The organism is Roseateles sp. PN1, from assembly GCF_038419725.1.
In the GTDB taxonomy this organism is placed as follows: domain Bacteria; phylum Pseudomonadota; class Gammaproteobacteria; order Burkholderiales; family Burkholderiaceae_C; genus Paucibacter_A.
In genome coordinates this window covers 57147-171878 of record NZ_JBCARA010000006.1, presented here as the reverse complement: position 1 = coordinate 171878, position 114732 = coordinate 57147, and the positions used below count along the sequence as shown (strand labels likewise).

Annotated in this window: 98 protein-coding genes and 1 pseudogene (1 of these 99 cut by a window edge); 49 read left to right on the top strand and 50 right to left on the bottom strand. The window is 64.3% G+C overall.

The genetic code is table 11. The features are described 5' to 3' along the window. Window positions 1–5: 5 nt before the first annotated feature. Window positions 6–1184 carry a tyrosine--tRNA ligase gene (gene tyrS / locus AABB87_RS11655; RefSeq protein WP_445944861.1) on the bottom strand — a complete coding sequence of 393 codons (1179 nt, stop codon included), beginning with the start codon at window positions 1182–1184 and terminating at the stop codon, window positions 6–8. Between the two features lie 359 nt (window positions 1185–1543). On the opposite strand from tyrS, the gene AABB87_RS11650 reads away from it, so the two are divergent. Then, on the top strand, window positions 1544–2923 hold the full coding sequence (locus AABB87_RS11650; protein ID WP_341971402.1) for a M23 family metallopeptidase: 1380 nt from the start codon (window positions 1544–1546) through the stop codon (window positions 2921–2923). Window positions 2924–2946: 23 nt separating this feature from the next. Continuing rightward, window positions 2947–4056 carry an anhydro-N-acetylmuramic acid kinase gene (locus AABB87_RS11645; RefSeq protein ID WP_341971401.1) on the top strand — a complete coding sequence of 370 codons (1110 nt, stop codon included), beginning with the start codon at window positions 2947–2949 and terminating at the stop codon, window positions 4054–4056. Between the two features lie 89 nt (window positions 4057–4145). On the opposite strand, the gene erpA is transcribed toward AABB87_RS11645, so the two are convergent. The 3 genes from erpA to rplM all read right to left on the bottom strand — a co-directional run bounded on the left by erpA (window position 4146) and on the right by rplM (window position 5580). Continuing rightward, entirely contained in the window at window positions 4146–4520 is a 375-nt protein-coding gene (erpA, locus tag AABB87_RS11640; RefSeq protein ID WP_058720807.1) for an iron-sulfur cluster insertion protein ErpA, read from the bottom strand. Between the two features lie 229 nt (window positions 4521–4749). After that, window positions 4750–5142 (bottom strand): 30S ribosomal protein S9, encoded by a 393-nt coding sequence (gene rpsI / locus AABB87_RS11635; RefSeq protein WP_058722358.1) that lies wholly within the window; start codon window positions 5140–5142, stop codon window positions 4750–4752. Between the two features lie 9 nt (window positions 5143–5151). Next, complete coding sequence (gene rplM, locus AABB87_RS11630) at window positions 5152–5580, bottom strand: 50S ribosomal protein L13 (protein WP_058720808.1); 429 nt, start codon at window positions 5578–5580, stop codon at window positions 5152–5154. A gap of 319 nt (window positions 5581–5899) precedes the next feature. Here rplM and AABB87_RS11625 point away from each other — a divergent pair, with 319 nt between their 5' ends. The 3 genes from AABB87_RS11625 to AABB87_RS11615 all read left to right on the top strand — a co-directional run bounded on the left by AABB87_RS11625 (window position 5900) and on the right by AABB87_RS11615 (window position 8818). Then, window positions 5900–6655 (top strand): GNAT family N-acetyltransferase, encoded by a 756-nt coding sequence (locus AABB87_RS11625; RefSeq protein WP_341971399.1) that lies wholly within the window; start codon window positions 5900–5902, stop codon window positions 6653–6655. A 217-nt stretch (window positions 6656–6872) separates the two neighbouring features. Then, on the top strand, window positions 6873–7670 hold the full coding sequence (locus tag AABB87_RS11620; protein WP_341971398.1) for a DUF2726 domain-containing protein: 798 nt from the start codon (window positions 6873–6875) through the stop codon (window positions 7668–7670). A 74-nt stretch (window positions 7671–7744) separates the two neighbouring features. Then, a complete protein-coding gene (locus AABB87_RS11615; protein WP_341971397.1) occupies window positions 7745–8818 on the top strand; it encodes a serine/threonine protein kinase in 1074 nt (357 codons plus the stop codon). A gap of 220 nt (window positions 8819–9038) precedes the next feature. Here AABB87_RS11615 and kdgR read toward each other — a convergent pair whose 3' ends face one another. The 9 genes from kdgR to kduI form a co-directional block, all read right to left on the bottom strand. Next, window positions 9039–9866, bottom strand: coding sequence for a DNA-binding transcriptional regulator KdgR (gene kdgR, locus AABB87_RS11610; RefSeq protein WP_341971396.1), 828 nt, complete (start codon window positions 9864–9866; stop codon window positions 9039–9041). A gap of 76 nt (window positions 9867–9942) precedes the next feature. Beyond that, a complete protein-coding gene (locus tag AABB87_RS11605) occupies window positions 9943–11058 on the bottom strand; it encodes a pectinesterase family protein (protein WP_341971395.1) in 1116 nt (371 codons plus the stop codon). After that, complete coding sequence (locus tag AABB87_RS11600; RefSeq protein ID WP_341971394.1) at window positions 11058–12209, bottom strand: oligogalacturonate lyase family protein; 1152 nt, start codon at window positions 12207–12209, stop codon at window positions 11058–11060. The genes AABB87_RS11605 and AABB87_RS11600 overlap by 1 nt, the downstream gene beginning before the upstream one ends. 8 nt (window positions 12210–12217) lie before the next feature. Next, the gene (locus AABB87_RS11595; protein ID WP_341971393.1) at window positions 12218–13504 is read right to left on the bottom strand and encodes an ABC transporter substrate-binding protein; all 1287 of its coding nucleotides are present in this window, start codon (window positions 13502–13504) and stop codon (window positions 12218–12220) included. Continuing rightward, window positions 13501–14622 carry an ABC transporter ATP-binding protein gene (locus AABB87_RS11590; RefSeq protein WP_341971392.1) on the bottom strand — a complete coding sequence of 374 codons (1122 nt, stop codon included), beginning with the start codon at window positions 14620–14622 and terminating at the stop codon, window positions 13501–13503. Before AABB87_RS11590 ends, AABB87_RS11595 begins: the two co-directional genes overlap by 4 nt. A 4-nt stretch (window positions 14623–14626) precedes the next feature. Next, window positions 14627–15493: a carbohydrate ABC transporter permease gene (locus tag AABB87_RS11585; RefSeq protein WP_341971391.1), complete on the bottom strand. Its 867-nt coding sequence runs from the start codon at window positions 15491–15493 to the stop codon at window positions 14627–14629. Then, window positions 15490–16374, bottom strand: a complete 885-nt coding sequence (locus AABB87_RS11580; protein WP_341971389.1) for a carbohydrate ABC transporter permease — start codon at window positions 16372–16374, stop codon at window positions 15490–15492. Before AABB87_RS11580 ends, AABB87_RS11585 begins: the two co-directional genes overlap by 4 nt. Before the next feature lie 140 nt (window positions 16375–16514). Beyond that, a complete protein-coding gene (kduD, locus tag AABB87_RS11575; RefSeq protein WP_341971388.1) occupies window positions 16515–17276 on the bottom strand; it encodes a 2-dehydro-3-deoxy-D-gluconate 5-dehydrogenase KduD in 762 nt (253 codons plus the stop codon). A 13-nt stretch (window positions 17277–17289) separates the two neighbouring features. Beyond that, window positions 17290–18126, bottom strand: a complete 837-nt coding sequence (gene kduI, locus AABB87_RS11570) for a 5-dehydro-4-deoxy-D-glucuronate isomerase (RefSeq protein WP_341971503.1) — start codon at window positions 18124–18126, stop codon at window positions 17290–17292. 183 nt (window positions 18127–18309) lie between these two features. Here kduI and AABB87_RS11565 point away from each other — a divergent pair, with 183 nt between their 5' ends. The 4 genes from AABB87_RS11565 to AABB87_RS11550 all read left to right on the top strand — a co-directional run bounded on the left by AABB87_RS11565 (window position 18310) and on the right by AABB87_RS11550 (window position 22981). Continuing rightward, window positions 18310–18642: a cupin domain-containing protein gene (locus tag AABB87_RS11565; protein WP_341971387.1), complete on the top strand. Its 333-nt coding sequence runs from the start codon at window positions 18310–18312 to the stop codon at window positions 18640–18642. A 150-nt stretch (window positions 18643–18792) separates the two neighbouring features. Then, a complete protein-coding gene (locus tag AABB87_RS11560; protein WP_341971386.1) occupies window positions 18793–21732 on the top strand; it encodes a TonB-dependent receptor in 2940 nt (979 codons plus the stop codon). Between the two features lie 5 nt (window positions 21733–21737). Next, window positions 21738–22442, top strand: a complete 705-nt coding sequence (locus tag AABB87_RS11555; RefSeq protein WP_341971385.1) for a rhamnogalacturonan acetylesterase — start codon at window positions 21738–21740, stop codon at window positions 22440–22442. A gap of 2 nt (window positions 22443–22444) precedes the next feature. Further along, complete coding sequence (locus AABB87_RS11550) at window positions 22445–22981, top strand: YgjV family protein (RefSeq protein WP_341971384.1); 537 nt, start codon at window positions 22445–22447, stop codon at window positions 22979–22981. Here AABB87_RS11550 and pelA read toward each other — a convergent pair. The 7 genes from pelA to AABB87_RS11515 all read right to left on the bottom strand — a co-directional run bounded on the left by pelA (window position 22953) and on the right by AABB87_RS11515 (window position 31674). After that, on the bottom strand, window positions 22953–24290 hold the full coding sequence (pelA, locus tag AABB87_RS11545; RefSeq protein ID WP_341971383.1) for a pectate lyase: 1338 nt from the start codon (window positions 24288–24290) through the stop codon (window positions 22953–22955). The two genes, AABB87_RS11550 and pelA, sit on opposite strands and share 29 nt — an antisense overlap. Next, a complete protein-coding gene (locus tag AABB87_RS11540) occupies window positions 24287–25249 on the bottom strand; it encodes a sugar kinase (protein ID WP_341971382.1) in 963 nt (320 codons plus the stop codon). The genes pelA and AABB87_RS11540 overlap by 4 nt, the downstream gene beginning before the upstream one ends. 249 nt (window positions 25250–25498) lie before the next feature. Continuing rightward, window positions 25499–27379, bottom strand: coding sequence for a molecular chaperone HtpG (gene htpG, locus AABB87_RS11535; protein WP_341971380.1), 1881 nt, complete (start codon window positions 27377–27379; stop codon window positions 25499–25501). Window positions 27380–27609: 230 nt separating this feature from the next. Continuing rightward, complete coding sequence (locus AABB87_RS11530; RefSeq protein ID WP_341971379.1) at window positions 27610–27921, bottom strand: hypothetical protein; 312 nt, start codon at window positions 27919–27921, stop codon at window positions 27610–27612. A 42-nt stretch (window positions 27922–27963) separates the two neighbouring features. Beyond that, window positions 27964–29094: a 3-deoxy-7-phosphoheptulonate synthase gene (locus AABB87_RS11525; protein ID WP_341971378.1), complete on the bottom strand. Its 1131-nt coding sequence runs from the start codon at window positions 29092–29094 to the stop codon at window positions 27964–27966. Between the two features lie 205 nt (window positions 29095–29299). Continuing rightward, on the bottom strand, window positions 29300–30763 hold the full coding sequence (tldD, locus tag AABB87_RS11520) for a metalloprotease TldD (RefSeq protein ID WP_058720817.1): 1464 nt from the start codon (window positions 30761–30763) through the stop codon (window positions 29300–29302). Then, the gene (locus tag AABB87_RS11515) at window positions 30760–31674 is read right to left on the bottom strand and encodes a LysR family transcriptional regulator (protein WP_341971377.1); all 915 of its coding nucleotides are present in this window, start codon (window positions 31672–31674) and stop codon (window positions 30760–30762) included. The genes tldD and AABB87_RS11515 overlap by 4 nt, the downstream gene beginning before the upstream one ends. Before the next feature lie 108 nt (window positions 31675–31782). On the opposite strand from AABB87_RS11515, the gene AABB87_RS11510 reads away from it, so the two are divergent. Together AABB87_RS11510 and AABB87_RS11505 are read left to right on the top strand one after the other, a co-directional pair. Beyond that, complete coding sequence (locus tag AABB87_RS11510) at window positions 31783–32799, top strand: NAD-dependent epimerase/dehydratase family protein (protein WP_341971376.1); 1017 nt, start codon at window positions 31783–31785, stop codon at window positions 32797–32799. Then, window positions 32796–33269, top strand: a complete 474-nt coding sequence (locus tag AABB87_RS11505; RefSeq protein WP_341971374.1) for a DUF4188 domain-containing protein — start codon at window positions 32796–32798, stop codon at window positions 33267–33269. Before AABB87_RS11510 ends, AABB87_RS11505 begins: the two co-directional genes overlap by 4 nt. Window positions 33270–33311: 42 nt before the next feature. Here AABB87_RS11505 and rsmI read toward each other — a convergent pair whose 3' ends face one another. Beyond that, a complete protein-coding gene (gene rsmI / locus AABB87_RS11500; protein ID WP_341971502.1) occupies window positions 33312–34217 on the bottom strand; it encodes a 16S rRNA (cytidine(1402)-2'-O)-methyltransferase in 906 nt (301 codons plus the stop codon). Between the two features lie 28 nt (window positions 34218–34245). On the opposite strand from rsmI, the gene AABB87_RS11495 reads away from it, so the two are divergent. The 3 genes from AABB87_RS11495 to AABB87_RS11485 all read left to right on the top strand — a co-directional run bounded on the left by AABB87_RS11495 (window position 34246) and on the right by AABB87_RS11485 (window position 36060). Continuing rightward, complete coding sequence (locus tag AABB87_RS11495) at window positions 34246–34647, top strand: YraN family protein (protein WP_341971373.1); 402 nt, start codon at window positions 34246–34248, stop codon at window positions 34645–34647. 107 nt (window positions 34648–34754) lie between these two features. Further along, a complete protein-coding gene (locus AABB87_RS11490) occupies window positions 34755–35327 on the top strand; it encodes an SIS domain-containing protein (RefSeq protein WP_058720823.1) in 573 nt (190 codons plus the stop codon). Window positions 35328–35412: 85 nt separating this feature from the next. Continuing rightward, a complete protein-coding gene (locus tag AABB87_RS11485; protein ID WP_341971371.1) occupies window positions 35413–36060 on the top strand; it encodes a BON domain-containing protein in 648 nt (215 codons plus the stop codon). Window positions 36061–36114: 54 nt separating this feature from the next. On the opposite strand, the gene AABB87_RS11480 is transcribed toward AABB87_RS11485, so the two are convergent. The 3 genes from AABB87_RS11480 to AABB87_RS11470 all read right to left on the bottom strand — a co-directional run bounded on the left by AABB87_RS11480 (window position 36115) and on the right by AABB87_RS11470 (window position 39359). Beyond that, complete coding sequence (locus tag AABB87_RS11480) at window positions 36115–37020, bottom strand: NAD(P)-dependent oxidoreductase (protein WP_341971370.1); 906 nt, start codon at window positions 37018–37020, stop codon at window positions 36115–36117. Window positions 37021–37025: 5 nt separating this feature from the next. Beyond that, window positions 37026–38162 (bottom strand): PilT/PilU family type 4a pilus ATPase, encoded by a 1137-nt coding sequence (locus AABB87_RS11475; protein WP_058720826.1) that lies wholly within the window; start codon window positions 38160–38162, stop codon window positions 37026–37028. Between the two features lie 153 nt (window positions 38163–38315). Beyond that, window positions 38316–39359: a type IV pilus twitching motility protein PilT gene (locus tag AABB87_RS11470; protein WP_058720827.1), complete on the bottom strand. Its 1044-nt coding sequence runs from the start codon at window positions 39357–39359 to the stop codon at window positions 38316–38318. Between the two features lie 50 nt (window positions 39360–39409). Here AABB87_RS11470 and AABB87_RS11465 point away from each other — a divergent pair, with 50 nt between their 5' ends. From AABB87_RS11465 to AABB87_RS11440, 6 genes are all read left to right on the top strand, one after another. Then, entirely contained in the window at window positions 39410–40150 is a 741-nt protein-coding gene (locus AABB87_RS11465) for a YggS family pyridoxal phosphate-dependent enzyme (RefSeq protein WP_341971369.1), read from the top strand. Between the two features lie 75 nt (window positions 40151–40225). Further along, window positions 40226–40972, top strand: a complete 747-nt coding sequence (locus AABB87_RS11460) for a c-type cytochrome (RefSeq protein WP_341971368.1) — start codon at window positions 40226–40228, stop codon at window positions 40970–40972. After that, window positions 40969–42288, top strand: coding sequence for a cytochrome c (locus AABB87_RS11455; RefSeq protein ID WP_341971367.1), 1320 nt, complete (start codon window positions 40969–40971; stop codon window positions 42286–42288). Before AABB87_RS11460 ends, AABB87_RS11455 begins: the two co-directional genes overlap by 4 nt. 543 nt (window positions 42289–42831) lie before the next feature. Beyond that, window positions 42832–44400 carry a methyl-accepting chemotaxis protein gene (locus AABB87_RS11450; protein WP_341971366.1) on the top strand — a complete coding sequence of 523 codons (1569 nt, stop codon included), beginning with the start codon at window positions 42832–42834 and terminating at the stop codon, window positions 44398–44400. An 82-nt stretch (window positions 44401–44482) separates the two neighbouring features. Next, a complete protein-coding gene (locus tag AABB87_RS11445; RefSeq protein WP_058720832.1) occupies window positions 44483–44821 on the top strand; it encodes a TonB family protein in 339 nt (112 codons plus the stop codon). A 467-nt stretch (window positions 44822–45288) separates the two neighbouring features. Further along, the gene (locus AABB87_RS11440) at window positions 45289–45816 is read left to right on the top strand and encodes a hypothetical protein (protein WP_341971365.1); all 528 of its coding nucleotides are present in this window, start codon (window positions 45289–45291) and stop codon (window positions 45814–45816) included. 49 nt (window positions 45817–45865) lie between these two features. On the opposite strand, the gene AABB87_RS11435 is transcribed toward AABB87_RS11440, so the two are convergent. Beyond that, window positions 45866–46309 carry a cold-shock protein gene (locus tag AABB87_RS11435; RefSeq protein ID WP_341971364.1) on the bottom strand — a complete coding sequence of 148 codons (444 nt, stop codon included), beginning with the start codon at window positions 46307–46309 and terminating at the stop codon, window positions 45866–45868. Window positions 46310–46465: 156 nt separating this feature from the next. Here AABB87_RS11435 and ylqF point away from each other — a divergent pair. Further along, window positions 46466–47413, top strand: a pseudogene (gene ylqF / locus AABB87_RS11430) (ribosome biogenesis GTPase YlqF); the annotation flags it as partial. 259 nt (window positions 47414–47672) lie between these two features. Here ylqF and AABB87_RS11425 read toward each other — a convergent pair. Continuing rightward, complete coding sequence (locus AABB87_RS11425) at window positions 47673–48119, bottom strand: hypothetical protein (protein WP_341971363.1); 447 nt, start codon at window positions 48117–48119, stop codon at window positions 47673–47675. Between the two features lie 56 nt (window positions 48120–48175). Next, window positions 48176–49363: a hypothetical protein gene (locus AABB87_RS11420; RefSeq protein WP_341971362.1), complete on the bottom strand. Its 1188-nt coding sequence runs from the start codon at window positions 49361–49363 to the stop codon at window positions 48176–48178. A gap of 537 nt (window positions 49364–49900) precedes the next feature. Here AABB87_RS11420 and AABB87_RS11415 point away from each other — a divergent pair. From AABB87_RS11415 to AABB87_RS11395, 5 genes are all read left to right on the top strand, one after another. Continuing rightward, a complete protein-coding gene (locus tag AABB87_RS11415) occupies window positions 49901–50197 on the top strand; it encodes an SCP2 sterol-binding domain-containing protein (RefSeq protein WP_058720838.1) in 297 nt (98 codons plus the stop codon). A gap of 6 nt (window positions 50198–50203) precedes the next feature. Next, window positions 50204–50668, top strand: a complete 465-nt coding sequence (locus AABB87_RS11410; protein WP_341971361.1) for a MerR family transcriptional regulator — start codon at window positions 50204–50206, stop codon at window positions 50666–50668. A 4-nt stretch (window positions 50669–50672) separates the two neighbouring features. Then, window positions 50673–51851, top strand: coding sequence for an acyl-CoA dehydrogenase family protein (locus AABB87_RS11405; RefSeq protein WP_058720839.1), 1179 nt, complete (start codon window positions 50673–50675; stop codon window positions 51849–51851). Window positions 51852–51923: 72 nt separating this feature from the next. Beyond that, a complete protein-coding gene (locus AABB87_RS11400; protein WP_341971360.1) occupies window positions 51924–53132 on the top strand; it encodes an acetyl-CoA C-acetyltransferase in 1209 nt (402 codons plus the stop codon). 4 nt (window positions 53133–53136) lie between these two features. Then, entirely contained in the window at window positions 53137–55308 is a 2172-nt protein-coding gene (locus AABB87_RS11395; protein ID WP_341971358.1) for a 3-hydroxyacyl-CoA dehydrogenase NAD-binding domain-containing protein, read from the top strand. A 71-nt stretch (window positions 55309–55379) separates the two neighbouring features. On the opposite strand, the gene AABB87_RS11390 is transcribed toward AABB87_RS11395, so the two are convergent. From AABB87_RS11390 to AABB87_RS11380, 3 genes are all read right to left on the bottom strand, one after another. Further along, window positions 55380–55949, bottom strand: coding sequence for an EF-hand domain-containing protein (locus tag AABB87_RS11390; protein ID WP_341971356.1), 570 nt, complete (start codon window positions 55947–55949; stop codon window positions 55380–55382). Window positions 55950–56002: 53 nt separating this feature from the next. Continuing rightward, window positions 56003–56839 (bottom strand): lectin, encoded by an 837-nt coding sequence (locus AABB87_RS11385; protein WP_341971355.1) that lies wholly within the window; start codon window positions 56837–56839, stop codon window positions 56003–56005. Between the two features lie 103 nt (window positions 56840–56942). Beyond that, on the bottom strand, window positions 56943–58202 hold the full coding sequence (locus AABB87_RS11380; RefSeq protein WP_341971354.1) for a YbfB/YjiJ family MFS transporter: 1260 nt from the start codon (window positions 58200–58202) through the stop codon (window positions 56943–56945). 86 nt (window positions 58203–58288) lie between these two features. On the opposite strand from AABB87_RS11380, the gene AABB87_RS11375 reads away from it, so the two are divergent. Then, window positions 58289–59134 (top strand): M90 family metallopeptidase, encoded by an 846-nt coding sequence (locus AABB87_RS11375; RefSeq protein ID WP_341971353.1) that lies wholly within the window; start codon window positions 58289–58291, stop codon window positions 59132–59134. 3 nt (window positions 59135–59137) lie between these two features. On the opposite strand, the gene AABB87_RS11370 is transcribed toward AABB87_RS11375, so the two are convergent. The 4 genes from AABB87_RS11370 to AABB87_RS11355 all read right to left on the bottom strand — a co-directional run bounded on the left by AABB87_RS11370 (window position 59138) and on the right by AABB87_RS11355 (window position 62967). Beyond that, on the bottom strand, window positions 59138–59857 hold the full coding sequence (locus AABB87_RS11370) for a CBS domain-containing protein (RefSeq protein WP_058720845.1): 720 nt from the start codon (window positions 59855–59857) through the stop codon (window positions 59138–59140). Between the two features lie 120 nt (window positions 59858–59977). Beyond that, window positions 59978–61123 (bottom strand): GGDEF domain-containing protein, encoded by a 1146-nt coding sequence (locus AABB87_RS11365; protein WP_341971352.1) that lies wholly within the window; start codon window positions 61121–61123, stop codon window positions 59978–59980. A gap of 102 nt (window positions 61124–61225) precedes the next feature. Continuing rightward, a complete protein-coding gene (locus AABB87_RS11360; RefSeq protein ID WP_341971351.1) occupies window positions 61226–62119 on the bottom strand; it encodes a Rossmann-like and DUF2520 domain-containing protein in 894 nt (297 codons plus the stop codon). Then, window positions 62119–62967, bottom strand: a complete 849-nt coding sequence (locus tag AABB87_RS11355; protein WP_341971350.1) for a class I SAM-dependent methyltransferase — start codon at window positions 62965–62967, stop codon at window positions 62119–62121. Before AABB87_RS11355 ends, AABB87_RS11360 begins: the two co-directional genes overlap by 1 nt. Before the next feature lie 200 nt (window positions 62968–63167). Between AABB87_RS11355 and AABB87_RS11350 the strand changes: the two genes are divergently transcribed. Then, window positions 63168–63512: a zinc ribbon domain-containing protein YjdM gene (locus AABB87_RS11350; protein WP_082680065.1), complete on the top strand. Its 345-nt coding sequence runs from the start codon at window positions 63168–63170 to the stop codon at window positions 63510–63512. An 80-nt stretch (window positions 63513–63592) separates the two neighbouring features. Here the strand turns inward: AABB87_RS11350 and AABB87_RS11345 are convergent, their stop codons facing one another. Next, window positions 63593–64093: an Lrp/AsnC family transcriptional regulator gene (locus AABB87_RS11345; protein WP_231741435.1), complete on the bottom strand. Its 501-nt coding sequence runs from the start codon at window positions 64091–64093 to the stop codon at window positions 63593–63595. 88 nt (window positions 64094–64181) lie between these two features. Here AABB87_RS11345 and AABB87_RS11340 point away from each other — a divergent pair, with 88 nt between their 5' ends. After that, the gene (locus AABB87_RS11340) at window positions 64182–67802 is read left to right on the top strand and encodes an indolepyruvate ferredoxin oxidoreductase family protein (protein ID WP_341971349.1); all 3621 of its coding nucleotides are present in this window, start codon (window positions 64182–64184) and stop codon (window positions 67800–67802) included. A gap of 56 nt (window positions 67803–67858) precedes the next feature. Here the strand turns inward: AABB87_RS11340 and AABB87_RS11335 are convergent, their stop codons facing one another. From AABB87_RS11335 to AABB87_RS11310, 6 genes are all read right to left on the bottom strand, one after another. Then, a complete protein-coding gene (locus AABB87_RS11335; RefSeq protein ID WP_341971348.1) occupies window positions 67859–70393 on the bottom strand; it encodes a sensor domain-containing phosphodiesterase in 2535 nt (844 codons plus the stop codon). Between the two features lie 189 nt (window positions 70394–70582). Continuing rightward, window positions 70583–71284 (bottom strand): TetR/AcrR family transcriptional regulator, encoded by a 702-nt coding sequence (locus AABB87_RS11330; protein WP_341971347.1) that lies wholly within the window; start codon window positions 71282–71284, stop codon window positions 70583–70585. 141 nt (window positions 71285–71425) lie between these two features. After that, window positions 71426–71863: a universal stress protein gene (locus tag AABB87_RS11325; RefSeq protein ID WP_341971346.1), complete on the bottom strand. Its 438-nt coding sequence runs from the start codon at window positions 71861–71863 to the stop codon at window positions 71426–71428. 98 nt (window positions 71864–71961) lie between these two features. Next, window positions 71962–72549: a 3'-5' exonuclease gene (locus AABB87_RS11320; RefSeq protein WP_341971345.1), complete on the bottom strand. Its 588-nt coding sequence runs from the start codon at window positions 72547–72549 to the stop codon at window positions 71962–71964. A gap of 92 nt (window positions 72550–72641) precedes the next feature. Next, a complete protein-coding gene (locus tag AABB87_RS11315; RefSeq protein WP_341971344.1) occupies window positions 72642–73283 on the bottom strand; it encodes a hypothetical protein in 642 nt (213 codons plus the stop codon). Continuing rightward, window positions 73280–74653 (bottom strand): APC family permease, encoded by a 1374-nt coding sequence (locus tag AABB87_RS11310; protein WP_341971343.1) that lies wholly within the window; start codon window positions 74651–74653, stop codon window positions 73280–73282. Before AABB87_RS11310 ends, AABB87_RS11315 begins: the two co-directional genes overlap by 4 nt. Window positions 74654–74852: 199 nt before the next feature. Between AABB87_RS11310 and AABB87_RS11305 the strand changes: the two genes are divergently transcribed. Then, a complete protein-coding gene (locus AABB87_RS11305; protein ID WP_341971342.1) occupies window positions 74853–77333 on the top strand; it encodes a TonB-dependent receptor plug domain-containing protein in 2481 nt (826 codons plus the stop codon). 127 nt (window positions 77334–77460) lie between these two features. Here AABB87_RS11305 and AABB87_RS11300 read toward each other — a convergent pair whose 3' ends face one another. After that, entirely contained in the window at window positions 77461–80508 is a 3048-nt protein-coding gene (locus tag AABB87_RS11300; protein ID WP_341971341.1) for a S8 family peptidase, read from the bottom strand. A gap of 62 nt (window positions 80509–80570) precedes the next feature. Next, window positions 80571–81251 carry an NF038120 family PEP-CTERM protein gene (locus AABB87_RS11295; protein WP_341971340.1) on the bottom strand — a complete coding sequence of 227 codons (681 nt, stop codon included), beginning with the start codon at window positions 81249–81251 and terminating at the stop codon, window positions 80571–80573. 471 nt (window positions 81252–81722) lie between these two features. Here AABB87_RS11295 and AABB87_RS11290 point away from each other — a divergent pair, with 471 nt between their 5' ends. From AABB87_RS11290 to AABB87_RS11240, 11 genes are all read left to right on the top strand, one after another. Further along, window positions 81723–82649 (top strand): histone deacetylase family protein, encoded by a 927-nt coding sequence (locus tag AABB87_RS11290; RefSeq protein ID WP_341971339.1) that lies wholly within the window; start codon window positions 81723–81725, stop codon window positions 82647–82649. Window positions 82650–82694: 45 nt separating this feature from the next. Next, window positions 82695–85388, top strand: coding sequence for a bifunctional acetate--CoA ligase family protein/GNAT family N-acetyltransferase (locus tag AABB87_RS11285; RefSeq protein ID WP_341971338.1), 2694 nt, complete (start codon window positions 82695–82697; stop codon window positions 85386–85388). Between the two features lie 260 nt (window positions 85389–85648). Beyond that, window positions 85649–86107 (top strand): hypothetical protein, encoded by a 459-nt coding sequence (locus AABB87_RS11280; protein ID WP_341971336.1) that lies wholly within the window; start codon window positions 85649–85651, stop codon window positions 86105–86107. Window positions 86108–86334: 227 nt separating this feature from the next. After that, complete coding sequence (locus AABB87_RS11275) at window positions 86335–87375, top strand: sulfate ABC transporter substrate-binding protein (protein WP_341971335.1); 1041 nt, start codon at window positions 86335–86337, stop codon at window positions 87373–87375. A 63-nt stretch (window positions 87376–87438) separates the two neighbouring features. Continuing rightward, a complete protein-coding gene (gene cysT / locus AABB87_RS11270; RefSeq protein WP_445944860.1) occupies window positions 87439–88314 on the top strand; it encodes a sulfate ABC transporter permease subunit CysT in 876 nt (291 codons plus the stop codon). Continuing rightward, a complete protein-coding gene (gene cysW, locus AABB87_RS11265; RefSeq protein WP_341971333.1) occupies window positions 88314–89225 on the top strand; it encodes a sulfate ABC transporter permease subunit CysW in 912 nt (303 codons plus the stop codon). The genes cysT and cysW overlap by 1 nt, the downstream gene beginning before the upstream one ends. Then, window positions 89222–90283 (top strand): sulfate/molybdate ABC transporter ATP-binding protein, encoded by a 1062-nt coding sequence (locus AABB87_RS11260; RefSeq protein ID WP_341971332.1) that lies wholly within the window; start codon window positions 89222–89224, stop codon window positions 90281–90283. Before cysW ends, AABB87_RS11260 begins: the two co-directional genes overlap by 4 nt. 375 nt (window positions 90284–90658) lie before the next feature. Continuing rightward, window positions 90659–91591 (top strand): CysB family HTH-type transcriptional regulator, encoded by a 933-nt coding sequence (locus AABB87_RS11255; RefSeq protein WP_341971331.1) that lies wholly within the window; start codon window positions 90659–90661, stop codon window positions 91589–91591. A 78-nt stretch (window positions 91592–91669) separates the two neighbouring features. Continuing rightward, entirely contained in the window at window positions 91670–92572 is a 903-nt protein-coding gene (locus tag AABB87_RS11250) for a TRAP transporter TatT component family protein (RefSeq protein WP_341971329.1), read from the top strand. Between the two features lie 42 nt (window positions 92573–92614). Continuing rightward, window positions 92615–93649 carry a TRAP transporter substrate-binding protein gene (locus AABB87_RS11245; RefSeq protein ID WP_341971327.1) on the top strand — a complete coding sequence of 345 codons (1035 nt, stop codon included), beginning with the start codon at window positions 92615–92617 and terminating at the stop codon, window positions 93647–93649. 24 nt (window positions 93650–93673) lie between these two features. Next, a complete protein-coding gene (locus tag AABB87_RS11240) occupies window positions 93674–95539 on the top strand; it encodes a TRAP transporter large permease (RefSeq protein WP_341971326.1) in 1866 nt (621 codons plus the stop codon). A 110-nt stretch (window positions 95540–95649) separates the two neighbouring features. On the opposite strand, the gene AABB87_RS11235 is transcribed toward AABB87_RS11240, so the two are convergent. After that, window positions 95650–96075, bottom strand: a complete 426-nt coding sequence (locus AABB87_RS11235; RefSeq protein ID WP_341971325.1) for a hypothetical protein — start codon at window positions 96073–96075, stop codon at window positions 95650–95652. A gap of 275 nt (window positions 96076–96350) precedes the next feature. On the opposite strand from AABB87_RS11235, the gene AABB87_RS11230 reads away from it, so the two are divergent. Together AABB87_RS11230 and AABB87_RS11225 are read left to right on the top strand one after the other, a co-directional pair. Next, window positions 96351–97958 (top strand): ABC transporter substrate-binding protein, encoded by a 1608-nt coding sequence (locus AABB87_RS11230; RefSeq protein WP_341971324.1) that lies wholly within the window; start codon window positions 96351–96353, stop codon window positions 97956–97958. A gap of 189 nt (window positions 97959–98147) precedes the next feature. After that, window positions 98148–98408 (top strand): DUF1488 family protein, encoded by a 261-nt coding sequence (locus tag AABB87_RS11225; protein WP_058720869.1) that lies wholly within the window; start codon window positions 98148–98150, stop codon window positions 98406–98408. A gap of 21 nt (window positions 98409–98429) precedes the next feature. On the opposite strand, the gene AABB87_RS11220 is transcribed toward AABB87_RS11225, so the two are convergent. After that, on the bottom strand, window positions 98430–100193 hold the full coding sequence (locus AABB87_RS11220) for a hypothetical protein (protein ID WP_341971323.1): 1764 nt from the start codon (window positions 100191–100193) through the stop codon (window positions 98430–98432). A gap of 13 nt (window positions 100194–100206) precedes the next feature. Further along, the gene (locus AABB87_RS11215; RefSeq protein WP_341971322.1) at window positions 100207–100791 is read right to left on the bottom strand and encodes a nitroreductase family protein; all 585 of its coding nucleotides are present in this window, start codon (window positions 100789–100791) and stop codon (window positions 100207–100209) included. Window positions 100792–101038: 247 nt separating this feature from the next. Here AABB87_RS11215 and AABB87_RS11210 point away from each other — a divergent pair, with 247 nt between their 5' ends. Then, window positions 101039–102064, top strand: a complete 1026-nt coding sequence (locus tag AABB87_RS11210; protein ID WP_341971321.1) for a sulfate ABC transporter substrate-binding protein — start codon at window positions 101039–101041, stop codon at window positions 102062–102064. Window positions 102065–102210: 146 nt separating this feature from the next. Here the strand turns inward: AABB87_RS11210 and AABB87_RS11205 are convergent, their stop codons facing one another. After that, window positions 102211–105192 (bottom strand): adenosylcobalamin-dependent ribonucleoside-diphosphate reductase, encoded by a 2982-nt coding sequence (locus AABB87_RS11205; protein ID WP_341971320.1) that lies wholly within the window; start codon window positions 105190–105192, stop codon window positions 102211–102213. A gap of 340 nt (window positions 105193–105532) precedes the next feature. On the opposite strand from AABB87_RS11205, the gene AABB87_RS11200 reads away from it, so the two are divergent. Both AABB87_RS11200 and AABB87_RS11195 read left to right on the top strand, forming a co-directional pair. Continuing rightward, entirely contained in the window at window positions 105533–105976 is a 444-nt protein-coding gene (locus AABB87_RS11200) for a hypothetical protein (protein WP_341971319.1), read from the top strand. A 141-nt stretch (window positions 105977–106117) separates the two neighbouring features. Next, window positions 106118–106480, top strand: a complete 363-nt coding sequence (locus AABB87_RS11195; RefSeq protein WP_341971501.1) for a PilZ domain-containing protein — start codon at window positions 106118–106120, stop codon at window positions 106478–106480. A gap of 9 nt (window positions 106481–106489) precedes the next feature. Here the strand turns inward: AABB87_RS11195 and AABB87_RS11190 are convergent, their stop codons facing one another. Beyond that, window positions 106490–107338, bottom strand: a complete 849-nt coding sequence (locus tag AABB87_RS11190) for an alpha/beta fold hydrolase (RefSeq protein WP_341971318.1) — start codon at window positions 107336–107338, stop codon at window positions 106490–106492. A gap of 132 nt (window positions 107339–107470) precedes the next feature. Here AABB87_RS11190 and AABB87_RS11185 point away from each other — a divergent pair, with 132 nt between their 5' ends. The 3 genes from AABB87_RS11185 to AABB87_RS11175 all read left to right on the top strand — a co-directional run bounded on the left by AABB87_RS11185 (window position 107471) and on the right by AABB87_RS11175 (window position 110576). After that, window positions 107471–109615, top strand: coding sequence for a molybdopterin-dependent oxidoreductase (locus tag AABB87_RS11185; protein ID WP_341971317.1), 2145 nt, complete (start codon window positions 107471–107473; stop codon window positions 109613–109615). Window positions 109616–109873: 258 nt separating this feature from the next. Then, window positions 109874–110080 (top strand): cold-shock protein, encoded by a 207-nt coding sequence (locus AABB87_RS11180; protein ID WP_058720877.1) that lies wholly within the window; start codon window positions 109874–109876, stop codon window positions 110078–110080. Window positions 110081–110354: 274 nt separating this feature from the next. After that, complete coding sequence (locus AABB87_RS11175; protein ID WP_058720878.1) at window positions 110355–110576, top strand: hypothetical protein; 222 nt, start codon at window positions 110355–110357, stop codon at window positions 110574–110576. Window positions 110577–110689: 113 nt separating this feature from the next. Here the strand turns inward: AABB87_RS11175 and AABB87_RS11170 are convergent, their stop codons facing one another. Continuing rightward, the gene (locus AABB87_RS11170; RefSeq protein ID WP_341971316.1) at window positions 110690–112105 is read right to left on the bottom strand and encodes an efflux transporter outer membrane subunit; all 1416 of its coding nucleotides are present in this window, start codon (window positions 112103–112105) and stop codon (window positions 110690–110692) included. A gap of 1 nt (window position 112106) precedes the next feature. Next, window positions 112107–114732 carry the 3' portion of an efflux RND transporter permease subunit gene (locus AABB87_RS11165; RefSeq protein ID WP_341971315.1) on the bottom strand. 539 nt of this gene lie beyond the right edge of the window, so 2626 of the gene's 3165 nt are visible here — the last part of the coding sequence; the start codon falls outside the window, past its right edge; the stop codon is at window positions 112107–112109.

Sequence of the window (114732 nt, the reverse complement as noted above, 5' to 3'; positions counted from 1 at the left end):
CAGCTTCAGCTCAGGCTGACGCGCGCAAACTTGCGCTTGCCGACTTGCAGCACAAAGGTGCCGGCCTCGACCTTGAGCCCCTTGTCGCTGATCACCACGCCGTCAATCTTGACTCCGCCCTGCTCCACCATGCGCAGGCCTTCGCCGTTAGACGCCACCAGGCCAGCAGCCTTCAGCAAACCGCCGATGCCCATTGGCGCGCCAGCCAAAGTCAGCTCAGGAATGTCGTCAGGAATGCCACCAGCGGCGCGGTTCTGGAAGTCGGCCTCGGCCGCGTCGGCCGCTTGGACGCTGTGGAATCGTGCGGTGATTTCCTTGGCCAGCATGACCTTGGCATCCTTGGGGTTGCGGCCGCCCTCAACCTCGCGCTTGAGCGCGGCGATTTCATCCATGCTCTTGAAGCTGAGCAAGTTGAACCACTTCCACATCAAGGTGTCGCTGATCGACAAGACCTTGGCGAACATGCTGTTGGGCGCCTCGGTCAAGGCGATGTAGTTGTTCTTGGACTTGCTCATCTTCTCGACGCCGTCCAGACCCTCCAGCAGCGGCATGGTCAAGATGCACTGTGGCTCCTGGCCGTATTCCTGCTGCAGATGGCGGCCCATCAAGAGATTGAACTTCTGGTCGGTGCCACCAAGCTCGATATCGCTCTTCAAGGCCACCGAGTCATAGCCCTGCATCAGCGGGTACAAGAACTCATGCACCGAGATCGGCGTTTGTGCGGCGAAGCGCTTGGTGAAGTCGTCGCGCTCCATCATGCGGGCCACCGTGTATTTGGCCGCCAACTCGATCATGCCGCGCGCGCCTAGCGGGTCGCTCCACTCGGAGTTGTAGCGAATCTCGGTCTTGGCCGGGTCCAGCACCAAGCTGGCTTGGCGGTAGTAAGTCTCGGCATTGGCCTTGATCTGCTCGGCCGTCAGCGGCGGGCGGGTGGCATTGCGGCCGGACGGGTCGCCGATCATGGAGGTGAAGTCGCCGATCAGAAAAATCACCTGATGGCCCAGGTCCTGCAACTGGCGCATCTTGTTTAGCACCACGGTGTGGCCGATGTGGATGTCGGGGGCCGTTGGGTCCAGGCCCAGCTTGATGCGCAAGGGCGTGCCGGTCGCTTCGGAGCGCGCCAATTTCTGCAGCCAGTCTGCCTGCGGCAGCAACTCCTCGCAACCGCGCAGGGAAATGGCCATCGCCTCCTGGACGCGCTCGGTCACCGGATAAGCCGGCTTGGCGGCGGCAACAGGCTTGGGGAGATTTTCTGGAGTTCGCATTTCGGACATAACGGCGGAGGCACCTAGGTAAAGCTGCGGAATTTCGGGTTTTCGTGACATTGACTTCCGGGGCGGGTCGGTATACTCCCCACACCTTGCACGAGCAAGCCCTCTTGTGATGGCTTGTTGCGCGTTTCAGACAATTCTAGTGGACACGGATCGCGAAGCGTTTTGTGCCCACGGGTGGCCAGATTGGCACCGATGCTGCAAAGCTGTGCCGCCCTCACCGGCGCGCAGCGCTGGCATCAGAACAACAAGACCTCGGGAACTTCTCAAGCGTGACTGATAGAACCACTGCGATCAAGAATACGCTGACGAATGTCGAGGCCTTCGCTGCCCGCCCCCCCCGAGCCCTGACCGGCGCGGTCGTCACGCTGCTGACCTCGTTTGCCGTCACCGCCTTCGGCATTGCCCCACTGGCACCGGACGCGCGCGACCTGCCGCAACGCGTCGTGGAAGAAAGTGTCGCCACCGCCGACTTGGACAGCCAACTAGCGGCGCTGGCCGAGCACAACATCGGCCTGTCCCGTAACGAATTGACCCGCAGCAGCGACACCGCCGACAGCCTGCTCAAGCGCATGGGCGCTTTTGATCCGGCCGCCGCCCTGTTCCTGCGCAATGACCCCACCGCCCGCCGACTGCTGCAAGGCCGCGCCGGCAAGATGGTGCAAGTCACGGCTGATGCCGGCGGCACCGTGAAGTCGCTGGTAGCCCGCTTCCCGGCCGAAAGCGCCGAACAGCAAGGCAGCCATTTCAGCCGTTTGACCATCACCCGCCAAGGCGAAAAATTCAGCGCCAAGCTGGAAGCCGCGCCGCTGCAAGCCCAGGTTCGCCTGGCCAGCGGCACCATCCGCAGCTCGCTGTTTGCCGCCACCGACGAATCGCGCATCCCCGACACCGTGGCCTCGCAGATGGCCGAGATGTTCTCGGGCGATATCGACTTCCACCGCGAACTGCAAAAAGGCGACCGCTTCTCCATCGTTTTTGAAAGCCTGACCGCCGACGGCGAGCCAATCAACTGGGACGGCGCCGGCCGCCTGGTGGCCGGTGAGTTCGTCAACAACGGCAAGACCTACAGCTCGGTGCTGTTCCGCGACCAAGTCACGGGCAAAAGCAGCTATTACAGCTTCGACGGCAAGAGCAAAAAGCGCGCCTTCCTGGCCAGCCCGATGGAGTTCTCGCGGGTGACCTCGGGCTTCTCGATGCGCTTCCACCCGATTCTGCAGACCTGGCGCCAGCATCTGGGCACCGACTACGGCGCCCCCACCGGCACACCGGTGCGCGTCGTCGGCGACGGCACGGTTGAATTCGCCGGCTGGCAAAACGGCTTCGGCAACGTGGTGCATGTGCGCCATAGCGGGGACCGCACCACGGTTTACGCCCACCTGAGCCGCATTGACGTCAAAAAGGGTCAGCGCATTGAACAAGGCACACGCCTGGGCGCTGTAGGCGCCACCGGTTGGGCCACCGGCCCGCATCTGCACTTTGAATTCCGCGTCAAGGGCCAGCATCAAGACCCCCGCGTGATCGCTCGTGCCTCCGAGGCACTCACCCTGCCCAATTACGCCCGCGGCCAGTTCCAGCAAATGGTGGCCAGCGTCAAGACACAGCTGAGCGTGGCGCAGACCATGAACGACGGCGCCACCTCTGCCGACTGAGTCAAACGACAGGTTCACGCCGCATGCCTGAGCTGTATATCGGGCTGATGTCCGGCACCTCGCTGGACGGCGTGGATGCCGTGTTGGCGCAATTCGATGCCCCCAGCCAGTCCATCATCCTGCTGGGCCATCTGCATCAGCCTTTTCCCCACGCCTTGCGCGAAGAGTTGCTGAGCCTCAATACGCCAGGCAGCAACGAAATCCACCGCGCGGCCCTGGCCGCCAACGCCGTGGCCCGCAGCTATGCCGATCTGGTGGCGCAACTGCTGGAGCAGACAGGCCACGAGCCCGCCCATATTCGCGCCCTGGGCGCCCACGGCCAAACCGTGCGCCACCGCCCTGGCGCCTTCGACGGCTGCGGCTACACCACGCAATTGCTGAATGGCGCCTTGCTGGCGGAGCAGGCGGGCATTGCCGTCGTCTGCGATTTCCGCAGCCGCGACATCGCCGCTGGCGGCCAAGGCGCCCCCTTGGTGCCAGCCTTTCATCGCGCGGTGTTCGGTCGTAAGGATGCCGACGTGGCCGTGCTCAATCTCGGCGGCATCAGCAATATCAGCCTTTTGCATCAAGATGGCCGCACCCTGGGTTTTGACTGCGGCCCCGCCAACTGCCTGATGGACGCCTGGATCGCCCGCCACCAAGGCCTTGAATTCGATCGTGACGGCGCCTGGGCGGCAGAGGGTCAAGTCTTGCCTGAATTACTGCACACCCTGCTGGCCGAGCCCTTCTTTGCCCTGGCTGCGCCCAAAAGCTCCGGGCGTGACCTGTTCAACCTCGATTGGTTCATGCGCCATTTGTCGGGCCAGGAAGCGCCGCAAGATGTGCAGGCCACGCTGCTGGAATTGAGCGCCAGAACCTGTGCCGAGGCACTGCCCAACTCAGCTGACTCGGTCAAGGAATTGCTGGTGTGCGGCGGCGGCGCGCTGAACGGCGCGTTGATGCACCGTCTGCAAGCCCTGCTACCTCAAGTCAACGTGCTGCGCAGCGACGCGCGCGGCCTGCCCTTGATGCAGGTGGAAGCTGCAGCCTTCGCCTGGCTGGCGATGCGCTTTATTCGAGGCTTGCCTGGCAATCTGCCGGCCGTGACTGGCGCCGCCGGGACGAGGGTGCTGGGGGCGCTGCACCCGGCTTGATTGATATCGCGACCCGCGGCGCGACAAAAGCCAGAAACGACAAAGCCGCCCTCACAGGCGGCTTTGAACATTCAAACGAGCGTCTCGGATCAGGCCGAGAAGCTGGAGCCACAACCGCAGGTGGTGGTGGCATTCGGATTCTTGATCACGAATTGCGCGCCTTGCAGGTCTTCCTTGTAATCGATTTCGGCGCCGAGCAGGTATTGCAGGCTCATCGCATCGATCAGCAGGGTGACGCCATTCTTTTCCATGGCGGTGTCGTCTTCGTTAACGGCTTCATCAAAGGTGAAGCCATACTGGAAGCCCGAGCAGCCACCGCCCTGCACGAATACGCGCAGCTTCAATTCGGGGTTGCCTTCTTCGGCCACCAGGTCGCGCACCTTGTCGGCCGCGCTGTCGGTGAAGACCAGCGGCGCCGGCATCTCATCGGCCTGGGGGACGGTTGTTTCAAGCACTGCGCTCATGGTGTTTCCTCTCGGTTCATCAACTTATCGTATTGTCGATGAATTTACTGGGGTATGCCGTATCGCGGCCGATACAGGCCAGCAGGCGGCAAGGTTATTTCGCACTTGTCCGCACGCTTGACCATGCTTTGAGTGGCACATCGGACCGCACAAACAAACAAGGCCGCTGAAAAGCGGCCTTGTTGTTGAACCGGCCCCACATGAAGCGGGGCCAGGCCAGGAAGATCGATCAGCGCTTGCTGAACTGCTTCCGGCGACGAGCGCCGTGCAGACCGACCTTCTTACGCTCGACTTCACGCGCATCACGCGTGACGAAGCCGGCGCGGCTCAGTTCGGGCTTCAGGGTCGCGTCATAGTCGATCAGAGCGCGGGTGATGCCGTGGCGCAGGGCGCCGGCTTGGCCGGACTCACCACCACCATGCACGTTCACCTTGATGTCGAACGTCTCACCATGATTCGTCAACAGCAGAGGCTGCTTGGCGATCATGATGGAAGTTTGACGGCCGAAATAATCACCGATGGCTTTGCCATTGACGACGATTTGGCCAGTGCCCTTCTTGATGAAGACACGTGCGACCGACGACTTGCGGCGGCCTGTACCGTAGTTCCAGTTTCCGATCATCATCGTTCCTTAGATTTCCAGAGCCTTGGGCTGCTGAGCGGCGTGCGGATGCGTGGCACCAGCATAGACCTTCAGCTTCTTCACCATGGCGTAGCCCAAAGGACCCTTGGGCAGCATGCCCTTGACAGCCTTTTCCAGGGCGCGGCCCGGGTGCTTGGCTTGCATGTCCTTGAACTTGGTGGCGTAGATGCCGCCCGGGAAACCCGAGTGACGGTAGTACACCTTGTCATTGGCCTTGTTGCCAGTGACACGCAGCTTTTCTGCGTTGATGATGACGATGAAATCACCGGTATCCACGTGAGGCGTATAAATGGCCTTGTGCTTGCCGCGCAAACGGAGTGCCACTTCGCTGGCAACACGTCCGAGCACCTTGTCGGTGGCGTCAATCACAAACCACTCGTGCGTCACTTCGGCCGGCTTGGCGCTGAAGGTCTTCATGAGTTTCTTTCGAATGTTCACCCCGGCTGAGCCGAAGCAAACGTCGTATGGTTGTTTAAGAATTCCTGCAACTTCCGTTCGGTGCCGCTTATTAGTCAGCTGGGTCGGTTAGGCTTTGGCCCAATGACTTGCACTGCTCTCGCGACCTCTCACAATCAAGCGCAAAAACCTCTTCCCCCGCAACCAAGATCGGGGAAAGCCCGCCATTCTAGCAGCATTGCTTGTGTAATGCGAAGCCTTTTGTAGATCCCTCGCAAGCGCTCGCGGGCATCTGCAGTTAGTATTAGGGTTAATACCGGGCCTCACCAGGGGTCTCACCATGAAAACCACGCCATCCGCACCGAACGACACCGCAGCAGATCCTGCCGGCGCCGACCCACAGGCCGAATCCCCCATCGACGCCCCCTTGTGGAGCCCGACGGCTGCCTTCGGCCGGCTGTCGTCATGGGTGCCGATTCGTTCGCTGGCACGCCGCCACCGCCATCGCATTGCCCAGCACTTGCTGCAACTCAATGAGCGCGACCGCTATCTGCGCTTTGGCTACCCGGCCTCCGATGAGCAGATCAGCCGCTACGCCATGGCGCTGGACTTCGAGCGGGATGAAGTGCTGGGCATTTTCAACCGGCGCCTAGAACTGGTGTCGATGGCGCACCTGGCCTACGCCCCGCGGCCGCAGCGTGCGGGCCAGCCCGCGATGGCCGAGTTCGGCGTCTCGGTGTCGCAACAGGTGCGTGGTCGCGGTTTCGGCGCGCGCTTGTTTGAGCGCGCCGCACTGCATGCACGCAATCGCGGCATCGACACCTTATTCATCCATGCGCTGAGCGAAAACGGCGCCATGCTGAAGATTGCCCGCAACGCCGGCGCGACAGTGGAGCGCGACGGCTCGGAATCCGAAGCTTGGCTACGCCTGCCACCGGACACGGTGTCGTCCCACGTAGGCGAGGCGGTAGAGCGGCACCTGGCGGAGCTGGATTTCCAGTTCAAACGCCATGTGCGCGTCTTCGGCGACATCCTGGACGGGGTGGCCGAGGTGAAGTCCAAGCTCGAATCGGGCGGAAAAGCCGCCGAACATTAGGCAAGGCGCTCTAGCTCACCCCCCTGATTCGGGGGCGGCTCCACGGGCTTGCCATGAGGGCAATTCTCACAAATCTCCGCTACATTGCCGCACAAGCGCCCCAAAGCAGGCGCAGTAACGACAGTTGCGCCGCCGAGGGAATATGCCAACCGCCAATTTGTGGACGATCGCCTTTGCCCTTGCCTGCTTGGCATTGGGCTGCGCGCTGATTTGGTCATTGCGCCGAACGCCCCAGGCCAGCAAGCCGCTGCCCTCGGAGTGGGCCCTCACCGCCCGGCCGGTTTTCAGTGCCGATGAGCGCCGGGTCTACCGCCTGCTCAAAGAAGCCCTGCCCCACCACATCATCCTGTCCAAGCTGCCCCTGGTGCGTTTTTGTCAGCCCACCGAGGCGCAAGAAGTGCGCTACTGGTTTGAGTTGCTGGGCGCCATCCACGTCACCTTTGCCATCTGCAGCCCCAATGGCCGGGTGCTAGCAGCCGTGGACCTGGACAGCGACCGCGGCATTTCCAGCCGCAGCCTGCAGATCAAGCAATCCGTGCTGGGCGCCTGCCGGGTGCGTTATCTGCGCTGCCCGATGGACAACCTGCCCAGCGCTGCCGAGTTGCAGCTCTTGGTACCCTACAGCAATAGCCAGTCACGCGGGCCGCAAGCCGCGCCCGCCGGAAGCAGCCCGTCGGCGATGCGCCAGCGCAGCACACCGGCCAGAGCGGCGATGGGAGGCCGCCAGGCGACAGGGCGCCAGGGCCAGGACCTGTGGCAGGACTCGTCCATGTTCAACGACTCCTTCTTCGCCCCCGACAGCCGGATCGACCCGCAATCAGGACTTGAGCCCATGCGCCCACCTCGCTCCGGCATGAGCACCAGCATGGCCAACGGCGGTCGTGCCGGCCTGCCCATCTCGCCGGCTTTTGCTGAAGCCTTGAGTGCCGATTCGCACTACCCCGACGAAGCCCCCAACGACATCGTCGGCATGGTGGTGGACTCGCCCCGCTACGGCAACCTCGGCCCGAGATAAGCACCGAGCTTGCAGGCATAGCCTGCGATACTGAGAACGGCGCCCGCCCATTTGGTCGGCGCCGTTTTTCATTGATGAACACTGACCCCAATCGCTCCTTCGGCGCCCTGACCCCCGAGTTCATGCTGGACGCGCTCGACGCTGCCGGCCTGTTTGGTGACGGCCGCATGCTGCAGCTGAACTCGTATGAAAACCGGGTGCTGCAAGTGCACCTGGAGGATGGCCGCATCGCCGTCGCCAAGTTCTACCGCCCGGGTCGCTGGAATGATGCGCAGATTCTGGAAGAGCACCAGTTTGCGCGCGAACTCGCAGATGCCGAGGTGCCCGTCGCAGCGCCGTGGACGCTCAGCGATGTCAAAGCCCAACTCAAATTGGCCGGCGATCCCGCGACCCTGGCGCATTTTGGTGACCAACGCTTTGCCGTCACGCCGCGCCAAGGCGGCCGTGCGCCCGAATTGGAAGACCGCGAGGTGCTGAGCTGGATCGGCCGCCTGCTGGGCCGCTTGCACAACGTTGGGCGCCAACGCCCGTTTGAGCACCGCCTGAGCTGGGTCGGCGCGCAACCCGGCCAACTCGCCCGCCAGTTGCTACTGGACCTGGACTGCATTCCGATCGAAGTCTTGCCGGCTTGGGATGCCATGGCGCAAGCCTGCCTGGCCCGCATCCAGCAAAGCTTCGACGCCATTCCGGACCTGCAAACGCTGCGCCTGCACGGTGATTGCCACCCCGGCAACATCCTCTGGACGCCCGACCACGGCCCGCACTTCGTCGATCTGGACGACGCGGTGACAGGCCCGGCGGTGCAGGACTTGTGGATGCTGATTTCCGGCGATGAGCAGGCAGCGCGCCAGCAACTGTCATGGGTCTTGGAAGGTTATGAAACGGTGGCCGAATTCGATCGCCGTGAGTTGCGCCTGATTGAGCCGCTGCGCACCCTGCGCATGATTCACCACAGCGCCTGGCTGGCCAAGCGCTGGGATGACCCGGCCTTCCCGCTGGCCTTCCCCTGGTTCGGCAGCTCCAACTACTGGCACGACCAGGTCGCCAAGCTGGGCGAACAGCTCGAAGCCATGACGCCCAAGGATGAACGCCCGCTGGACGACTTCCGCGACGACGGTGCGGTGCAGTTCGACGAAGGCTTTAAGTAAGCATTCGCCTTGCGCTGAAATGAAAAAGCCCCGCCAGCTGCAACGCTGCGGGGCTTTCGCTTTCTGAGCGACCAGTCTTGATGCTCTGGCCAATGACAGTCGTAAACAACTACCTTGCATTGATGCGGTCACACGCCTGATGACTTGCCTGCTACACGCTGAGCAGGCCTAAGCAATTCGGCCCAGGCCTATCAAATTCGCAGCAACTCACAAAAGTTGTCTATGGAAGTAAGGCCTTAGGTCCAGTGTCAAGCGGGAACTTGGTGCAGCCCAGCCGTGCCGAAACATCGCGGCTGGCGGCGGTCAGCATGGCAATGATCTCGGGCGCCTTGGCTTCGTCGTAACGGAAGGTCGGGAAGGACACGCTCATGCCGGCAATGGGCTGGCCGAGGCGATCGAAGATGGGAATGCCGAGGCAGCGGATATGGTCGTCGAACTCCTCGCGGTCCTCGCCGAAACCTTGCGCCTTGACACGATCCAACTCGGCCAGAAACTCGCCCCGGTCAACGATGGTCTTGTCACGAAAGCGCTGGAACTCGGCGCCGTCAAGCACACGGTCGCGCCGCTGCGGGTGCTCCCAAGCCATCAACACCTTACCGATCGCGGTGCAATGCAGGGGCGCGCGCCGGCCGATGCGCGAATACATGCCCAGGGTGTGGCGCGAGTCGATCTTGTGCACATAGATGATCTCGCTATCGATCAGCGTGCCCAAGTGCACCGTCTCGCCGGTGGCGTCGGCCAGCATTTGCATATGGTGTTTGGAGAGGTCCACCAGGTCCGGGTACTGCAAGGCCCTGGCGCCCAACTCGAAGACCCGCATGGTGAGCCCATAGCGCTCGCTACCCGACTCTTGGCGCACATAGCCCAGGGTCATCATGGTTTGCAGAAAGCGGTAGACCGTGGCCTTGGGCATGGCCAGTCGTACCGAGAGCTCGGAGATGCCGGTTTCGCTGCGCTCAGACAGGGCCTGCAGAATGGCAAACACCTTGAGCACCGCAGCCACCGATTCGGGCTGCTGTTTGGATGAATCAATCGAATCGTCGTCCATGCGCTGATTGGCTACTTGTTGATTGCTTCGGTTGGAAGTTTCAGATTCAGAGGGACATTGTCCACTGAGCGCGCCCCTACTCCAGGAGCAACTGGTTGCGGTATTCCCCGAGGCGCTGCGAAGCGGCGTCAAAGGGTCGCCGCGAAGTGGACGCCCCCCAGCCGCGCAGGTGCGGGCCGAGTTGGCTGTCGCGGATCAGGGCTTGGCCGTTCGGCGACACGCCGGCTTGCCAAGCCCCTCGTGCCACGCCCGCATCCCAGGCCCGCCCAAGCGCAATGCTGGCCGGCGCCACGCCAGGCTCGGCCAGCAGGCGGCTGCGCTGCACCAACATGCCAAAGGGTTGCTGCGGCGCCGTGCTGGGCGCCAGCACATAACCCCCACTGCCCGGCACGCGGCGGCCGGCGCGGCTGAGGATGGTGCTGTCGCTGATCACCAGCGTGCCATTGCCGAAGATGAAGTCCACGTCGCCGGCGATCAAGCTGGCTTGCACCCACACGCGGGCCGCGTCGCCCCGCGCCTTGGCGCGCACAAAGAAGGTGTCTTGGTGGCCCAGCAGGCGCACATCCTGCAACTGCAATCGGTCACCCTCGGTCATCAGGGCCACGGCTTGCGCGCCTCCACTCTCACCGACCGCCGGCGGGTAGCCCTGGCCCTCACGCACCGCGTCCATGGCATCGTTCACCACGCTCAGGTGCGCCAGCTGAACGTCATCGCTGAAGATCGCCAAGGTGGCGCTGCCGGCGGTGCCGTACTGGCTGGCGGCAAGGTCTGGCGTGCAGCGGTTGGCAGGCGTGCCCACCGCCTTGGGCTCGGAGCTGAAATGCCCATGCACGATCTGCACGGCGGCGGCATCACCGACCTGGCCGTACAGCGTGAACGGCGCCTTGGCCTGTGCGCAGACCTGCTCGCGGTAGCGGCCGGGCTTGAGCTGGATGTAATGGCGACGCCCCTGCACCGGCAAGGCGTCGATGGCGGCTTGCAAGCTGCGATGGCTGCCGCTGCCGTCGGCGGCGACGATAAAGTCGGCACGCCAGTCTTGCGCCTGCAGCGCTTCGGGATGCCACTCGCCCAAGTAGTCGGCCTGCGTCATACCTGCGGCTTGCGATTCCGTGAGCTGCGGACGCTCTTGCGCCAGCACCTGAGCCTGCACCATGCAGCACATCATCAGAGTTAGGCAAAGCCAGCGCCGCATCAGAGATCCGCCAGAAACAGCGCCGGCTCGCCGTCGCAGTCCGAGCTGTACAGCACTTGGCGCTGGTCGGGCGTGAAGCTGGGGTGCGGATGCGTGACTTGACGGTTGCCCTTGTAGACGCGCCAGCTGCTGTCATGGCGCGCGACCTTGCGTTCTGTGCCGGCCTTGAGATCGAAGAGGTGCAGATAGGGGTCGGTCTTGATCTGGTGGCTGCCGGTGTCGGCCACATCGGCAGGCGAATCGCAGCCATCACCGATCAGCAGCGTGCCGTCGAAATTGCTCATCAGGTGCGAGCATGGCGGCATCAGGGCCAGGCGCTTACTCTCCAGCGTGAGCGGATCTAAGGAGCAGATCCAGCGCTCGCTCTGACCCTTGAGGTAAGAGACGTAAATCATGGCCGAACCGTCCGGCACCCAGAATTCATGCGTGCAAGCTTCGCCCTCGAGGTGTTGCTTGCCGCAGCGCATATTTGTGCCGTCCTCATTGATGAACCACATGCGCGCGTCCACCAAATCATGCGGGCCCTCGTGGCAGTAAGCCACCGTGTTGTCGTCGAAGGGGCGGTACTGCGGATGGCCCAGCCAACCCTGCTTCTCAAGAATGATCTCGCGCGCACCGGTCGCCAGGTCGATGCGGATCAAGCGGCAGCGCGGCTTGGCATGGAACATCTGGTGGAATTTTTGCCAGTCCGACAAGGGGAACCAGTCGTCCGCATGGATCTCGATGCCCACCATCTGAGTGCAAGCACTGTTGGACACCCAGGTGCCATAGCCCACCCAGCCCTGTGGCACGGTGTAGACCACCTCCTCGCTCAGATCATTCAGGGCCAGCCGAATCAGTTGCCGCTCGGCGCGCACAAAGTAGAGATGCCGGTCATCGGGGCTGAGAAAGCCGCCGAAGGTGTTTTCTCCAGCCTGATCGGTGAGCTGGGTGGCCACCTGGGTGCGCAAGTCCAGCAGGTGATAGTTCCAGTCACTGCCGGGCCCGAACTCGGCGCCGAAGATCAGGCGCTCGCCATCATTGGTGAAACACTTTTGATAGAAGTAGTTGCGGTGGCAGGTGACGTCCGCCGGCGTCAGGCGGGTGACGCGAGAGCCGGTGTCCGGGTCTTGGCGGGTCTCAAAGCAAAGTTGTCGGCTGTGGTGTTTCATGGGCTTCTCTATTTGATTCGCTTTAACAGGGCATTGCCCTCATCGACCAGGCGGCGGGCTGCAGCCTCGTTGCTGGTCTTGCCATAGGCGACGGTCTCAAAGACCTCTCGCATGAACTTGTGCAGGCGCGCATGCTCAAACAGCGGCGCCGGCACCGGCACGCGCCCGGCCTCACGCTGAAGCTTGATCTGCTCATGCGCGGCCAGTTCCATGGCGGGCAGCTTCTTGGCCTTGGCCAGCACCTCGAACTGCCGGGCCGCGGCCGGTACGCCGCGCGTCTTGCCCAGGATCAGGGCGGCATCGGGATCGGTGAGCAGGTAGTTGATGAAGCGCGCGGCCAACTCAGGCTGCTTGGTGTTGCGCCCCAGGGCCAGCATCACGGTGGGCCGGCCGAACATGCCGCTGGTCTTGGCATCGGGCAGGGTGGGGAACTCGCCCAGCACCAGCTTCTGCTCGCGGTTGAGCGTGGCGGCCCGCAAGGGGATGGCTGAATCCCAGGTGAAGTTGCCGGCCCAGTTGCCCACCACCCAATCCTGCTGCTGTTCGGTGGGCTTCTCGGCCCCACCGAGGCTGGCGCGCAGTGGCAAGGGTGTGGCCACATGCTCGTCTACCAGGCGGCGGTAGATGCGCACCCAGTCCAGCGCCGCGGCCTCGCTCATGGCCACACGCGGGCTCAGCGGGTCAATATAGGGCGTGCCGTACTTTTGCTGCACCCAGGCCTGGGCCAGCAGCATCATGTCGTAGAGCTCGCCGTCCAGCGGATAGGCCTGGGGCCCCAAGCGCTGCTTGAACAGCGGGCCGGCCGCGAAGAGCTCGTCCCAAGTTCGCGGCAGGGGCAGGCCAGCGCGTTTGAACGCAGCCTCGTTCCACAGCATCACGCGTGCGCTGTAGGACGTGGGCAAGGCGTTCAACTTGCCCCCCACCATGCCGGCGGCCAGGTCGTCGGCGCGGAACTGGTCCAGGGCCAGCACATATGCATGGCGGTTCAGGTCGGCGAAGCCATTGCCGCGCTTGCTGAACATGGCCAGCCAGGCCCAGTTGATCTGCATGATGTCGGGCTCGGAGCCGCCAGCGATCTGGGTGGTGAGCCGCTCCAGATAACCGTTAAAACCCATGTACTCGGCCTTGATCTTGAGGCCGGGATGCTGGCGCTCAAACGCGGCGATGGCCTTGAGCGTGGCCTCGTGCCGCGCCGCGCCGCCCCACCAGGCGAAGCGCAGCACGGTGGGTTGAGGCTGTGCCTGCGCCAGCACAGGGCTGAGCGCCAGTGCCGCAGAAAAGGTGCGGCGCCTCATCGCAGCAGGTTGACGCCGGTCTCGGCGTCAAACAAATGGCAGCGATCCAGCTGCAGGTGAAACACATGCGCGGCGCCGCGAGCCTTGCCCGCCAGATCACCCAGTTGATCGGCTGGCACCCGCGCGGTCATGGTGACCTCGCCGATGCTGAAGTGCACAAACACTTCGCTGCCCATGTGCTCGACAAAGCGCAAGGTGCAGGGCAAGGCCAAGCTGCCTTCGCGCGGCAGCGCCGTCACATGCTCGGGCCGCAGGCCAAACTTGATGGCGCCGCTGCGGCTGCGCAGTTGCTGCGTCTTGGCGGCAGGCAAAGGCAAGACCTGACCCCCAAGCACCACAGCCAGACCGTCGCCCTGCGATTGCAGCTGCGCCTCGTGGATATTCATCTCGGGCGAGCCGATGAAGCTGGCGACAAAGGCATTGGCCGGGTGGTCGTACAGCGCGGTGGGCGTGTCCACCTGCTGGATCACCCCTTCCTTGAGCACGCAGATGCGCTCGCCCATGGTCATGGCTTCCACCTGGTCATGCGTCACATAAACCACGGTGGCGGGCTGGCCCGATTCGCGCAGATTGCGGTGCAACTCGGTCAAGCGCACGCGCATGGAAGCGCGCAGCTTGGCGTCCAGATTGGAGAGCGGCTCGTCGAACAGAAACACCTCGGGCTTCTTGACGATGGCGCGCCCCACCGCCACGCGCTGTGCCTGGCCGCCACTGAGCTGCTTGGGGTAGCGCTCGAGCAGATGCTCCATCTCCAGCAACTGGGCAGCATGGCGCACACGCTGCGCCACCTCGGCCTTGGGCGTGCCGGCGAGCTTGAGTCCAAAGGCCAGGTTCTCGTACACCGTCATATGCGGGTAGAGCGCATAGTTCTGGAACACCATGGCAATGCCGCGCTGCTTGGGCGCCAGCTCGTTGACCTTTTTGTTGCCGATGTGCAGCTCGCCGCCGCTGATGGTTTCCAGGCCCGCAATCATGCGCAGCAAGGTGCTCTTGGCGCAGCCCGACGGGCCCACAAAGACCATGAACTCGCCGTCGCGCACTTCCAGGTCCACGCCATGCACGGCTTTGAAACCGTTCGCATAGACTTTTTCGATTTTCTTCAGGCTCAGATGGGCCACGGCTCTATCCTTTGATTCCACTGCTGGAGGCGCCTTCGATGAAGTGCTTTTGCGCCATGAAGAACACGGTGACTGAGGGGATCAGCGCCACCACCGAAATCGCGATCACATTCGCCCACTCGACTTCCTCGGTGGCGCCAATGCTCATCTTCAGCGCCAAGGAGACCGGGTACTTCTCCACCGAGGCCAGGTAGATCAATGGGCCCATGAAGTCATTCATGGTCCAGATGAACTGGAACACGATCACCGAGATGATGGCCGGCTTGAGCAGGGGCACGATGATGTGCCAGAGCAGCTGCAGCGCGTTGCAGCCGTCGATCTGTGCCGCTTCTTCCATATCGCGCGGAATGCCGCGCAGAAACTGCACCAGCATGAAGACGAAGAAGGTGTCAGTGGCAAAGGCCGAGGGCACGATCAGGGGCAAATAGCTGTCCAGCCAACCCAGCTCGCGGAACATCAGGTACTGCGGCAGGCGCAGCACGATCAGCGGCAGCATCATGGTGCCCACCATGACGGAGAACAGCAGCTTCTTGCCCCAGAACTCAAAGCGCGCGAAGGCATAGGCCACCAGCACGCAGGAGATCACCGTGACGATGATGCGCGGGATGGTGATCAAAAAGCTGTTGAGGAAGTAGGTGGCGAAGGTGTACTCGGTACTGGTCTTCCAGCCCTTGGCATAGGCGCCAAAGTCGAAGCGACTGGGCCAAAAGCCGATCTCACTGAAGATCTCGCCATTGCTCTTGAAAGAGGCCCCCACCAACCAGAGCAGCGGGTAAAGCATCACCAAGGCCACCAGGCCCAGCGCCAGGTAGCGCAGCCAAGGACTGCCGCGCTCGCGATTCAGCACCAGGGTTTCTGCGCTGCGCGTCATTTGCGATCCTTCTCACCGGAGTAGAAGACCCAGTACTTGGAACTCCAGAAGGAGAAGGCACTCAGGCCACCCACCAGGGCGAACAAGACCCAAGACAGCGCCGCGCCATAGCCCAGATTGAAGAAGCGGAAGCTCTGGTCGTAGATGTAGAGCGCCAGCACATAGGTGGAGCTCAAGGGGCCGCCCTCGGTGATCAGATAGGGCCCGTTGAACTCCTGGAAGGCGTGCACCATCTGCATGATGAGGTTGAAGAAAATAACCGGCGTGATCAGCGGCACGGTGATGCGCCAGAACTGCTGGAACTTGCTGGCGCCATCGCATTCGGCCGCTTCATACAGCGACACCGACACGTTTTGCAGCGCTGCCAGAAAGATCACCATGGCCGAGCCGAACTGCCAGGTGAACAGCAGCACGATGGTCCACATGGAGTAGTGCTCATCGGCCAACCAGGCGATGGGCTCGATGCCCATTTGCGAGAGCAGCAGGTTCACCAAGCCATTCTTGGAGAAGATGAAGCGCCACAGCACCGCCACCGCGATCGAGCCGCCCAAGATGGACGGCAGGTAAAAGGCCGAACGGAAGAAGTTGATGCCGCGCATCTTGAAGTTCAGCACATGGGCAATGAAGAGCGCGAAGCCCACACGCAGCGGCACGGCCAGGGCCGCGAACAACAGCGTGACGCCTAGCGATTTGCGGAACAGCGGGTCGCCGGTGGCCAACTCCTGATAGTTGGCCAAGCCCACGTACTCCGGCGGGTCGATCAGGTCGTATTGGCTGAAGCTGAGCGCGAAGCTCGCCACAAAAGGGAAGAGCTTGAACAGCAGCACGCCCAGCACGAAAGGCAGGACGAACAGGAAGCCCAGCCGTTTGTTTTCATACATGCACCGTGTCTCCGGCGGTGATGGTTGAAGCTACGACACGCTGGTGTTTGTTTTCCAGCGGAGCCCGCGGATCCGGCTTTGCCGAACCGCCGGGCTCGCCCCCTTGAGGGGACGTGCGCAGCGCGTAGGGAGTGGTGGGTCTATCTCGCCAACCAGCCCCCATCAACGGCCACGGTGTAGCCATTGACGTAGTCCGACGCTTGCGAAGCCAGAAACACCACCGGCCCAGCCAGATCATCGGGCACACCCCAACGACCGGCCGGAATGCGCTCCAAGATGGAGGCATTGCGGCCTTCGTCGGCACGCAGAGCGGCGGTGTTGTTGGTGGCCATATAGCCGGGGGCGATGGCGTTCACATTGATGCGGTGGGCGGCCCATTCATTGGCCATCAAGCGGGTGATGCCCATCACGCCACTCTTGCTGGCGGTGTAGGACGGCACGCGCACGCCGCCTTGGTAGGATAGCATCGACGCCACGTTGATGATCTTGCCGCCGCCGCCCTGGGCCAGGTACTGGCGGGCCACCGCCTGCGAGAAGAAGAACACCGTTTTCAGGTTCAGGTCGATGACATCGTCCCAATCCTTCTCGCTGAACTTGATGGCATCTTCGCGGCGGATGATGCCGGCGTTGTTGACCAAGATGTCCACCCGGCCGCTGAGGCTCTTGGCCTGTTCCACCAGGCCTTCCAGGCAGGTGATGTCGGACAGATTGGCGCGCAAATCCATGAAGCGGCGGCCTAACGCTTCGACCTGAGCACGGGTTGCATCCGGCTCCGAGACGTTCACGCCCACGATGTCAGCGCCCGCCTGCGCGAGCGCACAGGCCATGCCCTGGCCCAGACCGGTGTTGCAACCGGTGACGATGGCCACCCGGCCGTGCAGTTGAAAGTTATCGAGGATCATGTGGCGGCTCCGCTCAACGCAAGGCAGTCATCGGGACATGGTCCATGTCCTTGAAGACCTGGTTTTCACCCACCATGCCCCAGATGAAGGTGTAGGCCTGCGTGCCCACGCCGGAGTGGATGCTCCAGCTCGGGTTGATGACGGCCTGCTCGTTGCGCACCACCAAATGGCGCGTCTGCGTCGGCTCGCCCATCATGTGGAAGACGGCGGCGTTCTCGCTCATATCAAAGTAGAAGTAGACCTCCATGCGGCGGTCATGCGTGTGGCAGGGCATGGTGTTCCAGAGGCTGCCGGGTTCGAGCTGGGTCATGCCCATCAGCAACTGGCAGGTCGGCAGCACATCGGGCACCAAGAATTTGTAGATGGTGCGGCGGTTGCTGGTTTCGGCGGCGCCCAGGGTCTCGGGCGAGGCTTCGGCCAAGGTCACTTTGCGGTGCGGATAGGCGGTGTGGGCCGGCGCGCAGTTGAAGTAGAGCTTGGCGGGCGCGGCGGCGTCCACACTCTCAAACTTCAGCTGCTGGGCACCCTGCCCCACGTACAGTGCCTCGCGCGGGCCGATCTCAAAAACTTGGCCATCCACCGTGACGCGCGCGGCACCACCGATATTGATGAGGCCCAGCTCACGGCGCTGCAGGAAGAAATCGGTGCCGGTATGGCGGCCCAATTCCGGCGAAAAGCTCACCGCCTGGGCCACCGGCATGATGCCGCCGACGATGATGCGGTCGATCTGGCTGTAGGTCAGCGTGGCCGCGTCGGCCTTGAACAAGTCTTCCACCAGAAAGTGGCGGCGCAGGCCTTCGGTGTCCAGCGTGCGGGCGTGTTCACTGTGAATGGGTTGGCGGATTTCCATCATGCTTTTCCTTGCTCTGGCGGGTCTGGACGGTCCTGCCAAGACGGCAGGAGGGGGTATTTGGACGCTAGCTTAGTCAGCTCGGGACTTTCCCGGAATTATGGTTTCTATTTAGTGAACCACTGTTTCATTTTTTTGCGTGGCCGCTATAGTGATTCAAAATCGCTGTGCAGGAGACCCCGCATGAACCTGTTTTTCGACGCCGCCACGACGCCCTGGGAAGAGCTGGGCGACGGCATTCGCCGCAAGATCGTGGGCCACACGCCGGGCCTGATGTCCGTGCTGGTGCAGTTCGACCAAGGTGCCATCGGCACCCCGCATGCCCATGATGAGCACGACCAGATCGCCTATGTGATCAGCGGCTCGTTCGAGGCCGAGGTAGCCGGCCAGAAGCGCGTGCTGCGCGTCGGCGACGCCTTCATCGCCCCCCGCCTGCATCAGCATGGCGTGGTGGCACTGGAAGCCGGCAGCACGCTGCTGGATCAATTCACCCCCCGCCGCGAGGACTACCTCTAGCCCTCCAAGCCACACAGCGGCGGGCGGCACTACAGCAGCTCTCCGAGTCACCCCAGGCGCCCTGCGCGCGCCCCATTGGTCAACCCGACCGAGCCACGGACCCAGAAGCCTGGCCAGGGAACGACTTGCGAAACAATCGGAGACAGCCCTATGCATACCCGCCACCCACATTCCCGCCTTTCCAAACTCAACCACTGCTTGCTGGCCGCCAGCGCGCTTGGCTTTCTGGCCAGCCTGCCAGCTAAAGCCCAACAAGCGCCTGCGGCTGAGGAAAAACAGCAACTCGACACCGTTGTGGTGACCGGCCTGCGCGCCTCGCTGGAAAGCGCCTTGCGCGCCAAGCGCGATGACAAAGGCATCGTCGATGTCATCAAGGCCGAGGACATGGGCAAGTTCCCCGACACCAATCTGGCCGAGTCTCTGCAGCGCGTGCCCGGCGTGGTGATCGACCGCGATGCCGGCGAAGGCCGCAGCATCACCGTGCGCGGCCTGGGGCAGGACTTCACCCGGGTGCGCATCAACGGGGTGGAAGCCTTGGCCACCACCGGCGGCACCGACAGCTCGGGCGGCGCCAATCGCTCACGCGGCTTCGACTTCAATGTGTTCGCGGCCGACCTGTTCAGCTCGCTGACGGTGCGCAAAAGCAGCTCGGCCGATGTGGACGAAGGCTCACTCGGCGCCACCGTAGATCTGCAAACCGCCCGTCCCTTCGACATGAAGAGCTTCACCGCGGCGGTATCGGTGAAGGGCGTGTACAACGATCTCTCGGGCAAGACCAACCCCAAGGCCTCCTTCCTGATCTCCAACACCTTTGCGGACAACAAGTTCGGCGTGCTCCTCTCCGGCGCGTACTCCAAACGTCAGCTGCTGGAGGAGGGCTTCAGCACGGTGCGCTGGGACAACGGCCCGTCCTCGGGCGGCTGGTGCCCACCGCAAGGCGTCGCCACAGGTCTACCGACCGGATCAACCGCCACCAGCTGCGGCCCGGCCGCCCAAGGCGTGGCCCGACTCCCCAACACGGCCGCCAATCTTGCTGCCTTCAACACCGCGAGCAAGGCGGAGAACTTCCACCCTCGCCTGCCCCGCTACGGCCGCCTCACCCACGACCAGGATCGCCTGGGCCTGACCGGCGCGATACAAGCAAGACCGCTTGAGGGCACGCTGCTGACCCTGGACATGCTGTACTCCAAGCTCAAGGCGACGCGGCAGGAAGACTTCCTGGAAGCGATCTCTTTCAGCCGCACCCTCTCACAAGGCGGCAAGCCCCAGACCAGCGTCGTCGCTACCGAGTACGGCCCGAATGGCGAGCTGCTCTACGGCAAGTACAACGGCGTCGACATCCGCTCGGAATCGCGCTTCGACCAGCTCTCCACCACCTTTACCCAGCCCACGCTGACGCTGGAACAAGACATTGGTGAAACGCTCAAACTCACCGCCCGCGTAGGCCGCGCCACCTCGAAGTTCAATAACCCGATCCAGACCACCACCACCCTGGATGCGGCGAACGTGAATGGCTACGAGATCGACTTCCGCGCCAATGACCGCGCGCCTGCCATCACCTATCCCTTCAATCCCACCGATCCGAACGGGGCATTGAAGATCCTGGGCGTGCCTGTGAATGCCAGCAGCATCACCAACTTCACGCCTAGCGAGATCCGCATCCGGCCGCAGGGCGCCACAAACATCAACGATATCGCCCAAGTTGACTTGGCCTGGGAGCTGATCCCCGACCGGCTCACCTTGACGGGCGGCCTGAACTACAAAAAGTTCAGCTTCAACACCTTCGAGTCGCGCCGCACGGTAGAGACCATGAACACCCTGCCCGCGGGCGTCAACCAAGCCAGCCTGGTGACCACGCTCAATGGCTTCGGCAAGGGACAGAACCTGCCGGCCGGCACCGCCACCTCCTGGCTGATTCCCGACCTGAACGCCATCGCCAGCGCCTACGACATCTACTGCAACTGCCTCAAGTCCGGCGCGGCCGGCGGCCCAGGCGACTTCACCCTCACGTCCATCACCAATGGCAACGCGCGCGGCAATAACCGCGCCGTGGTGGAAACAGACACCGGCGGCTTCTTGCAAGCCGACTTCAATACCAAGCTGGCAGGCGTGCCGCTGCGCGGCAATGCGGGTGTGCGCTACGTCAAGACGAAGATGACGGCCGATGGCTATCTGGCCACCGCGGGCGGCACTGGCGTTTCTGCCGAAAACAGCTATAGCGATGTGCTGCCGGCGGTGAATTTGGCGGCCTCGCTGAGCAAGGACTTGATCTTGCGCGGCGCCGTGGCCAAGGTGATGTCACGCCCGCAACTGGGCAATCTGAGCCCGGGCGGCACGCTCAACACCACTGGCACGCTGTCCTACACCGGCGGCAACCCGCTGCTCAAGCCCTTCCGCGCCACCACGTTTGACACCAGCCTGGAGTGGTATCACGAGAAGAATGCCTTTGTGGGTCTCGGCCTGTTCCAGAAGAACATCAAAACCTATATCCAGACCCTGCGCAGCAACATTCCCTATAGCCAGACCGGCCTGCCCATGGCCCTGCTGCCGCCCGGATTCACCGGCGAAGAAGTGTTCCAGGTCTCCGCCCCGATCAACACCGATGGCGGCAAACTCAGCGGCTATGAGCTGAATGTGCAGCAGCCCTTCAGCTTCCTGCCCGGCTGGGGCAAGAACTTCGGCGCGCTCTTGAACTACACCTACGTCAAGTCCAAGATCCAGTACGTCGTGTCCCCCACCAGCACCGCCACCATCACTGACGACCTGATCAATCTCTCGCCCAAGTCCTACAACGCCACGCTTTACTACGACGACGGCACCTTGAGCGCGCGCTTGTCGGGCTCGCAACGATCGAGTTACTTGACCCGCGTGCCGGGCCAGAACAACAACGATGTGGAGGGCAAGAACGAGACCTTCAACGTCGACGTCTCGATCTCCTACAAGATCACGCCGCAATTGGACGTGACGCTCGAGGGCGTGAACCTGACCAACCAGCCGAACGACCAGTTCATCAGCCGGGCGCGCGACAGCGTGGTGGTCAACAACGTCACCGGTCGCGAATTCCTGGTCGGCCTGCGCTACAAGTTCTGAGCGGCGTGATCGGCAAGCTGGCTCTGTCTGCAGCCCTGCTCTGCGGCGTGGCGCTCCCCGGCCACGCGCAGACGCTGGGCTTGCGGCTCATCCTGGTGGGCGACTCCACCATGGCGCCGCGCAGTGGCTACGGCAACGCGCTGTGCCACAGCCTGGACAAGCTCGCCTGCCTCAACCTCGCGCGCGGTGGTCGCAGCAGCAAGAGCTACCACGCCGAGGGCTTGTGGGCGAATGTGCTCACGCTGCTGCGCGAGGGCGGACATCGTGATCTGGTGTTGATCCAGTTCGGCCACAACGACATGCCCGGCAAGCCAGGCCGCTCGACCGACTTGGCCACCGAGTTCGGCCCCAATCTCGCTGCCTATGTGCAGGAACTGCGCGCACTCGGCGCCCACCCGGTGCTGCTGACGCCGCTGACCCGGCGCACATTCGCGCAGGGTGAACTGCAGAATGATCTACGTCCTTGGGCTGAAGCGACCTTGCGCGTGGCCTCAACGCTTGAGGTGCCCGTCATCGACCTGAACGCGCTCAGCGCCGCCGCCGTGCAGGCCCTGGGTCAAGCCGAAGCCGACACCCTGGCCATGGCGCCACCGCAGTTTGACCGCACCCATCTGGGCAGCAAAGGCGCGGCGCTGTTTGCCGAGCAGGTGTTGCAGGCTTTGCTGGCCTTGCATCCGGAACTTCGCCCGGCGCTCACCACGTCGCCTTGAGCATGCTGGTCTCGTCTGCATTGAGCCCGGGCCAATGCCTGGGTTATCTGGCCTTCGCTTTCGGCATGGCCTGTTTCGCGCAGCGCGATGACCGGCGCTTCAAGCAGTTCATGGCGCTGGAATGCCTGGCCTATGTGGGCCACTTCTGGCTGCTCGGGCAGCCCACGGCGGTGGCCAGCAGCCTGGTGTCGCTGGGCCGATCGGTGGCCGCACTGCGCAGCCGCTCACCTTGGGTGGCAGGCTTCTTCATCGCACTTAGCCTGGGCATGGGGCTGTGGCTGCAAACAGGCTGGCTCTCGCTTTTACCCATCGCAGCCTCCTGCATTGGCACGACGGCGCTGTTCTTCCTCCACGGCCTAGGCATGCGCTTGCTGATGCTGGTCGGCACCTTGCTGTGGCTGACGAACAATCTGCTAGTGGGCTCTATCGGCGGCAGCTTGTTGGAAGCCTGCATTGCCTGCATCAACAGCTGGACGATCTGGACGATGTGGCGTGCGCCAAGACTCAAAGTTAGGGCCGGGCAGCCCCCTCAGGTTTGAGCCAGCGGCGTGACCACGGCTCATAGGCGGCCAAGGCCTTCAATGGCCAGGTGCCGAACCAGGCATAACCATTGCGGCGCTCCAGGCTGAGCTCGTTAACGTCATCATGCAGCGTCTTGTCGCGGTCGCCAAATACGGGCTTGAGGCTGAGTGCATCGTAGTAACGCGCCCACAGCGGGCCCGCACCGGGCTTAGAAGTCAGACGGCGGCCCTGGGCATCGTCCACCCGCGCCCACTTCACATCGGCCACCGCCAGCTCTCGCAAGGAAGCAATGCCCGCTTCCACCGCCCGTTTCATCTCAGCGGTGGGCTGGGTTTGGCGCATCAGGTAAAGCAGCACGTCAACGCTCTCGCCGGTGCATAGCGAGGCGGGTTCGTAATTGCGCGCGGCCACCGGTGCCAGGCTCAGCGCGTCGTATTGCTGCGCCCAAATTCGCTTGCGCCCATCGATGCTGACTTGCGAGGCCAGCAAGAGGGCGATGGCGCGCTGCTCGGCGGCCAGCGCCTGCTTGCGTAGCTCGGCGGGCACGAAGCCCCACTCGGTGGCGCCCTGCCCCACTTCGCCCAGCAACTCGGCCACTTCCACCACGGCGTTGTCGTTCAGCGTCACCGCATCGTGGTAGCCGCCTTGCAGCGGCCAGACCTGCGGCCAGCCCCCATTCGGGAACTGCGCAGCCAACAGGTAGGCCAGGCCTTTGAGTGCGCTGGCCCGGTAGGGGGCAGCGTCCGACTCTGGCAGTTGCACCGCTACCTTGGCCAAGAAGCGGACTTCGGTGATGGTGGCGTCGTTGTCGATGGTGCCCACATAGCTCCAGCGCGGGTTCTCGGCCAGATCGAAGTCGCCGGCCACGGCGCGCGGCGAATTGTTATCGGCCACATAGTCTTGGCCCGACAGGCGCGGTGGTCGGTCACGCGGCTGGTTCTTGCCCCAGCCGCCAGCCGGCGTCTGAAAGCTCACGATGTTGTCGGCCACCCGGCGCGCTGCGGCGCTGGCGTACCAAGCAGGAGCTTGGTTCAGCGGCATGCTTTTGTCGGCGTGGCCACCTTCGGGCGGCGCAGGTGCGGGGCTGCCGGGCGGCAACGCGGCGCGCTCAGCGGCCAGCGCTGCGCGGTCGACCTCACGCTGCTGCTGTGAGCGCGCCAGGTAAGCCAGCCAGGGCTTACGCTGCTCCAGCGGCAGCATCTCGATGCGCGCCACTGTCAGCGATACCGCCGGCACATTGACCCCGATGACGGCGGCCTGCCCATCAGCGGCCAGCAACTGGCCCAGGCCGAGCAGGCTGGCAAGCATCCAAGGCGCAATTTTCATGCGGATGTCTCGTTCATCAGATCGATCATCGCCGCGACGGGAATCACCGCACCACGGTGCTGAATCACGCGCGCAGCCAAGCGGTTGCCAAAGCGCGCAGCCTCCAGCGCCGAGTCCCCCAGCAAGCGCCGACTGAGGTAGCCGGCGGCAAAAGAATCGCCCGCGGCCGTGGTGTCCACCACCTTGTCCACGGGCTCGGTAGGCGCTTGCTGCCAAGCGGCATCCCCACTGCTGCGAACCAAAGTGGCGGCCGCACCGCGCTTGATGATCAGCTCGGGGCTTGGCAGCTCTTGGGCGGACATCACAGCGGCCTCCAAGCTAGGCAGGCCGAACAGGGCTTGGTGATCGTCGGCCGTTACCAGTGCGATGCTGGACAACTCGAACGCACGGCTGAAGGCGGCCCGCGCTTGCGCCGCATCGGGCCACAGGCGCGGCCGGTAGTTGTTATCGAACACCACAGCGGCGCCGCGCTCGCGCAGCGCCTGCATCAGCACGAACAGGCGCTCGCGCCCGGCCGGCGGCAGGATAGCCAGACTGATGCCACTGAGGTAGAGCGCATCCCAGCGCATCAAGCCCTGCTCCAGCGGCGTGAGCTTGCCATCGAAGTAGGCCTTGGCGGCGCTGTGGTCACGCCAGTAGCTGAAGCTGCGCTCACCTCGCTCATCCACCTCTATCAGGTACTGCCCCGGCAGCCGACCTGGGATCTGCAACACCAGGTCAAGGGCCAAGCCGTCGCCTGCCCAACGCTGCAGCAGCTTGGCGCTCAGCCCATCGTCACCCACGGCCGTGGCGTAGTGGCAGCTCAGGCCCCTGGCAGCGGCACAGCGGGCCAGATAGACCGCCGTATTGAAGGTGTCGCCGCCGTAGCGCTGCGTGAGTGTGCCCAAGGCCTCGCCCTGCAACTCCAGCATGCACTCGCCCACCAAGGCCACCTGTATGACGTGATTGACGTGATTCACGCGATCGTCTTGGCTGCTCACCCCCATGCAATCACCCAGTTGTTTTGAAACAGTGTTCCGTTATTCTATTTTGCGAGTTTGATTTTTCGAAACGGTAGTGACCCTGATGCTTGTATTGCCGCGCGATCGGCATCTACTGAAGTCCATCAACGCACACGAGCCGCAGCAAGGGTCAATGCAAGCAAAAGAAAAGGCGCCGAAGCGCCTTTTCTTGTTCACGCCCTCGAAGGGGCGAATGCCTTGCCTTGATTAAGCCAAGAGCATCGCATTGACGCGACGCACATAGGCGGCCGGGTCTTCCAGGTGGCCACCCTCGGCCAGCACGGCCTGATCAAACAGCACGTTAGCCAAGTCATCGAACTGGGCCGAGGCTTCCAGCTTCTTGACCAGGGCGTGCTCGGCGTTGATTTCCAGCGTCGGCAGCGAGGTCGGTGCGGCTTGGCCGGCTTGCTTCATCAGGCGGGCCAGATGGCCGCTCATATCGCCCTCTTCCACCACGATACAGGCGGGCGAGTCGACCAAACGGGTAGAGACGCGCACATCCTTGGCGCGGCTCTTCAGCGCTTCCTTCAGGCGGTCCAGCAGGGGCTTGAAGGTCTCAGCCGCTTCTTCGGCCTTCTTCTTCTCGTCCTCGTCTTGCAGCTTGCCCAGGTCGATGGCGCCCTTGGCGACGGACTGCAGCGGCTTGCCTTCGAACTCGTACAGATGCGAGAGCATCCACTCGTCGACGCGGTCGGTCAGCAGCAGCACCTCGATGCCCTTTTTGCGGAAGATCTCCAGCTGCGGGCTGTTCTTGGCGGCGCTGAGCGAGTCGGCGGTGATGTAGTAGATCGCGTCCTGATCTTCCTTGGCGCGCTTGATGTAGTCGGCCAGCGACACGCCTTCATCCGCATGGGTCGAGGCAAAGCGGAACAGCTTGGCCAGACGCTCTTGGTTCTGATGGTCTTCGCCGATGCCTTCCTTGAGCACCGAACCGAAGTCCTTCCAGAAGTCCGCGTACTTGGCGCGCTCGGCGGCGTCTTCGCTATCGGCCAGCGATTCCAGCATGCCCAGCACACGCTTGGTCGAACCTTCGCGGATGGCCTTCACATCACGGCTTTCCTGCAGCAACTCACGGCTGACGTTGAGCGGCAGGTCGGCCGAGTCGATCACGCCCTTGACGAAGCGCAGGTAGACCGGCATCAGCGCCTCGGCGTCGTCCATGATGAAGACGCGCTTGACGTAGAGCTTGACGCCACCACGCTTGTCGCGGTTCCACAGATCAAACGGCGCCTTCTTGGGGATGTAGAGCAGCTGCGTGTACTCGCTGCGGCCTTCCACCCGGTTGTGGGTGTGGGCCAGCGGTGCTTCGGTGTCGTAGCTGATCTGTTTGTAGAACTCGTCGTACTGTTCTTGCGTGACTTCGCTCTTGGAGCGCGACCACAGGGCCGAGGCCTTGTTGACCGACTCCCACTCGTCCTTGAGCACCTGCTTGGCGTTATCAGCGTCCCACTCTTCCTTCTTCATCAGGATGGGCAGGGAGATGTGGTCGGAGTACTTGCTGATGACGGACTTCAGGCGCCAGGTCTTGAGGAACTCGTCCTCGCCTTCGCGCAGATGCAGGATCACATCGGTGCCACGGCCGGCCTTGGTGATGGTCTCGACTTCGTAGTCGCCGGTGCCTTCCGAGGTCCAGCGCACGCCCGCTTCGGCGGCCACGCCGGCGCGGCGGGTTTCCACCGTGATGCGGTCGGCGACGATGAAGCCCGAGTAGAAGCCCACGCCGAACTGGCCGATCAGGTTGGCGTCCTTCTTCTGGTCGCCTTCCAGCTTGGCCATGAACTCGCGGGTGCCGCTCTTGGCGATGGTGCCGAGGTGGGCAATCGCCTCTTCCTCGCTCATGCCGATGCCGTTGTCGCTGATGGTGACGGTGCGGGCGGCTTCGTCGAAAGAGACGCGCACTTCCAGGTTCGGCGTGTCTTCAAACAGCGCGGCATTGTCCAGCGCCTCGAAGCGCAGCTTGTCGCAAGCGTCAGAGGCGTTGGACACCAACTCGCGCAGGAAGATTTCCTTGTTGGAATAGAGCGAATGGGTGACGAGGTGCAGGATCTGCTTGACCTCGGCCTGGAAGGCATGGGTTTGCTTTGTCATGGCTGATCGTTGTTCGAAAAAGTGGGTCAATGGAGGCGACCCGCGAGAGTGCCTCCTGCGCCACGCCACTTGGGGGCAAGAGCAAACAATTCAAGAGGGCGAATTGCGCGCAGAGCGCTACGGGGCATGCCGGGCCGCAGCGGAACTAAGCCAGGGCAATTCAGGACGGGATAGATAGCGCGAAGGCGCTGCGAATCACCCTGCAGCGCCCCGCCGCCTGACGCAGCCGATCAGTACGACAAGCTGTGCTTGGCCACATCCACCCGCAGCAAGGCCTTGCTCAGGGCGCCGCAGGCGGCGCGCGCATAGTCCAGCGCCAGCGCGGCGTCGTTGAAGGACACCGGGCCCATGGCGGCGGCCACGGCGACGATTTTGTCGGCGATCAGCACCTTGCCCGAGCCGCGCATAGGCACGCACTCAAACTTGACGAACTGCTCATCCAACCACGCGCGCGCCGCATCGAAGGAGAGCACCTCGTTCGAGTCGACCTGAAGGTCAAACTCCTGGCCGGGCCCGAAAACGACTTTGACGCTGCTGTGCATGCTTCACTCCTGCGCTGCTGTGCTGGGCTTGATTCTGCCGTATCAGGCGCGACTTGCCTTGACCGCTTGGCTGAGCACTTCCAGCACTTCCAGCGAATCGTCCCAACCCAGGCAGGCGTCGGTGATGCTCTTGCCGTATTCCAGCTTGGCGGGGTCGTCCTTGCCGGGGCTGAACTTCTGCGCGCCGTCATGCAAATGGCTTTCCACCATCAGTCCAAAGATGCTCTTGCTGCCCGCGCCCATCTGCGCGGCCACATCGCGCGCCACATCGAGCTGGCGTTGATGCTGCTTGGAGCTGTTGGCGTGCGAGCAATCCACCATCAACGTGGTGTCGAGCTTGGCAGCGGCCAGCTCTTTGCAGGCAGCGGCCACGCTCTCGGCGTCGTAATTGGGCGCCTTGTTGCCGCCGCGTAGGATGACGTGGCAGTCCTTATTGCCATTGGTCTCGACGATGGCGACCTGGCCGTTTTTGTGCACCGACAAGAAGTGGTGCGGGCGCGCGGCGGCCTGGATCGCATCGGTGGCGATCTTGATATTGCCGTCGGTGCCATTCTTGAAACCGATGGGCGCCGACAAGCCCGAGGCCAGCTCGCGGTGCACCTGGCTTTCGGTGGTGCGCGCGCCGATGGCGCCCCAGCTGATCAAGTCCCCGATGTACTGGGGCGAGATCACGTCCAGGAATTCCGAACCCGCCGGCACGCCCATGCGGTTGATCTCCAGCAACAGTTGGCGGGCGATGCGCAGGCCTTCGTCGATGCGGTAGCTCTCGTCGAGGTAGGGGTCGTTGATCAAGCCCTTCCAGCCCACCGTGGTGCGGGGCTTTTCGAAGTAGACGCGCATCACGATCTCCAGCGTGTCGGCGTACTTCTCGCGCTGCACCGCCAAGCGGCGGGCGTACTCCACGGCAGCTGCCGGGTCGTGAATGGAGCAGGGGCCGATGACGATCAGCAGACGGTCGTCCTTGCGGCTCATGATGTCGCGGATGCGCTTGCGGGTGCCGCTGATGAGCTTTTCCATCGGCGTGCCGCTGATCGGGAAGAAGCGAATCAGATGCTCGGGCGGCGGCAGCGGCGTCACATCGCGGATGCGCTGGTCATCGGTCTGGCTGGTCTTGTCTTGCGGCGAGTACCAACGTTCGGTTTCCACGGGCTTGCTGGCGTTCTTGGCATTCATGCTTGTTCGTTCTCTTGGGAAGGATGGACGAAAAAAAACCGCCTGGGGCTGGGTGCCCGGCGGTTTGCTTGAGATTCGCTGCGCTACTTGTGGTTCACGCTATCGCCTCTGTCGCCGCCGGTGCGGTTGCAGAAATACCAAAAGCTAAAAAAGGCGAAGCGCGAATTCATGGGCTTGAATGTAGCACGGCGGAATGACAGGCCACTCAGGCCGTGCCGCCGACGGTCAGCCCGTCAATGCGCAGCGTGGGCTGGCCCACGCCCACAGGCACGCTCTGGCCTTCTTTGCCGCACACGCCCACACCGGTGTCGAGTTGCATATCGTTGCCGATCATGGTGACGCGGGTCAGCGCCTCAGGGCCGCTGCCGATGATGGTGGCGCCCTTAACGGGGTACTGGATCTTGCCGTTCTCGACCCAGAAGGCCTCGCTGGCCGAGAAGACAAACTTGCCGGATGTGATGTCCACCTGGCCGCCACCGAAGTTGCTGGCGTAAATGCCCTTCTTGATGCTGGCGATGATTTCCTGCGGATCCTTGTCGCCGCCGAGCATATAGGTGTTGGTCATGCGCGGCATGGGCACATGGGCGTAGCTTTCGCGGCGGCCGTTGCCGGTGGGCGCCACCTTCATCAGGCGCGCATTCATTGCGTCCTGGATATAGCCCTTCAGGATGCCGTCTTCGATCAACACATTGCGCTGCGAGGCGCAGCCCTCATCGTCCACATTCATGGAGCCGCGGCGATCCGGCAAGGTGCCGTCGTCCAGCACCGTGACGCCCTTGGCCGCCACGCGTTGGCCGATGCGGCCAGCAAAGGCGCTGGAGCCCTTGCGGTTGAAGTCGCCTTCCAGGCCGTGGCCGATGGCTTCGTGCAGCAAGACGCCGGGCCAGCCGGGGCCAAGCACCACGGTCATCTCGCCGGCCGGGGCTGGGCGCGATTCCAGATTGGTCAGCGCGGCGGTGACGGCTTGCTCGACATAGCTGGCAATCATCTCGTCGGTGAAATAGGCCAGGCCGAAACGCCCGCCACCACCGCCCGAGCCGACTTCGCGGCGGCCATTGCTCTCGGCAATCACCGTCACGCTCAATCGCACCAGCGGGCGCACGTCGGCGGCCAAAGTGCCGTCGGCGCGGGCCACCAGAATCACCTCATGTTCGGCGGCCAAACCGGCCATCACCTGCGCCACGCGCGGGTCCTTGGCGCGGGCCATGCGCTCGGTGCGCTCCAGCAAGGCCACCTTTTCGGCGCTGTCCAGGCTGGCGATGGGGTCGGTCATGCCGTACAGCGCGCGGCTGCCGGCCACCGTTGGGCTGGACGGCACTTTGACTCGGCGGCTTTGGCCGGCGGCGGCGATGGAACGCACCGTCAGCGCGGCGTCCAGAATGGCGGCCTCGGAGATATCGTCCGAGTAAGCAAACGCGGTCTTCTCGCCAGCGACGGCGCGCACGCCCACGCCTTGGTCGATGCTGAAGCTGCCGCTTTTGACAATGCCCTCTTCCAAGCTCCAGCCCTCGGCACGGGTGGTCTGGAAATATAGGTCGGCATCATCGACCTTGTGTTCGGTGATCAGCCGCAGCGCCTTGCTGAGCACGGCATCGCCCAGGCCATAAGGCTCAAGCAGTTGGCTGCGGGCTGTTACCAGGCGGGCAAGAGTAGGTTCGCGCGAAATCATCCCGGCATTGTAGAAGCGCGCTCAAGACCTTTGACTTCACCGGTAAAGGCCCGCGCCAAGGCATCGAAGACCAGGCGCAGGCGCGGCGTGTCGCGCAGTTCGCGGTGCGCCGTCAGCCACAAGGGCAGCGGCGGCACGGCAATCTCCGGCAGCACGCGCTGCAGCGCTTCATCCCGGGCCGCCAAGGCCTGCGGGCCGACCGCAATGCCCATGCCGGCGCGCATGCATTCCCAGGCCACCAACTGGTTGTCGCAGCGGAAGCCAAAGAACTCGCGCCCGAGCTGAAAACCCGCCTGCGCGAAGCCGCGCAGCATCAGGTCAGACTGGTCATAGCCCAGCCATTGATGCGTCAGCAAATTGCCCATCTCAGGCCGGCCGTAGCGGGCGATGTAGTCGCGGTGGACGTAAAAGCCCAGCGGCCAGTCACCCAGCTTGCGGGCCACCAAGGTGGGCTGCTCGGGGCGGAACATGCGCAGGGCGATGTCGGCGCTTCGCTCCAACAGATTGGCCACTTGGTCGCTGGCCACCAGCTCGATCTGGATCTCGGGGTGTTGGCGCCGCAAGTCCAGCAGCACCGGCGGCAGGAAGTGATGGCTGACGATCTCGCTGGCCGTCAGTCGCACCGTGCCGGCCAGGGACTGATCGCGCGCGGCCAGCGTCAAGCTGAGTTCGCGTGCGCCTTCGCGCATGCGCTGGGCCGCGGGCAGCAAGGCCTCGCCTGCCGCCGTCAGGCGCAGGCCGCGGGCGTGACGCTCAAACAGGGTCTGGCCCAGAGCCGCCTCCAGCGCCGCCAATTGCCGGCTCAGCGTGGGCTGGCTTTGCCCCAGCTGCGGGGCGGCCCGGTTAAGCGAGCCGGCCTCCGCCAAGGCCAGAAACACCTGCAGCAAAGACCAATCCAGGGCTTGATTCATGCAGGCATTATCAATTCACTGATGCATATCTTCAATTCAATAACGGCTCTTCTGCATAGCTTGGGTTTTGCGCACACTGCTGCCATCGACCAACCAAAAAGGCTCGCCATGAGCAAGAACACCGTCCTCATCCTCGGCGCCGCCGGCCGCGCCGGCCAGGCATTCGCCCAGGCTTTTGCCCACGCCGGCTGGCAGGTGCTGGCCCAGGCCCGCAAACCCCTGCCGGCCACGCTGACGGCCCTGCCCCAAGTCCAGGCCTTGCGCTGTGACGCCACCGACAGCGCCACGCTCCTTCAGCTGGCCAAGCAGGCGGCCGGCGAGGTCCAAGTCGTGCTCAACGCCCTCAACCCGCCCTACCACCGCTGGGAGGAACTGCTGCCGCCGCTGGCGGCCAGCGCCCAGTCCACCGCCCTTGCCCTGGGCGCCTTGCTGATGCTGCCCGGCAATGTCTACAACTTCGGCCGCGAACTGCCGGCGCAGCTGCCGCTGGCCACGCCTGAGCGACCGGACACGCCAAAGGCCCGCCTGCGCATCGCGCTAGAAGCGCAAATGGCCGCTGCGGCGACCCAAGGCCTGGACTCGGTGGTGCTGCGCGCGGGCGATTTCTTTGGCGGCACGGGCAGCGGCACCTGGTTCGATCTGGCGCTGACAGCTAAGCTCAGCCAAGGCGTTTTCGTCTACCCCGGCGCGCTGACCCACATCCATGCCTGGGCCTATCTGCCCGACTTGGCACAAGCCTTTGTGCAGGTGGCGGCGCGCCGGGCGCAGCTGCGCGGCCACCACCGCTTGCATTTCGCTGGCCATGCCGTCGAGGGTCAGGTCTTGCTGGACACTCTGCAAGCGCTGTGCGGTCGGCGCTTGAAAGTGCGCAAACTGCCCTGGGGCTTGATGAAGCTGGGCGGGCTGGTGATCCCCTCTTGGCGGGCCGTGGCCGAAGTGCGCTATCTCTGGGATCGCCCGCATCAGCTGCTGGACACCGAGCTGCGCGCCCTGATCGGCACGCCGCCTCACACGCCCCTGGACCAGGCCTTGCGCATGAGCATTCCTGCGCTGCAGACTGCTGGCATCGCCCAGCCACTTAGCAACAAGCTCAGCGCCAAACTCAACGCCAAGGTCAGCCCATGATTCACCGTGAACGCCTGTGTGCCAGCTTGGAAGGCGACTTCGTCGTCTTCCTGATCGGCCTGCGCATCAACAAACCTTGGCTGCTGCACAAATGGTGGCCGGTCGCCTCCGCCATGCCGCGCATGCTGCGGGAGTTGCAGCAAAAGCCGGAGCTGGGCCTGATGCATTCGGAGATGTGGTTCGCCCGCACCACGCTGATGGTGCAGTACTGGCGCTCCATGGACCAGCTGATGGCCTATGCCAAAAATCGCGACCAGCAACATCTGCCGGCTTGGGCCGCCTTCAACAAGGCCGTGGGCACGGACGGCACGGTGGGCATCTGGCATGAGACCTATGCCGTCTCACCCGGCGGCTACGAGAACGTCTACGTCAATATGCCGCCCTTCGGCCTGGGCCTAGCCGGCCAGTTGGCGCCGGCCAGCGGCGCGCGCAAATCAGCGGCCGGCCGGATGAGTGCGAATAGGGCTTAGAACTTGTCCGCCAGCCGACCCCAGCTATTGACAGATAAGTTCTTAGTCGTCCTGATCTTCGCGGGCCTTTTTCTGCGCCAGCGCCAGCTCGTAAAGCTTGTTGCGCGGCGCGCCGCTGATTTCGGCGGCCAGGGCAACGGCCTGCTTGAGCGGCAACTCGGCCGCCAGAATTTGCAGGGCGCGCAAGGCCTCGGCGGGCAGATCGCTGTCGGCCGCGGACTCGGGCTTCATGGCGTGCAGCACCAGCACAAACTCGCCCCGCTCGCGCTGGCTGTCGGCCTCCATCCAGGCCGGCAGATCGGCGGCGGGGGCGGTGTAGACGGTCTCAAACTGCTTGGTCAGCTCGCGGCACACGGTCACTTTTTGCAGCGGGCACAGCTCGGCCAGCAAGGCGATCAAGGCCTTGATGCGGTGCGGGGCTTCGAACAAGACCTGGCTGCGCGGGCTGGCGCACAGGGCTGACAGCGCCGTGCGGCGCTCTGCCGTTTTGGTGGGCAAGAAGCCGGCAAACTCGAAACCCTGAGCCTGGGCATCGCCGGCCACGCTCAGCGCGGTCACGGTGCTGCTGACGCCGGGCACAGGGAAGACGCGCAAACCCGCCGCGGCTACCGCCGCCACCAGCACCGCGCCGGGGTCGGAGATGGCGGGCGTGCCGGCATCGCTGATGTAGGCAATGCGCTCGCCCTGCTGCAGGCGCGCGATCAGGCCCGCTGCGCCTTCGTGCTCGTTGTGCTGATGCAGGGCGATCAAGGGCTTGTGCAGGCCCAGATGGCGCAAAAGGCCGCCGCTGACGCGGGTGTCTTCGCAAGCCACCGCATCCACCAGACTGAGGACATGCGCGGCGCGGAAAGTCAGGTCGGCCAGATTGCCAATCGGGGTGGCCAGCACATAGAGTGTGGAGGCGGGGTACTGTTGGCCGCCTGCGGCAGCAGCGGCCGCGGCCAGCATCGTCGATGACACGGAGGCATTGCCAGCAATGTTGTTCAAGTGGAGTGCTTCCAGTAGTTCGTCTGAGTTGTCCAAGCCGCGTGGCGAGGCGGCCGAGGACCGCGCTTTGCACCATCTGCTGCGCCAGGGCCTGCGCCTGGTGCAGCGCAATTATCGGGTCGCTGCTGGGCCGCGGGCGCGCGGCGGCGAAATCGATCTGATCATGCAAGACAGCGCGGGCACCTTGATCTTCATCGAAGTGCGCTCCCGCTGCGATGCCTCGCACGGCGGGGCGGCCGCCAGCGTCACCCCCGCCAAGCAGCGCCGGCTGATCTACGCCGCTCAGCATTTCTTGCTCAGCCAGGCCACGCCGCCGCCCTGCCGCTTCGATGTCGTGGCGATGGACGGGGAGCAGGTTGAGTGGCTCAAGGCCGCGTTTGATGCGGGCTGAATTCGCGCGCTTGCGAGCGCCAGGCGGCGGCGCCCGGCAATAGTCCGTTACAGGCTCAAGCTGCGCAGGCATCGAGGGTTTGCAGGGAAGCCTTATGATCCCGCCCCATGCTAGAGCAACGCATCCAACAACAATTCTTCGAAAGCGCCGACCTGCTGTATCAAGCGGCCGAGAACCTTTCCCGCCCCTTGTCCACAGCCGCGCAAATGCTGATCGATGGCATCACCAGCGGCGGCCGGGTGCTGTGTTGCGGCCTGGGGCTATCTAGCCTGGATGCGCAATACATGGCCGCCTTGCTGGTGGGCCGCTTCGAACAAGACCGCCCCGGCCTCGCCGCCTGGGCGCTGGACGCCCAAGCCCACGGCAGCAGCCCCGACGCGGCCCTGTGCCGCCAGGTGCAAAGCCTGGGCCACCCCGGCGACCTGCTGCTGGTGTTTGAGTCAGCCCAAGCCCAACTTGGCCATTGGGCGCCGGTGCTGGAAGCGGCGCATGCCCAGGACATGTGCGTGATCGCCATCACCGGCAGCACGACCGACGAATTGCGCGGCCTGCTGCAAGACACCGATGTGCAGATCCGCATCCCCCATTCCCGCCCGGCCCGGGTGGCCGAATCGCACCGCCTGCTGGCGCATTGCCTGTGCGATGCGGTTGACTTGCAATTGCTGGGCGACGGCGAGTAAGCGCCAAACCTCGCGCCAAAGCCCGCGCAAGACCGGCAGTTCGTCTCCCCCTGAACGTTCACCCACGACCCCGAAATCACCCACCATGTCCAAACGCCTGCACGCTTTGCTTCCCCGTTATGCCCTGGTTTTTGCTGCCTTGGCCGCTGGCCTGGCCAGCACCGGCTGCGCTCCGCTGATGCTTGGCGGCGCCATGGTGGGCGGCGCACTCGTGGCGACTGACCGTCGCACCTCCGGCGCCCAAGTGGAAGATCAAGGCATTGAGTACAAAGCAGCCAGCAAGTTGCGCGAGAACTTCGGCGGCAACGCCCACGTCAGCATCAACAGCTATAACCGCACGGTTTTGCTGACCGGTGAGATGGCGACGGAAGAAGACAAGGCCAAGTTGGAAAGCGTGATCAGCAAGGTCGACAACGTGCGCACCGTGCTGAATGAAGTGGTGGTGGCACCCACCAGTTCGCTGGGCAGCCGCTCCAACGATCTGGTGATCGCGGGCAAGGTCAAGGCCACGCTGGTGGACGCACCCGATCTGCTGTCCAACGCATTTTACGTGGTGGTGGAGCGCGAAGTGGTCTACCTGATGGGCCGTGTCACCGAGCGCGAATCCAAACGCGCGGCTGAGTTGACGCGTGGCGTCAGCGGCGTGAAAAAGGTCGTGCGGGCTTTTGAGATCATCAGCGAAGACGAGTTGGCGCGCATCACGCCCAAGTCCAACGCGACCCCGGCCAAGTAAGCCCAAATCAGAACACTGGGCGGGCAGCAGCCCGCCCCAACCTCAGGGCAATGCTTAAACGAGGCGAGTGATCAGGCTGGAGGTATCCCAGCGCCGCCCGCCTTGCACCTGCACATCGGCATAGAACTGGTCCACCAGGGCCGTCACCGGCAGGCGGGCGCCGTTACGGCGGGCTTCGTCCAGCACGAGACCGAGGTCTTTGCGCATCCAGTCGACGGCGAAGCCGAAGTTGAACTGCTTGTCCACCATGGTCTTGCCACGGTTGTCCATCTGCCAGCTTTGCGCGGCGCCTTTGCCGATCACGTCCAGCACCTGCTTCATGTCCAGGCCGGCTTTTTCACCAAAGGCAATCGCCTCGGCCAAGCCCTGCACCAGGCCGGCAATGCAAATCTGATTGACCATCTTGGCCAGTTGGCCGGCACCTGACTCGCCCACCCGCGTCACCGCCTTGGCCATGGCCAAGGTCACCGGCTGAATGCGCTCGAAAGGCGCGGCGTCACCACCGCACATCACCGTCAAAGCGCCATTGACCGCGCCCGCTTGGCCGCCGGACACCGGGGCGTCCACAAAGTGCAGGCCCAGCGCCAGCGCCGCAGCGTGCAGCTCACGCGCCACTTCGGCGGAAGCCGTGGTGTGGTCCACAAAAATCGCACCGGCCTTCATGCCTTTGAACGCGCCTTGCTCGCCCAGCACCACGGCGCGCAAATCATCGTCATTGCCCACGCAGGCAAACACGATATCGGCCCCGGCTGCCGCAAGTGCAGGGTTGGCGGCGGCGCGGCCACCGTACTCGGCCACCCAGGCCTGGGCCTTGGCGGTGCTGCGGTTGTAGACCGTCACGCTGTGGCCGGCGCGGGCCAAGTGGCCTGCCATCGGGTAGCCCATCACGCCCAGGCCCAGAAAGGCGACCTGGAGGCTGGGAGTGGTCTCGTAACTGCGAATCGGAGCGGCTGCGTTCATGGTGTTTACAGAATAGTGAAATGTTCGGTGCCGGAGGCAATATCGCCGGAACGCGCGCGCTCGCTATTGAGCTTGATCTGCAGGCGCAGGTCGTTGACCGAATCGGCATTGCGCAGCGCGTCTTCGTAGGTGACCTTGCCCAGCTCGTACAGATCGAACAGGGCTTGGTCAAATGTCTGCATGCCTTGCTCGCGCGAGCGCTTCATGATTTCCTTGATCTCGCCCACCTCACCCTTGAAGATCAGGTCGGAGATCAGCGGCGAGTTCAGCAAGATTTCCACCGCCGCCACCCGGCCCTTGCCTTCGCGGCGCGGCAGCAGGCGCTGCGACACCAGGGCGCGCAGATTCAGCGACAAATCCATCAAAAGCTGCGCACGGCGCTCTTCGGGGAAAAAGTTGATGATGCGGTCCAGGGCCTGGTTGGCGCTATTGGCGTGCAGGGTGGCCATGCAGAGGTGGCCGGTTTCGGCAAAGGCCACGGCGTGCTCCATGGTCTCGCGGTCGCGCAACTCGCCCATCAAGATCACATCGGGCGCCTGGCGCAGCGAATTCTTCAGCGCCATCTCCCAGCTGTCGGTGTCGATGCCGACCTCGCGCTGGCTAACGATGCAGTTCTTGTGCGGATGCACAAACTCGACCGGGTCTTCGATGGTGATGATGTGGCCGAAGGTGGTCTCGTTGCGCTCATCGATCATGGCCGCCAAGGTCGTGCTCTTGCCCGAGCCGGTGGCACCAACCACGATCACCAGACCGCGCTTGAACTGCACCACATCACGCAGCACGGTGGGCAGCTCCAGCGAGCTGATGCTGGGCAGGCTGGCCGGAATGGTCCGCAGCACCAGGCCCACGCAACCTTGCTGCAGGAAGGCATTGACGCGGAAGCGCCCAATGCCCTGCGGCGAGATGGCGAAGTTGCACTCCTTGTTGCGCTCGAACTCGGCCGCCTGCTTGTCGTTCATGATGGCGCGGGCCAGCTGCAAGGTGTGCTGGCCGGTCAGCGGCTGGGGCGAGACCTTGGTGACCTTGCCGTCCACCTTGACGGCGGGTGGGAAGTCGGCGGTGAGGAACAAGTCCGAACCCTTGCGCGACTGCATCAGGCGCAACAAGTCGTTGATGAATTTGGTGGCCTGGTCACGTTCCATGGAAATCCTCTGCGCCGGTGCAAGATGCGAACCGGCAGACTTTAAGCCCTGTCAAGCCGGGGTATCGCCGGAAAAACGCCCGCCGGAGCCGGCGGGCGCTTGAGTGGAGGGCCGTCTTGCCCACCGCGAAAAATATGGCTCTGCCTGCGCGCCTTAGCCCGGGAAGTTGTCCGGGAACTTGGCCTTGGCGCGGGCCTCGGCGGGCGAGATGATGTTGCGGCGCACCAGATCGGTCAGGTTCTGGTCCAGGGTTTGCATGCCCTGGTTATTGCCGGTCTGGATGGCCGAGTACATCTGCGCCACCTTGTTCTCGCGGATCAAGTTGCGGATGGCCGAGTTGCCCAACATGATTTCATGCGCCGCCACCCGGCCCGAGCCGTCTTTGAGCTTGCACAGCGTTTGCGAGATCACCGCCACCAGCGACTCAGACACCATCGCCCGCACCATCTCTTTTTCAGCCGCCGGGAACACGTCAACGATACGGTCCACCGTTTTGGCGGCCGAGCTGGTGTGCAGGGTGCCGAAGACCAAGTGGCCGGTTTCCGCCGCGGTCAGCGCCAGGCGAATGGTTTCCAGGTCACGCATTTCACCCACCAGCACCGCGTCCGGGTCTTCACGCAGCGCCGACTTCAGCGCATTGGCGAAGCTCATGGTGTGCGGCCCCACCTCGCGCTGGTTGATCAGGCTCTTCTTGGACTCGTGCACGAACTCGATCGGGTCCTCGATGGTGAGGATGTGTCCGTACTCGTTCTCGTTCAGGTGATTGACCATGCCGGCCAGGGTGGTCGACTTGCCCGAGCCGGTCGGGCCGGTCACCAGCACCAGGCCGCGCGGGCGCAGGGCCAGCTCGGCAAAAATCTTCGGCGCGTTCAGCTGCTCCAGCGAGAGGATCTTGCTCGGAATGGTCCGGAACACGGCGCCAGCACCGCGGTTCTGATTGAAGGCATTGACGCGGAAACGGGCCAGGCCTTGGATCTCGAAGGAGAAGTCCACTTCCAGCGATTCTTCGTAAATCTTGCGCTGGCTGTCATTCATGATGTCGTACACCATGTCATGCACTTGGCGGTGTTCCAGCGCCTCGACATTGATGCGGCGCACATCGCCATTAACGCGAATCATCGGCGGCAAACCGGCGGAGAGGTGCAAGTCCGAGGCCTTGTTCTTGACCGAGAATGCAAGCAGTTGGGTGATGTCCATGACAGGGCAGTCCGCAGTGGAAATTAGAGTGAAGCAGGGGCCGGGCCATTATGGCGACGATATCGAGCAGGATTCAAAAACAACATCAGCGCATTGCCCAAGCCTGCCATGCCGCCGGGCGGGATGTGCACAGTGTCACGCTGCTGGTGGTGAGCAAGACATTTCCGGCCGAGGACGTGCGCGAGGCCTTTGACGCCGGCGAGCGCCGCTTTGGCGAAAACTATGTGCAAGAGGGCTTGGACAAGATCGCCGCGCTGGCCGATTTGCGCGATCAGCTGGAGTGGCATCTGATCGGCCCGCTGCAAAGCAATAAGACCAAGCCGGTAGCAGAACACTTTGACTGGGTGCACAGCGTGGACCGGCTGAAGATCGCGCAGCGCCTGTCCGAGCAACGCCCGGCGCATCTGCCGCCGCTCAATATCTGCTTGCAAGTCAATATCAGCGGCGAGGCCAGTAAGAGCGGCGCCAGCCCGGCCGAAGTCCCCGCCCTGGCCCGCGCCGTGGCCGGCCTGCCGCGCCTGCGCTTGCGCGGCCTGATGGCGGTGCCTGAGCCGGCCGCTGAGTTTGAGGCGCAGCGCCAGCCACACCGCGCCTTGGCCGCTTTGCTGGCCCAAGTGAAAGCAGAGTTGCAAACCGAGCAGCAAGACCTGACCCTCGACACCTTGTCCATGGGCATGAGCGCCGATCTGGAAGCCGCCGTCGCCGAAGGCGCCAGCATGGTGCGGATTGGCTCGGCCATTTTTGGCAGCCGGGCGGCCAAGCCCACCGCTGAACCAGACACCGGGCATTGACAGGGCCGAAGTGGCCAAACGCGAAGCCGCCGGCACTCCACTCCCCGACCTCTGGCGGCTGCTGATAATGCCCGCATGACTTCACATCTGTTTTCGGGCTGGCTGGCCCGCGCTGCGCTGAGTTGCTTATTGGCCGGGCAGGCCTTGCTGCAAGCAAGTGCAGCGACGGCCGATGCCCCCAACCGGCCCACCGCCACGCCCTTTGAAGACAGCATCGCCCAACGCGCGCAGGCCTGCACCCTGTGCCACGGCAAGCAAGGCCGGGCCGCGGCCGATGGCTACTACCCGCGCATCGCCGGCAAGCCGCAGGGCTATCTCTACAAGCAGCTGCTCAATTTCCGCGATGGGCGCCGCCACTACGGCTTGATGAGCGATCTGGTGGCGCCGCTCAGCGATGCCTATTTGCTGGAGCTGGCCGGCTATTTCGCGCAGCTGGACCTGCCCTATCCGCCCCCGCTGCCCGCCAGCTTGAGTGCGGCTGAATTGGCGCGCGGCGAGCAACTGGTATTCAAGGGCGACCCGGCGCGCAAGCTGCCGGCCTGCGTGCAATGCCACGGCAGCAAGCTCACTGGCGTGCAGCCCTTCATCCCCGGCCTGCTGGGCCTGCCGCGCGACTATCTGAATGGCCAGCTCGGCGCCTGGCGCAGTGGCCAGCGCCAGGCGGTGGCACCCGACTGCATGGCCACCATCGCCAAGACCTTGCGGCTGGAGGACATCAACGCCGTCAGCCAATGGTTGGCCGCCCAAGCCCTGCCGGCCGGCGCTAAACCCGCCCTGGCACTCCCGGCGCCGCTGCCCATGGATTGCGGAGGGCTGCAATGAGCCGCCGCACCGTGAGTTGGCGATGGGCGCGCGGGCTGGTCTTGCTCCTGCTGGCCGTTGCGATGGTGGCGGCGGCCGCCATCTGGCTGCTGAACCGGCCCGACGCTGCCGAGCCCTCGTCAAAGCCGCTGGCGATTACGCCGGCCCTGATTGAGCGCGGCGCCTATCTGGCCCGGGCCGGCAATTGCATGGGCTGCCACACGCAGCGTGGCGGCACGGCCTATGCCGGTGGGCGACCCATTCCCACGCCCTTTGGCAGCGTGTTCGGGCCTAACCTGACGCCGGACACGCAGCACGGCCTGGGGCAATGGTCAGCGGATGATTTCTGGAACGCGCTGCACAACGGCCGCAGCCGCGACGGTCGCCTGCTCTCACCCGCCTTCCCCTACACGAACTACAGCCTAGTCAGCCGCGCGGATGCCGACGCGCTCTACGCCTATCTGCGCAGCCTGCCCGCCGCGCCCCTAGCCAATCGCCCGCATGAGCTGCGCTTCCCCTACGGCAGCCAGCCGGCGCTGGCCGCATGGCGGGCGCTGTACTTCCGGCCCGCCGTGTACCAGGCCGATACCAAACAAAGTGCCGAGTGGAACCGTGGCGCCTATCTGGTTCAGGGTCTGGGCCACTGCAATGCCTGCCACGCGCCACGCAACGCTCTAGGCGCCACCGCCGGCCAACAAGACTTCAGCGGCGGCATGTTGGCAGCTTTGGGCTGGTATGCCCCGTCGCTGCATGCGCGCAGCGAAGCCAGCGTGGCGCAATGGCGACCCGAAGACTTGCGCGCTTGGCTCAAGACCGGCAGCAGCACCAGCACGCAGGGCAGCGCCCTAGGACCGATGAGCGAGGTGATTCTGGGCAGCACCCAATACCTCTCGCAGGCCGACCTCAGCGCCATGGCCCTCTATCTGCAAAGCTTGCCGCAGCAAGAGGCGCCCCACCCGCCCACCCGCAAGCCCGAGCCCTCGGCAGGCGCGGCACGCGCGGCCGGCGCGCAGCTCTACGAGCAGCATTGCGCCGCCTGCCATGGCGCCCAGGGCCAGGGCGTGCCCGGCGCCTACCCGGCGCTGGCCGGCAGCCGCAGCGTCACCATGGCCAATCCCGCCAATCTGCTGCGCATCATCCAGCGCGGCGGCTTCGCGCCGGCCACGGCGGGCAATCCGCGCCCCTACGGCATGCCGCCGTTTGCCAGCGTGCTGAACGACACCGAACTCGCCGCCCTGGCCAGCTATCTGCGCAGCGCCTGGGGCAATGTGGCGCAAGGCGACAGCGATATCCGACCCATGGACGTCCTCCAGCTCAAAAGCCAACGCATTGACTGAGTCCGCACACCCAACTCCAGAAGGAGTTGGGTGGCTGACGAAGGACCAGCCGCGATACCAGCGGCCGGCTGGGTCCGCGAAGCGAAGGCATGACCTGACCCCCATCAGTCAAGGGTAAACCCTTCACTTCAAGAGCTAGCGGTCTTTGCGCCGCATGCTCTAGGTGTTTGCCCCCACCGCTCTCCGCGCATTTCTTCACGTGCGCGAAATCTCGGCTTGCGCCAAGCTGACGCGAAGCCCCGACACTTGCCGCAGGCCAAACGTCTGGTTACAACTCGCCAAAAAGCACGGCGCGTGGTGAGCCCGATCAAAGCCAACAAGCAAGGGCTGCAGCGGCCCGCGGCAAATGTCACAACAGCCGGTTTACTTTCCATCGGCACCGACCTTTTGCTCAAGTCCGCGGCGCCCAAACCGAAATGGTGACAAGCCTCGCTGCAGGCCAGTCCCAGCCAAGATCATCATGTTCGGGGGCCAACAAGCAGCCAGAACATGAGCCATCGCGGATTGCAAAGAACAGTTGTACGTTGAGGAGAAGCTTTTCCCATGAAGCTATTGACAGATTTGCGCATCAGCCACCGCCTCGCGGTTAGCTTCGGCCTGATGATGGTACTGATGATCGGCATCGGCAGTTACGGCGCCAACACGGCAAACCATTTGGCCCAAGATCTGGACCGCACCGCCAATTCCAGCCTCGTGAAGATTGCGGCGGCGAACTCGCTGGAAAGCAATGTCAACGTGATTGCCCGCGCCTCGCGCGATCTGCTGCTGCTGGATGAAGCACGCCAGATCAAGAAGCAGAAGGCCGCCATCGCCACCGCATTGCAAGACAGTGAAAAGCAATTGGCCAGCCTGGAAGCTTCTCAGGACCAAGACAAGGAAGAAAAGGACCTGATCGCTCAAGTGCGTGAGCGCGAGGTCAAGTTCTTTGCCGCCGTTGCCCGCTTCGAGAAAGTGCAGCAAGACGCCAGCCCTGACGAAGCCCGTGAAAGCCTGATCACCGATGTGCGCCCGGCCCAACAAGCCTACCAAGACGGCCTCAAGGCCCTGGTGGATTTGCAGTTCAACCGCGCCCGTGATGTGGCCGTGTCCGGCGGCGAAACCGCCCGCACCTCGGTGCTGCTGACCGGCGGCATCGTGCTGGTGGCGGTGGTGCTGGGTGTTGGCGGCGGCTTTGTGATCACCCGCTCTATCGTCGTGCCGGCCCAGCGCGCCCAGGCGGCCGCCGAGGCCATCAGCTCCGGCGACCTGAATATGCTGATTCAGCCCAATGGCACTTGCGAGCTGAACCAGATGCTGCACGCGATGAAGGAAATGCAAAGCGCACTGTCCGGCGTGGTGTCCAGCGTCAGCAGCGCTGCTGGCGAAGTGGCCCAGAACTCCAGCGAGATCGCGCAAAGCAATGTCAATTTGTCGGACCGCACGGCCCGCTCGGCCGCCAGTCTGCAAGACACAGCCGCTTCGGTTGAAGAAATCGCTGCCAATCTGCATGGCGCCAGCGACCTGACCCGCCGCGCCGCCGGCATCGCCACCAAGGCACGTCAATCGGCCTCGGCCGGTGGCGCCGTGGTGGCCAAGGTGGTGGACACGATGGAAGAGATCAGCGCCAGCTCGCGCAAGATCGGCGACATCATCGGCGTCATCGACGGCATCGCTTTCCAAACCAATATCCTGGCCCTGAACGCTGCTGTTGAAGCAGCCCGTGCCGGTGAGCATGGCCGCGGCTTCGCGGTGGTGGCCTCCGAAGTGCGCGCCCTGGCTTCACGCTCGGCGGCTGCTGCCAAAGAAATCAAGGTGCTGATCCAGGAATCCTCGGTCAAGGTCGAGAACGGTACCGCCCTGGTCAACAACGCCGGCGTCACCATCCGCAGCGTGGTCGACGAGGTCAACAATATGGGCCAGCTGATCGAAGAGATCTCGCACTCGGCCCAAGAGCAGGCGGCCGGCGTGGGCGTGGTCAATAACGCCATGAACGAGTTGGATCGCACCACCCAGCAAAACACCAGCTTGGTGGATGAGCTGGGCCGCTCGACCGACGCGCTGACGAATAGCTCCTCGCGCCTGCTGGAAGCCGTTGGCTTCTTCAGCCCGACCAAGGCCCACGCGCGCTACTGAGTTCGCTGCAAACCTCACTGGCTTGCCACACCATTTTCAACACGAAGAATTCACGACTTCCTCACTCCCCAGAGGCTTCATCATGACCCACGCAGTACCCTTCAACACCCGCTCCATCGCCCTGTTCTGCGGCGCCCTGGCCCTGGCCTTCGCCGCCCACGCCGCAGCGCCCAAAGTCATCAAAAAGGTGCCGCCGGAGTTTCCGCGCGAAGCCGCCCAGCAGTCCATTTCCACCGGTGCGGTGAAAGCCAAGATGTCGATCGACGGCGATGGCAAGGTCACCGGTGTTGAAATTCTGGAAGCGGAACCCCGCCGCGTGTTTGACAAGGCCGTCACCCGCGCCTTGATGGACTGGCGCTTCGAGCCCTCCGGCGAAAAACAGACTCACGAAGTCAAACTGGTCTTCAAGAACGAAGACTGATGAAAAAAGAGCCTGCTGATGCAGGCTCTTTCATTTGAGCATTTGGGTATATGGATTCGGCTCATTCAGCCGCGCGGGAGGCGCCTGCTGACGGACAAGACTTAGGCCACCGATGTGCCGCGCCCATTTCCGCAGGCGAACTCAGCGCTCGCCCCCTCCCCGCCCGCCTCAGATTACCCAAGCCGCAAGAAACATCACGCAAACCACCGCCAACATCAGCTTGTGGCGCGGTTTCAGCAGCGAAAGTGTGGGCATGAGCAGCTCCTGCAAGGCGGCACCGAGGCTTTAGCCCCGCGCCGCAACCGTTTTGGATGGGCCGATATTTGCCCAAGCCTAGACATGAATCAAGAGGATCTTCCCGCCCCCGTCGGCTGTTCTGGCCAGATTCTGCTCGCCACAAGCCAATTCCGCCCGACTAGCGTTCAAGTTTTGGCCAAGCTGGCCGAACTCATTGCACCGCCGCTGCGATGAAGTTCAAGATCATGGCCGACACCCCTCCTGCCGCATCCCTCGCCGAACTGGAAGCCGCACTCGATGCCATGGTGCAAGAGCGCTACAACCAGGCCGAAAGCGATGAAGAAGCCGATGCGCAGGCGCTGCAGGCGCAAGACGGCGAGTACCTCCAGACTCGCATTCGCTGCCTTGAAGCCTTGCTCAATGCCGCCAACAACGAGGTGGAATGGATAGGCCCGGCAGCGCGCAGCACACCCGGCCAGGCGCTGCGGCGCATCAAAGCCCTGTGCGGCCGCTTCCCCGATCTCTACAGCGCCATGGCGGTTGTGGCGGCCACCCACCCGACGGTGTCGCGCGAGATGCTGGCCATGGCCATCAAGCAGTTCCGCCGCGATACCGAGAGTCTCAGCAAAGAAGATGTGATGGGCTTGCTGGTGAGCATCGTCAACGGCGGCAGCCAGGGCTTTGAGGCCGTGCTGCGCACCCGCAAGAACTCGGAACGCAAGACCGCCAGCTTGCCCTGGGGCAAAGACACCGATTGAAGCCGCCGCTCTAAGCGCCTCCTTGTGCGCCCCCTTGAGTGCCAGCTGATCAGCGCGTCTTGTTGACCTTGATCACCTTGGCAGTTTGCGCATAGTTGGCGCTGCCGCCGGACTTGATGTTCGCCACCCACAGGCCTGCACCCGCGGCGCTCAGCGTCACCACACCGGCCACCAGCAACCAAAACGACCACCGGCGCCCAGACCCTTGGCTCAGCGCGCGCTGGCGTTCACGGCTGGCCGCCGGAGCAAGAAAGTCGCCATGGGAGGGAGGTGCAGGCGGGCCATCGCTGCGCTGCACCCGCAGCACCTGCTTGCGGCCTTTTTGATCCACCGCCACCTCGAAGCTCAGGGCCTCGCCCACCTGGGGCGGCTCCGAGCCCGAAGGGAAGGCCGACGCATGGACGAACAACTCCTGCCCGCCTTGCCGGGGCGCAATCGCCCCAAAGCCGCGGTCATAGTTCCAATCCTTTAACGTGCCTTCAAATCTCATCATCGCCTCGGCTCAAGTGCCTTTGCAGCGATCATGCGCCCAAGACTCAAAAGGCCTGCAACAAGCTGTAAGCGAGGCGGCCGACGCGAAACAGCTGTTTACAAAACACTTGTCGAGGACAATACGCCTCTTTCTAGCACTGACAGACTGACTGAGCACATGGCCATCCACTGGTTTCCCGGGCATATGAATTCGACCCGGAATGCGATCAACGAGCGCATGAAGGCCGGCCTCGACGTGGTGATCGAAATGCTGGACGCCCGCTGCCCCGGCTCCAGCGCCAACCCCTTGCTGGCCAAGCTGACCGAGGGCAAGCCCACGCTCAAGCTGCTCAACAAGCAGGATTTGGCCGACCCCGAGCGCACGGCGCTCTGGCTGGCGCATTACAACGCCCAGCCCGACACCCGCGCCATCGGCCTGGACGCCAGCATCAAAGCCCCTGCCCAAGCCCTCATCAAGGCCTGCCGCGAGTTGGCGCCCTTGCGTGGCGGCATGGTCAAACCGGTGCGAGTGCTGATTTGCGGCATCCCCAATGTGGGCAAGTCCACCCTGATCAACACCTTGGCCTCCAAGCGCGCCGCCAAAACCGGCGACGAGCCCGGCATCACCAAGTTGGAACAAAAGATCGTCCTGGCCGAAGACTTCTACCTCTTCGACACCCCCGGCATGCTGTGGCCCCGCATCAGCGTGGAGGAAAGCGGCTACAACTTGGCCGCTAGCGGCGCCATCGGCCGCAATGCGTTTGACGAGGAAGAAGTTGCGCTGGAGCTGCTCAGCTATCTGCGCCGCGATTACGCGCAGGCCTTGATCGAGCGCTACAAGCTCGGCGACATCAGCGCCCTGAATGACGAGGACTTGCTGGGCGCCATTGGCAAGCGGCGCGGTGCGGTGCTCAGCGGCGGGCGCATCAATATGCAAAAGGCCGCCGAGGTCTTGATCTACGAATTCCGCCAGAACATTCTGGGCCGCATCACGCTGGAGACGCCGGAGGAATTCATCCAATGGCAGGCCAAGGCCGAATTGGCCGAGGCCGAGCGCAAGCTCAAGGCCGAAAAGCGCAAGCAAAAGACCAAGACACCGCAGCGGGGTGGTCCGGCGGTGGCCGCCGTGGCTGACGAGGACCAGGAAGGCGACGGCAGCGATCTAGGCGACCACGGCGATCAAGGCGATGAAGTGGTCACTGAAGTTGATGGCGTCGATACGCTCCAGTCTTCAGACGTCAGCGCGGACACCCGCGAGCAACTCAGGCCTACCTCAGCGCCGGATGGCGCGTAAACAAATCGGCCGGCACGCGCCGGCCTTGATGATTAGCGGCTTCAGCCAGGCCACACGCTCCGCTGAAGCGCTGGCTGACCTCGGCTAAGCCTCAGTTCACCTCCAAGACCACCTTGACGCTGCTGTCGACGGCGGACTTTTCGATATAGCCGATGGCATCCACATTGGCCGCGACGAACTTCTTCACCTCGTTCGCATTGCCAAGCTCTTTGGGCGGCACCGCTTTGCCCGAGAAGGTCAGACGCGACCACGCCGCCTTGACCTGCGCGGCGGTCTTGCCGGCGGCCTTGCTGTAGAACTGCTCACGCACCGAGCTGACGTCAGGCAGATCGGCCGGCACCGCCATGCCGCCACCGGGCAAGGTGGAGGACTTGCCCAGGAACACACTCGCCGCCTGCTCTTGCGTCAAGGTGCTGAGCGGGCTCTTGGGGTTGACGATCACGACGACCTGGGCCGACGCTCCTGCCGCCCACAAGCTCAGCAGCAACAGCCCCCAACGCAGCGGGTGGCCCGACTTCAATGACTTGAACGCTTCCATCTTGAACTCCTGAAGAATCTTGACGCCTCGGTGGCCCGCAAAGGCGGCCGCCTCGTTTAGAACACCATGTCGTAGGAGGCGCTGAGCACCCGCGCACTGCCCGCACCCGGCGTTGCCGTCGAGTCGCTCACCCGGTCAAACTGGAACTTCAGGGCGCCGCCCTTGTGAAGCTCATAGCGCAGGGCCAGCAACTGGCTGCGCAGCTTGACCGGCGTGTAGGAATCGGCATACGAGTCCTCCTGGTACGTGCTGGCGCCGCCGGTCAGGGTGAAGTCACCGACGCGGTAGCCCAGCGTTGCCAAGTAAAACTGCGCTTTGTAATTCAAAGACTTCCGGGTCGCCCGACCGAACTCGGTTCGCACAATCCAGTGGCCGACGTCAGCATTGAGGGCCAGCCCCAGGAATTCTTGTGCGGGGCCATCCTCGGCCACATCGACGACGCCGCTGTCTTTGTCGGTCTGTTTGAATTTGCTGCGCACATAGCTGACGCGGCCGGTGAACCAGTCACGCGAAAACTCGACGCTCGCGCCACCAATATTCGACCACTCCACCGTTTTGGGTGCGTCGCTGTAAATCCGCGAGTAGGCGTTCTTGCTGCTTTTCTCAGCACCGAACAAGAGATCGGTCCGCAGTGACCAGGGCCCCAACTCGGTGGCATAGCTGAGGCTGGCGCCGTTGTAATTGACCACGTCCCAGCCATACACATCGGGGCTGGGGCGTATGGTGTTGTAGGCATAGCCCACGTCTTGAAAGTCAGAGTAGTAGTAGAGCGGCAGGCGCTTGCGCCCGACTTGCAGCGTCCATTCGGGGGCGATCTGATAGGCCAGATACAGCCACTCCAGATTGGCATGCTGATCCTTCAAGCCCCGGGCCGTCACCTGCCCCGTCACGCTGAAACTGGGGTTGAACTTCACCGTGCCCTGCAGGCCGATGCGTGACTCCGGGCTGGCACTCAACTCGTCCTCGTAGACGCCAGCATGACCCCAGTCCGCGATGTAACGGGTACAGCCCTTGCTGAAGGCCGGCGCCAAGCCGCTGCTGACGCAGTCGCCGGTCGTTCGCCCCACCACCAGCGAGGCAAAGCCCGAGCCGCTGAATTCCTGCGCGCGGGCTTGCTGGGCGGCAAGCCCAAGACCGAGCCCCAGGCTCAGGGCAAAGAAGAGCCGGCTATGGCCCCACTCAGTCCGATGAACGCGCGGTCGTGATCCGCCACAAGTACCCATGAACATCTGGTGCTGCGCCATACGAACCTCCGGTCTGAACGGGGAATGAAGATACTGACAATCATTCCGGCAGGCATCGCACTGCGACGCCGCCGACCCTGGTGTCAACCATAGCGCTCAGACCCCAGGCGTGAACAGCCGCTGAGCGGCCATTTGGGTCAAAAAACCACGCCAGGCCGGCTGTGGCGAGCTGCTCGCTGTTTTTGCGTGAATTAGTCGACACGGCGCGCAAGGACCGGCCCGGCATGGCTTGAATCAAGCCGGCAAAGCAAGCAGCGGCCAGGCCTGGGCCGGGCTGGCGATGGCGCGCCCGGCCCGCCCGGCGCGACTCACGCAAGCCACCAAAGCCCCAAGCCAAGAGGCGCTGCGCTGCCCTGCGTAGGCGCGCCTGCAAATCGCTCACTCCGGGCTCGACTCCTTCGCAAGGGATGCCAGCCCCATAGCTTCCGTATACGTCAGGTGGATTTCATATTGGTGAATACCATGTGGCTCACGGCAGGCGCTTTGACTAAGCTGCCCGTCACCCATATGGGACATGAACAACTAGCGAGGAACACCATGGACATGACAGCCATCACCGAGGCCCTGCGCGGCAAACTCAGCGAAGACAGCGGCCTGAACGCGGTATTGAAGTTCGACTGCGGTGACGACGGCGTGGCCGTGATTGACGGCAAGAGCGTGCCCAACACGGTCAGCAATGAGAACCGCGACGCCGACTGCACCGTCGCCATCAGCCTGGAAAACCTGGCCGCTTTGCTCAAGGGCGAACTCAACCCCATGAATGGTTTCATGATGGGCAAGTTCAAGGTCAGCGGCGATATGGCCGTGGCGATGAAGCTGCAACGCGTGGTGTGATCCCACATGTCGGCAGTCGCAAACACCCGCCAGCAACAGCACCGCGCCGCTGCCCGCAATGTGGAAGACCTCAGCGCCCAGGCCCCGGCCGAGGCGCTGTATGGCATCACCGAGCTATGCCGCGCCTTTGACCTGACGCCGCGCGCGATTCGCTTTTACGAAGACAAAGGCCTGCTGGCGCCGCGCCGCGTCAACGGCGCACGCGTCTACACCCAGCGTGACCGGGCGCGGCTGAGCTTGATTCAGCGCGCCAAGGGCCTGGGTTCCTCGCTGGCCGAGATCAAGCAGTTTCTTGACCTCTACGGCGCGCACGGTGAAGGCCGCACCAAGCAACTGGAATTCACCCTGGAACGCACGGGCCAGGCCATTGCCGAGTTGGAACAAAAACGCAGCGCCATTGACGCCACCCTGGCCGAATTGCGCATGATCAACACAATGGTTCGCCAGCAACTGGCCGACCAGGAGACCTAAAGCCATGAGCCTGCCCCTGTTCCCCTCCGCCTGGATCAGCGAAGAACACAAGATGCTGCAAGACAGCGTGGCGCGATTCTTCAAAGAACGTTGGGTGCCACGTTCGCCCGAATGGCGCGAGGCCGGCATGATGGGCCGCGACACCTGGCTGGAGGCCGGCGCCACCGGCCTGCTGTGCGCCTCCATGCCCGAGCAGTACGGCGGCGGTGGCGGGGATTTCGGCCATGACGCGGTGATCTTGCTGGAGCAGGCGCGCGCCAACCTCAGCGGCTTCGGCGGCGGCCTGCATTCGGCCATCGTCGGGCCCTACATCCTGCATTACGGTAGCGAGGAACAAAAGCAGCGCTGGCTGCCTAAGATGGCCCGCGGCGAGTTGGTGGGTGCCATTGCCATGACCGAGCCGGGCACCGGCTCTGACCTGCAAAACGTGCGCACGGTGGCGCGGCGCGAGGGCGATCACTACGTACTCTCGGGCCAAAAAGTCTTCATCACCAATGGCCAGAATGCCAATCTGATCGTGGTGGTCTGCAAGACCGACAAGGCGCAGGCCGCCAAAGGCATTTCGCTGCTGGTGGTGGAAGTGGAGAACGCCGATGGCACGCTGGTGCCGGGCTTCCGCCGTGGCCGCAACCTCGACAAGATCGGCATGAAGGCGCAAGACACCTCGGAGCTGTTCTTCGACGAGGTGCGGGTGCCGGTGAGCAATTTGCTGGGTGGCGAGAGCGGCACCGAGGGCCAGGGCTTTGTGCAGCTGATGCAAGAGCTGCCGCAAGAGCGGCTGATCATCGCCGTCTCTGCCGTGGGCGGCATGGAGCGTGCCCTCGAAGAAACCATCAAGTACACCAAGGAGCGCAAGGCCTTCGGCAAAACCATCTGGGACTTCCAGAACACCCGCTTCAAGCTGGCCGAGGTGCAAAGCCAGGTGCTGGCCGCCCGCGCCTTGCTGGACGCCAGCATGAGCGCCCATCTGCGCGGCGAGCTGGACGCCGCCCGCGCCGCCCTGGTCAAGGCCTGGACCACCGATCTGGCCAGCAAGGTGATGGACGAATGCCTGCAGCTCTTCGGCGGCTACGGCTACATGATGGAGTACCCCATCGCCGAGCTTTACGCCGACGCCCGCGTCGCCCGCATCTACGGCGGCACCAACGAGATCATGAAAGAGCTGGCCTCGCGCTTCATGTGACCCGGCATGCGGGCCGCCCCGGCCCTGCGCCGCCGAGGCCTGCCCCGCTCAAGCCATAACTAGGAATTCCCCATGACATTCGACGCCTATCTGTTCGACCATGTCCGCACCCCGCGCGGCAAGGGCAAGAAGGACGGCGGCCTGCACCAGGCGAGCCCGGTGTGGCTGCTGCGCGGCCTGCTGCAAGCCCTGCAAGCCCGCAACCAACTCGACACCACCTTGGTGGACGATGTGGTGCTGGGCTGCGTGACGCCGCTGGGCGAACAAGGCGCCGACATCGCCCGCACCGCCGTGCTGGACGCTGGCTGGGCCGAGACAGTGGCGGGGCTGACGCAGTCGCGCTTTTGCGCCTCGGGGCTGGAGAGCATCAACCTCGCCGCGGCCAAGGTCGGCAGCGGTTTTGAGAACCTGGTGGTGGCCGGTGGGGTGGAATCGATGAGCCGCTGGCCCATGGGCAGCGACGGCGGCGCCTGGTTCATGGATCCGCGCATCAACCAAGCCCTGGGCTTTGTGCCACAAGGCGTCAGTGCCGATTTGATCGCCACGCTGGAGGGCTTCAGCCGCGCCGATGTCGACAGCTACGCCGTTGAATCACATCGCCGCGCCGCGGCCGCCCAGGCCGCCGGCCACTTCCGCCACGCCATCGTGCCGGTGCAAGACATTGCCGGGCTGACTTTGCTGGCCGAGGATGAAACCATTCGCCCCGGCACCACGCTGGAGACCCTGGCCAAGCTCAATCCCTCTTTCGCCGCCATGGGCCAAATGGGTTTTGACGCCACCGCCCTGCGCAAGTACACGACGCTGGAGCGCATCCAGCATGTGCACCATGCGGGCAATTCATCCGGCATCGTGGACGGTGCGGCGCTGATGCTGGTGGGCAACCAAGCCGCGGGTGCGGCAGCCGGCCTCAAGCCGCGCGCGCGCATCCGGGCGGCTGCAGTCATCGGCTCCGAGCCCACCATCATGCTGACCGGCCCGACCCCGGCTTGCCACAAGGCGCTGCGCCAGGCCGGCATGACGGCGGCCGACATTGACCTGTGGGAAATCAACGAAGCCTTTGCCACCGTGCCGATGAAGACGGCGCGCGACCTGGGCCTTAGTCTCGATCGCGTCAACGTCAACGGCGGCGCCATCGCTCTGGGACACCCCCTGGGCGCCACCGGCTGCATCATCCTGGGCACGCTGCTGGAAGAGCTGGAACGTCGCAATTTGAGCACCGGCTGCGCCACGCTGTGCGTAGGCGGCGGCATGGGCATCGCCACCGTGATCGAAAGAGTCTGAGTTCATGAGCACCTCACACCCAACTTCCGAGGCACTCCACCTCGAACTCGGCGCCGATGCCATCCTCGTCGCCACCATGGACCTGCCCGGCCATTCGATGAACATCCTGACGGATGCGCTGGCGACGCCGCTGATCGCCCTGGCGGCACGGCTGGAAAGCGATTCCGGTGTCAAAGGCCTGATCCTGCGCTCGGCCAAGAAAGACTTTCTGGCCGGCGCCGATGTGGACCGCCTGCGCGCCCTGAGCACCGCGCAAGAAGCCTTTGACGAATCAATGCGCTTCAAGAGCTTTATCCGCCGGCTGGAGCGCTGCGGCAAGCCGGTGGTCGCCATCCTGCACGGCCTGTGCCTGGGCGGCGGGCTGGAAATTGCGATGGGCTGCCACTGGCGCATCGTGGTCGATGACGGCCGCGCCCGCCTCGGCCTGCCCGAAGTCAAGCTGGGCCTGCTGCCCGGCGGCGGCGGCACCCAACGCCTGCCGCGCCTGGTGGGCATGCAACAAGCCTTGCAATGGATGGCCGAAGGCACGCATGTGCCGGCGGCGCTGGCGCTCAGCAGCGGCCTGGTGAATGCCCTGGCCGCTAACGCCGAAGACGCGCTGACGCAGGCGCGCGCCTGGATCGCCGCCACGCCTAAGCCCGTCCAGCCCTGGGACGCACCTAAGTTCCGCTACCCCGGCGGCGATTCACGCTCGCCCGCAGCGGCGCAATTGCTGGCGATTGGCCCGTCGATGGCGGCCGCCAAGAGCTTTGGCAACTACCCGGCGCTGAGTCACATCATGTCCAGTGTGTTCGAGGGTGGACTGACCGACATCGACCGCGGCCTGGAAATCGAATCCCGCTACTTCGCGGCCTGCGCCATCAGCCCCGCCTCGCGCAATCTGATTGGCACGCTGTGGTATCAGCTCAATGCGATCAAGAAAGGCGCTTCGCGCCCGGCCGATGTGCCGGCCAGCCAAGTCCAACGACTGGGCATTCTGGGTGCCGGCATGATGGGCGCGGGCATTGCCTATGCCGCCGCCAAAGCAGGCATTCCCGTGGTGCTGCTGGACCAAAGCCAGGCCGCAGCCGACAAGGGCAAGCAGTATTCGCAAGACCTGCTCGACAAGGCGGTGAAGAGGGGCCGCTCGACCGCGGAGAAGCGCGAGCGCCTGCTGGCCCTCATCACCCCGAGCACCGACTACGCGGCCTTGCGGGGCTGCGACTTGGTGATTGAAGCGGTGTTCGAGGACCGCGCCGTCAAGGCCCAGGTCACCGCGCTGGCCGAAGCCCAGCTGGCGGACACGGCGGTCTTTGCTTCCAACACTTCCACCCTGCCGATCACCGGCCTGGCGCAAGCCAGCCAGCGCCCGGCGCAGTTCCTGGGCCTGCACTTCTTCTCGCCGGTGGACAAGATGCCGCTGGTGGAAATCATTGTGGGCAAGGAGACCTCGGCGCAGACCCTGGCGCGCGGCTTCGACTTCTGCCTGCAGATCGGCAAGACGCCCATCGTCGTCAACGACTCGCGCGGCTTCTACACCAGCCGCGTGTTTGCCACCTATGTGATGGAAGGGCTGGCGATGTTGCGCGAAGGCGTGCACCCGCGCGCCATCGAAATGGCCGGCCTGCAAGCTGGCATGCCCATGCCGCCCCTGGCCCTGCAAGACGAGGTCAGCCTCAGCCTGGGCCTGCATGTGGCGACCCAGACCCGCAAGGATGTGGAGGCCGAGGGTCAGGTCTACACCGAGCATCCCGGCGAGGCCGTGCTGCGCCAGCTGTGTGAGCTGGGCCGCGTCGGCAAAAAAGTGGGCCAGGGCTTTTACGACTGGCAGGCCGGAGACAAGAGCTTGTGGCCGGGACTGGCCCAGCTCTACCCGCTGGCCGCCGAGCAACCCGCGCAATCAGTGCTGATAGCTCGGCTGATGTTTGTGCAAGCCAACGAGGCTGCGCGCTGCTTGCAAGAAGGCGTGCTGCGCTCGGTGGCGGACGGCAATATCGGCAGCATCCTGGGCTGGGGCTTCGCGCCCTTCCAGGGCGGCGCGCTGCAGTTCATCAACAGCCTGGGCCTTAAGCCATTCGTGGCACGCGCCACTGAACTGGCCCGCCTGCATGGCCCGCGTTTTGAGCCCGCGCAGCTGCTGCAGGAGATGGCGGCCAAGGGCGAGCGCTTCGAAGAAGGCGGCCCGGCACTCGATTGAACCAGCAAGGCCCCGGGGAGTGAGCTAAGAACCGCCCCCGGGCCGAGCGTTGCGACGCGTGCTCTGGCGGCTTACTTGCCGCCTTGTGGGCGAGCCTTGACCCGCGCCGGGGCCAGGCCGTCGGACAAGAGGCGCTGGCCGGCCTTGAGCTCATAGTCCAGCACATCCTGCAGGCTCAGCTTGTCGTCATGATTGGCATCGGCGCCGTCAAAGCCGGCCATGCGCGCGCCAATCACCTCTTTGAAGCTCAGGCGCTGATCCGTGTCCTGATCAAACTGCTGCAAAGTACGCAGCACCCGCTCGGCATGCCTGGGTCCGCCAACGGCCAGCAACTCATCGCGTGAAAGAAAACCATCACGGTCAGCGTCCAGGGCATGCCAGCTCTGCAGCATGTCTTTGCGGAATTCTTCCAGGCTGATGAAGCCGTCGTGGTCAAGATCACCGCGCTCGAAGGCTCGCCGAATCGCACTAGGAGACGGCAGGCGCGCAGCAGGCTCGCCGCCCTTGGCTTGCGCCGGCGGTTTGCCGGCCTGGGCCGGCGCAGGCTCGCCGGCTTGCGCCGTGGGCACATTCAGCAGGGCCAGTACGGCGCTGCAAGCGAGGATCCAAGAGCTGATCCGAGCAGAGTTAGGCGTCTTCATGAGCAGGCATCTCCCAAATGCAATTGATCGACCGACAAAGCGGCGGAGCTGGCTTACCAGGACCAGCGCTGCGAGCTGCTGCCATTGCAGCGATAGAGCTGCACCGGCTGGCCTTGCTGGAAGCGGCCGTCCCGCACATCCACGCACTTGCCATTCATCTGGCTGCGGATCTGGTTGCCGTAGAAATTCCAACGCTGGTTGCGCTGACCGTTGCAGCCCCAGGCGATCAGGCGCGTGCCGTCATCGCCATTGCCGCCCTGCACATCCAGGCAGAGATTGCCGCCCACGCGCAGCTCACCGCCGCGCCCATAGCTGAATCGCTGGTTGCCGCCACCATGGCAGCGGAAGAGGATGGCGCCGGCGCCTTGACGCGCATTGCCGTCGATGTCCAGGCACATGCCACCCGGGCCACGGATCACACGATCACGCCCGCCGGGGTAGCTGGGGCCGTTATCGTCCGGGTAGTTGTTGTTATTGTTGTTGTTGTCACGGTCGCGCGTGGCCAACACCGCCACACCGGCAATCGCCGCCAGCGCGGCCAGAGCCACGGCGGGGTTCACGCCGCTGCTGTCCTTGGCTTCTTCGTTATTGCCATCGCTGCCATTGTTCAAATTGTTGCCAACAATCTTGAAGCGCGCCGCGCAGCCGTTGTTGACCCACAGCTCCTTGTTGCTGAGGTCAAAGCCCCAACTGCGGTTGAAGCGGCAGGTGCCGCCCAGTTGCTCCAGCAGTTCCACATCCCGCGTGCCCGCAGACAGCGGCATGGATTCGTAGCCGCCGCGCGAACGCAACTCCACGGTTTGTTCGGCGGCGCGGGCCGCACCGGCCGGCAGCAGCAATGCGCCGATCGTCAGACTACAAACAAGACGGCTGAATTTTTGAGACTTCACATGACCTCCGCTGACTGGCATGAATGCACTGGGCATATGAGCGCAGTTTAAAAGCAGAGTGGCCGCGCCAAAACGTTCTCAGGTATTTTTGCGAGTGGGAAAACTAACGGCCGCGGCTCGCCACTTCCAGCTGATTCTGCTGCGCATGCAGTTCCCGCCGCTCCAGCCGAATCAAGCGCCACAAGCCCGCCATACCCAAGGCGAGCACAAGCGCCGTCAGCAGCAGCGCGGCACGGTAATTGCCGCTGGCCTGAGCCATCGCACCACTGAGCGCCGGCGCGCACACTTGCGCCAGGCCATAGCTGAGCGTCAGCCGCGCCATCGCCTTGCCCGGATTGGCGGGCGAGCGCCGCCCCACCAGCGCCAGCGTCATGCTGACGATGCCGATGAAGGTGGCGCCGTAGAGCAGCGCACCGCTCAGCGCGGCAGCCAGGCTGTCTGACGCTGCCGGCACCAGAACCGACACGCATTGCAGCGCAAAGGCAATCAGCAAGGCTTGCAACTCACCCACCCGCCGCGCCACCCGGTCCCACAGAAACACCGCCGGCATCGCCGCCAGGCCCACCAGCAGCCAAGCCCAAGGCCCCTGCCCGGCCAGCAAGGGCTGGCGCTCGACGATGGTGACGGTAAAGGTGGCGCTGATCACAAAGCCCCAGCCCCCGCAGAAATAGATGGCCGTCATCCAAGCCGTCCAGGCCCGCGAGGGCTTGCGCAAGTCGGCAGCGGCACTGGCCGCAGTTGTTGACGCCGGCGCAGGGCCTTGAGCGACCGGCACAGGCGGCCGCCAGGCCCAGGCCGGGATCAAAAAGATCAGGCCGAACAAGGCAAAGCCAAACCATTGCTGAGCCCATGGCAGCAGCAGGCGCGCCATCAGCAGCGCGCCTAAGGCCGAGACGATGATGCCCAGGCCTATGCCCATGAAATGCAGGCCCAGCTCCGGCCGGTGGCCACTGCGCATCAGCCAGTTCAGCACCAGACCCGAACCCAGCAGCATGCCCGCGGCCCCACACAGCCCACCCAAATAGCGCGACAAGGCCCAAACCCAGAAGTTGTCGCTCATGCCCATCAAGGCGGTGACCACCACGCTCAGGCAGAGGCCGAGGCTGTAGAGCCGATGGCGCCAACGCGGCGACTCCAGCCAGGAGGCCAACAAGGCCCCGCTCATATAGCCCATGTAATTGATGGCGGCCAGCCAGCCGCCGGCGGCATCGGACAGGCCAGCTTGCGTCTGCATCAACGCCAGCAAGGGCGTGAAGGCAAAACGCGCCAGGCCCAAGGTCAACACCAGGGCACTGATGCCACCGAGGATGACCTGCCAGGCGTGCAAGGAAGGTGGGCTGGCAGGGCTAGTATGGAGGCTCATGCTTGCAGCTTAGCCCATGCGCGGCGGCGAAGAATTCGCGCTTGCCCACTTGCATTTCGCCAACAGCGCACCCAACTGCACAGCACATGGACAGCGCCAGCCTCATCCCTTTTTTGATCGTCATCGCCCTGAGCCTGGCCCTGATCGTGTGGCTGGCGGGTGGGCCCATTTTCAAAGAGCGGCGCCGTCGTCGGCTGCGTGAGCAGCCCTTCCCGGCCGCGTGGCGGCGCATCTTGCGCAAGCATGTGCCGGCGGTGCAGCGCCTGCCGGCGGATCTTCAGTTGCGACTGAAGGCCGATATGCAAGTGCTGCTGGCCGAGAAGCCCATCATCGGCTGCGCGGGCCTGAAGGTCAGGGATGAGATGCGCGTCGTCATCGCCGCGCTGGCCTGCTTCCCGCTGCTGGGCGCGCGGCGCGGCTACTACCCCAAGCTGCAGCAAATCCTGCTCTACCCCGGCGCTTTTGCGGTGGAGCGCGTCCAGGCCGGGCCGGCGGGCTTGCAGATGGCACCGCAGCGCCAGGCGCTGACAGGCGAAAGCTGGGCCCAGGGTCAGGTCGTGCTGTCTTGGCAAGATGTGCTGGCCGGCGCGGCCAACCCGCAGGATGGGCACAACGTGGTGATTCACGAATTCGCCCACCAGCTCGACCAAGTCAAGGGCTTCGCCAATGGCGCTCCGCCGCTGCACAGCACGCCAGCCTACCGGCGCTGGTCTGCGGTCATGCTCGCCGAATTCAATGCCTTGCGGCAACGCTTGGCGAGCGGCCAGCCCGCAGGTTTGATGGATGCATACGCGGCCACCGATGCGGCCGAGTTCTTTGCCTGCAGCAGCGAACTCTTCTTCGAGCGCGGTCCCGAACTGGCTCAACAGCATCCGGCGCTGTACGAGCAATTGAGCCGTTACTACCGGGTCGATCCGATCAGCTGGTCTTGAACCTCAGGACCACAACTCCAGCGGCGGCTCACGCGTCAGCGCCCGCAAGATATCGCTGCGGGACAGAAAGCCGATCAGCGCGCTCTGCTCATCCAGCACCGGCATGCCGGGCAGGCGGAAGTCCAGCAGGGCTTGCGCCACTTCGCGCAAGGGCGTGTCGGGGTGGGCGCTGGGCACCGGCGTCCACATCGCCGCCGACACCGGGCGCTTGAACCAGGCGGCCCAGGCCGCACTGTCCTCCAGGTCCAAAGGCGTGGGCAGCAAATCGCCGCGCAAAAGCAGGCCCACCAAATGCCCGCCGGCATTGACCACCGGCGCTTGGCCGACCTTGGCCTCGCTCAAACGCGCCAGGCCTTCGGCCAGGCTGGCGTCTTGCGGCACCGTGATCAGCTGGCGGCTCATCAACTCTTCCACCAGACGAAGCGGCTGGCGTGGCGCATCAACAGGCACTCGGGCCTGGGCTTTGGCATAGAGGGCCAGGGCATCGCGCGGCAGCGGCTCCTCCGCCATCATGGGTGCATCGGGCTGGGGCTCGGCGCGCACCACGCCGCTGGACAGGCCCGGCCATTCATGCGTGAAGCTGGCGTCGCTCGCATCACTGCCACGGGCGCGCACCGGCGCCACCGCCCGTGCACGCGCCACCGCTTGCACGGGGCCTAGCGAGCGCAGACCTTCGAGGGGGCCGCTGTAGATGCGGCCGTTGATGCCGTAGACAGTGAACATGCGGGTCAGCCCTGTGGATGGGTTAGCGTGTTGACGTGATGGCGCGCTGGATCAGCGCAGTGCCGTGCTGCTCAGTTCAAGCGGCGCGCCGACGCAGTCTCGCACGGCTGCCGTGCCGGCTCAATGCGCCACTTGGTTGCGGCCACCCACTTTGGCGCGATACATGGCCGTATCGGCTGCGCCCACCAGGGTGTCTGCCGTATCGGCGGGTGAGATCAGCCCACCCCAGACCCCGATGCTGATGGTGACGCGGATGGTTTGCTGCTCCCAAGTCGTCGGGCTGCTTTCCACCGCAGCACGCAAGTCTTCGGCCAGGGTCAGGGCGCCCTCCAGGCTGGTGTCGGGCAGGATCAGCAGGAATTCCTCGCCGCCGAAGCGGCCGATCTGATCCTGTTCACGCAGGCGCGACTGCAGGGTTTGGGCCACCGATTGCAAGACCTTGTCGCCCGCCAAATGGCCATAGTTGTCGTTGACGCGTTTGAAGTGGTCGATGTCCATCATCAACACACTCAAGACCTGACCCTGGCGCCGGGCGCGGGCCACGGCCATGGCCAGCTGATCGGCGATGGCGCGGCGGTTCTGCAAGCCGGTCAGCATGTCTTGCATAGCCAGCTCGAAATTGCGCCGCTCGGCCCGCTCCATGATCATGTAGATGAAGCCGAGGGAGTTGCTCAAGACGCCCAACAAGGCCGCCACGATCAAGAGCGCCACGGCACGCTCGCTCCCCAGGGCCGCATTGTTGATGGGCACCTCGCCGGCCACCAGCACCAGCCGCGCCAACAAGATCACCAACACAAAGGCGAAGGCCGCTACCAGCATGAAGCGCCCGCGCCCCTGATGCTGCAGCTTGGGGCTGAGCAAGACGCGCAGGATCAAGGCGATCTGCACCATGAACACGAGGCTGACGCAGAAAACCCGCCATTGCAGCTGCTCAAACAGCACAAAAGCCGATAACGGCGCCAGCAGCGCCGGCGACCAAAGCCAAAAGCTGCGCCGCATCAAGCCATAGAAACGCCGTAGCGCCAGCAGCATCAAGACCAAGGTGCAGGCATAAGCGGCCGCATTGGCAGTAACGGCCCAGCGCGGCGACATCAAATGGCTGGCACCGAACAGCAGTTGCGCGCAAGTGAACGCCCCCAGGGACCAGGCCCAGGCCCAGCGCGGATCTTCAGGCGGCTGCCCCCAGGCCATGACGCAGATCCACAGCCCCATCACCAGCGACATGAGGCTGACCACGACAAACAGTGTCGGCACATCGAGGTTCATACTTCATTCTAGGGGCCGGGCATCGGCGACCGTAGCGATCTGGATGCTTCAATTAGGCGCCTGCAACTAGGCTTGGCAGCAGCACCGCCAGCGCCCTGTGACTCAGGCCAGCAAGCGCTCGCGCAAGCCCTTCAGCGTGGCCTCATCCAGGCGGCCGCTCTGGGCCGCCAAGGCCAGCTGGCGCAGGGCCAGTTGGCGGTAGAAGGACGCATGCTCACCGCCCAATTCGCTCAAGGCCTGCAAGTGCGCGGTGACCACGCCGCCATCGCCGCGCGAGATCGGCCCCGACAGCGCGCCGGCCAAGCCTCGGCTTTCCGCCGCTTGCAAGGTGCCCCGGGCCAGCGGCAACAAGGCCTGCAAAGCCTGCTCCGGCGGCAGGCCGATGCCGGCCCAGATCTGCTGCGCCTCGTCCAGCAGCGAGAGCATGAAGCTGGCGGCATAGCCTGCCGCCGCGTGATAAGCCACCCGGCTGCCAGGCGGCAAGCGCAAGGGCTGCATGGCCAGGCGCTGGGCAAAGCCTTGCAGCCGCGCCAGCAGAGGCGGCTCGGCCTCGATCGCCACCACGCTGCCAGCCAGCAATTGCAAGGCGCGCTCGGGGTCGGAAAAAATCTGCAAAGGGTGGAAGCCGCCGACTTGCGCGCCCGCCGCGCTGGCCGCGCTCAGCACGCTGAGTTCGCTGGCACCGCTGCAATGCACAACGGCCTGGTCGGCACGCCAGGGCAGGCTTTGTGCCACCGCGGCCAGGGCATCATCCGGCACGGTCAGGAACACCAGGTCTGCTGAGGCCATAGCGGCCTCGGCCGACATGGCCTGGCAGCCAGGGATGCGTGCGGCCAGGGCCTGCGCGCTGGCCGCCTGCCGCGAGGCCACGGCCACCACGGCCAAGCCGGCGCCGGCGAGCGCCCGGGCCAAGGTCTGGCCCAGGCGCCCGGCGCCGATGAAGGCGATGCGCGGCGAGGGTGCGACCTCGCTCGCCAACGGTCCCGCCTGGTCCATCAAGGCTTGACGAATTTGAGCGTCATGCGGTCACTCTCGCCGATGGCCTCGTACTTGGCGCGGTCCTTGTCCTTATTGCCGTAGGTCGGAGGCAAGGCCCAAACGCCGCCTTCGTGATCGGCTTTGTCCTTGGGGTTGGCATTGACTTCTGAGCTGCCCGCCAGCTTGAAGCCCACGCTCTCGGCCATGCGCACGACATAGCTTTGGTGGACGTAGCCGCTGCTGGCCTTGGCATCCTGCACCCGGTCGGCGGGCAGGCGGTGTTCCACCACGCCGAAGACACCGCCGGGCTTGAGCGAGTCAAAGGCGCTCTTGAACGCGGCTTGGGTCGCGGCCTCGCCTTGCGAGACCCAGTTGTGCACATTGCGGAAGGTCAGCACCAGATCGGCCGAAGCGGGTGCCACATAGCTCAGCTTGCCGGCGGCGGGGCTGAACACACCCACTTGCACGCGGTCGTAGAGGGCCGGGTTGGCGGCCAGCTTCTCTTGCATGCGCGCGGCGCTGCGCTGGAAATAGGCTTGGGTCGAGGCCGGGTCGTCACCACCCAGCACTAGGCGGCCCTTGTCACGCAGATAGGGCGCCAGGATTTCGGTATACCAGCCGCCGCCGGGCGCCAACTCCACCACGGTCATATTCGGCTTGATGCCGAAAAAGCTCAGCGTCTCGTAGGGGTGGCGTGCCGCATCGCGGGCGGCAAAGGCCGGCGTGCGATGGCCGGCGGCGATGGCGGCCTTCAGGCTTTGATCCTCCACCTGCGCTTGCGCGATGGACGCCGCGCTCGACATGCCGAGCAGCACGGTCAGGCTGGCCAAAAGAGCGGTTCTACGAGTGTTGTGCAGCAATTTCATGGTCAAGATTTCTCCGCGCGATGGAACTGAAGATGAAAGAGCAGCGAGTATGGCTTGCCTGGGCGGACCCTGCCAAAAGCCATGAGCGAAAATAGCCCTCATCCACTGTCCAGCCTTGCAGGCCAAGCGGCCTCTCGCGTCTGGAACACCCCACCACCATGCGCAGCAATGCGCCACACCGGCTCTGAGCCCCCATCACCATGTCAAACCCATCCGCCTGCCCTGTTTGCACGCTCGAGAACACCTATCGCGACGGCGCGATGAATATCTGCCCCGATTGCGGCCATGAATGGAGCGATGAAGCAGCGCAAGACGGCGCGACTGAGGACGGCGCCAAGGTGGTGCGCGATGCCAACGGCCAGGTCCTGGTCGACGGCGACTCCGTCATCCTGATTAAAGACCTCAAGGTCAAGGGCTCGTCCATCGTGCTGAAAAAAGGCAGCAAGGCCAAGGGCATCCGCCTGGTCGACGGCGACCATGATGTGGACTGCAAGATTGACGGCGTCAGCCTCAGCCTGAAGTCGGAGTTTTTGAAGAAGGCCTGAAACACCGGGGTCAGAGTCAATTTATCTCAGCACGCCAACGTCACGCCGCCGGAAAAATAAATCGACTCTGACCCCAGTTTTTAGTCCACGGGCAGCGCCGTTTCGTACTTCACTTCGCGCAGCACCACATTGCTGCGCACGCTGGCCACGCCGGGCACTTTGAAGACCTGGCTTTGCAGAAACATGTCGTAGGCCTTCATATCCGGCACCACGACCTTGATGACGTAATCGGCCTCGCCGGTAATGCCGTGGCATTCAATGATCTCGCGGCTGGCCAGCACCAGGCGCTCGAACTGATCCACCGCGCCCTCGCTGTGACGCACCAGGCTGACATTGGCCAGGACGCAGATATTGAGGCCCAGCTTCTCGCGATCCACCAGCGCCACATGGCGGCGGATCACGCCCGAGTCTTCTAGTTCCTTGATGCGCCGCCACACCGGCGTGGCGGACAAGCCCACTTTGTCGGCCAGGGCCTGAGTGCTTTGCCGGCTGTCGGCCTGCAAGGCCTCCAGAATCTGCCGGGTCGCTCGATCGAAACGCTCACCATCCATATCACCACCTTTTGAGAGAAATTCTCTCATCAAACCCTTTTCCACGGGTCAGAAGAGAAACATCACCCGGATGATGTGAAGAAAAATCTCCGCTTATTCTAAGAATTCGGAGACCGCCATGACAGGCAGCGCAACACCTTCTGCAGACGCCGTCCCGGGCACGACCACGGCCCCCGGCCACAGCGCCAGCCCCACGCCGGCCCTGCGCCCCTACAAGCTCTCCGACAACCTGGCCGCCACCAGCGGCGCCGTCTTCATGACCGGCACCCAGGCCATCGTGCGCTTGTTGCTCGCGCAAAAAGCCTCGGATGAGCGCGCAGGCCTGAACACCGCCGGCTTTGTGTCGGGCTACCGCGGCAGCCCGCTGGGCATGGTGGATCAGCAGCTGTGGAAGGCCAAGAAGTTCCTCGATGCGGCCAAGGTCAACTTCCTGCCCGCCATCAACGAAGACCTGGCCGCCACGGCCTGCCTGGGCGTGCAACGCGTTGCGCTCGACCCCAAGCGCACGGCCGACGGCGTGTTCGCGATGTGGTACGGCAAAGGCCCCGGTGTGGACCGCTCGGGCGACGCCTTGAAGCATGGCAATGTCTACGGCACCTCGGCCCAAGGCGGCGTGCTGGTGGTGTGCGGCGACGACCATGGCTGCGTCTCGTCCAGCACCCCGCACCAAAGCGATCTGGCCCTGCAGGCCTGGCATATGCCCATCGTCCACCCCGGCAATGTGGCGGAGTACCTGGAGTTTGGCCTGTACGGCTGGGCGCTGAGCCGCTTCTCCTCCACCTGGGTCGGGTTCAAAGCCATCTCGGAAGTGGTGGAGTCGGGCATGACGGTGGATCTGGACGCGATCCAGACCGACTTCCAGCGCCCCGACCATGTGCCGCCGGTGGATCTGCACATCCGCTCGGTGGATCTGCCCTCGCTGGAGCTGGAAACCCGGCTTGAGCACAAGATGAACGCCGTCAAGGCCTTCGCCAAGCTCAATGCCAGCATCGACAAACACATCGTCGTCAGCCCGCAGGCCACGCTGGGCATCGTCACCGTCGGCAAAGCGCATTACGACTTCATGGAAGTGCTGCGCCGCCTCCAGCTCAGCACCGAGGCATTGGCCGCTGCTGGCGTGCGGGTCTACAAAGTGGGCCTGGTGTTCCCGCTGGAAAGCAGCCGCATGCGCACGTTTGCGCAAGGCCTGAGCGAGCTGCTGGTGATCGAGGAAAAGGCCCCCGTGGTGGAGCGCCAGATCAAAGAGCTGCTCTATCACCTGCCCGATGCCCAGCGCCCGCGCGTGACCGGCAAGAGCGACGCCGAAGGTGCTGCGGTGCTGAGCGCCCTGGGTGAGCTGCGCCCCTCGCGCATCATGAGCACGGTGGCGCAGTGGCTGGCGCGTTTAGGGCCCAACCTGGACCGGCGCGAGCTGGTGCAAGACTTCCTCACGCCCTGCTTGCTGAGCAATGCCGCCGACGGCGTGCGCCGCCAGCCCTACTTCTGCTCGGGCTGCCCGCACAACACCTCCACCAAGCTGCCCGAGGGCTCGCGCGCCCTGGCCGGCATCGGCTGCCACTTCATGGCCAGCTGGATGGAGCGCGGCACCTCCGGCCTGATCCAGATGGGCGCCGAGGGCGTGGACTGGGCGGCGCACAGCCGCTTCACCACCGAAAAGCATGTGTTCCAGAACCTCGGCGACGGCACCTACTACCACTCGGGCTATCTGGCGATCCGCCAGGCCATCGCCGCCAAGACCAATATCACCTACAAAATCCTCTACAACGACGCCGTTGCCATGACCGGCGGCCAGCCGGTGGACGGCAGCACCAGCGTGCCTCAGATTGCACGCCAGGTGGAGGCCGAGGGCGTCAAGAAGCTGGTGATCGTGTCCGACGAGATCGACAAATACGACGCGCACCGCGGCCTCTTCCCGGCCGGCACCACCTTCCATGACCGCAGCGAGCTGGACGCCGTGCAGCGCGAGCTGCGCGAGATCCCTGGCGTGACCGTGCTGATCTACGACCAGACTTGTGCCGCCGAGAAACGCCGCCGCCGCAAAAAGGGCGAGTTTGCCGATCCACCCAAACGCATCTTCATCAACCAGGCGGTGTGCGAGGGCTGCGGCGACTGCGGCCAGGCCTCCAACTGCCTCTCCGTCGTGCCGGTGGAAACCGACTTCGGCCGCAAGCGCAGCATCGAGCAATCCAGCTGCAACAAGGACTTCTCTTGCGTCAATGGCTTTTGCCCCAGCTTTGTCTCGGTGCATGGCGCCGAGCTGAAGAAGCGCCAGGGTGCTGGCTTCAGCGCGCAAGACCTGGCACGCGAAGTGGCCGCGCTGGCCGCACCCGCCAATTGGCAATGGAGCGGCCCGTTTGACTTGCTGGTGACCGGCGTGGGCGGCACCGGCGTGGTCACCGTGGGCGCGCTGGTGTCCATGGCCGCGCACTTGGAAGGCAAGCAGGCCTCGGTGCTGGACTTCATGGGCTTCGCGCAAAAAGGCGGCTCGGTTTTGAGCTTTGTGCGCCTGGCTCCCACCAAGGAATTGCTGAACCAGGTGCGCATCGACACCCAGCAGGCCGATGTGCTCTTGGCCTGCGACAAGGTGGTGGGCGCCTCGCCCGACGCGCTAGGCACCATCAAACCCGGCCGCACCATCATCGTGGCCAATACGCATGAGCTGCCCACGGCCGCCTTTGTGCGCAACCCGGACGCCAATCTGCAAGGCGAATCCCTGCTGGCCAAGATGCTGCATGCGGTGGGCGGTGATGCCTCGCTCTTGTCCACCATCGATGCGCAGGCGATTGCCCTGAGCCTGATGGGCGACACCATGCCCAGCAACATCATCATGCTGGGTGCCTGCTACCAGCGCGGCCTGATCCCCCTGAGTGAAGCGGCGCTGATGCGCGCCATCGAACTCAACGGTGTGGCCGTGGAAGGCAATAAGACAGCCTTCGCGCTGGGCCGCCTGGCGATTGCCGCGCCGGAGGCCCTGGCACGCCTGGGCGGCCAGCAGGAGCAGAAAGTGCAGCTGCTGCTGGGCCAGGACAAACTCGACGGCGCGGATGGCCTGATCGCCCGCCGCATCGAGCACCTGACGGCGTACCAAGATGCCGCTTACGCAGCCCGTTATGAAGCCCTGGTCAAACGCGTGCGCGCCGCCGAAGCCCAGCTGGGCGAGGCAGGCAAAAGCGAGCGCTTGAGCAAGGCCGTGGCCCGCTACTACGCCAAGCTCTTGAGCTACAAAGACGAATGGGAAGTGGCCCGCCTCTACACCGACGGCAGCTTCGAAGCCAGCCTGAAGGCGCAGTTCGCCAACTGGCAGTCCCTGAGCTTCCACATGGCCCCGCCGCTGCTGGCCAAGCCGGGTGCGGATGGCCGCGTCAAGAAGGTCGAGCTGGGCTCCTGGACCTTCCGTGCCCTCAAGCTGATGACCAAGTTCAAAGGCTTGCGCGGCGGCCCGCTGGACCTGTTCGGCAAGACGGAAGAGCGCCGCATGGAGCGCGCCCTGATCAGCGAGTACGAAGCCCTGGTGGACGAGCTACTCCAGCACCTCACGGCCGACAAGCTGGACCTGGCCGTCAAGCTGGCCCGCCTGCCCGAAAGCATTCGTGGCTATGGCCATGTGAAGCTGGCCAATGTCAGCACGGTGAAGGCGCAGTGGCGTGATCTGCTCGATCGCTTCCACGGCCGCGCGGCCGAGCCGCTGGCGCAAACCGTGGCCATGCCGCAGCGCGTCAAGAGCGTGAGCGAGCTGTAAGGCGAGTTTCTGAGGTGGATGCCTTGGCCGCGGCCAAGGCCCCGCTAACTCATCACTTAAGCGCCACGCAAGCTCAGCCAGTCTTCCAGCGGACCGGGGCGGCCCAGCAAATAGCCCTGCAGGCAATCGCAACCTGTGCGCAGCAAGAAGTCGGCCTGCGCCGGGGTCTCCACCCCTTCGGCCACCACGCGCAGATTCAAGTGCTTGGCCATGGACACAATGGCCTCGACGATGGCCGTGTCATTGGGATCATCGGGCGTGTCCTGCACAAAGCTCTTGTCGATTTTGAGCTCATACAGCGGCAGCTTCTTCAAATAAGCCAGGCTGGAGTAGCCGGTGCCGAAATCGTCGATGGAAAAACGCAGGCCCAGGGCGCGCAGCTCGGACATACGGGCGCTGGTGTCTTGCCAGTTGTCGATCAGCAGGTTCTCTGTCACTTCCAGAATCAGGTAGTCGGCCGGGGCGCCGGTGTCCTGAATGATTTGCCGCAAGCCCGCCACGAAGTCGTCTTTGCGGAACTGCCGCGGGCTCACATTGACCGACAGGCATTGCAAGCGCCCAGCCTTGTGCAGGCGAGCCAGGGCCAAGCAGGCCTGGCGCAGTACCCGGTCGCCCAGCTCGATGATCAGACCCGACTCTTCGGCCACCGGAATGAAATCCAGCGGTGACACCCGGCCTCGTTTTGGGCTGTGCCAGCGCAGCAGCAACTCGCCACCGATCTCCTGCCCTTGCGCATCGAACTGCGGCTGCAGATGCAGCTCGAACTGCTCCAGCTGCAAAGCCTCTTTCAGGTCTTGCTCCAGGGCCAAGCGGCTTTGCACCTCGGCATGCATGGCGGTTTCGAAAAAGGCCACCCGGTTGCGCCCCGAGGCCTTGGCGCGGTACATGGCCGTGTCGGCCTCGCGCAGCAAATCGTCCACCGCCTCCGCGCCCTTGGGGAACAGGGTGATGCCGATGCTGCCCGAGATGTTGTAGCTGTGATCAAAGATGTGGTGGTCCATCACCAGCACCTCGCGCAGCTTCTCGGCCACGGCCATGGCATGGCGGGTGGCCTGGGCGGCGTCCAGACCCAGATTGCTGACCAGCACCACGAATTCGTCGCCGCCTAGGCGCGCCACCGTGTCGTCTTCGCGCGCCACTTCGCGCAGGCGTTCGGCCACCTGCTTGAGCAGCTCGTCACCGATCGAATGACCCAGGGCATCGTTGATGTGCTTGAAGTGATCAAGGTCGATGAACAAGAGCGCGCCCAGCTGCCGTGAACGCCGCGCCACCGCTAGGTCATGCCCGATGCGGTCCAGCAACATGCGGCGGTTGGGCAGGCCGGTCAGCACGTCGTAATGCGCCAGCCAGTGGGTGTGTTGCTCGGAATGTTTGCGTTCGGTGATGTCGCTGACGAAGCCGTGCCAAAGCACACTGCCATCGGGCCGCCGCTCGGGCTGGCCGCTGCCCAGGCGCCAACGCAGGCCCTGGCGCGGCAACACCACGCGGAACTCATGGTGCCAGGGCTGCAGCGTTTGAGCCGACCGTTGAATCGACTCCACCAGGCCGCGCTGATCGTCCGGATGCACCAGCTTGCGCACCACCGCATCGTCTTCCCGCACATCCAGCGGGCTGACCTCAAACATATTGAAAATGCCTTCGCTGGCGAAGGGGTAGCAGGTGCGTCCGTCAGGGTCGAGGCGGTACTGCACAAGTGCGCCCGGCACCCGCCGCGCCAGATTGCCCAGCAACTCCAGGCTTTGCTCCAGCTTGCGGGCCCACAGGCGACGCTCGGTGATGTCTCGGAAAGCGACGCTGGCGAATTGCTCACCCGCCTCGTCTTGGTAGGTCACCGTCGACACCTCGGCCTCGAAGCGCTCACCGTTGCCGCGAATCATGGTGATCTCGCCGCGCGCCTTTCCGTCGCGATCGCGTTCGTCAAACAAGCGCAGCAGGCGCGGGTCGCGCAGGTCCAGCACCTGCGAGCGCTGCACGCGGCGCAGCTGCGCTTCGCTTTGGCCGAGGATCGCGCAAGCCATGGGGTTGGCGGTGAGAATGTCGCCGCCGGGCCGGGTCTGCATCACCCCGTCCAGGCTATTGGCGAACAACAACCCGTAAATCGATTCACTTTCGCGCCGGCGCTGATCGACCAAGCCGAACTCACGCAAGGTCGTCGCCAGCTCCCTGTTCTTGCGGCGCAGCAGCAGCTGCGTCATCACCTGCCGGGCCAGCCGCTCCAGGTCTTCACACTGCTGCGGAGTGAAGGCGCGTGGCTCGCGATCCACCACGCACAGGCTGCCCAGGGCATGGCCCTCGGGCGTGATCAGCGGTGCGCCAGCGTAAAAGCGCACGGCCAGTGGGCCGGTGACCAGGGGATTGCTGCGGGAGCGGGGGTCATGCTCGGCATCCTCGATCACCAGCACCGCGCTGCCGCGGATGGTGATGTCGCAAAAAGCGATGTCACGCGCCGTCTCAATGACGTCCAGGCCCTGGCGGGATTTGAACCACTGGCGCTCGCTGTCAAGCAAAGTCACCAGCGAAATCGGCACGCCGAACAGGCTCACGGCCAACTCGGTCAGGTCGTCAAACGCCCGCTCGGGGGGCGTGTCCATGACCTCAAACTCCTGCAAAGCCTGCAGGCGAGCTTGCTCTTGTTCTAGCTCTTGCTGACTTGGTTCGACGGCAGCCGCCATCACTGCCTCCCGGTTTGCAGATAGGACATGAGGCGCCATCATGGCACGCCCGCCCTCAGCAAACCCGAGAAATTGGGCCCGAAACTGGCAATTGCCGGGCCGACTGCCTCATTCGCTCTGGCGCAGCTTGACCAATTGACCGGTCACCATCGCCGCCATGGTGCGGGCGACGGCGCGTGGTTCCAGCTTGGGGTTGTCGAACAGCAACTCCTGCGCGGCGTAGAGCGCGTCAATGCCCAGGCGCAGGGTCAGGCGCACCTCAGTCTGGTCGGCCTGCGGATAGGCTTGCATAAAGGGCTGCACCAGCAAGTCGGTAACCAGCTCATGGGAGCTATGGCGCACCTCCTGCAAGGTCGGTACGGCGCGCAGGGCGCGGGTGATCCAGATGCCGGCGGGCATTTGCTCGGTCAGCTGCAGCGTGCGTATGAACAGGTCGGCAATGCTGGCGGCCAACTCGGGCTCGGGCAGGCGCCAGGTTTCCGCCGTGGCCCAGGGCTTGAGCAAGCCATTCTGGCTGCGCATCAGGCGTTCGGCCAATTCACACAAAATGGCGTACTTGTTCGGGAAGTACTGGTAAAGCGCCGGCGGCGAAATGCCCGCGCGCTGACAGACCAGATTGGTCGACAGGCGCTCAATGCCCACCTCGCCCAGCAAGTCACCACAGGCGGCCAGAATGCGTTCGAAGGTTTCCACCGCCCGCTGCTGCGAGGGCACCTTTTTCTGCCTGAGATCAGGCAAGTTGCGCGGCACCAGCTTGTCTTGACTGGCAGGGTTTGCGGCGGTGTCGGCCACGCTGTTGGGCTCGTTCATCGGCCCAGTCTAGCCCAGCGTTTCAGCGCATTCTGTCGGGGTCAGCCCTGATCAGAATCATCAAAAAACAACGCCCTAAAAACGCCTGAGGTTCGCCCAAACCAGGGCCGATCAAAGGCGTTTAAGGCCGCAGCGCGTCAGTCACTTGATCACAAAAACCGGCACTTCTGCCAAGGTCAGCACCTTCTGCGCCACGCTGCCCAACAACACAGCGTCCAGGCCGCGACGGCCATGCGAGCCGATCACGATCATGTCGCACGCCGTCTGCTTGGCGTGCGCCACGATGGCCGGCGCCGGGCCATGCTCGCGCAGAATCTGGCTCGTGAAGTCCACGCCACAGCTCTTGGCGGCATCTTCCGCATGCTCGATGCCTTGGCGAGCGGCGGACTCCGAAGCCTCCAAGTAATAACTCATCGCCTCACCGCCACTATCGGGGAAGTAGAGAAAGGGCGAAGGATCGATCACGCTGATGATTTCCAGCACAGCGCCATAACGCTTGGCCATATCCGCGGCCACCAAGGCAGCACGTTGGGCGGTGGCAGAGCCATCGGTGGGCAGGAGGATGCGATGAAAAAACATGATGTGTCCCTAGCGATTACCGGCGGATGCGGGACCGCTATCTTCGGGCCGCTGCCCAGCGAAGGGCTTGCCTTGGATCAAGATTGCGCGCGCTCAGCTCACGAGGCGGGCGCGCCGCGCCCATGGGCATGGCCATTGCTGTAGCCATTCGACCCACCATTCGCAACAGCCTGTTCAGTAGGCTCGCTCGCGCCGCCCAAGTTCTGCCGCAACTTTTGCAAGGTCAGCTGCAGAATTCGCGCATCGCTGCTGGCGCGATGGCGCTGCAGCGCCTGCTCCAAGCGCACCTGGTTGAGCACGGCATGCCAATGCGAGGCCTCGGCCTCGCTGAGCAGGCAGCGCAAATCGGCCAGCTTGAATTGGGGCACCAGATCCACCACGTCGAACAGGCGGGCCAGCCAAGGATAGTCATGCGCCCAGGCGTCGCAATAAACCACTTGGCCGCGCAGATGGCTGTTGATTTGCTGGGCCACCCACAAAGGCGGCTTGCCATGCCGGCACAAGGTGGCGCGGCTGATGCCGTGAACCGCCTCGGCCGAGGCGTCCCAATGCTGCCATTCGGGCTCAGGTTGGATCAGCGAGCAAAACATGGCCCCGGCGGAGTCCACAAAGCCAACTTCGATCGGATAACTGCCGCGGCCAAAGCCCGAAGCCTCGATGTCCAGAATGGCGGGAATCTCGCCCATCTTCAGACCCCTTGTTTCGATACTCTGCGGCGCCACATGTTTTTGCCTGACTGTAGCCCAAGCGCGGCCCGCGCATCGGCCCACGCGTCGACTCAGGGCTTGAGTTCGATGATCTGCTCGCCCTCGAACAACTCGATCGCCGTGCGCGCCACCCGCTGGGAGTCGTAAAACGCATAGGCGCTGACGGCCGCCGCGCCGGCCAGCGGCACCCAGCGCGAAATCGACTTGCGCACCAGGCTCTCGCTCAGCTTGACGCCCACCACGCGGCTGATCTGCTGCATCACTTTGGCAGCCACGGGCTGCACCACCATGCGCTCCCCCACCCGCACGGCAAGGTCGCGCACGGCCTGGGCCGCCGTGTGGCGGAACATGCAGTAAAGCATTTGCTCGCGACCCAAGTCGGCCGTGCGGCCGTAGATGGCGGCGATGTCGGCCACCGCCTGGCGCTGGATGCGCCAGACCGTCAGCAGCTCGGGCAGGATGGTCAACCAGCCCAGCGGGCCCGGCGGCAGCGCCAGCGACCCTGCCGCCAGCGCGGCCTTCTGGGCTGCTTGCTGAGCCACGCTTTGCGCGGCGCGGGCGGCCTCGCTGGGCAAGGTGCTGGCCTGGCGGGCAGACTCGGGCCGGCTGGACACCAGATCCAACACCGCCTCGGACACCTTGGCGGCAAAGCCGCCATCAGCCTGCCCGGGCAAGGCGGGCAGGTTGTCGGGATTGCGACTGGTTTTGCTCATGCCTGCGCCCTTTTGCTCAGCGGCCACAAAATCATGGCGCCAAGCGCCAGCACCGCCACACCGACCATGGCCCCGGCGCGCACATAGACCACGCTGGACCACAAAACATACAAGCAGCACAGCGCAAAGGCCAGCGGCAGCCAGGGGTAGAACGGCACTTGGTAGTGGCGCTGCACCTCCGGCTCACTGCGGCGCAGGCGGATCACAGCCAGGGCGCTGAGCGTCATGAAGAACCAATAGACGGGGGACAGATAGTCCACCATGGTGGCGAAGCCGCCGCGGGTGATGGCGCCAAAAGCCACCAGGGCCAGAGCCACGCCGCTGGTGGCCAGCACGGCCGCGGTGGGCGTGCCGCGCTTGGCGTTCCAGCGCGCCAGATGCAGGCTGCCGGCCACATCGCGGGCGGCGGCATAAGTGGTGCGCGGCCCGGCAATCAAAATCGCATTCATCACCGACAGCGCCGTCAGCGACACGATGGCCACCATCAGCAACTCGCCCGGTCGGCCGAACACCGCCAGCATCAAGGCCGCCGCCGGCGCTTCGCTGCGCGCTAGGCCGTCCAGACCCAGCACTTGCAAATAAGCCCAGTTGGCCAGCAGATAGAGGCCCGAGACCAGCAGCAAGCCCCACCACAGGGCGCGCTTGATGCCGCTGCGCTGGTCTCGCATCTCGGCCGACAAGGTGGCCGCGTCGCTCCAGCCACCGTAGGCCAGGAACACAAACACCATGGCCTGGCCCCAGTTGTGCCGCGCCGGGTCGTCCACCACCAGCGGCGTTTGCGGCGCATGCCCGGCCCAGACCTGCACGCCCGCGCCCAGGCCCAAGAGCAAAAGCCCGCCCAGCACCACCGTGGTCAGGCCCAGCTGGGTGCCCAGGCCGACGCGCACGCCCAGCAGATTCAGCCCGGTCAGCAGGACGATCAGGCCGGCCCCCAGCACCGCGCTGGTATAGGGGCCCAACCAGGGCCGCAGGTCCAGCACCTGGCTCAGATAGTCGCCGAACACAAAGGCCAGCAAGGCCATCGAGCCGGTATGGATCACCGCAAAACGCGACCAGGCGAACAGAAAGCCCAGGCGCTGGCCGTAGGCGCGGCGCAGGAAGAAATAGTCGCCGCCGGTATCGGGAAAGCTCGAGGCCATTTCGGCAAAGCACAGCGCGCCGATGAAGGACAGCAAGCCGCCAAATGCCCATGCCAGATAAAGCTCGTAGGAGCCACCCAGCGCCGCCGCCACCAGCGGCGAGGTCTTGAAGATGCCCGCGCCCACCACCATGCCCACGCACAGGGCCACGGCATGTTTGACGTCGAGCTGGCGCTGCGGCAGGACGAGCACTGTGGGCGGGGTCAAGTCTTGCTGGGGCTGGCTGGGCATGGGGAAGTCAAGGCGGGCAATGGCTGAGGCAAAGGAAAGCGGAGAAAGAGGCCAACACGGCTGGCGAATGCTAACTGCTGTGTCCTGCCTGCCACGTTTGCATGAGCTTATTGCCGAACAGTCTTTGAGCGCCCTATCGCTTTGCCTTAGCCTTATCAGCTTTGTCACCGCTCTTTCACGACTAAGCCACCCAGCCGCCATGTTGCACACGCCTACCCGAATTGCCTGCGCCGCCCTCCTCGCCAATCTCGCGGGCCTGTCGCCCATGAACGCCTTGGCCCAAGTTGCCGACCAGCCAGCGGCCTCGGCCCAACTGGATCAGGTGCTGGTGACCGGCACCCGCGCCAAAGACCGCACGCTGCTGAACTCCGCCGTGCCGGTGGACGTCTTGAGCCAGGAAGACCTGCAGCGCGCCGTGGCCGGCGACGGCAACTTGGCTGCGGCCCTGCAGACCCTGCTGCCCTCCTTCAACTTCCCGCGCCAAAGCAATTCCGGCGGCGGTGACCATGTGCGCGCGGCCCAGCTGCGCGGCCTCTCGCCCGACCAAGTGCTGGTCTTGGTGAACGGCAAGCGCCGACACAACTCGGCCATCGTCAACCTGGAATCCAAGACCGGCAAGGGCACCAACCCGGTGGACTTCAACGCCATTCCGGTCTCGGCCATCAAGCGCATCGAGGTGCTGCGCGATGGCGCCGGCGCCCAGTACGGCAGCGACGCGATTGCCGGCGTGATCAACATCATCCTCGACGATGCCGACAATGGCGGCCTGGTGGCGGGCGGTGTGGGCGGCTTCCACACCCGCTTCGAGCCCAGCAATGAAACCTTGAACGACGGCCGCTCGCGTGAGCTGCAAGGCAAGCTGGGCCTCAAGCTGGGCGACAGCGGCTTTGTACGCTTCGGTGTCGAGGCCGCACACCGCGACCACACCAACCGCGCCGGCCCCGACCAGATTCCGCCCTGGGAAGACCAGTCGCCCGCCAATCTGGCCTTCCAGGGCAAGCGCAATTACGCGCCGGGCGAGCCGGAGTCGGATCAACTGGCCCTGTGGTTCAACAGTGGCTTCACGCTGGGCGGTCTCGGCGCATTGGGCAGCGATGCCCGCGGCTACGCCTTCGGCACCTGGCAGCAGCGCAAGAGCGAGGGCGCGGCCTACTTCCGCTACCCCGACAGTTTTGCCAATGTCAAAGCCATCTACCCGAACGGCTACCGCCCCGCCACCACCGGCAAGAGCCAAGACCTGCAACTGGCCAGCGGCGTGCGCGGCAGCTTGGGGGCAGACAAGAGCTGGGACTACGACGTCGCCCTCAACCTCGGCCGCAATGAGTTCAACTACGGCCTGCGCAACTCGCTCAATGTTTCGCTGGGCGCGGCCAGCCCGACGCAATTCCATCTGGGCGACTTCCAGACCCAGCAGCTGGGCATCAGCGCCGACTTCAGCCGCGAACTGGCGCTGCCCGGCCTGAGCAAACCCGCCACCTTGGCACTTGGCGTGGAAGCGCGGCGCGAGTCCTTCCGCACCAAGGCGGGCGACGAGGCCTCTTACGCCGTCGGCAGCTTCGATGGCACGCCCGGCGCCCAAGCCGGGCCGGGTCTGCAAGCGGCGGATGCGGTGGACCTGTCGCGCAATTTGGTCGGCGCCTACGTCGACCTCAGCGCCGACCTCACACCCAGCCTGTTTGCCGGCCTGGCCCTGCGCGCCGACCACTACTCCGACTTCGGCAGCGCGCTGACAGCCAAGCTCTCCGGCCGCTATGTGTTGACGCAAGACCTGGCCCTGCGCGGCGCCTTGTCCAACAACTTCCGCGCGCCCTCGCTGGCGCAAACCGGCTTCTCCTTCACCGTCACCGACCGCGGCGATGGTGGCACGCTCAGCCAGGTGCGCACCCTGCCGGTGCAAAGCGACATCGCCCGCGCCCTGGGCGCCGAGCCGCTCAAGGCCGAAACCGCCCGCAATGCCAGCCTGGGCCTGACTTGGCAGCCCAGCCGCCGCGCTTCGCTGTCCATCGACGCTTTTGATGTCAAGGTCAAGGACCGCATCACTTTGTCCGAGCGCTTGTCCAGCGACGCGCTGACGGCGCTGATCCAAAGCCAGTTCGGCGTGGCCGGTGTGAACGGCGTCAACTTCTTCACCAATGCGGTGGACACCCACACCCGCGGCGTCGATCTGGTCGGCCAATTCAGCCACGCGCTGGCGGGGGGGGAATTGCGCTGGACCCTGGCCTCAAGCTTCAACAAAACCACGCTGAGCAATATCCAGCAGAGCAGCGCGGCGCTCAAAGCCCTGGGCATCGACAAGCCCCAGGTCGGCCTGGAGGAAAGCAATACCCTCACCGACGCGGCGCCGCGCGACCGCCATGTCATCAGCGCGCAGTGGAGCAATAGCGGCTGGAACCTGCTGGCCCGCGCCACCCGCCACGGCTCGGCCACTCGGGTGTTTGACTTCGGAGACGGCTTCACCCCGACGCAGACTTATGCCCCCGTCTGGCAGCTTGACCTGGAGGCTGAGGTGAAGCTAACACGCAGCTTCAGCGTCTCGGTCGGCGGCGTCAACGTGACCGACCGCTACCCCACCCGCTCCATCGACGACATCAGCTACTTCGGCAACTTCCCCTACGACGTGCTCTCCCCCGTGGGCTTCAACGGCGCTTATTACTACGCCCGGGCACGCTACAACTTCTGAGTTTGGAATGCCGCTGCTTGCGGCAATAGAAAAGGGCGGCTTGCTGATGCAAGCCGCCCTTTGTTTTGGCGCTTTTGGCGCTTGGGCCGCAGCACCCGAAATTCGGGCGCTACGGCATTGAGCGCGCTTAGCGGTTGTCGACAAACACCAAGGTCGTGCCCAGGCTGACCGGGACGGCGTTGGTGGTGTCGTTGAACTGCACCTGGCCGAGGTAGCGATGGCCAACAGGCACCGACCAGCCCAGACCGATCGAGGCCGTGCCGCCAGCGTAGACAGCAGTTGGGCCAGCAGCGCGCAAGGTTTGCGCACCGACGACGGGGCCAAGCGTCCAGCTGGACAGAGCGTAGTCCACCTTGCCGCCGGGGCCATTGGTGGTGTCGTAGCCACTCACGCAAGCCGAGTAGGTACCGGCCGCAGGTGCCTTCAGGCTGACCACCTCATCCGTGGTGGCGCCGCCGCTGGAGCCGACATTGGCACCGGTGCCGCCAGGGCCGGCATAGATGTCCAGATCCAGGTCGACCGGGCCGCTGGTATCGGCGTCAAAGAGCTGGAAGCGCGCCAGCAAGGCACCTGCCGGCACCACGACGTCGTAGCACTGCTTCTGACCCGTGGTGATGTTGTTGGCATTGCGCGTTGCAGGCACCAGGCCCACGGGCGTCAGACCCAGCTTGCCGCTATAGCCCGACGTGACCGAGAACACCTTGCTGCCATTGCCGGTCTTGCGCACATCGCTGACCGAGGCCGGGATGGAGAAGCCACCGGCACTGCCATTGGCGCTCAGCGGGCTGGTGACCGAAGTCACGCCGTCGCTCCAGCTCAGGCTACCGAAGGACCAGGCGCTGGCTGAGACGGCCGCACCCGGGGTGACCTTGACGGTGAAGCTGCCGGTGGCGCCGGGAGCCAAGGTCAAGGAAGCCGGTGTCACCACCACGTCCCAAGACGGCAGCGTGGCGGAGGCCACAAAGGTCTTGGTCGCCGTGCTGACGTTCTTGATCGTGCGGTTGAAGGTCTTGGAGATCACGACGCCCTTGGCCGTCAGGGACGGCAGGTTCAGGTCGGTCGCGGCGATCGAACCCAAGCTGGCGCAGCTGCCGATGCCTGCTGGCGGCGTCAGGCCAATGCCGCACAGGAAGCGGCCATGGTCGGCAGCCGTCAGGTCATAGACCAGCGGCGTGGCCGTCGCGGCATTGGGATTCACATGCCCCGCGCCATAGCCCCAGCGATCAAGGTCAGGGACGCCATTGGCCAGCTTGACCGGGCCAGCAGAAGTCATCATCGCCGACTTGATGGCCGCAGGCGACCAGCTGGGATGCTGCTGCTTGAGCAAGGCAGCAATGCCGGCCACATGCGGGCTGGACATCGAGGTGCCTTGCATGGAGGTGGCACCACCCAATGGCAGATAGGTGCCGGCGATGGTGGCGTCGTGCTGCGCCTGGGTCTGGCTGTCATCGATATAGGCCGCCAGGATGTCCACGCCCGGGCCGGTGATATCGGGCTTGAGGATATTGCCGTTGGCCTTGTTGGGGCCGCGCGAGGAGAAGTCAGCCATCACCGGCGCCACGATGGCGGGCGGCGCGGCGGGCGGCTTGATCGTGCCTGTGGCCGAGCCCGCGGTGACGTAGTTGCGGATGGCTGCACGGTTAGCCACCGGCAGGTGGATGGAGGGCACCGAATGGAAGTCCGCCACCAGGCCGTTCGAATTCGCGTCGGCGTTGACCAAGACCATGCCGATGCCGCCAGCACGCTTGACCTCGGCGCTCTTCTCGACCCGCGCACTCACACCGCGATCGCAGACGACGATCTTGCCGCTCACCTTGGTCGGGTCCAGCGTGCCTGCGAAGCAACGCTGCGCATCGGCCACGGCTTGGCCAGAAGCGACCGCCGAGTCGGCCAGAATCATCGAGCCGGTCAAGGTGCTGCCGTACACCGAGACCCCGTTGCTGTACACGGAAGCATCGCCCAAGACCAGATCAGCCAGAGCCTGGCGGTCATGGGTGGAGGCGCCCACCGTCATCAGCCAGGGGCTCATGTGCGCCACCTGATTGGCCGGGCCGCTATTGCCGGCGGAGGCCGCCACAAACACGCCGGCCGCCGTTGCGTTCAGGTAGGCGATTTCGATCGGATCGTTGAAATTGGTTTGGGTGCCGCTGATCGAATAATTGATCACGTCCACACCGTCAGCCACCGCGTCGTTGATGGCGGCCAAGATGTCGGCCGTTTGCCCGCCATCATTGTTCGGCGTGGTGGTGGACGTCCAGAGCACTTTGTAGACAGCGATGCGAGCGCGTGGCGCCATGCCGGAGATGCCACCGATGGCGGTGCCATTGATGGTCGCATTGACGTTGGCATTGCCACCCGCGGTGGATGCCGTGTGGCTGCCGTGGCCGCCACCATCACGCGGAGACTTGTATTCCAGGCGTGGGTGCGCGGCGTATGCGCCGCCGCTGTTAGCAGCGCCGGCATACCAGGCGTCGCCGTAGTAGCGCGCACCGATCAGCTTGTTATTACACATGGCGGCGGTGAAGCCTTCACCGGCCACGCAAGTGCCTTTCCACTTGGCGGGTGGCGGGCCGTAGACCGAGGTACCCGCCTGGTAATAAGGAACCGGATTGCCCTGGGCATCGACCTTGTCGCCGAAGGAGGCGGTTTCGGGCCAGATGCCGGTGTCGAGCACGCCGATGATGACGTCTTCACCCTTGACCTTGCGCGCGGCCGTGTCCAGTTGCGACCACAAGCCGCCCGGTGCTGTCAGGCCCAGAAAGTCGGGCGTGCGGGTGGTGTCGGCCGGAATCAGCCGGGACTCGGTGACCGACACGACCTTGGTGGATGTCTGCAAAGCCTTGGCCTGCGCCGGCGTCAGGGCGGCCGAGAAGCCGTTGAATACCACCGTGTAATTGTGCAAGGCAGCGGGCGCGCCGACGCGGCTCAGCACCGCACTGTGCTGCGAGGTCAGATAGCTGCGATAGCTCTTCACATTGGCACCGGCGGCATTGAAGCGCGCGCCAGCGGCAGCCTTGGTGGCCGCCAGACCGGCGAGCTTGCCGTCATAGGTGGCGGCCGGTGCGTCGGCCATCTGAACGATGTAGATCTTCTTGCCACTGTTCTGGGCGACGGCGCCCATGCTGAGCGTGGCCAAACCCAGCATCAGCGCGATATGCAATTTCTTGTGGTTCATCGAAAACTCCTAGCGAGTTGCGGTAACAACAACGAAGCGGACCCGTGCCGGCGGATAGCCGGTCAGGCCTTGGTTTGGCGGCGGCGCAGCCAGGCCATGCCGCCCAGGCCGAGGCCCAGCATCAAGGCAGCCGAAGGCTCGGGCACGGCGGCGGTGACATTGATGTTGTCGAGCGCGAACTGCCCGTTGTTTTGCAGCGGCGAGGCGCACACATTGGCACCGTCAAAGCTGCAGGCGAAGAATTCCACCGACTTGAGATTGGTGTAGACCGAGAAGTCAGCACCGCTGTACTGCGCGAATTGATACGAGCCGGCAACGGCTGGCGCGAACAAGAAGGCCCAGCCCACCAGCGTGCCATCGGCCTTGGTGCCAACCGCTGCGATGGTGGTTTGGCCGCCTGGGGCAGGCACCAGCGGCACGAAAGCGGCGTCAAACGAATTCAGGTTGAACAGGCCGCCGTCGGCCTTTGTCAAGGTCAGGAAGCCTTCATTACCCTGTGTGTAGAACTGCGTGCTATTGCCCGATGGTGGCGCGGCCAGGGCGGCTGCCACGTCCACCGTGGCGAAGTCGTAACCCACGGTCATATTGAAGCCGGACTGCTGGAAGCTTTCGCCGGCGAAGTACAGGTTGGCAAGCCCGGGCTCATCAAAATCGATAACAGCGGCCGAAGCCTGCAGCGGTGAGGCAGCGATGGCCCCGGCAATGAGGGTGCTGGCAAACAGCGACCGTGTCAAAACTCGCATAGAAACTCCTTGGTGTGCTGAGGAGAAGTTGAGGACAAGCGGCTATTGGCCACTCATTCAATGCCGGGAGGGCAGGCGCCGACCATAGCGTTTGAGGAAATAAGTCACACGCGTAAAAACCCTGCGCGCCAAAGCAGCCGATTTTTGTGTTGGAGCCTTTTTCATAGGAGACGGGCAATTTCGCCTGCTTGTGCGCCCCCCCTTCTTCTGGGGGGGCGTTGAAAGCGAAGCACCCGGAAAAAGAACACGAAACAAGGAAACAAGGCCAAGGCCGATGGCGGACAAAGTGCCCGCGCGCGCAAGGGCGCCAAGCGGCTGCTGAAGCCCCGCACTCGCCAAGCTGTTGCGTGCCGGCCAAAGCCAGCCCAGCCGAGCGACCAGATTGCCGGCTTGTAATGCTGGGGTCAGCGGCCCCTCCCTAGACTGGTGCAAACACCCGATATCGCCAACAGGGTGTGACCGGAGACTGTCATGCTTGCCGCTTACATCACCCACGCCGACTGCGCCCGCCACGAAATGGGCGCCCAACACCCCGAATGCCCTGAGCGCCTGGGCGCCATCAATGATCAGTTGCTGATCAAGGGGCTGCTGGACTATATGCAGCCGCACGATGCGCCGCTGGCCACCGAAGATCAGCTCTCTCACGCGCACTCCTCGCTCTATGTGCGCGAGCTGATGGACGCCTCGCCCAGCGAGGGCCACCGCCAAGTCGACCCCGACACCAGCATGAACCCCTTCACCCTGACCGCCGCGCGGCGCGCGGCCGGTGCGGCCGTGCTGGCGACGGATTTGGTGGTGTCGGGCGAAGCGCCCAGCGCCTTTTGCTGCGTGCGCCCGCCCGGCCACCATGCCGAGCGTGCCGCAGCCATGGGCTTTTGCTTTTTCAACAATATTGTCGTGGGCATCCGCCATGCATTGGACGTGCACGGGCTGGAGCGCGTGGCCCTGATCGACTTCGATGTGCACCACGGCAACGGCAGCGAGGACATCTTGCGCGGCGACGCCCGGGTGCTGATGTGCTCCATCTTCGAGCAGGGCCTCTACCCCTTCACCGGCGAGGTGGACACCGCCGCCAATATGGTCAATGTGCCCCTGCCCACCCGCTCGGGCAGCAAGCAGTTCCGCGAGGCGGTGACCGAGCAATGGCTGCCGGCGCTGGAAGCCTTCCGGCCGCAGCTGATCTATATCTCGGCCGGCTTCGATGCTCACCGCGAGGACGACGGGGGCAATCTCGGCCTGGTCGAGGCCGACTTCGAATGGGTCACCCAGCAGTTGATGGACGTGGCCCGGCGCCATTGCCAGGGCCGCGTTATCTCCTGCCTGGAGGGCGGCTATGTGCTGAGCCCACTGGGCCGCAGCGCCGCCGCCCATGTGAAGGTGCTGATCGGTGCGGATTGATCCAGCACAATCGGCCGCGCCACCACAGCGATCACACTGAAGCCCATGGACAAGCACTATCTGAGTCAGTTGTTCCACCCGCAATCCGTGGTGGTGTTCGCCGGCCAAAGCGACGATGCGCAAGGCCTGACCCCGCACGCCAAGGCTTTGCGGGCGGCGCTGCGGGCGCAGCGCTACACCGGCACCTTGCAGTTTCTCGACATCCACACCACCGGCACCCTGGCCGAATTGGCGCAGGCGCAGGCCGATCTGGCCATCATCGCCCTGCCGCCGGAGGATGTGCCGGCTGCGCTGGAAGTGGCCGGCCGCATGACCTGTCGCGCCGCGTTGGTGATCTCGAGCGGCATCAACGCCGAGCAAGCGGCGGAGCTGAAAAAAATCGCCCGCCGCGAGGGCATGTTCCTGCTCGGCCCCAACTGCCTGGGCCTGCAGCGCCCGCGCCTGCAACTCAATGCCAGTGCCGCCGGGCCGCTAGCCACCGATGGGCCGCTGGCCCTGGTGTCCCAATCCGGCTCGCTGACCACCTCGATGCTGGACTGGGCCAGCAATAACGCCGTGGGCTTTTCCTCGGTGGTTTCGCTGGGGCCCAACACCTCGGTGGACATTGCCCAGGTGCTGGACTTTCTGGCGAATGATGCGCAGACGCACAGCATCATCGTCTACCTCGAAGGCATCCCGAACGCGCGCCGCTTCATGAGTGCGCTGCGCATGGCCGCCAATGCCAAGCCGGTGGTGGTACTCAAGGCCGGCCGCCGGCCGGCCGGCAATGAGGCCGCGCAAACCCATTGCGGCACGATTGTTGGCAGTGATGATGTGTTTGACGCCGCGCTGCGCCGCGCCGGCGCGGTGCGGGTGCGCTCCTTTGTCGAGCTGTTCTCGGCCGCCAAATGCCTGGCCTCGCGCTACCGGCCGGTGGGCAAGCGCCTGGCGGTGGTCACGAACGGCGGCGGTCCCGGCGTGCTGGCGGCCGACTGGATCAATGAAATCTCGCTCAGCCTGGGCCGCTTGTCGGCCGAGTCGGTCGCCTCCTTGCAGCCGCGCCTGCCTGAGCAGGCCTCGCTGGCCGATTTGATCGATTTATCCGAAGAAGCCGGCGCCGAGCATTACAAGGCGGCCATCGAAATCGCCTGCCGCGACCGCCAGATCGACGGCGTGCTGGCCATTTACTCACCCAAGGTTGGCGGCGATGCCTCGGCCGTGGCAAGCGCCCTGGCCGACATCAAGCGCAGCATCGGCAAGCCCTTGCTGTGCTGCTGGATGGGCGACACCTCGGTGATCGCCGCGCGCGGCTTGCTCAACGAGGCCGCCATTCCCAGCTTCCGCACGCCCGAGGCGGCGGTGGGCGCTTTCGGCAATATCGCCTCCTTCTACCAAAACCAACTGCTGCTGCAGCAAACGCCGCCACCGCTCTCGACCCTGGCCAAGCCCGATATCGAGGGCGCCCGCCTGGTGATCGAAAGCGTGCTGGCGGAGCGCCGCAAGGTGCTGACCGAGATGGAGTCCAAGACCCTGCTCTCGGCCTTCCACATCCCGGTCACCAACACCATCCTGGCGCGCAGCGCCAACGAGGCCATGATGATCGCCACCCAGCTGGGCTTCCCGGTGGCGATCAAGATTGCCTCTCCCGACATCAGCCACAAATCCGATGTGCAGGGCGTGGTGCTGAATCTGGCCAGCGGTGCGGCGGTGCGCGACGCGTACAACGATATGGTGGAGCGCGTGGCCCGCCTGCAGCCGCAGGCGCGCATCAACGGCATCACGGTGCAGAAAATGGCGGGCGCCAAGCGCGGCCGTGAGCTCTACATCGGCCTGGTCACCGACGAGCCCTTCGGCCCGGTGATTGTGTTCGGCGCCGGTGGCACCATGATCGAGCTGATCAATGACCGCGCCATGGAGCTGCCACCGCTGAACCAGTTCCTGGCGCGCCGCCTGATCGAACGCTCGCGCGTGGCCGAGACCCTGGGCGAGTGGCGCGGCGCGGCCGCCGTGAATATGGAAGCACTGGAGCAACTGCTGCTGCGCGTGTCGGAAATGGTGTGCGAGCTGCCCCAGCTGCGCGAGATGGACATCAACCCCATCATCATCGACGAGCATGGCGCGGTGGCGGTGGATGCGCGCATCGTCATCGACAGTGCGCAGCAAACCATCAGCGGGCGCAGCAATAACAGCTACAGCCACCTGGCCATCCTGCCCTACCCGGCGCGCTACGAGCAGATCTGGCCACTGCGCGGCGGCGGCGAGTATCTGGTGCGACCCATCCACCCCGACGACGCGCAGATGCTGCAAGACCTGGTGCAGCACCTCAGCCCGGAGAGCCGCTACTTCCGCTTCGTCTCCTCGATGGTGGAGTTGCCACCGTCCATGCTGGCCCGCTTCACCCTGATCGACTACGACCGCGAGATGGCCCTGGTGGCGGTGGCCAAGGAACGGGTGGCCGGGGCGGACGGCGAGATCAGCGAAACCGAGCGCATCGTCGGCGTCTCGCGCTACATCACCAACCCCGATCAATCCAGCTGCGAGTTCTCGCTGCTGGTGGCCGACGACTTCAAGGGCCTGGGCCTGGGCTCGCGGCTGATGGAAAGCATCATGGACGTGGCGCGAGAAAAGGGCCTGGCCGAGATCCAGGGCCTGGTGCTGGCCAACAACCCCAGCATGCTCAAGCTGATGAAGAGCCTGGGCTTCGCCATCAAGCCCTTCGAGGAAGACCGCGACTTCAAGCTGGTGACGCACGGGCTTTAATCTTTCTGCGTCGAGCCGAGCAGAAGAAACGTTACTTTCGACACCCAAGCACCCTGCGTTGTCAATAGTTTTAACCCGCAGGGCCGGCGCAATTCGTCGTCGATTACGCGGCTCCATCCCTTCATTTCTGCACCTGGTCGTTCACGCCTAGGGCGGCTGCCAAGCCGCTACTAATCTGAGTTCAAGCCAGCACCTTGAACAAGGCGTCAACTGGAGTCATCCAGCGCTGGTTATCCCCCAACCATAGCGAGGAAGCTCTGATGAACACCAGCAAGAAGTTTTTGACCGCCATCCTGTTGACCCTGATCGGTGGCGCCGCCTTGGCCGCAACGCCCGGCAGCCGTGTGGTGATCCAGGAAGACGGCGGCATCGTTCGGATGCCGGCCGATGTGCGCACCGATGTGCTCAAGGCCTGCCCGGGCTTCGCCCAGACCTTGCAAGACGAGCTCACGAGCACATGGCAGCGTTCAGGCGAAACCGGCAGCCTGTTGGTGCGCTTTGAGGTGGAAGGCGGCCAAGTCAGCTCGGTCCAGCAATTTGGCCTCTTGCGCGACAGCCTTGGCAAACCGGTACGCCGGGCCATGGCCAAGCTGCAGTGCGAGGGCGGCAGCGCCAAACAGAGCTTCACCTTTGTGCTGGACTTTGGCGGAAAGGATGCGCCCGAGGTGGGCAAGAGCTTTGTGCTGACCGCGCCTGCCGAGGCTTTTGCCCGCCGCTGAGGGCAGGGCCAACAAGCCAGCTGATGGCGCGCGCCAAACTCACGCCATCAGCAAAACGCCTGCACATGCAAACCCGGCGGCCCGGCCGGCCAACACCCTCGGGCCGCCCTTTGCGGAAATTTCTATTTGCTTATTCCAGATAAGCAAATTCCAAAACAGTTGTTCCTCGAATAAGGAACACAGGGCATCCTGCAGACCTTCGCAAAATTCTGCCCAAGGTCACTGCCATGTCCGTCTCGTCCAGTCCCCGTCGTTCCGCTATCGCTGCGCTGTTCACGCTGGCCTCGCTCGGCAGCCTCGCCGTGGCCTTGCCGGCCCGTGCGCAAAGCGCTAGCGACACCCTGCTCAACGTCTCCTACGACGTCAGCCGCGAACTCTACAAAGACATCAACCCCGCCTTCGCTGCCGCCTGGAAGGCCAAGACCGGCAAGACGGTGACGCTGAACCAGTCGCACGGCGGCTCCAGCAAGCAGATCGGCTCGGTCATTGGCGGCCTGGAGGCCGATGTGGTCACCATGAACCAAGCCACCGATGTGGACGTGCTGGCCGAAAAAGGCCTGACGCCTGCCGACTGGCGCAAGCGCTTCCCCAACAACGCCGCGCCTTACAGCTCGACGATTCTGTTCCTGGTGCGCAAGGGCAACCCCAAGCAAATCAAGGACTGGGCCGACCTGACCCGCGCCGGCGTGCAAGTCATCATCCCCAACCCCAAGGTGACGGGCAATGGCCGCTACAGCTATCTGGCCGCTTGGGGCAGCGTGATCGCCAAGGGCGGCAACGAAGCGCAAGCCAAGGAACTGGTCAGCAAGATCTTCGCCAATGTGCCGGTGCTGGACGGCGGTGGCCGCGGCGCCACCACCACCTTTACCCAGCGAGGCATTGGTGATGTGCTGCTGACGTTCGAGTCCGAGGCCGAGCTGATCGAAAACGAATTCGGCAAGGGTCAGTTCGAGGTGGTGAGCCCCAGCGTGTCCATCGACGCCGAAGCACCGGTGGCGATTGTCGACAAGGTCGCGGCCAAGAAGGGCACGGCCGAGTTGTCCAAGGCCTATCTGGACTTTTTGTTCACGCCTGCGGGCCAGGAAATCATCGCCCGCCACAACTTCCGCCCGCGTGACGCGGCGGTCTTCAAGGCCAATGAGAAGCGCTTCAGCAATATCAAGCTGTTCTCGGTGGACCAGATCCTGGGCGGCTGGCCCAAGGTCAGCAAGACCCACTTTGCCGATGGCGGCCAGTACGACCAGATCATTGCCGCGCAAAAGCGCTGAGCAATTGAGTTGGCGCGCACCGCGCGCCCTTCCTGACACCAAGCCCCGATGAACACCGCTGTTATGACTCAAGCGCCGACCGAGCTGCCGGCCCAGACGAAAAAGCGCAAGCCGCGCCGCGTGCTGCCCGGCTTCGCGCCCACCATGGGCTTCACGCTTTTTTATCTTTCGCTGATCATCCTGATCCCGCTCTCGGCGGTGTTCATCAAATCGGCCGGCCATGGCTTTGAGGCCTTCTGGGCCGCCGCCACTGCGCCGCGCGTGCTGGCGTCCTACAAGCTGAGCTTTGGTGCTTCGCTGCTGGCCGCCAGCATCAATTTGGTTTTCGGCCTGATCCTGGCCTGGAGCTTGGTGCGTTACGAGTTCCCCGGCAAGAAGATCGTGGACGCCTTGATCGACCTGCCCTTCGCCCTGCCCACCGCCGTGGCCGGTATCGCCCTGACCGCACTCTACGCCCCCAACGGTTGGCTGGGCCAGTTGCTGGCTCCTTGGGGCATTCAGGTGGCCTTCAAGCCCCTGGGCGTGCTGGTGGCGCTGATCTTCATTGGCCTGCCCTTCATCGTGCGCACGGTGCAGCCGGTGCTGGAAGACATGGAAACTGAGCTGGAAGAGGCGGCAGCATCCCTGGGCGCGCATCGCTGGCAGACCTTCCGCCTGGTGGTTCTGCCCACGCTGACGCCGGCCCTGCTGACCGGCTTCGCCCTGGCCTTTGCCCGCGCCGTGGGTGAGTACGGCTCGGTGATCTTCATCGCCGGCAATCTGCCCATGGTCAGCGAGATCACCCCGCTGATGATCATCTCCAAGCTGGAGCAATACGACTATGTGGGCGCCACGGCCATCGCCACCGTGATGCTGATCTTCTCCTTCGTGCTGCTGCTGGCCATCAACGGCTTGCAAGCCTGGAGTTCCAAACGCAATGGCCAGGAAGGTCGCAAATAATGGCCGCCGCTATTTCTTCACTGAGCGCCGCACAGAGCGCAAGCCAAAGCGCCAACAAAGCCCTGGGCCGCTACCAAAGCAACCCCGCCACCCGCGAAGCGCCCTGGGTTCGGCGCGCGTTGCTGGGCCTGGGCCTGAGCTTCTTCGCCCTGTTTCTGGTGCTGCCCTTGGTGGCGGTGTTCACCGAGGCCTTGCGCAGGGGCTTTGATGTTTACCTCGCGGCCATCGTCGAAGCCGATGCGGTCTCGGCCATCAAGCTCACCTTGATTGCCGCGCTGATCTCGGTGCCGCTGAATCTGGTCTTCGGCGTTAGCGCCGCCTGGGCAATTGCCAAGCATGAGTTCCGCGGCAAGCAGCTCTTGATCACGCTGATTGACCTGCCCTTCTCGGTCTCACCCGTGGTGGCGGGCCTGATCTATGTGCTGCTGTTCGGCGCGCAAGGCTGGTTCGGCCCCTGGCTGCAAGAACACGATGTGAAGATCATCTTCGCCGTGCCCGGCATCGTGCTGGCCACCATCTTCGTCACCTTCCCCTTTGTCGCGCGCGAGCTGATCCCGCTGATGCAAGCTCAGGGCCGTGACGAGGAAGAAGCCGCCACCGTGCTCGGCGCCTCGGGTTGGAAGACCTTCTGGCTGGTGACCCTGCCGAATGTGAAGTGGGGCCTGCTGTACGGCGTGATTCTGTGTAACGCCCGCGCCATGGGTGAGTTCGGCGCGGTGTCGGTGGTGTCCGGCCATATCCGCGGCATGACCAACACCCTGCCCCTGCATGTGGAAATTTTGTACAACGAGTACCAGTTCGCCGCGGCCTTTGCCGTCGCCTCCATCCTGGCCTTGCTGGCCCTGGTGACCCTCGTTTTGAAGCAATTTGTCGAGTGGCGTGCCCACGCCACCCTGAAGGAAGCCCCATGAGCATTCAAGTTCGCAATATCAACAAGAGCTTCGGCGCCTTCACCGCCCTGGGTGACGTCAGCCTGGACTTTCCCACTGGCGAGCTGGTCGCTCTGCTGGGCCCCTCGGGCTGCGGCAAGACCACGCTCTTGCGCATCATTGCCGGCCTGGAAACAGCCGACCGGGGTCAGGTCTTGCTAGATGGCGAAGACGCCTCCGACACCCATGTGCGCGAGCGCCAAGTCGGCTTTGTGTTCCAGCATTACGCCTTGTTCCGCCACATGACGGTGTTCGACAACGTGGCCTTCGGCCTGCGCGTCAAGCCGCGCAAGGAACGGCCCAGCGAGAGCGTCATCAAGAAAAAAGTGCATGAGCTGCTGAACCTGGTGCAGCTGGACTGGCTGGCCGACCGCTTCCCACCCCAACTCAGCGGCGGCCAGCGCCAGCGTATTGCTTTGGCCCGCGCCCTGGCCGTGGAGCCGCGCGTGCTGCTGCTGGACGAGCCTTTCGGCGCCCTGGACGCCAAGGTCCGCAAGGAGCTGCGCCGCTGGTTGCGCCGCCTGCATGATGATCTGCACATCACCAGCGTCTTCGTCACCCACGACCAGGAAGAAGCCCTGGAAGTGGCCGACCGCGTGGTGCTGATGGACCACGGCCGCGTAGAGCAAGTGGGCACACCGCAAGAGGTCTACGAGCGCCCGGCCACGCCTTTTGTCTACGGCTTCCTCGGCGCGGTGAACCGCTTCGAAGGCCAGGCCGCCGGTGGCTCGGTGCATATCGGCGAACACCAGCTGAGCCATGGCGACAGCCTGATCCAAACCGGCCATGTGCAAGCCTATGCCCGCCCGCATGAACTCAAGATCCTGACCGCGGCCGACGCTACGGGTCTGCCCGCCACCGTGGACCGCGTGCTGAGCTTTGGCGCTGCAGCCCGGGTCGAGCTGCTGGGCCCGAACGGCCAGCATCTGGAAGCCGAGCTGAGCCGCGAACAGGCCTTGGCTTTGAATCTGCAGGGCGGCCAGAAGGTGCGGCTGAACGCCACGCGCTTGAGTCTGTTTGAGGCGGCTAAGGCAGCTTGATTTTCTTTCTGAGTTTGTCGGAGTAAGCCGGCAAGTCGGGTGAGTGACTTCGCTCATGCCTGGGCCAGAGGCCCAGGCCTTCACCAGGCGCAAACAGTTCTCAGGACTGTTTGTGTCCAGGTTCAGTCCCCCGGCCCGGGCTGCGCCCGCGCCGCCCCCTTGACTACGCTACGCCACTCACCCGACTTGCCTCCCGCCGCGCACATATTGCAAGAGTCCGCACAGGCCGATTTGAATCAGGTCGGCTGGGTGTTCTGCGTAGCGAAGTCAAGGGGGAGGCGAAGGCTTTAGCCGTAGCCGGAGGACATGAGCGGAGTAGAGCACCCAGTCGGCCTGATTCCGAACAAGCCCAATTTCCGAATTTGACCCATCCCCATGAACTTCCAGCAACTGCGCATCATCCGCGAAGCGGTGCAACAGAACTTCAACCTCACCGAGGTGGCGGCGGCGCTGTTCACCTCGCAGTCGGGGGTCAGCAAGCACATCAAAGATCTTGAGGATGAGCTGGGTGTGGAGCTGTTCGTGCGCCGAGGCAAGCGCTTGCTGGGCCTGACCGCGCCGGGCAAGGAGCTGGCGGTGATCGTCGAGCGCATGTTGCTCGACGCCAAGAACATCAAACGCCTGGCCGACCAGTTCTCTGACGCCGAAGTCGGCCAGCTGACCATCGCCACCACCCACACCCAGGCCCGCTACGCGCTGCCGCAAGTGGTGGCGCGCTTCAAGGCCGCGTTTCCGCGTGTGCACTTGGTGCTGCATCAAGCCAACCCCGCTGAGATCGTCACGCTCTTGCAATCAGGCGAGGCCGACATCGGCATCGCCACCGAAGCGCTCGACCAAGACCCCGCTTTTGTCACCTTCCCCTACTACGACTGGCATCACGCCGTGGTCGTGCCGCAAGGCCACGCCTTGGCCCAGCTCGACTCGCTGACGCTGGAAGCCTTGGCCGAACACCCGCTGATCACCTACCACCAGGGCTACACCGGCCGCGCCCGCCTGGACGCCACTTTTGCGGCGGCCGGCCTGGCGCCTGACTTTGTGATGTCGGCACTGGACGCGGATGTGATCAAGACTTATGTGCAGGTGGGCCTGGGCGTGGGCATCGTCGCCAGCATGGCGTTTGAGCCCAAGCGCGACGGTGGCGAGCAAGGCCTGCAGTTGCTGAACGCCGCGCATCTGTTCAAGGCCAATACCACCCGCATCGCCCTCAAGCGCGGCCACTATCTGCGTGGCTTTGCCTACCGCTTTTTGCAGGAATGTGTGGCGGATCTGAGCGAGGACACCGTCAACGCAGCACTGGGCGGCGAGTGAGCCAGGCCCTGACATGGCGGGGTCACACAAGCGAACTAGATTGGGCAGCTTGTCCGACCCTTCTGAGTTCGCCCTGCCGTGTGCCTACGCCGAAAGCTCCGCTGCCTTGCCCTAAGCGCCAGCGCGCTGCTTCTCCTCAGCGCCTGCAGCCCGCGCCAGTATTTGCTGCGCCAGGCCTCGGATGAAATCGCCAGCCAAGCCCAAGCGACTGAGGAAGACCTGGGCCTGGCCAAGGATGCCGGCGCCTTCTACCTGAAGCTATCCGAGGCCCTGCTGCGCCAAGACCCCGGCAACGCCAAACTCGCTGAAAGCGTGGCCGCCGGCTTTACCCAGTACGCCTACGCTTTTCTGGCCTGCGAGGCCGATCGCATCGAGGCCCGCAGCCCGACTGAGGCCCAAGCCCTGCGCGAGCGTGCGGCACGCATGTATGCGCGCGCCCAGCGCCACGCCAAGGCCATGCTGGAGCAGCAGACACCGGGCCTGAGCGCCGCGCTCGAAGCCGCAGGCAGCGCCAACAGCAGCAACACATCACTGCGCCTGAAGCCCGAACAAGTCGGCCTGGCCTACTGGGCCGCAGCCGCCTGGGGCGGGCAAATCAGCCTGTCCAAAGACTCGCCCGAAACCGTGGCCCAGCTGCCCGCCGCCCTGCGCCTGGCGCAGCTGGCCTATGCCGCACAAGCCGACTATGGCGCTGGCGCCCTGGCCAGCTTGATGGGCATTTTTGAAGCCAGCCGGGCCGGCGGCTCCGCCGCCACGGCCTTGCCCTACTTTGACCAGGCCATTGCCTTCGCCGGCCCGCAAGCGGGACCCGCACTCTTGGCCAAGGCCGAAGGCCATGCCCTGCCGACCCAGGACCGCGCCGGCTTTGAAGCCCTGCTGCGCCAAGCCATTGCCGCCACCCAAGGCCGCCACGATTTGCCCAGCCAGGTGGCACGCGAGCGCGCGCAGTGGCTGCTGAGCCAAGCGGCCGATCTGTTTTGATTTGATTGGATTGACTTGATTGCTAACTTCAAGAGGCCTGTGATGCCAACCCACTTTTGCCGCCGCCTGCTGCTTGCCACTTTGGCGCTGAGCCTGAGCTTGTGTGGCCCGCTGGCTAGCGCCCAAGCCAACAAGCAGTTGCGTATCGCCAGCCTGGTGCCCAAGAACTCGCTCTACCACCGCCAGCTGATCGAGATTGGCGAGGCTTGGCGCGCCGCGCAGGCGGCCGAAGGGGGCAGCGCGAAGTACCTGATCTTTCCCGATGGCAGCCAAGGCGGCGAAGCCGAGATTGCCCGGCGCATGCGCATCGGCCAGCTGCAGGGCGGGCTGCTGTCCGTCGTGGGCCTGCGCGAGATCGAGCCCAGCGTGGCGGCGCTGCAGAACCTGCCGCTGCTGTTCCGCAGCTGGGAGGAACTGGACTATGTGCGCGAGAAGATGCGCCCGGCCATGGAGAAGAAGTTTCTCGACAAAGGCTTTGTGGTGCTGGCCTGGGGTGATGCGGGCTGGGTGCGCTTCTTTTCCAAGACCGCTGCGACCCGGCCCGAAGACTTCAAGAAGATGAAGTTCTTCGCTTGGGGCGCCGAGGCTGAGCAGCAAGACATCATGAAAAGCCTGGGCTACACGCCCGTGCCGCTGGAGACGGCGGACATCCTGCCCGCCATCCAGACCGGCATGATCAATGTCGTCCCCGCCACGCCCTACTTCGCCCTGGCCAGCCAGGTCTACACCTCGGCGCCGAATATGCTGGACATCAACTGGGCGCCCATCGTCGGCGCCCTGGTGATCACCAAAAAGGCCTGGGACGAGATGAGCCCCGGCGTGCAGCGCCAGGTGCGCGCCAGCAGCGACAAGGTGGCCGTGCAAATGCGCGCCCAGGCTCGGCGCGAGGTGGACGAGGCGGTGGAGGCGATGCAAAAGCGCGGCCTCAAGGTCAACAAGCCCTCGGCCGCCGAACTCAAGGAATGGACAGAGCTGGCGGAGAAGCTCTACCCGCGCATCCGCGGCGCCATGGTGCCGGCCGACACCTTTGACGAGGTATTCACGCATGTGAAGGCCTTCCGTTCGGGCAAGCCTTAAAAAGAACAAGAAGAAGCCCCGCAAGTGCACATTCTGAAAACGCTGTTCTCCCGCTTCGACGAAGGCCTGGCCTCATTGGCCTTGGCCTTGATGTGCGTGATCCCGCTGGTGGAAATCCTGGCGCGGCCATTGCTGGGCAGCGGCATCGAAAACGCCTCGGTGCTGGTGCAGCATCTGGGCCTGGTGATGACGTTGTTCGGCGCCGTGGCGGCGGAGCGTTATGGTCACCTGACCACGCTGGCGGGTGGCGTGACGGCCTTTACTGACGCGACAGGCAGTCGCCGCGCCCAACTCGCCCGCAGCGCACGGCGTGTGTTTGCCGAAGGCAGCGCGGCTCTCGTCTGCGGCCTGCTGGGCTATGCCAGTTGGCGCTTTGTGGCGAGTGAGCGCGAGGTCGCCCATGCCCTGGCCTATGGCGTGCCGGGCTGGTGGATTCAGCTGGTGATGCCTTTGGGCTTCGGCCTCTTGGGTTTGAAACTGGGGGCGCGCTGCTTCGCTGACGGGCCCGCCAAAGTGCTGGCCGCCTTTGGCTTCCCGCTGCTGGGTTTTGTGCTGGGTCAGCATTTCGACGGCCAGGCCCTGCCGCTGCTGCCACTGGCGCTATGGATCATCGCCATGCTGGTATGCGGCGCCCCCATCTTTGCCGGCCTGGGCGGCTTGGCCCTGGCGCTGTTCTGGCAAGACGGCATGCCCCTGGCCACCGTGCCGCTGTCGCACTATCAAATCACGGTCAACCCCTCGCTGCCGGCCCTGCCGCTGTTCACGCTGGCCGGGCTGATATTTGCCCGCACCGGTGCGGCGCAGCGCCTGGGCAATTTGTTCTTAGCCATGTTCGGCGGCAGCACCAGCGGCACGGTGGTGGCCGCGGCCCTGCTGTGCTCCGTGTTCACCGCCTTCACCGGCGGTAGCGGCGTGACCATTCTGGCCCTGGGCGGCTTGCTGCTGCCCTTGCTGCGCGAGGCCGGCTACCCCGAGCGGCGCGGCATCAGCCTGGTCACCAGCGCCAGCGCCTTAGGTGTTCTGCTAGCGCCCTCGGTGCCGCTGATCATGTACGCCATCATGGCCCGCGTGCCCATCAACACCATGTTTCTGGCCGGTCTGGTGCCGGCGGTCGTGATGGTGGCTTGCTTGCTGGTGTTTGGCGGCTACCTGCGCCGGGGTGGCTTGGGCAAGCCTGTTGCGGCAAATGTGGCCAATGCGGCGAACGGGCTGGCGCCACGGCAAGTCGGCTCGATCCTCTCGGCCTTCTGGGCTGCGAAATGGGAAGTCTTGGCACCCGTGGTCGCCATCGGCGCGCTGGCCAGCGGCTTGGCCACGCCCACCGAAAGCGCGGCGCTGACTGCGCTCTACGCCATCCTCACCCAAGCGCTCGCGCACCGTGACCTGAGCCCCGCGCGCCTTGGTCAAGTCTTGTCGGACTGCGCGCAAATCATCGGCGGGGTGATGCTGATCCTGGGCATGGCGCTGGGCTTAAGCAACTATCTGGTCGATGCCGGCATACCAGATGCGGCAATTGAATGGGTGCAGGGCACGATTCCAAACAAGTTCGTCTTCCTCTTGGCCCTGTGCGCCTTCCTGTTCGTGGCCGGCGCCCTGATGGAAATCTATGCCGCCATCGTGGTGCTGGTGCCGCTGCTGCTGCCGGTGGCGATGAGCTATGGCATCGACCCGGTGCACTTCGGCATCATCTTTTTAGCGGCGATGGAGATGGGCTTTTTGTGCCCACCGGCCGGAATGAATGTCTACTTCGCCTCGGCCATGTTCGGCAAACCGATTCGCTATGTGGCGGTCTCGGTGCTGCCCGCCCTGCTGGCCATCTTCATTGGCACCGTGCTGATTTCCTGGCTGCCGGTGCTCGCGACGGGCTTGCCCAGCCTGCTGGGGCGCTAGTGGCGGCAGGCCTGCAGCGGCGCGGCCTGCGCGGCGGGTCTGCATCGCAAAGCGCCCCCCCATGACGCCCGCACCCAGCGGGCCGGCCAGCCCAAGGGCAAGCCTTGGGCTTACAAACGCTTCAAGCGCAGCGTCAGCGTGCCGGCGCTGGAGCCCTTATTGCTCCACATCCAGCAATGGTCCTGCGGCGCACTGACGGTCAACTCACCCTGAGCCCGCTGCACTTGCTTCTGCCGCTCGGGGTAGCTGACTTGCTTGCCCAGGTGGAAATGGATATTGAAGTCCAAGGCCTGGTCGGACTCAAACTGCCACGCGATGCGCTGCCCTTCAGCCACCGGCCCGCAGACCTCGGCGAATTTGCCGGCCGCCACTGGCAGCTTGGCTTCAAACACGCCCGCCTCACTCCACACCAGCGGCGTGATCTCGGCCCAGGCCAAACTCGGGCCCATGCCGAGCAAGAGGGCGACCGAGACGGCCAAGGCTGAACGGGCGGACTTAGCTGAAAAGGCGCGGAACTGTCGATTTGGCATATGCATGCGCGGCAAGCGAATATCAAAAGCTGGCAGTATGGCGCCTAGCCACACCGCCCAGCTTTCACAACCAACGCCACACCCGCAGCAGCCACAGGGGCACGTGCTTGATCGGCGCGGGAGTGTAGGTCTGGCGGTAGAGAGATTGCATGATTCAAAGGCCTTTGCTAGAGCTTGTATGCTGGGGCAGTGATGCAGTGAAGTACTGTATGAACGTACAGCATATCGACAGATCGCGGGCTTGCCAAGCCCTGGCGGTGAGAAGTTTGGAGAATTTTTTGATGCGATCTTTTGTGACGAATCAGGGCCGGGCCACACCCCTGCGGGCGCTAGGGGCACTGCTGCTGGCAGCAGCCGCCACGCTCCCCGCCCAGGCGCAAACCCTGCGCTGGGCCGCGGCCGGCGACCCGCTGACCCTGGACCCCTACGCACAAAATGAAACGCTGACCAATGTGGTGAATGCCCAGGTCTACGAGTTCCTGGTGGCGCGCGACAAGCAACTCAATCTGGTGCCGCTGCTGGCCACCGAGTGGAAGCAGACCGGCCCACTGAAATGGGTGTTCAAGCTGCGCCCCGGCGTCAAATTCCACGACGGCCGGCCCTTCTCGGCCGAGGACGTGGTGTTCTCGCTGCAGCGCGCCCAGCAGCCCAGCTCGCAAATCGCCATGTACGCCAACGCGCTGGGCGAAGCGCGCGCGCTTGACAAGCTGACGGTCGAGTTCACCCTGCGCCAGGTCAACCCCATCTTTTTGCAGCACCTCAACACGCTCTACATCATGAGCAAGGGCTGGGCCGAGGCCCACAAGGCGAGCAAGACGCAGGACTTCTCCGCCAAAGAAGAAAGTTATGCCGCCTTCAACGCCAACGGCACCGGCCCTTTCCAATTGGTCAGCCGCGCCCCCGACAGCAAGACCGTCTTCAAACGCAACCCCGCCTACTGGGGCAAGATCGAAGGCAATCTGCAGGAGGTGGTCTACACCCCGATCAAGAGCGACGCGACCCGCATCGCCGCCCTGGTGTCGGGTGAGGTGGACTTCGTGCTGGACCCGTCGCCGCGCGATCTTGAAAAACTCAACGCCACGCCCGGCGTGAAGGTCATCAACGGGCCCGAGAATCGCATCATCTTCATCGGCATGGATCAAGCCCGCGACACCTTGCTGGGCGGCAGCGGCAAGAACCCCTTCAAAGATGTGCGGGTCCGGCGTGCGCTCTATCAAGCCATCGACATCGAGGCGATCAAGACCAAGCTGATGAACGGCCAATCCGCCCCCACCGGCGCGGTGGTGCCCTCGCCGCTAGGCGCATTCAATGACCCGGCGATTGAAGCGCGACTGCCTTTTGATGTAGCGGCCGCCAAGAAATTGCTGGCCGAGGCCGGCTTCGCCAATGGCTTTGAGTTCACCCTGGACTGCCCCAATAACCGCTACGTCAACGACGAGCGCATCTGCATGGCGCTGGCCTCGCAATGGGCCAAGATTGGAGTCAAGGCCCGCGTCAATGCGCAGCCCAAGGCCATCATCTTCAACAAGCTGGAGCAGCTCGACACCAATGCCTATTTGTTCGGCTGGGGCGGATCCATCACCGACCCGGAAAGCATCTTCACCAGCCACTACCGCAACCGCGGCACCGCCGGTGTGGGCGAATACAACCGCGGCAATTTCAAGGACGATGAGCTGGATGCCATCGTCGCCGCCAGTTCCAAAGAGGCCGACCCGGCCAAGCGGGAAGTGCTGATTCGCCAAGCCTTCAAGCGCCAGGCCGAGCAAGTGCATTACATCCCGCTGCACCGCCAGTTCATCCCCTGGGCGGCACGCAGCCATGTCACGGTGGTGCACCGGCCAGACAACTGGCTGGAGTGGCGCTGGGTGAATGTGGCCGAGAAGAAATAGCCAGCCCCATCACCGGCCCGCACATCCGCGGCTAAAGCCCTGGGCAAGGCCGCGCCTTTAGCCCGGGCGGTACACAGGCCAGACCCGATGAATAGGCGCAGTCATGGCACGCGGGCATGGCCGGGCGCATACTGCGCCCATCCGCTGGCAGTTTCAGCGCCTTGTTTGCGCTTCACCGCCAGGCCCGCCATGTCACAACAAGCCCCCTTCTTCCATGCCGACTCCGGCACCGTGCGTTTCTGGACGCTGATCGGCGATGACTGGGTCGGCGCCAGCATCAGCAAAGAAACCCTGCACTACGTCTTCAATCGCGACAAAAGCGATGACCAGCCGCTGCCGACCTATCTGGCCCATGCGGCGGCGATCGAAGCGGCCGTGCGCCGCCGCATCGCCGGTGGCTCGTATCAGCCGGTGATCCTGCGCGAGCCAGATCTGCGCCTGCCGGCCTAGCGCCGCAGGGCGCCGCGCCCATCAGACCGGGTCGAGCAAGCCCTGCCAATACAAATCACAGGCCAGCAGCACCATGCGGGTCTGCGTGTCGTGCGCTAGCTGGAAGGCCTCACCGTAAACCGTCTCGTCCGGGTATTCGGTGATGAGGGTGAAGGGTGCGCTGTCAGTGCGGCTGTCCACCGCCACCATGCAGCCGATGCCATTGATGATGCGCATGGGCATCTCGCCCCAATGCGCCTCCCAAAGCCGGTACTGGCGGGCATTGAATTCCAGTAAGCGCTCATCCAGCGCCAGCCCGGCCGTCAGCGCCTGCAGATAAGGCCAGGGGTCCAAGCCGGCATGGTGACGCATGATCAGAAAGAAACCGCGCGGTATCGCCCAGCTGGCATAGCCCGGCGGCAGATAGCCCGACAAGGGCCGCGTCCACTCATGCGCCGGATAGCCGTGCAGGCTGAGGTGTAGGCGCGCGCCGCTGCGCTGCAGCGCCTCCAACCGGGCCGCCTTCTCGCCCAACTGGCCGGGTGCGGTGCGCCATTCCAGATCGTCACCCAGGGCGGTGAAGCGCGCGGCGTGATGCATATGGCGGGGCTGTTGCAGGCAGAGCTGCTGATGCAGCGCGGCGCCGTCCGGGTTCTCCAGCGCGACCAAGGCATAGGTCGCATCGGCGCGGTGCTGCAACTCCGCCACGGCCCGCAAGGCGCCAAGCACGCCAGAACATTCATTGGCATGTTGGCCGGCGGTGATCACCACCGCCGGCCGCATGCCCCGGCGATGCAGGCCCGACACGGCGCGGCCCTGGGTCGACAGGCAGCCAAAACGCTCGCCCGCCAGCGAGCCCATACAGGCCGCCACTAGCGCTGGGCTCAGCGGCGCGGCGCAGGTGGCCAGCGCGGCTAGGTCAAAGCCATCGGCTTGGGATTCGGCTTGAGATTCAGCCAACAGTGGATGTTCGAGTAAGCGCATGCGCACCCGGGTCTCGCGCACCTCGGCCGCCGCCGGCAAAACAATGGGCACGATTTGGCCCGGCCGCAAGCTGCGGTCGCCCGCGCCACGGCCAGCGCGTTGCTGGAAGAACTCCAGCAGGCCGAAGTAAAAGTCCTCGTGCAAGGCCTCGCGGGTGCTGATGACTTCATCGCCAAAAGGCAAAGCCGCTTCGATGCCGCCGATCTCCACCTCGATCATGAGGCGCTGGAAATAGGGCTCATTCCAGCCCCAGTCATGCGCGGCCACCGCGGCCAGCACGGCATCGAATACACCTTGGTAGTCATCGCCCACCAGCGGGCCATCGCGCAGCAAGGCCTCGCCCGCCCAGGCACGCAGCCAGGCGGTGGCCGAATGGTCGGCCCGCAGCGGCATGAACACAGTCAGCGGGGCTTGCTCGCCGCGTTGCAGTAGAACCGTGTCGGCGGCTTGTGGCTCGCTCAATTCGAACTGCAGCGCGCCTTCAGCCAGCAGGCCGGCCAGGGGATAAGCCTCCATGCGGTAGCGTTGCGCCAAGGCTTGCGGCAGCTGTACTCGCAAGACCTGACCCTCAGGCGTTCCGCCGTCCTGCCCGACAGCCTCCAAGCCAAAGTCCTCCAGCACTGCATGCAGCAAAGGCTTGTAAGCGCTGCGCAGCCGCGCCTCTATGCCCAGCTGCGCCAGCCGCAACTCGGCGGCGGCGCGGGTGGCACGGTCTTCGAAGACCCAGGCCTCCAGGCGGCTCGCGCCTTCGCGAACCGCCCAGGCCTCGATCACATCCAAGCTGCGCGGCAGGCGCAGATCCAGCAAGCACTGCTCAGGCATGGGCAGCAGGCGCTTAAAAGCTGAACCGGCCTTCGGCCACGATCTCGCTCAAGAGTTTGCGTGGGCTCGGTGCTTCGCGGGCTTGCAGCGCTTCGGCCAGCATGGCTTTGTCGCCCTGCTTGCCAATCGCGACCACGCAGTTGAGGTGGAAGCCGGCAGGCACGGCCAGACCCTGGCGCAGCACGGCCGCATCAAAGCCGCCCATGGCATGGCTGACCCAACCGGCATGGTGGGCTTGCAAAGCCAGGCTGGCCCAGGCCGCGCCGGTGTCGAAGGCGTGGGTCCCGAAAGCCAATGGCTCGGTCGTGCCATGTGGCAGCCAGGTCTCAGCCGAGATCACCGCGACCAGGGCCGAGGCGTTCTTGGCCCAGCCTTTGTTGAAGTCCACCAGGCTGGCAAAGATGGCCTCAAAACCCGGCGTGCCCTTCAGCCCATAAACAAAACGCCAGGGCTGCACATTGCTGGCCGAGGGCGCCCAACGCGCGGCTTCGAAAAAGCTCAGCAGCGTCGGCAACTCAATCGCCTCACCGGTCAGCGCACGCGGGCTCCAGCGCTCAGTGAATTGGGGGTGAATGGGGAATTCGGTTTCGCGGCTCATGTCGACATCCTCTTGCGGCGCGCCGGAATCGGCGCTGCCTGCATTGTGACAAGACCTGATGAGTTCGAGCCATGCCCAAGCCTTTGACGGCGGTCGACGACCGAGCGGACGAGTACAGCCCTGAGTTTTTGCAAAGCTTTGCTGAACTTCTTGGTTCACGTCAGCGGCTGCATTTCCTACATTGAGCAGGCATCTTGATGGCTGATTTTCAGCAAGCCCCGCATCCACTCACGCAAAACACCTTGCCATGACAACTTTCTCGCGCCGCCGCCTTGCCACCCTCGCAGCCACCGGTCTGCTGGCATGCGCTGGCTTGACCCAAGCCCAGGCTCAAACACAGCTGCTGAATGTTTCCTACGATCCGACGCGGGAGTTCTATCAAGAATTCAACGCCTCCTTCGCCAAGCAATGGCAGGCCAAGACGGGCGAGGCGCTGTCCATCAAGCAGTCGCACGGCGGCTCGGGCAAACAAGCGCGTTCGGTGATCGACGGCCTGCAGGCCGATGTCGTGACCCTGGCCCTGGCCTATGACATCGACGCCTTGCATGATCAAGCCAAGCTGATCCCGGCCGACTGGCAAAAACGCCTGCCCCATAACGCCAGCCCCTACACCTCCACCATCGTCTTCCTGGTGCGCAAGGGCAACCCGAAGAAGATCAACAACTGGCCCGACCTGGCGCGCTCGGGCATTGACATCATCACGCCCAACCCCAAGACCTCGGGCGGCGCACGCTGGAACTATCTGGCCGCCTGGGGCTATGCCCTGAAGCAGCCGGGTGGCAATGCTGACTCGGCCCGCGCCTTTGTCAAACGCATCTATGCCAATGCCAAGGTGCTGGACTCCGGCGCCCGCGGCTCCACCACCACTTTTGTGGAACGCGGCATCGGCGATGTGCTGATCGCCTGGGAGAACGAGGCCTATCTGGCCGTGAAGGAACTGGGCCCGAGCAAGTTCGAGATCGTCACGCCCGAGTTGAGCATCCTGGCTGAGCCGCCGGTGGCCGTTGTCGACAAAGTGGTGGACAAACGCGGCACCCGCAAGCAGGCCGAGGCCTATCTGAACTTTCTCTACACCCACGAGGCTCAGGAGATCGCTGCCAAGAACTACTACCGGCCGCGTGACGCTCGCGTGGCGGCCAAATACGCCAAGCAGTTCGCCCCGGTGAAGCTGTTCACCATCGACGAGTTGTTCGGCGGCTGGCGCACCGCGCAGAAGACCCACTTCGACGATGGCGGCCAGTTTGACCAGATCTACACGCCGGGTGGGCGCTGAGGGCGCACTGCCGCCACGAATTCCGAGACAAGCCTGCGAGGCGCCTAAAGCGTGTCAGCTGTATCGGGGTTTGATGGCTTGAGCCAACTGCCCATCGTCAAAGCGCGCGGGCCAAACTCCGCCCGCCAAGCCTCCACGCCCAAGTCCTAGCCGCACTGCCCCACATAGCCACAGGCGGTGCAGAAATCGCAACCGTCCTTGTGGATCATGGTGGCATTGCCGCATTCCGGGCAGGGCTTGCCGGCCATGGCGGGCACGGTGTTGCCGCTGACCGCCTTGGCCTGAGGCGCCTGCAGCAAGCCCATTTCAACTTGCGGCATGCCCTGCTCGTCCAGCACGCCCAACATGGCGTAGCGGTGGATGATCAGGCGCGCCACATAGGCTACGGTGGAAGGCCAGATCTGCTGGCGGCGCTCACCCGAGAGCGTGGGCACCGGGGCCATGAAATGGCCCAGCGGCTCGCCCACGTTGAGCAGCTTGCGCAGCTTCATGCCGATCCAGGCCGGGTCCATCACCCGCATGTCCAGGCTCAGTAGGCGGGCCATGCCGTCCAGCGCCTTCGGGTAATTGCCCGAGAAGCCCATGGCGCAAGGCCGCGTCACCACACCGCCATCGGGCGTGGGCAGGCTGACCTCTTTCAGGGTCAAGGTGAATTGCTCGTTAGTCGCCGGGTTGTCGACGTCCACCGCCCAGGCCAGGGTGCCCATGGTGCTGGTGCGCGGCTCTTCGCGGCTGAACATGGCGTCCAGCACCGGGGTGGCGCCGCCTTCTGCCAGGGCACCGAGCTGCTCGCAGCGCCAGCGGATGACGGCGGCCGTGGCCGCCACCACGCCGGGGAAGAGGCGCGGCTCGCCGCCTGGGGGCATGGGCATTTCAAACGCACGCTCTTCGGCCACGGTGGCCAGGGCATCAAGCTTGAGGCGCAGCCAAGCGGCGTCATTGGTGCGGAGATCCATCGACAAGGTCTTGGCCACAGCGGCCAGCCCGCGCGGCTGCTCGGCGCCATTGACCCAGACTTCGAAAGGCAGGTTCTTGCCAAACAGGCCGGCGTCGGGGCCGACTGCGGGCAGCTCGCCCACGAAGAGCGCGAAGTCGCCATGCGGGTGGCGGATCATGTAACTCCAGGCCGGGTTACCGCCGGGCAGCTCGGGCCGGCTGGGCCAGCGCAGCGAGGCCAGCACGGCATTGGGCAGGCGCGTGACCAGCATGCGCTGGTTGCTGCCGTCGGCGCTGCTCACCGGTTTGAGGGGCTCGGGCTCAGTCACCGCCGGAGCCGCGTCCACACTCAGCACCGAGCCGAGCACGCTATTGGGCCGGTAAGTGGCCAGGCCCTTGAGCCCCGCCTTCCAGGCCTGGTGGTAGAGATTCTGGAACTCGGTGTAAGGGTAGTCCACCGGCACATTGACGGTTTTGGAAATGGCCGTGTCGATGTACGGCGCCACGGCCGCCACCATCAGCGCATGATCCGAGGCGCTGAGTTCCAGCGCCGTGACGAAGGCGGAAGTCAGCGGTGCGCCGGTGCCGAACATATGGCGATACAAGCGCCACGCATGGTCTTCCACCGCGTATTCTTTGTAGCCGCCATCGGGCATGCGCTTCTTGCGGGTATAGCTCCAGCTGAAGGCCGGCTCGATGCCGTTGGAGGCGTTGTCGGCAAAGGCCAGGCTGATGGTGCCGGTGGGCGCAATCGACAGCAGGTGTGAGTTACGCAAGCCCTGGGCGCGGATCTTGTCCTTCAGGCCTTGCGGCAGGCGCGAGGCGAAGTTGCCGCCCGACAGGTACAGATCGGCATTGAAGAGCGGGAAAGCGCCGCGCTCCACGGCCAGATCGGCCGAAGCGCTGTAGGCCGCATCGCGCATCACCTCGCTGATGCGGCGGGCGGCGTCACGCGCGGCTTCGCTGTCGTAGCGCAGACCCAGCATCACCAGGGCGTCACCCAGGCCGGTAAAGCCCAGGCCGACGCGGCGCTTGTTGCGCGCTTCCTGCTGCTGGGCGGGCAAGGGCCAGGGGGTGACGTCCAACACGTTATCCAGCATGCGGGTGGCCGTGCGGCAGACGTCGGCAAAGCCAGCTTCGTCGAACTCAGCGGTCGCAGCAAAGGGATCGCGCACGAAACTCGTCAGATTGACCGAGCCCAGGCAGCAGCAGCCATAGGCCGGCAAAGGCTGCTCGGCGCAGGGGTTGGTGGCGGAGATGGACTCGCAGTAGTGCAGGTTGTTGTCGAGGTTTATGCGATCCAGGAACAGCACGCCGGGCTCGGCATGGTCGTAGGTGGAGCGCATCACCTGGTCCCACAGCTCGCGCGCTTTGAGCTTGCGGTAAACCCACAGCCCGTCGGCGCGCTGATAGGCACCGGCAGCGCGCTGCTTGGGGCCGGGCTCGGCCTTGTGGGTCAGCTCGAATTCGGCGTCAGCGTCCACGGCTTGCATGAACACATCGGTCACGCCGACCGAGATATTGAAGTTCTTCAGATCGCCCTGGTCCTTGGCGTGGATGAACTCCTCCACATCCGGGTGGTCGCAACGCAGCACGCCCATTTGGGCGCCACGCCGGCTGCCGGCGCTTTCCACCGTTTCGCAGGAACGGTCAAACACCCGCATATAGCTGACCGGGCCGGAGGCATTGCTCTGGGTTGAACCCACCCAGGCGCCGCGCGGGCGGATGCGCGAAAAGTCATACCCCACCCCCCCCCCGCGCCGCATGGTTTCAGCGGCTTCGGTCAAGGCGGTGTAGATGCCTGGGTGGCCATCCTCGACGGAGGCAATGGAGTCGCCCACCGGCTGAACAAAGCAATTGATCAAGGTCGCACTGAGTTCGGTGCCTGCGGCGGAATTGATGCGCCCGGCCGGCACAAAGCCGCGACGCTGGGCGTCCAGAAACTTGAGTTCCCACTCGGCCCGCGCCTCGGGCGCCTCGGCCTCGGCCAAGGCGCGCGCCACCCGCTGGCGCAATTGATCCAGGGTCTGCTCATCGCCCTTGGCGTATTTTTCCAGCAAGACCTCGGCACTGATCTCTTGCGCGGACAAGGCTGCAGCCGGCGCAATGGCCGTCAGGGGGGCCTTCGCGGCCAGGGCTGGCGCCAGGGCCTCGTCATCAAAACTCTGTTGGGTGGGGATAGGCGGGGTCATGCTGAGGATCTTTCAATTGGGGCGAGGCAAGGTCACCATGATGGACCCATCTTAGCGATCGGAACTTGACCCCGCGCAGGGCTTGTCCCGCTTGCGCCCGCGAAAAAACCGCTTCTCAGGCCCGCAGCAATTCGGCTTGTTAGCGCCTACTTTCCCGCCAACTTCCGCGCTTTCAATGTCACAAGGCGGGACTAAGATGGTGGGCCGCCTGCCGCACAGAGGCGGGTAAATTTTTCTTGATCTGGACGTATGAAGCCCAGGCCGGACAGGCGAGCAAAAGATGCGCTCGCACCGGCCATAGGGACAGATAGCAACGGGCGCAGTTGAGCCGACTCTTGAGATGAATCACAGCAGCAAAAAACTTAGCCCCAACCAGGATGACCTGCCCAAATTGGCCGTCGCGCTGGAATATGCCGACCTGAGTGCCGCGCTTTACCTGGCCGGTGGCAGCGACCACGCCGCCCGCTTGCTGGCAGCCGCCGCCGAAGAAGTCTTGGGCGAATTGGCCAAGCTCCTGGGCGGCCACGCCCGCAATAACGACGCCGTACAGACCTTGCTGGCCCGCATCGCCTTGCGCTACCAGGCCCCTTTGATCGACACCCGCAGCCAGGCCGCCAATCGCCAGCTTCAGTCTACGGGGCCTAACGGCGAGCGCGACGAGGTGCGCGCCGCCACCGCCACCTATCTGCGCGCCGCCTGGTACATCCTGGAGTCCATGGGCCTGGAAGCGGTGATTCCGCAGCGCCTGCAAAAAGCGGTGGACCAGAGCACGATTTGTCGTTGATTCGACTCTGATTGGCCGCCGACGGGCCTGCAGCACTAGCCGCCGGGCGTCGCGCCCCAAATGCCCGCGAATTTGCTAGCAATTCAGTGCGCAGGCCGGGGCTCGGTCTGCTAGCATCATTTCAGCTTTTGGGAGCTTGCCATCAATACCGAACGCCGCCATTTCACCCGCGTCGCCTTCGACGTCGAGGCCGAGTTGATCACCACTCATGAGCAGATTCAGGCGCATGTGCTTGACCTCTCACTGAAGGGTGCGCTGCTCAAGCTCCCGCACGCCAAGTTCGTGACCCTGGGTCAGCCTTGCCTGCTCAAAATCACCCTGGCCGACAAGACCACCACCATCGCGATGGCCGGTGAGCTGGCCCATGTCGAAGGCGAGTCCGCCGGCCTGCTGTGCCGCAGCATCGATATCGAGAGCATCACCCACCTGCGCCGCCTGATCGAAATGAATCTGGGCGACGCCAGCTTGGTGGAGCGCGAACTGATCGCGCTGATTGGTCACTGAACCAGGCCGTCAAGCCAGGATGAATTTCCTCAGCACCGCAAACGCGGCGAGCGGGTCATCGCGCCAGGCGCCGTGCCCCACGCCCGGGAAGGTCACCAGCTGAGAGAACTCAGCGGGCAAAGCGGCAGCAATCTCACGCGCATCCACGGCCGGGCAGACCGGATCTTCCTCACCCGCCATCACCAGCACCGGGCATTGCGCGCCAGCGAGTCCAGGCAGCAAATTGAGATGCTGCTTTTCGCCGGCGACAAAGTGCAGCAGGATGTCTTCGCGCACCAGCGTTCGCTGCGCCGACAGCGGATCGGCCGGTGCGGTCGTGTTGTAGAGGTGGCGGCAGCCGGCCCAGTAAGCGGCCCAGGTGGCCGGGTCGGGGCGAGTCCAAAAAGCTTCCGCCAAGGCGCGGGCTTGCGGGCCGCCGCGCTTCTCAAATCCATCGAGCTTGCGCCCTAGGCCCATATGGTGCGAGGTGCTGGACAAAATCACCTTGGCCGCATGGCCGGGATGGCGCGCAATGTAGTGCTGCGCCACAAAACCGCCGAATGACTGGCCCAGCACGATGGGTTTTTCGATGCCCAGGGCGTCGCACAGGCGCACCACATCGTCGGCCCAGGTGTCCAGCGTCCACTCACTCGGCGGCCGCTCATCGCTGCGGCCATGTCCGCGATGGTCGTAGTAAATGATTTGCGCAATATCCGCCAGCTGCGAAAAGCCTGGTTTGAAGGCGGCGTGGTCGAAGCCCGGCCCGCCGTGCATGCAGATCAGTGTGGGCTTTTCGCGCATTTGCGCGCCATCGGGCACCAGGCCCGGCCCTTGCACATCCACGAATAGGCGCACACCCTGACCGATATCGATTCGCATACCCACTCCAGTGTCCAAAACCGGCAGTATGCCGCTGTCGCCTTGTTGACCCCGCGCCGTGGCCGGACGGCCCACAATCCGCCCCGAACCGTCATCCGCCGACCACTCTTTCTCAGCCATTTGGAGCCCGCCATGTCCGAGCAAGCTCACTACCGCATCTGCCCGCTGTGCGAGGCCTGCTGCGGGCTCGAAATCCGCAGCGACGGACAGCAAGTCATCAGCATCCGCGGCGCCGAGCAGGACGTGCTGAGTGCCGGCTTCCTCTGCCCCAAGGGTGTCAGCCTGAAAGACTTGCACGAAGACCCCGACCGCCTGCGCCAGCCACTGATCAAGCGCAACGGCCAATTCGAGCCTGCCACGTGGGACGAAGCCTTGGCCGAAGTCGAGCGCCGCCTGCTGCCGATTCTGCAAGCGCAGGGCCCCGACGCAGTCGCCGCCAGCATTGGCAACCCCGCCGTGCACAAGATCGGCCTGCTGGCCTACTTCCCGCGCCTGGCGCGCGCCCTGGGCAGCCGCAATATCTTCTCCGCCTCCACGCTGGACCAGATGCCCAAGCAGCTCAGCGCCGGCCTGATGTTCGGCCACTGGATGAGCGTCCCGGTGCCGGACCTGCCGCGCAGTGATTTGCTGCTGATCCTCGGCGCCAACCCCATGGTCAGCAACGGCAGCTTGTGGACCGTGCCGGACTACCGCGGCAAGGCCAAGGCCATGCGCGCTCGCGGCGGCCGCATCGTCGTGATCGACCCGCGCCGCAGCGAAACCGCTCATGCCGCCGACGAGTACCTGCCCATCCTGCCGGGCGGCGATGTGTTTTTGCTGCTGGGCCTGGTGCACACCTTGTTCGACGAGGGCTTGGTGAAGCTGCGCCATCTGGCCGAGCATGTGGCCGGGCTTGACGAGCTGGGCGCGGCCGTCAGCCCCTACCCGCCCGAGCGCATGGCCGCCGGCTGCGGCATCGCTGCCGCCACCCAGCGCCGCCTGGCACGCGAATTGGCGGCCGCACCACGGGCCGTGCTGTATGGCCGCATCGGCACCTGCACCCAGCGCTTTGGCACGCTCAATAGCTGGTTGATTGACGTCGTCAACATCCTGATCGGCCAGCTTGACTCAGAGGGCGGCGCCATGTTCCCCAAGGCCGCCGCCTTCGCCGCCAACACCCAGGGCAAGCCCGGCAGCGGCCGCGGCATCACCACCGGGCGCCGCCACAGCCGCGTCAGCCAGGCGCCCGAGGTCTATGGCGAGCTGCCGATGAATTGCCTGGCCGAAGAAATCGAAACACCCGGCCCGGGCCAGGTGCGCGCCCTGATCAGCGTGGCCTGCAATCCGGTGCTGTCGGCCCCCGACGGCCCACGCCTGTCCCGCGCGCTGGACAGCCTGGACTTCATGCTCAGTCTCGACATCTATCTGAACGAGACCACCCGCCACGCGGACGTGATCTTGCCGGGCTTGTCACCGCTGGAGGATCTGCATTTCGACATGGCCTTCCCGCAGCTGTCTTGGCGCAACCATGCGCGCTTCTCTGCGCCGGTGTTTGCCAAGCCCGCCGGGCAGCCGGCCGAATGGCAGATCCTGCTCAGGCTCGCGGCCATGGTCGAGGGCAAGGATTGGCGGCAGGACATTGATGCACTCGAAGATGCCGCCTTCCCGCCCGACCCCGCCGCCCCCGAGCTGCGCGGGCCCGAGCGCCTGATCGACCAAGGCTTGCGCCATGGCCCCTATCGCCTCAGCCTTGCCGAAGTCCGCGCCACGCCGGGCGGCATTGACCTGGGGGAATTGCAGCCCCGCATTCCCGAACTGCTGCGCACGCCCTCGGGCAAGATCGAACTGGCGCCGCCCAGCTTGCTTTCCGCCCTGCCCGAGGTCGAAGCCGCCCTCGCCCAGCCAACGGAGGGCATGCGCCTGATCGGCCGGCGCGATATGCGCTCAGGCAACAGTTGGATGCACAACCTGCCGGTGCTGGCCAAGGGGCCGATACGCTGCACCCTGCTGGTCAACCCGGCCGACGCGCAGCGCTTAGGGCTGCAAGAAGGTGGAATGGCCACCGTGAGCAATGCCAGCGCCAGCCTGCAAGCCCAGGTCAGCCTGAGCGCGGACATGATGGCCGGCGTGGTCAGCCTGCCGCATGGCTGGGGCCATGACTTACCCGGCATGCAGCTCAATCTGGCCGGCGAGCGACCGGGAATCAATATGAACGCACTGATCGGCGAGGGCCTGCGCGACATGCTGTCGGGCAATGCAGTGTTGTCGGGCATTGCCGTCAATGTGCAGGCCGCTTGATTTCAGCACGCACCATCTTGACCCATCGCAAAGAATCATTTAGGAAAATCAGCGCCGCTGTGTTAGACTTCAAGGCATAGATACGCACAAGACCGTTTCTTCAAGGTCTTCAATCTGCAGCCACCGCAGTACGTTCGCGACCCGGCTCGCTTCAGTTTCAACTCCCCGTTTGACTGTTCTTGAGTGTTTCTGTCCTTGCAGGCTGTGTAGCCGCGAGGTGGTTTTTATTTAGTTTCAAAAGGAACAATCATGACGACAATGCAAACTGGTACCGTGAAGTGGTTCGACGACGGCAAGGGCTTCGGCTTCATCACACCTGAAGACGGCTCCAAGGATCTGTTCGCCCACCACAGCGAAATCCGCAACAACGGCGGCTTCCGCACGCTGGCTGAGAACCAAAAGGTTGAATTCGAAGTCAAGCAAGGCCCTAAGGGTCTGCAAGCTTCGAACATCCGCGCTCTGTAATTAGCGCCGGGCAGCGCTTGTCGCTGCCCACACTCGACGCGTGAGCGTCGAGCTTAAAAAGGCACCCTCCGGGGTGCTTTGTTTTACTTCATTGATTTGCCCAGACCACAAAGAACAAAGGCAAGCAGTGAAGCTTTGAAAGTACTGGCCTCCCAAGCCATGTCCTGTCCGTTCGAGGCCTCGAAGACTCACGGACCGTTGCACCCGCCATGCTGCAACTTCCCTTCGCCATACCGCATCTGAAGATTGCTTCGGGTGCACACCTCTATGAAAAATGCATAAGAAAACAAGCATTGAGGTGGGCAAATATCTTGTCTCACCCATTATCAAAACCCAAGACGACGGCAGCTTCGCAGCAGCGGTCTCCATTCGTTCCGGCTCCGGCATGGCCAGCCATGACCGTGTGATGCGCTTCACGCGCCGCTTCCTGAGCCAGCGCGCTGCAGTGCGCTACGCCACGGCCGAAGGCCTGGCATGGATCAAAGCCGTGCACTGATCGCGGCCTGAGCCGCCACCACCCTCTCACTGCGGTGGCGAACAACAAAAAGGGCTCCCGAGGGAGCCCTTTGCCGTTTCATGGCAGGCCGAGATCTCGGCCTGCCTCAGGCATCAGCTCTTATCGGCTGCCGGCGTCGCAACGCCGCCGCCCAAGGCCTTGTAGAGGTTGACGCCGTTGAGCAGAGTGGCCAAACGCACCTGCACCAAAGCCTGCTCGGAGGCGAAGCTGGCGCGCTGCGCATCCAACCATTCCAGGCTGTTGGACGCCCCATTGGCATAGCGCAGATTCACCAGACGCAGGCGCTCGGCCTCGGCCTTGGCTTGCGCGCTTTGCGCTTGCAATTGCTCGCCATAGGTAGCGCGGCCGGCCAGACCGTCGGCCACTTCACGGAAGGCGGTTTGCACCGCTTTCTCATACTGCGCCACGGCAATGCCCTGCGCCGCCTTGGCCGAATCCAGATTGGCCTGGTTGCGGCCGGCGTCGAAGATGGGCATCAAGGCCTGGCCGGTGATGGTCCAAACCGAGTTCTTGAACAACTCCGACAAGGCTGAGCTGGCAGTGCCGTAGTTGGTCGTTAGCAAGATGCTCGGGAAGAAGGCCGCACGGGCCGCGCCGATATTGGCATTCGCCGCCATCAGCTGCGCCTCGGCCTGGCGCACATCGGGCCGCGCCACCAAGACCTCGGACGGCAAGCCCGCCGGCACATCCGCCAGAGACTGCGCCGCCAGGCTCAACCCGGCCGGCAGATTCGCAGGCAGGGGCTGACCCAGCAGCAAAGCCAGTGCATTTTCATCTTGCGCCAGATTGCGCTTGGCCTGAGCCAAGCTCGCCAAAGCGGAGGAATGTGCCGACTGCTCGCTGCTGTATTCAAGCGCCGAGGCTGCGCCACCATCGAACTTCAAGCGCATCAGGCGCAGGGATTCGCCGCGCGTGGCCACGGTCTCTTGCGAGAGCTTGAGCAATTCACCGTCGGCCACCCAGGCCAGATAGGCCGAAGCAACGCCAGCGACCAGCGAGATCTGCGCGGCGCGGCTGCCCTCGGCCGTGGCCAAGTAGCGCGCTGCGGCCGCATCGCTGAGGTTCTTGACGCGGCCCCACAGGTCCAGCTCATAGGCCGTGATCTGCAAACCGGCCTGATAGCTATTGACGTTATTGCCCTTGCTGTCAGGGGCGCGCGAGCCCTGCACGCCGACGCCCACTGTGGGCCAGCGATTCGAGTCGGCCACGCCCGCCAAGGCACGCGCTTGCTCCACATTGAGCAGGGCCACGCGCAGATCGCGGTTGTTCTCCAGCGCCAGCTTGATCAACTCACGCAGGCGGGCATCGCTGCCGTAGAAGTTCTGCCAAGGCAGCTCGGCGGCGGCCGGGCCGCTTCCCTTGACGGTCGCGGGTGTGGCCGACCAAGCTTGTGCCACCGGCGCGGCCGGCCGCTCGTTCTTGGGCGCCAGCGAACCGCAGGCACTCAAGGCCAGGGCGGCGGCCGCAACCGCGACGATGTTCAGAGGTGATGAATTCAATCGGCTCATTTCAATGCTCCTCCGTGCGGGGGAGTGTCGGTTTGTCGCTACTGATCTTGTGCACATTGGCGGCACCCGGCGGAGCCTTGAAGATGCGACGCACCACGTAGAAGAAGATCGGCACAAACAACACAGCCAAGAAGGTGGCCGTCAACATACCGCCCATCACGCCGGTACCGATGGCACGCTGGCTGGCCGAACCTGCGCCGGAGGCGAAGTACAGCGGCAACACGCCCAAGATGAAGGCCATCGAGGTCATGATGATGGGGCGGAAGCGCAGATGGCAGGCCTCCAGAATGGACTCCACCAGACCCTTGCCCTCGGCCTGCAGGTCTTTGGCGAACTCGATGATCAGAATCGCGTTCTTGGCCGACAAGCCGATCACCGTGATCAGGCCCACCTTGAAGTAAACGTCGTTCGGCATGCCACGGAAGGTCATGCCCAGCAGCGCACCCAAGATACCCAGGGGCACCACCAGCAAGACCGACAGCGGGATCGACCAGCTTTCGTACAAGGCAGCCAAGCACAAGAACACGGCCAGCAGCGAGAAGGCCAGCAGCACGGTCGCTTGCGAGCCCGAGAGCTTTTCTTCGCGCGACAAGCCGGTCCACTCAAAGCCGATGCCCTTGGGCAGCTTATGCGCCATCTGCTCCAGCTCCTTCATCACATCGCCGGTGGAGGCGCCGGGGGCGGCGTCACCTGCCAAGCGCATGGCGGGGTAGCCGTTGTAGCGCACAGCCTGGGTCTGACCGGTGATCCAGTGCGCATGGGCAAAGGCGGACAAAGGTACGTTCTGACCCTGCGCATTGATGGCATTGAGGCGCAGGATGTCGTCGGGCTGCATACGCGACGCCACATCAGCCTGCACGATCACGCGCTGCAGGCGGCCGGCGTTGGGGAAGTCGTTCACATAAGACGAGCCCAACGTCGTGCCGATCACATTGGCCACCGACTCGTAGCTCACGCCCAGGGCGTTGGCCTTGTCGCGGTCAATGTCGACCTGCAGTTGCGGCGCGTCTTCCAGGCCATCGGGGCGCATGCCAACAATCTTCTTGTTTTGCGATGCCATGCCCAGCATTTGATTACGGGCATTCAGCAAGGCCTCGTGGCCCAGATTGCCGCGGTCTTGCAAGCGCAGCGCAAAGCCGGTGGCATTGCCCAACTCAGGAATGGGTGGCGGGCTCAGCGGATAGATGAAGGCATCACGCACCTGGCCCATCATGGCGCCAAAGGCGCGGCCTGCCAGCGCCGAGGCGCTGTGCTCCGGGCCGACACGCTCTTCCCAAGGCTTCAGCGGCACGAACACCAGCGCGGCATTCTGACCCTGGCCAGAGAAGGAGAAGCCGATCACACCGATGGTGGCTTCCACCTCGGGCTGCTTGAGCATGAAGTCTTCCACATGCTTGACGGCGGCTTCGGTACGGTTGGCCGTCGCACCAGGCGGCAGCTGCACGTTCACGATCAGATAGCCCTGGTCTTCATTGGGCAGGAAAGAGGTGGGCATGCGCACATACATCCAGCCCACGGCCGCCAGCACCGCGGCGTAAACAATCAGCATGCGGCCGCTGCGCTTGAGCAGCTTGGCCACCCAGCCTTCATAGCCCTTGGCGGTGCGCGAGAAGCCACGGTTGAACCAGCCGAAGAAGCCGCTCTTCTCGTGGTGATGCCCCGCTTCCACCGGCTTGAGCAAGGTGGCGCACAGGGCCGGGGTCAGCGTCAAAGCCATCAGCGCGGACAGCAGCATGGACGCCACCATCGCCAGCGAGAACTGACGATAGATATTGCCCACCGAGCCAGAGAAGAAAGCCATCGGCACGAACACCGACACCAGCACCACGGTGATGCCAATGATGGCGCCGGAGATCTGCGTCATGGCCTTGCGGGTGGCCTCCAGCGGTGACAGGCCCTCCTCGCTCATGATGCGCTCGACGTTCTCCACCACCACGATGGCATCGTCCACCAAGATACCGATGGCCAACACCATGCCGAACAAGGTCAGCACGTTGATCGAGAAGCCCAGGGTCAACATCACGCCGAAAGTACCCAGCAGCGCGATGGGCACCACCAGGGTCGGGATTAAGGTGTAGCGCCAGTTCTGCAAGAACAGGAACATCACCAGGAACACCAGCAAGACGGCCTCGCCCAGGGTCTCCACCACTTGGTGGATCGACACCTTGACGAACTTGGACGAGTCGTAAGGAATCTCGTAGACCACGCCCTCAGGGAAGAACTTCTGCAACTGCAGCATGCGGTCCTTGACCGCGGTGGCCGCGGCCAGTGCATTGCCGCTGGGCGCCAGCTGGATACCAATACCGGTGGCCGGCTGACCGTTCAGGCGCGAGTAAGTGCCGTAGCTCTGGCCACCCAATTCGATCCGCGCCACATCCTTCAGGCGGACGCTGGAGCCATCGGTGTTGGCGCGCAAGACGATGTTCTCGAACTGCGTCGTGTTTTCCAACTGGCCATTGACCACCACCGTGGCCGACATGGTCTGGCTGCTGAGGTTGGGCAGGTCGCCGATGACACCGGCCGGCGTCAAGGCATTCTGGTTGCGGATGGCGGCATTGACCTCGGCCGGGCTGAGCTTGTAGCTCAGCAGCTTGGCGGGATCCAGCCAGATGCGCATGGCGCGCTCG

Coding starts and splice junctions, on each gene's coding strand:
- AABB87_RS11470 (WP_058720827.1), bottom strand. CDS start 39,359: ATGGACATCACCCAACTGCTTGCATTCTCGGTCAAGAACAAGGCCTCG.
- AABB87_RS11585 (WP_341971391.1), bottom strand. CDS start 15,493: ATGACGCGCAGCGCAGAAACCCTGGTGCTGAATCGCGAGCGCGGCAGT.
- AABB87_RS11505 (WP_341971374.1), top strand. CDS start 32,796: ATGATTCACCGTGAACGCCTGTGTGCCAGCTTGGAAGGCGACTTCGTC.
- AABB87_RS11200 (WP_341971319.1), top strand. CDS start 105,533: ATGAATCACAGCAGCAAAAAACTTAGCCCCAACCAGGATGACCTGCCC.
- AABB87_RS11600 (WP_341971394.1), bottom strand. CDS start 12,209: ATGAAACACCACAGCCGACAACTTTGCTTTGAGACCCGCCAAGACCCG.
- AABB87_RS11510 (WP_341971376.1), top strand. CDS start 31,783: ATGAGCAAGAACACCGTCCTCATCCTCGGCGCCGCCGGCCGCGCCGGC.
- kdgR (WP_341971396.1), bottom strand. CDS start 9,866: ATGGACGACGATTCGATTGATTCATCCAAACAGCAGCCCGAATCGGTG.
- AABB87_RS11255 (WP_341971331.1), top strand. CDS start 90,659: ATGAACTTCCAGCAACTGCGCATCATCCGCGAAGCGGTGCAACAGAAC.
- AABB87_RS11340 (WP_341971349.1), top strand. CDS start 64,182: ATGACAGGCAGCGCAACACCTTCTGCAGACGCCGTCCCGGGCACGACC.
- AABB87_RS11525 (WP_341971378.1), bottom strand. CDS start 29,094: ATGAATGCCAAGAACGCCAGCAAGCCCGTGGAAACCGAACGTTGGTAC.
- AABB87_RS11595 (WP_341971393.1), bottom strand. CDS start 13,504: ATGAGGCGCCGCACCTTTTCTGCGGCACTGGCGCTCAGCCCTGTGCTG.
- AABB87_RS11355 (WP_341971350.1), bottom strand. CDS start 62,967: ATGAAATTGCTGCACAACACTCGTAGAACCGCTCTTTTGGCCAGCCTG.
- rsmI (WP_341971502.1), bottom strand. CDS start 34,217: ATGCTGGCCGCGGCCGCTGCTGCCGCAGGCGGCCAACAGTACCCCGCC.
- AABB87_RS11460 (WP_341971368.1), top strand. CDS start 40,226: ATGACTTCACATCTGTTTTCGGGCTGGCTGGCCCGCGCTGCGCTGAGT.
- AABB87_RS11280 (WP_341971336.1), top strand. CDS start 85,649: ATGAACACCAGCAAGAAGTTTTTGACCGCCATCCTGTTGACCCTGATC.
- cysW (WP_341971333.1), top strand. CDS start 88,314: ATGGCCGCCGCTATTTCTTCACTGAGCGCCGCACAGAGCGCAAGCCAA.
- AABB87_RS11475 (WP_058720826.1), bottom strand. CDS start 38,162: ATGGAACGTGACCAGGCCACCAAATTCATCAACGACTTGTTGCGCCTG.
- AABB87_RS11375 (WP_341971353.1), top strand. CDS start 58,289: ATGGACAGCGCCAGCCTCATCCCTTTTTTGATCGTCATCGCCCTGAGC.
- pelA (WP_341971383.1), bottom strand. CDS start 24,290: ATGAAAATTGCGCCTTGGATGCTTGCCAGCCTGCTCGGCCTGGGCCAG.
- AABB87_RS11300 (WP_341971341.1), bottom strand. CDS start 80,508: ATGAACCACAAGAAATTGCATATCGCGCTGATGCTGGGTTTGGCCACG.
- AABB87_RS11350 (WP_082680065.1), top strand. CDS start 63,168: ATGTCAAACCCATCCGCCTGCCCTGTTTGCACGCTCGAGAACACCTAT.
- AABB87_RS11235 (WP_341971325.1), bottom strand. CDS start 96,075: ATGCATATGCCAAATCGACAGTTCCGCGCCTTTTCAGCTAAGTCCGCC.
- AABB87_RS11335 (WP_341971348.1), bottom strand. CDS start 70,393: ATGGACACGCCCCCCGAGCGGGCGTTTGACGACCTGACCGAGTTGGCC.
- erpA (WP_058720807.1), bottom strand. CDS start 4,520: ATGAGCGCAGTGCTTGAAACAACCGTCCCCCAGGCCGATGAGATGCCG.
- AABB87_RS11565 (WP_341971387.1), top strand. CDS start 18,310: ATGAACCTGTTTTTCGACGCCGCCACGACGCCCTGGGAAGAGCTGGGC.
- rplM (WP_058720808.1), bottom strand. CDS start 5,580: ATGAAGACCTTCAGCGCCAAGCCGGCCGAAGTGACGCACGAGTGGTTT.
- cysT (WP_445944860.1), top strand. CDS start 87,439: ATGACTCAAGCGCCGACCGAGCTGCCGGCCCAGACGAAAAAGCGCAAG.
- AABB87_RS11465 (WP_341971369.1), top strand. CDS start 39,410: ATGGCGACGATATCGAGCAGGATTCAAAAACAACATCAGCGCATTGCC.
- tldD (WP_058720817.1), bottom strand. CDS start 30,763: ATGATTTCGCGCGAACCTACTCTTGCCCGCCTGGTAACAGCCCGCAGC.
- AABB87_RS11615 (WP_341971397.1), top strand. CDS start 7,745: ATGAACACTGACCCCAATCGCTCCTTCGGCGCCCTGACCCCCGAGTTC.
- AABB87_RS11440 (WP_341971365.1), top strand. CDS start 45,289: ATGAAGTTCAAGATCATGGCCGACACCCCTCCTGCCGCATCCCTCGCC.
- AABB87_RS11345 (WP_231741435.1), bottom strand. CDS start 64,093: ATGAGAGAATTTCTCTCAAAAGGTGGTGATATGGATGGTGAGCGTTTC.
- AABB87_RS11490 (WP_058720823.1), top strand. CDS start 34,755: ATGCTAGAGCAACGCATCCAACAACAATTCTTCGAAAGCGCCGACCTG.
- AABB87_RS11445 (WP_058720832.1), top strand. CDS start 44,483: ATGACCCACGCAGTACCCTTCAACACCCGCTCCATCGCCCTGTTCTGC.
- AABB87_RS11220 (WP_341971323.1), bottom strand. CDS start 100,193: ATGCCTGAGCAGTGCTTGCTGGATCTGCGCCTGCCGCGCAGCTTGGAT.
- AABB87_RS11560 (WP_341971386.1), top strand. CDS start 18,793: ATGCATACCCGCCACCCACATTCCCGCCTTTCCAAACTCAACCACTGC.
- AABB87_RS11415 (WP_058720838.1), top strand. CDS start 49,901: ATGGACATGACAGCCATCACCGAGGCCCTGCGCGGCAAACTCAGCGAA.
- AABB87_RS11305 (WP_341971342.1), top strand. CDS start 74,853: ATGTTGCACACGCCTACCCGAATTGCCTGCGCCGCCCTCCTCGCCAAT.
- AABB87_RS11580 (WP_341971389.1), bottom strand. CDS start 16,374: ATGTATGAAAACAAACGGCTGGGCTTCCTGTTCGTCCTGCCTTTCGTG.
- AABB87_RS11260 (WP_341971332.1), top strand. CDS start 89,222: ATGAGCATTCAAGTTCGCAATATCAACAAGAGCTTCGGCGCCTTCACC.
- AABB87_RS11400 (WP_341971360.1), top strand. CDS start 51,924: ATGACATTCGACGCCTATCTGTTCGACCATGTCCGCACCCCGCGCGGC.
- AABB87_RS11605 (WP_341971395.1), bottom strand. CDS start 11,058: ATGCGGCGCTGGCTTTGCCTAACTCTGATGATGTGCTGCATGGTGCAG.
- rpsI (WP_058722358.1), bottom strand. CDS start 5,142: ATGATCGGAAACTGGAACTACGGTACAGGCCGCCGCAAGTCGTCGGTC.
- AABB87_RS11185 (WP_341971317.1), top strand. CDS start 107,471: ATGTCCGAGCAAGCTCACTACCGCATCTGCCCGCTGTGCGAGGCCTGC.
- AABB87_RS11325 (WP_341971346.1), bottom strand. CDS start 71,863: ATGTTTTTTCATCGCATCCTCCTGCCCACCGATGGCTCTGCCACCGCC.
- AABB87_RS11290 (WP_341971339.1), top strand. CDS start 81,723: ATGCTTGCCGCTTACATCACCCACGCCGACTGCGCCCGCCACGAAATG.
- AABB87_RS11275 (WP_341971335.1), top strand. CDS start 86,335: ATGTCCGTCTCGTCCAGTCCCCGTCGTTCCGCTATCGCTGCGCTGTTC.
- tyrS (WP_445944861.1), bottom strand. CDS start 1,184: ATGGCCATTTCCCTGCGCGGTTGCGAGGAGTTGCTGCCGCAGGCAGAC.
- AABB87_RS11180 (WP_058720877.1), top strand. CDS start 109,874: ATGCAAACTGGTACCGTGAAGTGGTTCGACGACGGCAAGGGCTTCGGC.
- AABB87_RS11285 (WP_341971338.1), top strand. CDS start 82,695: ATGGACAAGCACTATCTGAGTCAGTTGTTCCACCCGCAATCCGTGGTG.
- AABB87_RS11320 (WP_341971345.1), bottom strand. CDS start 72,549: ATGGGCGAGATTCCCGCCATTCTGGACATCGAGGCTTCGGGCTTTGGC.
- AABB87_RS11435 (WP_341971364.1), bottom strand. CDS start 46,309: ATGATGAGATTTGAAGGCACGTTAAAGGATTGGAACTATGACCGCGGC.
- AABB87_RS11455 (WP_341971367.1), top strand. CDS start 40,969: ATGAGCCGCCGCACCGTGAGTTGGCGATGGGCGCGCGGGCTGGTCTTG.
- AABB87_RS11310 (WP_341971343.1), bottom strand. CDS start 74,653: ATGCCCAGCCAGCCCCAGCAAGACTTGACCCCGCCCACAGTGCTCGTC.
- AABB87_RS11420 (WP_341971362.1), bottom strand. CDS start 49,363: ATGGCGCAGCACCAGATGTTCATGGGTACTTGTGGCGGATCACGACCG.
- AABB87_RS11230 (WP_341971324.1), top strand. CDS start 96,351: ATGCGATCTTTTGTGACGAATCAGGGCCGGGCCACACCCCTGCGGGCG.
- AABB87_RS11365 (WP_341971352.1), bottom strand. CDS start 61,123: ATGAACCTCGATGTGCCGACACTGTTTGTCGTGGTCAGCCTCATGTCG.
- kduI (WP_341971503.1), bottom strand. CDS start 18,126: ATGGAAATCCGCCAACCCATTCACAGTGAACACGCCCGCACGCTGGAC.
- AABB87_RS11515 (WP_341971377.1), bottom strand. CDS start 31,674: ATGAATCAAGCCCTGGATTGGTCTTTGCTGCAGGTGTTTCTGGCCTTG.
- AABB87_RS11245 (WP_341971327.1), top strand. CDS start 92,615: ATGCCAACCCACTTTTGCCGCCGCCTGCTGCTTGCCACTTTGGCGCTG.
- AABB87_RS11425 (WP_341971363.1), bottom strand. CDS start 48,119: ATGGAAGCGTTCAAGTCATTGAAGTCGGGCCACCCGCTGCGTTGGGGG.
- htpG (WP_341971380.1), bottom strand. CDS start 27,379: ATGACAAAGCAAACCCATGCCTTCCAGGCCGAGGTCAAGCAGATCCTG.
- AABB87_RS11315 (WP_341971344.1), bottom strand. CDS start 73,283: ATGAGCAAAACCAGTCGCAATCCCGACAACCTGCCCGCCTTGCCCGGG.
- AABB87_RS11170 (WP_341971316.1), bottom strand. CDS start 112,105: ATGAGCCGATTGAATTCATCACCTCTGAACATCGTCGCGGTTGCGGCC.
- AABB87_RS11360 (WP_341971351.1), bottom strand. CDS start 62,119: ATGGACCAGGCGGGACCGTTGGCGAGCGAGGTCGCACCCTCGCCGCGC.
- AABB87_RS11450 (WP_341971366.1), top strand. CDS start 42,832: ATGAAGCTATTGACAGATTTGCGCATCAGCCACCGCCTCGCGGTTAGC.
- AABB87_RS11405 (WP_058720839.1), top strand. CDS start 50,673: ATGAGCCTGCCCCTGTTCCCCTCCGCCTGGATCAGCGAAGAACACAAG.
- kduD (WP_341971388.1), bottom strand. CDS start 17,276: ATGATCCTCGATAACTTTCAACTGCACGGCCGGGTGGCCATCGTCACC.
- AABB87_RS11485 (WP_341971371.1), top strand. CDS start 35,413: ATGTCCAAACGCCTGCACGCTTTGCTTCCCCGTTATGCCCTGGTTTTT.
- AABB87_RS11410 (WP_341971361.1), top strand. CDS start 50,204: ATGTCGGCAGTCGCAAACACCCGCCAGCAACAGCACCGCGCCGCTGCC.
- AABB87_RS11395 (WP_341971358.1), top strand. CDS start 53,137: ATGAGCACCTCACACCCAACTTCCGAGGCACTCCACCTCGAACTCGGC.
- AABB87_RS11190 (WP_341971318.1), bottom strand. CDS start 107,338: ATGCGAATCGATATCGGTCAGGGTGTGCGCCTATTCGTGGATGTGCAA.
- AABB87_RS11390 (WP_341971356.1), bottom strand. CDS start 55,949: ATGAAGACGCCTAACTCTGCTCGGATCAGCTCTTGGATCCTCGCTTGC.
- AABB87_RS11330 (WP_341971347.1), bottom strand. CDS start 71,284: ATGAACGAGCCCAACAGCGTGGCCGACACCGCCGCAAACCCTGCCAGT.
- AABB87_RS11215 (WP_341971322.1), bottom strand. CDS start 100,791: ATGAGCCGCGAAACCGAATTCCCCATTCACCCCCAATTCACTGAGCGC.
- AABB87_RS11210 (WP_341971321.1), top strand. CDS start 101,039: ATGACAACTTTCTCGCGCCGCCGCCTTGCCACCCTCGCAGCCACCGGT.
- AABB87_RS11550 (WP_341971384.1), top strand. CDS start 22,445: ATGCTGGTCTCGTCTGCATTGAGCCCGGGCCAATGCCTGGGTTATCTG.
- AABB87_RS11530 (WP_341971379.1), bottom strand. CDS start 27,921: ATGCACAGCAGCGTCAAAGTCGTTTTCGGGCCCGGCCAGGAGTTTGAC.
- AABB87_RS11225 (WP_058720869.1), top strand. CDS start 98,148: ATGTCACAACAAGCCCCCTTCTTCCATGCCGACTCCGGCACCGTGCGT.
- AABB87_RS11370 (WP_058720845.1), bottom strand. CDS start 59,857: ATGTTCACTGTCTACGGCATCAACGGCCGCATCTACAGCGGCCCCCTC.
- AABB87_RS11380 (WP_341971354.1), bottom strand. CDS start 58,202: ATGAGCCTCCATACTAGCCCTGCCAGCCCACCTTCCTTGCACGCCTGG.
- AABB87_RS11625 (WP_341971399.1), top strand. CDS start 5,900: ATGAAAACCACGCCATCCGCACCGAACGACACCGCAGCAGATCCTGCC.
- AABB87_RS11645 (WP_341971401.1), top strand. CDS start 2,947: ATGCCTGAGCTGTATATCGGGCTGATGTCCGGCACCTCGCTGGACGGC.
- AABB87_RS11175 (WP_058720878.1), top strand. CDS start 110,355: ATGCATAAGAAAACAAGCATTGAGGTGGGCAAATATCTTGTCTCACCC.
- AABB87_RS11495 (WP_341971373.1), top strand. CDS start 34,246: ATGTTGTTCAAGTGGAGTGCTTCCAGTAGTTCGTCTGAGTTGTCCAAG.
- AABB87_RS11480 (WP_341971370.1), bottom strand. CDS start 37,020: ATGAACGCAGCCGCTCCGATTCGCAGTTACGAGACCACTCCCAGCCTC.
- AABB87_RS11205 (WP_341971320.1), bottom strand. CDS start 105,192: ATGACCCCGCCTATCCCCACCCAACAGAGTTTTGATGACGAGGCCCTG.
- AABB87_RS11295 (WP_341971340.1), bottom strand. CDS start 81,251: ATGCGAGTTTTGACACGGTCGCTGTTTGCCAGCACCCTCATTGCCGGG.